General features: G+C 40.8%; 112 protein-coding genes, 1 tRNA gene, 1 pseudogene and 1 riboswitch (2 of these 115 running past the window's edge). Of the genes and pseudogenes, 48 read left to right on the top strand and 66 right to left on the bottom strand.

From position 1 onward, the window contains the following. Positions 1-338: the 3' portion of a DUF983 domain-containing protein gene (locus EZJ28_RS09575; protein ID WP_131397262.1), read on the top strand. It extends 61 nt beyond the left edge of the window; 338 of the gene's 399 nt are visible here — the last part of the coding sequence; its start codon lies beyond the left edge, outside the window; the stop codon is at positions 336-338. On the opposite strand, the gene EZJ28_RS09570 is transcribed toward EZJ28_RS09575, so the two are convergent. The 8 genes from EZJ28_RS09570 to EZJ28_RS09535 all read right to left on the bottom strand — a co-directional run bounded on the left by EZJ28_RS09570 (position 323) and on the right by EZJ28_RS09535 (position 11003). Continuing rightward, positions 323-1381: an FAD-binding oxidoreductase gene (locus tag EZJ28_RS09570; protein WP_131397260.1), complete on the bottom strand. Its 1059-nt coding sequence runs from the start codon at positions 1379-1381 to the stop codon at positions 323-325. The genes EZJ28_RS09575 and EZJ28_RS09570 overlap by 16 nt on opposite strands. 90 nt (positions 1382-1471) lie before the next feature. Beyond that, positions 1472-2365 (bottom strand): gliding motility protein GldN, encoded by an 894-nt coding sequence (gene gldN / locus EZJ28_RS09565; protein ID WP_131397259.1) that lies wholly within the window; start codon positions 2363-2365, stop codon positions 1472-1474. A gap of 12 nt (positions 2366-2377) precedes the next feature. Next, positions 2378-3922, bottom strand: a complete 1545-nt coding sequence (gene gldM / locus EZJ28_RS09560; protein ID WP_131397257.1) for a gliding motility protein GldM — start codon at positions 3920-3922, stop codon at positions 2378-2380. A gap of 48 nt (positions 3923-3970) precedes the next feature. After that, a complete protein-coding gene (gene gldL, locus EZJ28_RS09555; protein WP_131397255.1) occupies positions 3971-4618 on the bottom strand; it encodes a gliding motility protein GldL in 648 nt (215 codons plus the stop codon). Positions 4619-4675: 57 nt separating this feature from the next. Further along, a complete protein-coding gene (gene gldK / locus EZJ28_RS09550; protein WP_131397253.1) occupies positions 4676-6040 on the bottom strand; it encodes a gliding motility lipoprotein GldK in 1365 nt (454 codons plus the stop codon). Positions 6041-6155: 115 nt separating this feature from the next. Further along, positions 6156-7316, bottom strand: coding sequence for a formimidoylglutamase (locus EZJ28_RS09545; protein ID WP_131397251.1), 1161 nt, complete (start codon positions 7314-7316; stop codon positions 6156-6158). 3 nt (positions 7317-7319) lie between these two features. Further along, positions 7320-9824 carry a type I DNA topoisomerase gene (topA, locus tag EZJ28_RS09540; RefSeq protein WP_131397250.1) on the bottom strand — a complete coding sequence of 835 codons (2505 nt, stop codon included), beginning with the start codon at positions 9822-9824 and terminating at the stop codon, positions 7320-7322. 156 nt (positions 9825-9980) lie between these two features. Next, the gene (locus tag EZJ28_RS09535) at positions 9981-11003 is read right to left on the bottom strand and encodes a hypothetical protein (protein WP_131397248.1); all 1023 of its coding nucleotides are present in this window, start codon (positions 11001-11003) and stop codon (positions 9981-9983) included. Between the two features lie 161 nt (positions 11004-11164). On the opposite strand from EZJ28_RS09535, the gene EZJ28_RS09530 reads away from it, so the two are divergent. Then, a complete protein-coding gene (locus EZJ28_RS09530; protein ID WP_131397246.1) occupies positions 11165-11401 on the top strand; it encodes a hypothetical protein in 237 nt (78 codons plus the stop codon). Positions 11402-11574: 173 nt separating this feature from the next. Then, the gene (locus EZJ28_RS09525) at positions 11575-12081 is read left to right on the top strand and encodes a hypothetical protein (protein WP_131397244.1); all 507 of its coding nucleotides are present in this window, start codon (positions 11575-11577) and stop codon (positions 12079-12081) included. On the opposite strand, the gene EZJ28_RS09520 is transcribed toward EZJ28_RS09525, so the two are convergent. Further along, entirely contained in the window at positions 12075-14096 is a 2022-nt protein-coding gene (locus tag EZJ28_RS09520; RefSeq protein ID WP_131397242.1) for a protein-disulfide reductase DsbD, read from the bottom strand. The two genes, EZJ28_RS09525 and EZJ28_RS09520, sit on opposite strands and share 7 nt — an antisense overlap. Positions 14097-14357: 261 nt before the next feature. Between EZJ28_RS09520 and EZJ28_RS09515 the strand changes: the two genes are divergently transcribed. The 3 genes from EZJ28_RS09515 to EZJ28_RS16200 all read left to right on the top strand — a co-directional run bounded on the left by EZJ28_RS09515 (position 14358) and on the right by EZJ28_RS16200 (position 16067). After that, positions 14358-15224 (top strand): bile acid:sodium symporter family protein, encoded by an 867-nt coding sequence (locus tag EZJ28_RS09515; protein ID WP_207388449.1) that lies wholly within the window; start codon positions 14358-14360, stop codon positions 15222-15224. A gap of 65 nt (positions 15225-15289) precedes the next feature. Further along, on the top strand, positions 15290-15889 hold the full coding sequence (locus tag EZJ28_RS09510; protein WP_131397237.1) for a sigma-70 family RNA polymerase sigma factor: 600 nt from the start codon (positions 15290-15292) through the stop codon (positions 15887-15889). Positions 15890-15938: 49 nt separating this feature from the next. Beyond that, complete coding sequence (locus EZJ28_RS16200; RefSeq protein WP_278248325.1) at positions 15939-16067, top strand: hypothetical protein; 129 nt, start codon at positions 15939-15941, stop codon at positions 16065-16067. Between the two features lie 50 nt (positions 16068-16117). On the opposite strand, the gene EZJ28_RS09505 is transcribed toward EZJ28_RS16200, so the two are convergent. The 3 genes from EZJ28_RS09505 to EZJ28_RS09500 all read right to left on the bottom strand — a co-directional run bounded on the left by EZJ28_RS09505 (position 16118) and on the right by EZJ28_RS09500 (position 17668). Continuing rightward, positions 16118-16582 (bottom strand): ArsI/CadI family heavy metal resistance metalloenzyme, encoded by a 465-nt coding sequence (locus EZJ28_RS09505; protein WP_207388448.1) that lies wholly within the window; start codon positions 16580-16582, stop codon positions 16118-16120. A 237-nt stretch (positions 16583-16819) separates the two neighbouring features. Further along, positions 16820-16957 (bottom strand): hypothetical protein, encoded by a 138-nt coding sequence (locus EZJ28_RS16005; RefSeq protein WP_165499057.1) that lies wholly within the window; start codon positions 16955-16957, stop codon positions 16820-16822. Positions 16958-17275: 318 nt separating this feature from the next. Continuing rightward, complete coding sequence (locus EZJ28_RS09500) at positions 17276-17668, bottom strand: PAS domain S-box protein (RefSeq protein ID WP_131397235.1); 393 nt, start codon at positions 17666-17668, stop codon at positions 17276-17278. A gap of 305 nt (positions 17669-17973) precedes the next feature. On the opposite strand from EZJ28_RS09500, the gene EZJ28_RS09495 reads away from it, so the two are divergent. Beyond that, a complete protein-coding gene (locus tag EZJ28_RS09495) occupies positions 17974-19863 on the top strand; it encodes a sensor histidine kinase (protein WP_131397233.1) in 1890 nt (629 codons plus the stop codon). Further along, complete coding sequence (locus EZJ28_RS09490; protein ID WP_131397231.1) at positions 19863-20606, top strand: LytTR family DNA-binding domain-containing protein; 744 nt, start codon at positions 19863-19865, stop codon at positions 20604-20606. Before EZJ28_RS09495 ends, EZJ28_RS09490 begins: the two co-directional genes overlap by 1 nt. Before the next feature lie 735 nt (positions 20607-21341). Here EZJ28_RS09490 and EZJ28_RS09485 read toward each other — a convergent pair. The 5 genes from EZJ28_RS09485 to EZJ28_RS09465 all read right to left on the bottom strand — a co-directional run bounded on the left by EZJ28_RS09485 (position 21342) and on the right by EZJ28_RS09465 (position 28258). Continuing rightward, positions 21342-21415: transfer RNA gene (locus EZJ28_RS09485), tRNA-Asp, on the bottom strand. A gap of 86 nt (positions 21416-21501) precedes the next feature. Continuing rightward, positions 21502-22431, bottom strand: a complete 930-nt coding sequence (locus tag EZJ28_RS09480) for a DUF58 domain-containing protein (RefSeq protein ID WP_131397229.1) — start codon at positions 22429-22431, stop codon at positions 21502-21504. A gap of 160 nt (positions 22432-22591) precedes the next feature. Next, positions 22592-22909 carry a thioredoxin gene (gene trxA / locus EZJ28_RS09475; RefSeq protein ID WP_131397227.1) on the bottom strand — a complete coding sequence of 106 codons (318 nt, stop codon included), beginning with the start codon at positions 22907-22909 and terminating at the stop codon, positions 22592-22594. 227 nt (positions 22910-23136) lie between these two features. Beyond that, a complete protein-coding gene (gene dnaE, locus EZJ28_RS09470; protein WP_131397226.1) occupies positions 23137-27522 on the bottom strand; it encodes a DNA polymerase III subunit alpha in 4386 nt (1461 codons plus the stop codon). A gap of 289 nt (positions 27523-27811) precedes the next feature. Continuing rightward, complete coding sequence (locus tag EZJ28_RS09465) at positions 27812-28258, bottom strand: PA2169 family four-helix-bundle protein (RefSeq protein ID WP_131397223.1); 447 nt, start codon at positions 28256-28258, stop codon at positions 27812-27814. A gap of 267 nt (positions 28259-28525) precedes the next feature. Between EZJ28_RS09465 and EZJ28_RS09460 the strand changes: the two genes are divergently transcribed. Both EZJ28_RS09460 and rimM read left to right on the top strand, forming a co-directional pair. Then, the gene (locus EZJ28_RS09460; protein ID WP_131397221.1) at positions 28526-29113 is read left to right on the top strand and encodes a 30S ribosomal protein S16; all 588 of its coding nucleotides are present in this window, start codon (positions 28526-28528) and stop codon (positions 29111-29113) included. A 14-nt stretch (positions 29114-29127) separates the two neighbouring features. Beyond that, positions 29128-29655: a ribosome maturation factor RimM gene (gene rimM / locus EZJ28_RS09455; RefSeq protein WP_131397219.1), complete on the top strand. Its 528-nt coding sequence runs from the start codon at positions 29128-29130 to the stop codon at positions 29653-29655. A gap of 75 nt (positions 29656-29730) precedes the next feature. On the opposite strand, the gene leuS is transcribed toward rimM, so the two are convergent. Together leuS and EZJ28_RS09445 are read right to left on the bottom strand one after the other, a co-directional pair. Next, complete coding sequence (leuS, locus tag EZJ28_RS09450; RefSeq protein ID WP_131397532.1) at positions 29731-32544, bottom strand: leucine--tRNA ligase; 2814 nt, start codon at positions 32542-32544, stop codon at positions 29731-29733. Positions 32545-32738: 194 nt separating this feature from the next. Next, a complete protein-coding gene (locus EZJ28_RS09445) occupies positions 32739-33671 on the bottom strand; it encodes a ketopantoate reductase family protein (RefSeq protein WP_131397217.1) in 933 nt (310 codons plus the stop codon). A gap of 502 nt (positions 33672-34173) precedes the next feature. On the opposite strand from EZJ28_RS09445, the gene EZJ28_RS09440 reads away from it, so the two are divergent. From EZJ28_RS09440 to EZJ28_RS09415, 6 genes are read left to right on the top strand one after another with little or no spacing between them, the layout of a single operon-like run. Further along, positions 34174-35052, top strand: coding sequence for an ABC transporter permease (locus EZJ28_RS09440; RefSeq protein ID WP_131397215.1), 879 nt, complete (start codon positions 34174-34176; stop codon positions 35050-35052). A gap of 38 nt (positions 35053-35090) precedes the next feature. Continuing rightward, positions 35091-35348 (top strand): DUF3098 domain-containing protein, encoded by a 258-nt coding sequence (locus EZJ28_RS09435; protein WP_131397213.1) that lies wholly within the window; start codon positions 35091-35093, stop codon positions 35346-35348. Between the two features lie 5 nt (positions 35349-35353). After that, positions 35354-36148, top strand: a complete 795-nt coding sequence (locus EZJ28_RS09430) for an undecaprenyl-diphosphate phosphatase (protein WP_131397211.1) — start codon at positions 35354-35356, stop codon at positions 36146-36148. Then, on the top strand, positions 36138-36854 hold the full coding sequence (truB, locus tag EZJ28_RS09425) for a tRNA pseudouridine(55) synthase TruB (RefSeq protein WP_131397209.1): 717 nt from the start codon (positions 36138-36140) through the stop codon (positions 36852-36854). The genes EZJ28_RS09430 and truB overlap by 11 nt, the downstream gene beginning before the upstream one ends. 22 nt (positions 36855-36876) lie before the next feature. After that, positions 36877-37593, top strand: a complete 717-nt coding sequence (locus EZJ28_RS09420) for an energy transducer TonB (protein WP_131397207.1) — start codon at positions 36877-36879, stop codon at positions 37591-37593. Positions 37594-37597: 4 nt separating this feature from the next. Next, the gene (locus tag EZJ28_RS09415; RefSeq protein ID WP_131397530.1) at positions 37598-38191 is read left to right on the top strand and encodes a DNA-3-methyladenine glycosylase I; all 594 of its coding nucleotides are present in this window, start codon (positions 37598-37600) and stop codon (positions 38189-38191) included. Here the strand turns inward: EZJ28_RS09415 and aat are convergent. From aat to EZJ28_RS09400, 3 genes are all read right to left on the bottom strand, one after another. After that, positions 38184-38822 (bottom strand): leucyl/phenylalanyl-tRNA--protein transferase, encoded by a 639-nt coding sequence (gene aat, locus EZJ28_RS09410; RefSeq protein ID WP_131397205.1) that lies wholly within the window; start codon positions 38820-38822, stop codon positions 38184-38186. The genes EZJ28_RS09415 and aat overlap by 8 nt on opposite strands. Positions 38823-38963: 141 nt before the next feature. Further along, a complete protein-coding gene (locus tag EZJ28_RS09405; protein WP_131397203.1) occupies positions 38964-39335 on the bottom strand; it encodes a DUF3127 domain-containing protein in 372 nt (123 codons plus the stop codon). A gap of 5 nt (positions 39336-39340) precedes the next feature. Beyond that, positions 39341-40213, bottom strand: a complete 873-nt coding sequence (locus tag EZJ28_RS09400; RefSeq protein WP_131397201.1) for a flavin reductase family protein — start codon at positions 40211-40213, stop codon at positions 39341-39343. A gap of 113 nt (positions 40214-40326) precedes the next feature. Here EZJ28_RS09400 and EZJ28_RS09395 point away from each other — a divergent pair, with 113 nt between their 5' ends. Continuing rightward, positions 40327-41475: a HAMP domain-containing sensor histidine kinase gene (locus tag EZJ28_RS09395; protein WP_131397199.1), complete on the top strand. Its 1149-nt coding sequence runs from the start codon at positions 40327-40329 to the stop codon at positions 41473-41475. Here EZJ28_RS09395 and EZJ28_RS09390 read toward each other — a convergent pair. The 3 genes from EZJ28_RS09390 to greA form a co-directional block, all read right to left on the bottom strand. Beyond that, positions 41472-41888, bottom strand: a complete 417-nt coding sequence (locus tag EZJ28_RS09390; RefSeq protein ID WP_242670097.1) for a thioesterase family protein — start codon at positions 41886-41888, stop codon at positions 41472-41474. The genes EZJ28_RS09395 and EZJ28_RS09390 overlap by 4 nt on opposite strands. Continuing rightward, on the bottom strand, positions 41885-42280 hold the full coding sequence (locus EZJ28_RS09385) for an HIT family protein (protein ID WP_131397197.1): 396 nt from the start codon (positions 42278-42280) through the stop codon (positions 41885-41887). Before EZJ28_RS09385 ends, EZJ28_RS09390 begins: the two co-directional genes overlap by 4 nt. A gap of 97 nt (positions 42281-42377) precedes the next feature. Further along, positions 42378-42854, bottom strand: a complete 477-nt coding sequence (greA, locus tag EZJ28_RS09380) for a transcription elongation factor GreA (protein WP_131397195.1) — start codon at positions 42852-42854, stop codon at positions 42378-42380. Between the two features lie 251 nt (positions 42855-43105). Here greA and EZJ28_RS09375 point away from each other — a divergent pair, with 251 nt between their 5' ends. Further along, a complete protein-coding gene (locus tag EZJ28_RS09375) occupies positions 43106-43534 on the top strand; it encodes a hypothetical protein (protein WP_131397193.1) in 429 nt (142 codons plus the stop codon). 64 nt (positions 43535-43598) lie between these two features. Here the strand turns inward: EZJ28_RS09375 and EZJ28_RS09370 are convergent, their stop codons facing one another. Beyond that, positions 43599-45980 (bottom strand): TonB-dependent receptor domain-containing protein, encoded by a 2382-nt coding sequence (locus tag EZJ28_RS09370; RefSeq protein WP_131397191.1) that lies wholly within the window; start codon positions 45978-45980, stop codon positions 43599-43601. Between the two features lie 103 nt (positions 45981-46083). After that, positions 46084-46173, bottom strand: a riboswitch (TPP riboswitch). An 89-nt stretch (positions 46174-46262) separates the two neighbouring features. On the opposite strand from EZJ28_RS09370, the gene EZJ28_RS09365 reads away from it, so the two are divergent. After that, positions 46263-48707: an ATP-binding protein gene (locus tag EZJ28_RS09365; protein ID WP_131397189.1), complete on the top strand. Its 2445-nt coding sequence runs from the start codon at positions 46263-46265 to the stop codon at positions 48705-48707. Here the strand turns inward: EZJ28_RS09365 and EZJ28_RS09360 are convergent. The 10 genes from EZJ28_RS09360 to EZJ28_RS09315 all read right to left on the bottom strand — a co-directional run bounded on the left by EZJ28_RS09360 (position 48697) and on the right by EZJ28_RS09315 (position 56719). Continuing rightward, positions 48697-50055 (bottom strand): sigma-54 dependent transcriptional regulator, encoded by a 1359-nt coding sequence (locus EZJ28_RS09360; protein ID WP_131397187.1) that lies wholly within the window; start codon positions 50053-50055, stop codon positions 48697-48699. The genes EZJ28_RS09365 and EZJ28_RS09360 overlap by 11 nt on opposite strands. 334 nt (positions 50056-50389) lie before the next feature. Beyond that, positions 50390-50740 carry a hypothetical protein gene (locus EZJ28_RS09355; RefSeq protein WP_131397185.1) on the bottom strand — a complete coding sequence of 117 codons (351 nt, stop codon included), beginning with the start codon at positions 50738-50740 and terminating at the stop codon, positions 50390-50392. Positions 50741-51235: 495 nt separating this feature from the next. Next, on the bottom strand, positions 51236-51637 hold the full coding sequence (gene arfB, locus EZJ28_RS09350) for an alternative ribosome rescue aminoacyl-tRNA hydrolase ArfB (protein ID WP_131397183.1): 402 nt from the start codon (positions 51635-51637) through the stop codon (positions 51236-51238). Between the two features lies 1 nt (position 51638). Beyond that, positions 51639-53177 (bottom strand): DUF4301 family protein, encoded by a 1539-nt coding sequence (locus EZJ28_RS09345; RefSeq protein ID WP_131397181.1) that lies wholly within the window; start codon positions 53175-53177, stop codon positions 51639-51641. A 2-nt stretch (positions 53178-53179) separates the two neighbouring features. After that, the gene (locus EZJ28_RS09340) at positions 53180-53746 is read right to left on the bottom strand and encodes an AAA family ATPase (RefSeq protein ID WP_131397180.1); all 567 of its coding nucleotides are present in this window, start codon (positions 53744-53746) and stop codon (positions 53180-53182) included. Next, a complete protein-coding gene (pnuC, locus tag EZJ28_RS09335; protein WP_131397178.1) occupies positions 53707-54339 on the bottom strand; it encodes a nicotinamide riboside transporter PnuC in 633 nt (210 codons plus the stop codon). The genes EZJ28_RS09340 and pnuC overlap by 40 nt, the downstream gene beginning before the upstream one ends. After that, the gene (locus tag EZJ28_RS09330; protein WP_131397176.1) at positions 54323-54583 is read right to left on the bottom strand and encodes a thiamine-binding protein; all 261 of its coding nucleotides are present in this window, start codon (positions 54581-54583) and stop codon (positions 54323-54325) included. The genes pnuC and EZJ28_RS09330 overlap by 17 nt, the downstream gene beginning before the upstream one ends. Before the next feature lie 140 nt (positions 54584-54723). After that, positions 54724-55110 (bottom strand): VOC family protein, encoded by a 387-nt coding sequence (locus tag EZJ28_RS09325; protein WP_131397174.1) that lies wholly within the window; start codon positions 55108-55110, stop codon positions 54724-54726. Between the two features lie 245 nt (positions 55111-55355). After that, complete coding sequence (locus EZJ28_RS09320) at positions 55356-56075, bottom strand: geranylgeranylglyceryl/heptaprenylglyceryl phosphate synthase (protein ID WP_131397172.1); 720 nt, start codon at positions 56073-56075, stop codon at positions 55356-55358. Beyond that, complete coding sequence (locus EZJ28_RS09315; RefSeq protein WP_131397170.1) at positions 56072-56719, bottom strand: 4'-phosphopantetheinyl transferase superfamily protein; 648 nt, start codon at positions 56717-56719, stop codon at positions 56072-56074. Before EZJ28_RS09315 ends, EZJ28_RS09320 begins: the two co-directional genes overlap by 4 nt. Before the next feature lie 59 nt (positions 56720-56778). Here EZJ28_RS09315 and ahcY point away from each other — a divergent pair, with 59 nt between their 5' ends. Continuing rightward, positions 56779-58095, top strand: coding sequence for an adenosylhomocysteinase (gene ahcY, locus EZJ28_RS09310; protein WP_131397168.1), 1317 nt, complete (start codon positions 56779-56781; stop codon positions 58093-58095). A 261-nt stretch (positions 58096-58356) separates the two neighbouring features. Further along, positions 58357-58842, top strand: a complete 486-nt coding sequence (locus EZJ28_RS09305) for a nuclear transport factor 2 family protein (protein ID WP_131397166.1) — start codon at positions 58357-58359, stop codon at positions 58840-58842. 80 nt (positions 58843-58922) lie between these two features. Here EZJ28_RS09305 and EZJ28_RS09300 read toward each other — a convergent pair whose 3' ends face one another. Both EZJ28_RS09300 and EZJ28_RS09295 read right to left on the bottom strand, forming a co-directional pair. Further along, positions 58923-59156, bottom strand: coding sequence for a hypothetical protein (locus EZJ28_RS09300; protein ID WP_131397164.1), 234 nt, complete (start codon positions 59154-59156; stop codon positions 58923-58925). A 107-nt stretch (positions 59157-59263) separates the two neighbouring features. Further along, entirely contained in the window at positions 59264-59992 is a 729-nt protein-coding gene (locus EZJ28_RS09295) for a CPBP family intramembrane glutamic endopeptidase (RefSeq protein ID WP_131397162.1), read from the bottom strand. Between the two features lie 139 nt (positions 59993-60131). On the opposite strand from EZJ28_RS09295, the gene EZJ28_RS09290 reads away from it, so the two are divergent. Beyond that, complete coding sequence (locus tag EZJ28_RS09290; protein ID WP_131397160.1) at positions 60132-60566, top strand: retropepsin-like aspartic protease; 435 nt, start codon at positions 60132-60134, stop codon at positions 60564-60566. A 243-nt stretch (positions 60567-60809) separates the two neighbouring features. Here the strand turns inward: EZJ28_RS09290 and odhB are convergent, their stop codons facing one another. The 3 genes from odhB to EZJ28_RS09275 all read right to left on the bottom strand — a co-directional run bounded on the left by odhB (position 60810) and on the right by EZJ28_RS09275 (position 66052). Then, positions 60810-62078 (bottom strand): 2-oxoglutarate dehydrogenase complex dihydrolipoyllysine-residue succinyltransferase, encoded by a 1269-nt coding sequence (odhB, locus tag EZJ28_RS09285; RefSeq protein WP_131397158.1) that lies wholly within the window; start codon positions 62076-62078, stop codon positions 60810-60812. A 51-nt stretch (positions 62079-62129) separates the two neighbouring features. Beyond that, positions 62130-64910: a 2-oxoglutarate dehydrogenase E1 component gene (locus EZJ28_RS09280; protein WP_131397156.1), complete on the bottom strand. Its 2781-nt coding sequence runs from the start codon at positions 64908-64910 to the stop codon at positions 62130-62132. A gap of 167 nt (positions 64911-65077) precedes the next feature. After that, a complete protein-coding gene (locus EZJ28_RS09275) occupies positions 65078-66052 on the bottom strand; it encodes a polyprenyl synthetase family protein (RefSeq protein ID WP_131397154.1) in 975 nt (324 codons plus the stop codon). 142 nt (positions 66053-66194) lie between these two features. Here EZJ28_RS09275 and EZJ28_RS09270 point away from each other — a divergent pair, with 142 nt between their 5' ends. From EZJ28_RS09270 to EZJ28_RS09255, 4 genes are read left to right on the top strand one after another with little or no spacing between them, the layout of a single operon-like run. Beyond that, positions 66195-66797, top strand: a complete 603-nt coding sequence (locus tag EZJ28_RS09270) for a TetR/AcrR family transcriptional regulator (RefSeq protein ID WP_131397152.1) — start codon at positions 66195-66197, stop codon at positions 66795-66797. After that, positions 66790-68229, top strand: a complete 1440-nt coding sequence (locus EZJ28_RS09265; protein WP_131397151.1) for a TolC family protein — start codon at positions 66790-66792, stop codon at positions 68227-68229. The genes EZJ28_RS09270 and EZJ28_RS09265 overlap by 8 nt, the downstream gene beginning before the upstream one ends. Before the next feature lie 19 nt (positions 68230-68248). Further along, a complete protein-coding gene (locus EZJ28_RS09260) occupies positions 68249-69430 on the top strand; it encodes an efflux RND transporter periplasmic adaptor subunit (protein ID WP_131397149.1) in 1182 nt (393 codons plus the stop codon). Further along, positions 69423-72905, top strand: coding sequence for an efflux RND transporter permease subunit (locus EZJ28_RS09255; RefSeq protein WP_131397147.1), 3483 nt, complete (start codon positions 69423-69425; stop codon positions 72903-72905). The genes EZJ28_RS09260 and EZJ28_RS09255 overlap by 8 nt, the downstream gene beginning before the upstream one ends. Positions 72906-72961: 56 nt before the next feature. On the opposite strand, the gene EZJ28_RS09250 is transcribed toward EZJ28_RS09255, so the two are convergent. Further along, on the bottom strand, positions 72962-73330 hold the full coding sequence (locus EZJ28_RS09250; protein ID WP_131397145.1) for a toxin-antitoxin system YwqK family antitoxin: 369 nt from the start codon (positions 73328-73330) through the stop codon (positions 72962-72964). Between the two features lie 231 nt (positions 73331-73561). On the opposite strand from EZJ28_RS09250, the gene aspS reads away from it, so the two are divergent. The 4 genes from aspS to EZJ28_RS09230 all read left to right on the top strand — a co-directional run bounded on the left by aspS (position 73562) and on the right by EZJ28_RS09230 (position 77691). Continuing rightward, on the top strand, positions 73562-75310 hold the full coding sequence (aspS, locus tag EZJ28_RS09245; RefSeq protein ID WP_131397143.1) for an aspartate--tRNA ligase: 1749 nt from the start codon (positions 73562-73564) through the stop codon (positions 75308-75310). A gap of 58 nt (positions 75311-75368) precedes the next feature. Beyond that, on the top strand, positions 75369-77159 hold the full coding sequence (locus EZJ28_RS09240) for a chloride channel protein (protein ID WP_131397141.1): 1791 nt from the start codon (positions 75369-75371) through the stop codon (positions 77157-77159). Positions 77160-77173: 14 nt separating this feature from the next. Then, a complete protein-coding gene (locus EZJ28_RS09235) occupies positions 77174-77401 on the top strand; it encodes a hypothetical protein (RefSeq protein WP_242670096.1) in 228 nt (75 codons plus the stop codon). Positions 77402-77496: 95 nt separating this feature from the next. Further along, positions 77497-77691, top strand: coding sequence for a cold-shock protein (locus EZJ28_RS09230; RefSeq protein ID WP_131397137.1), 195 nt, complete (start codon positions 77497-77499; stop codon positions 77689-77691). A gap of 50 nt (positions 77692-77741) precedes the next feature. Here EZJ28_RS09230 and EZJ28_RS09225 read toward each other — a convergent pair whose 3' ends face one another. After that, the gene (locus tag EZJ28_RS09225) at positions 77742-78707 is read right to left on the bottom strand and encodes an NAD-dependent epimerase/dehydratase family protein (protein ID WP_131397135.1); all 966 of its coding nucleotides are present in this window, start codon (positions 78705-78707) and stop codon (positions 77742-77744) included. 152 nt (positions 78708-78859) lie between these two features. Between EZJ28_RS09225 and EZJ28_RS09220 the strand changes: the two genes are divergently transcribed. The 3 genes from EZJ28_RS09220 to EZJ28_RS09210 are packed head-to-tail and all read left to right on the top strand — an operon-like array spanning position 78860 to position 82855. Beyond that, entirely contained in the window at positions 78860-79417 is a 558-nt protein-coding gene (locus EZJ28_RS09220; RefSeq protein ID WP_131397133.1) for a hypothetical protein, read from the top strand. A 43-nt stretch (positions 79418-79460) separates the two neighbouring features. After that, positions 79461-79991 (top strand): nuclear transport factor 2 family protein, encoded by a 531-nt coding sequence (locus EZJ28_RS09215; RefSeq protein WP_131397131.1) that lies wholly within the window; start codon positions 79461-79463, stop codon positions 79989-79991. A gap of 47 nt (positions 79992-80038) precedes the next feature. Next, positions 80039-82855, top strand: coding sequence for a prolyl oligopeptidase family serine peptidase (locus EZJ28_RS09210; protein WP_131397129.1), 2817 nt, complete (start codon positions 80039-80041; stop codon positions 82853-82855). Between the two features lie 167 nt (positions 82856-83022). On the opposite strand, the gene EZJ28_RS09205 is transcribed toward EZJ28_RS09210, so the two are convergent. After that, positions 83023-83382, bottom strand: a complete 360-nt coding sequence (locus EZJ28_RS09205; RefSeq protein ID WP_131397127.1) for a YraN family protein — start codon at positions 83380-83382, stop codon at positions 83023-83025. Positions 83383-83397: 15 nt separating this feature from the next. Further along, positions 83398-83979, bottom strand: coding sequence for a hypothetical protein (locus EZJ28_RS09200; protein ID WP_131397124.1), 582 nt, complete (start codon positions 83977-83979; stop codon positions 83398-83400). A 122-nt stretch (positions 83980-84101) separates the two neighbouring features. Here EZJ28_RS09200 and metG point away from each other — a divergent pair, with 122 nt between their 5' ends. From metG to EZJ28_RS09180, 4 genes are all read left to right on the top strand, one after another. Next, positions 84102-86177, top strand: a complete 2076-nt coding sequence (metG, locus tag EZJ28_RS09195; protein WP_131397122.1) for a methionine--tRNA ligase — start codon at positions 84102-84104, stop codon at positions 86175-86177. Between the two features lie 152 nt (positions 86178-86329). Further along, positions 86330-87232, top strand: a complete 903-nt coding sequence (locus EZJ28_RS09190; protein WP_131397121.1) for a histone deacetylase — start codon at positions 86330-86332, stop codon at positions 87230-87232. 94 nt (positions 87233-87326) lie between these two features. Then, positions 87327-87584: a DUF4212 domain-containing protein gene (locus EZJ28_RS09185; protein ID WP_131397119.1), complete on the top strand. Its 258-nt coding sequence runs from the start codon at positions 87327-87329 to the stop codon at positions 87582-87584. Positions 87585-87611: 27 nt separating this feature from the next. After that, positions 87612-89381: a sodium:solute symporter family protein gene (locus tag EZJ28_RS09180; protein WP_131397117.1), complete on the top strand. Its 1770-nt coding sequence runs from the start codon at positions 87612-87614 to the stop codon at positions 89379-89381. A gap of 67 nt (positions 89382-89448) precedes the next feature. On the opposite strand, the gene EZJ28_RS09175 is transcribed toward EZJ28_RS09180, so the two are convergent. Further along, positions 89449-89781, bottom strand: coding sequence for a single-stranded DNA-binding protein (locus tag EZJ28_RS09175; protein ID WP_131397115.1), 333 nt, complete (start codon positions 89779-89781; stop codon positions 89449-89451). Positions 89782-89996: 215 nt separating this feature from the next. Between EZJ28_RS09175 and EZJ28_RS09170 the strand changes: the two genes are divergently transcribed. The 8 genes from EZJ28_RS09170 to EZJ28_RS09135 all read left to right on the top strand — a co-directional run bounded on the left by EZJ28_RS09170 (position 89997) and on the right by EZJ28_RS09135 (position 95794). Then, positions 89997-90620: a class I SAM-dependent methyltransferase gene (locus EZJ28_RS09170; RefSeq protein ID WP_131397114.1), complete on the top strand. Its 624-nt coding sequence runs from the start codon at positions 89997-89999 to the stop codon at positions 90618-90620. Continuing rightward, positions 90617-90934: an antibiotic biosynthesis monooxygenase gene (locus tag EZJ28_RS09165; protein ID WP_131397112.1), complete on the top strand. Its 318-nt coding sequence runs from the start codon at positions 90617-90619 to the stop codon at positions 90932-90934. The genes EZJ28_RS09170 and EZJ28_RS09165 overlap by 4 nt, the downstream gene beginning before the upstream one ends. 75 nt (positions 90935-91009) lie before the next feature. Beyond that, the gene (locus EZJ28_RS09160; RefSeq protein WP_131397110.1) at positions 91010-91417 is read left to right on the top strand and encodes a hypothetical protein; all 408 of its coding nucleotides are present in this window, start codon (positions 91010-91012) and stop codon (positions 91415-91417) included. A gap of 47 nt (positions 91418-91464) precedes the next feature. After that, positions 91465-91815: a hypothetical protein gene (locus EZJ28_RS09155; RefSeq protein ID WP_131397108.1), complete on the top strand. Its 351-nt coding sequence runs from the start codon at positions 91465-91467 to the stop codon at positions 91813-91815. A 123-nt stretch (positions 91816-91938) separates the two neighbouring features. After that, the gene (locus tag EZJ28_RS09150) at positions 91939-92397 is read left to right on the top strand and encodes a DUF2147 domain-containing protein (protein ID WP_131397106.1); all 459 of its coding nucleotides are present in this window, start codon (positions 91939-91941) and stop codon (positions 92395-92397) included. A 74-nt stretch (positions 92398-92471) separates the two neighbouring features. After that, complete coding sequence (locus EZJ28_RS09145; RefSeq protein ID WP_131397104.1) at positions 92472-92900, top strand: DUF4174 domain-containing protein; 429 nt, start codon at positions 92472-92474, stop codon at positions 92898-92900. Next, complete coding sequence (locus EZJ28_RS16230; RefSeq protein WP_207388455.1) at positions 92882-93232, top strand: gamma-glutamylcyclotransferase family protein; 351 nt, start codon at positions 92882-92884, stop codon at positions 93230-93232. The genes EZJ28_RS09145 and EZJ28_RS16230 overlap by 19 nt, the downstream gene beginning before the upstream one ends. A gap of 81 nt (positions 93233-93313) precedes the next feature. Next, positions 93314-95794 (top strand): TonB-dependent receptor domain-containing protein, encoded by a 2481-nt coding sequence (locus EZJ28_RS09135; RefSeq protein WP_131397103.1) that lies wholly within the window; start codon positions 93314-93316, stop codon positions 95792-95794. 39 nt (positions 95795-95833) lie between these two features. Here EZJ28_RS09135 and EZJ28_RS09130 read toward each other — a convergent pair whose 3' ends face one another. Then, on the bottom strand, positions 95834-96301 hold the full coding sequence (locus EZJ28_RS09130) for a CBS domain-containing protein (protein ID WP_131397101.1): 468 nt from the start codon (positions 96299-96301) through the stop codon (positions 95834-95836). Positions 96302-96426: 125 nt separating this feature from the next. Here EZJ28_RS09130 and EZJ28_RS09125 point away from each other — a divergent pair, with 125 nt between their 5' ends. Beyond that, on the top strand, positions 96427-98748 hold the full coding sequence (locus tag EZJ28_RS09125; protein WP_131397099.1) for a M20/M25/M40 family metallo-hydrolase: 2322 nt from the start codon (positions 96427-96429) through the stop codon (positions 98746-98748). A gap of 1 nt (position 98749) precedes the next feature. Beyond that, positions 98750-99556, top strand: a complete 807-nt coding sequence (locus EZJ28_RS09120; protein ID WP_131397097.1) for an SDR family NAD(P)-dependent oxidoreductase — start codon at positions 98750-98752, stop codon at positions 99554-99556. 3 nt (positions 99557-99559) lie between these two features. Here the strand turns inward: EZJ28_RS09120 and EZJ28_RS09115 are convergent, their stop codons facing one another. The 16 genes and pseudogenes from EZJ28_RS09115 to EZJ28_RS09040 all read right to left on the bottom strand — a co-directional run bounded on the left by EZJ28_RS09115 (position 99560) and on the right by EZJ28_RS09040 (position 112550). Next, positions 99560-100135 (bottom strand): hypothetical protein, encoded by a 576-nt coding sequence (locus EZJ28_RS09115; protein ID WP_131397095.1) that lies wholly within the window; start codon positions 100133-100135, stop codon positions 99560-99562. A 163-nt stretch (positions 100136-100298) separates the two neighbouring features. After that, positions 100299-101024: a hypothetical protein gene (locus EZJ28_RS09110; RefSeq protein WP_131397093.1), complete on the bottom strand. Its 726-nt coding sequence runs from the start codon at positions 101022-101024 to the stop codon at positions 100299-100301. A 68-nt stretch (positions 101025-101092) separates the two neighbouring features. After that, the gene (hflX, locus tag EZJ28_RS09105; protein WP_131397090.1) at positions 101093-102313 is read right to left on the bottom strand and encodes a GTPase HflX; all 1221 of its coding nucleotides are present in this window, start codon (positions 102311-102313) and stop codon (positions 101093-101095) included. A gap of 133 nt (positions 102314-102446) precedes the next feature. Further along, positions 102447-103349 (bottom strand): DUF3078 domain-containing protein, encoded by a 903-nt coding sequence (locus EZJ28_RS09100; protein ID WP_131397088.1) that lies wholly within the window; start codon positions 103347-103349, stop codon positions 102447-102449. 2 nt (positions 103350-103351) lie between these two features. Then, positions 103352-103864, bottom strand: a complete 513-nt coding sequence (locus tag EZJ28_RS09095; RefSeq protein ID WP_131397086.1) for a DUF2480 family protein — start codon at positions 103862-103864, stop codon at positions 103352-103354. A gap of 10 nt (positions 103865-103874) precedes the next feature. Then, positions 103875-104198 (bottom strand): iron-sulfur cluster assembly protein, encoded by a 324-nt coding sequence (locus EZJ28_RS09090; RefSeq protein WP_131397084.1) that lies wholly within the window; start codon positions 104196-104198, stop codon positions 103875-103877. 6 nt (positions 104199-104204) lie between these two features. Further along, the gene (locus tag EZJ28_RS09085) at positions 104205-104627 is read right to left on the bottom strand and encodes a SufE family protein (protein WP_131397082.1); all 423 of its coding nucleotides are present in this window, start codon (positions 104625-104627) and stop codon (positions 104205-104207) included. A gap of 39 nt (positions 104628-104666) precedes the next feature. After that, on the bottom strand, positions 104667-105098 hold the full coding sequence (locus tag EZJ28_RS09080) for a hypothetical protein (RefSeq protein WP_131397080.1): 432 nt from the start codon (positions 105096-105098) through the stop codon (positions 104667-104669). A gap of 81 nt (positions 105099-105179) precedes the next feature. Next, a complete protein-coding gene (locus EZJ28_RS09075; RefSeq protein ID WP_131397078.1) occupies positions 105180-106157 on the bottom strand; it encodes a zinc metalloprotease in 978 nt (325 codons plus the stop codon). Between the two features lie 269 nt (positions 106158-106426). Beyond that, complete coding sequence (locus tag EZJ28_RS09070) at positions 106427-107665, bottom strand: aminotransferase class V-fold PLP-dependent enzyme (protein ID WP_131397076.1); 1239 nt, start codon at positions 107663-107665, stop codon at positions 106427-106429. 24 nt (positions 107666-107689) lie between these two features. Beyond that, entirely contained in the window at positions 107690-109003 is a 1314-nt protein-coding gene (gene sufD, locus EZJ28_RS09065) for a Fe-S cluster assembly protein SufD (RefSeq protein WP_131397075.1), read from the bottom strand. 96 nt (positions 109004-109099) lie between these two features. Next, positions 109100-109852: a Fe-S cluster assembly ATPase SufC gene (gene sufC / locus EZJ28_RS09060; RefSeq protein ID WP_131397073.1), complete on the bottom strand. Its 753-nt coding sequence runs from the start codon at positions 109850-109852 to the stop codon at positions 109100-109102. Positions 109853-109900: 48 nt separating this feature from the next. Continuing rightward, on the bottom strand, positions 109901-110287 hold the full coding sequence (locus tag EZJ28_RS09055) for a hypothetical protein (protein ID WP_131397071.1): 387 nt from the start codon (positions 110285-110287) through the stop codon (positions 109901-109903). A gap of 28 nt (positions 110288-110315) precedes the next feature. Continuing rightward, on the bottom strand, positions 110316-111761 hold the full coding sequence (sufB, locus tag EZJ28_RS09050; protein WP_131397069.1) for a Fe-S cluster assembly protein SufB: 1446 nt from the start codon (positions 111759-111761) through the stop codon (positions 110316-110318). A gap of 38 nt (positions 111762-111799) precedes the next feature. Next, positions 111800-112188: pseudogene (locus tag EZJ28_RS09045) on the bottom strand (four helix bundle protein). Positions 112189-112220: 32 nt separating this feature from the next. Further along, complete coding sequence (locus tag EZJ28_RS09040; protein WP_131397067.1) at positions 112221-112550, bottom strand: iron-sulfur cluster assembly accessory protein; 330 nt, start codon at positions 112548-112550, stop codon at positions 112221-112223. Between the two features lie 228 nt (positions 112551-112778). On the opposite strand from EZJ28_RS09040, the gene thiL reads away from it, so the two are divergent. Next, on the top strand, positions 112779-113834 hold the full coding sequence (gene thiL / locus EZJ28_RS09035) for a thiamine-phosphate kinase (protein WP_131397065.1): 1056 nt from the start codon (positions 112779-112781) through the stop codon (positions 113832-113834). On the opposite strand, the gene EZJ28_RS09030 is transcribed toward thiL, so the two are convergent. The 3 genes from EZJ28_RS09030 to EZJ28_RS09020 all read right to left on the bottom strand — a co-directional run. Further along, entirely contained in the window at positions 113831-114082 is a 252-nt protein-coding gene (locus tag EZJ28_RS09030) for a hypothetical protein (protein ID WP_131397063.1), read from the bottom strand. The two genes, thiL and EZJ28_RS09030, sit on opposite strands and share 4 nt — an antisense overlap. Before the next feature lie 70 nt (positions 114083-114152). After that, entirely contained in the window at positions 114153-114932 is a 780-nt protein-coding gene (locus tag EZJ28_RS09025; protein ID WP_131397061.1) for an alpha/beta fold hydrolase, read from the bottom strand. 72 nt (positions 114933-115004) lie between these two features. Then, positions 115005-115343, bottom strand: the 3' portion of a protein-coding gene (locus EZJ28_RS09020; protein ID WP_131397059.1) for an aminopeptidase P family protein. The gene runs 954 nt beyond the window's last position; 339 of the gene's 1293 nt are visible here — the last part of the coding sequence; its start codon lies off the right edge, out of view; the stop codon is at positions 115005-115007.

Raw genomic sequence — 115343 nt, 5'->3', positions numbered from 1 at the left:
ATGAAGAGAGTATGTACATTGAATCCAACCCCTATAAACTGGGGAAAGTATATAAGATGCACGAGAGATGTTCTAATTGTGGTACCAAATACAAGATAGAACCGTCGTTCTTCTACGGAGCAATGTATGTGAGTTATGCTGTTGGGATAGCTTTTGCCGTAGCTGCCTTTATCATTTCCTATTATTTTCTGGGCGCAAGCTTATTGGGTGGCTTTTTCTCAATTGTGGGGACGCTGGTGGCCTTTATGCCCGTGATCATGAGGCTTTCCAGAAATATATGGATCAACTTGTTTTTCAATTATAAAGAAGACACTGGAAAGGCTTATTCAGATGAATAATATTTTTGAGTAAAACGTGACAGATCCATTTCAGGGTCCAGTTCCTTTCCACTCTCAATATATTCCAGAAGCTCGGTCCCAGTACTAGGAGCTATTAATACACCCCGGCTTCCAAAGCCATTACAACAATAAAGATTATGGATTTCAGGATGCTCCCCCACTACAGGACGACGATCTGACACTACAGGACGAATACCGGCAGACTGATCCACCACCTCGAAATCACACTTAATAAGTTCCCGTAATCCCTGCACAAGTTTTTCCCTCGCCTTGCTGGTCGTCTCAGGAGTTTTATCATTATGATCATAGGTGGCTCCCACCTTATAAAGATCATTCCCTAATGGCAATAAAAAAACCGAAGCTTTTACGGCGAAGTCCAGCTTCAGATCTTCAGAATAGACCGTGATATATTCGCCTTTATTTCCTTTTAAAGGGAGGTAATTGAAGAACGGATTATGCCTGAGACCGAATCCCTCACAGAAGATGATCTTTTCTGCCCTGACATCCTTATACTCAAGATAATTCTTTTCCAACCTGAGTTCTTTATAATCAAATCGTTCATTTCTCAATTTTGATCTGTTCACCAGATAATTTGTATAATTATCCAGCAGATTCTCTGTATCAATATGTCCGGTATGAAGAACCTTCCCCAGGGAATAATTCGCTTTAAGATTGGGATTTGTATTCCGTTTCAGCTCAGGATCCAGAAACGGAGATAATGCAGGCTTATCAGCGGCGACAAACCACTCGTTCTGTTCTTCGATCGAATGAAAGCGGCGGTAGATATTCCAGTTATGGACAAGTTTTACCTGGAGCTTCTGTTCAAGTTCTTTATAAAAAGGAATTGCAACCTCAAGTTGCTGACCGGCTTTCCAGGCAGGAGTAAATCTTTTAAGGATAACAGGATTAAAGATCCCTCCCGCGACATAGGATGAGTTCTGGGAATTATCTTCAAAAACCAGAAAGCTTTTGTTTCTTTTTTCAAGTTCTTCTGAGATCGAGAGACCGCTAAGTCCCAGACCAACGACTATAAAATCAAGCATGGGTTAAAGATATTAAGCCTGTGATCGATTATCAAATAGAAAATAAAAAAAGCGCTCAGATGAGCGCTTTTAATTTTATTTGGTCCTGGATTAATAACTCCACATATCCTGTTCAAAATTCCTGATCTGCTCTTTAATGCGTTGCGATTCCAGCAATTGCATAAAGGCATTATCAACAATATATTCATCGATAGCCCGATCTCCCTGAACATTATCTTCTTTATAGATCACTGCACTAAACCTTCTCGAATTCAGTAAATGATCGAACGAAATAGTCTGGGAGGTATTGCCACCAGTAAACACTTTGGCGTCATGCAATATTTCCCTGGCATCAGGATACCATACCCAGAAAAGTTCTACAAGATCTGTTTGACCTGAATCTATGAAATTCACATCCGGTGCCACCGGGGCAATACCCAGCAGGCGGTATTTCAATTCGGCAAGACGCTTGTCAAAATACCATAATCCGCGAATGTGATATTCAGCTATATCGGCCGACCCAAGATCACGACGATCTATAAACTGTTCGTCTACCTCTTCTCCTGCGTTGTACTGCTCGATACCAAGATCGGTTGTATCAACTTTGGATAGGGTAGCCCTAATATCCTTAAGCGTTCTTTTTTCAGTAAAGTAAGAATCAGCATAAATATTTTCGATCTTACCTTCCTTAATCGCTGTTACGAGTACATCATAGAGCGATCTTCTGTTAGTCCCTATATTATTGGTATCAATAGGATAATAAAGCGGGAAATTCACTCTCTCATCAAGATCTATGATTTCCCATACCCCTTTTGACCAGAGGATGTCCCTGTCTCCTACATATCCATACTCCAGAGGCTCATCTTCCTCATCTACCAGGGCCTGAGCTTCAGATTTCTTCCCGATATCATCAGGCTTCTTCGCGTTCAGGATGTTAGCCTGACCAAAAGAAGATACTCCAATCATCATCACAAAACCATATAAGAAAAATTTCTTCAAGCTCATCTTTATAAAATTTTAGTTTGTAAGCTCAATCACTACAGGAGCAACCTTTTTAAGCTTATAGCTCGAGTTACCTGCAAGAGAGGCTTCAATATCATAGATTTGAACAGATTCACCACGCCCGGCACGTCTAAGCGCCGCCTTGGCCCTATCATCCAGTCTTCCACCGTTTACAATTATGGTAGGCTGACCCGGAACTTTAAATTTGAATCCGGTAACATTAAGTTTAAGATCAAAGTCAAAGTCAGGTAATGATGCTCCTACTGTGGCAATTTCAAGACTGTTACGTTGCATGGATACCGCACCGTCTTCTCCACGAATGGTTCCAACCGGTCTTGGGATATCTTTCACACGAAATTTCTTGCTGTCACTTACGCTTTTTCCATTAGGAAGCTGTCCGCTCACATTAATGGTAACTTCTCTCGCCTGTAGTGTAGTAACATCTATAACGTACTTACCGGCACCTCCTGCAGATCTTAATCCGGGTGCATTAGCACTTACTGAAGGAACTCCGGGAATGGAGATCGTCATCGGGTTTTGAACCCCACGATACACCACATTCATTTTATCTGCAGAAATAACTGCAGAATTTGGCATTGGAATTACAGAGTAAGAACTGTTTACAGGAATTACAACTGTAGAATCTCCCTCCTTAAATTCCAACTGACCATCTATCTTTTGTTCTCCAACATTTCCTGCAGGGAAATCAAGCACTACCTGACCGGCCTCTGTGCTTTCAACCTCTCTGCCATTGATAACAACATTATCGAACTGAAGCGTATTGTCTACACGACCAAGAACCACCTTACCGGTAAAGTTCTCTCCACTAAAGAAAGCAGTCTTATCTGGCACAACAATAGCCTGATAATTGGTAAGGGAAACATCACTTTGTAACTGACCGGAGAACATAGAAGAAAGGATTTCGGTCTCCGTGCTCTTTACATCAGCCTGCAGTTGAGTAAGTTTGGTAATAGAAGCTATCAGCGGGAATCCCTGGTAATGGTATTCCAACCATGGCTTTTTAATATTTTCGCGAGTGGTTACCTCTGAAGTAGAAAAATCTTTCTGAAGATTTACCTTTGAAGCTATGGCAGGATAGTCTTCACTTAAAATCGCAGCTACCTGGTCTCTGTATTGATCTATCTGATCTACAAATTCCTGGCCCTGAGGTGACACCCTTCCGCTCTGGAAGAACATCCCATCCATGGTATTTGACTTGTCCATGGTCTCATAATCGGTAGGATCGTCTACAGAAGCTCTTAGCTCCTCTTTTATTCCTTCGATATAATCATTCAGGTTATTTGAAAGCTGGTGTATCCTGTCTGCATCTTCTTTGATCGAAGTATATTTTGCAGGCTGCTCTTCAACTTTCATATCAAGGCCCGCCATCAACGCCTGATTTCTTTCAGCATAATTAGCGGAGGTCTCGTTAAGTTTTTCGTTCATCAGTCCAAAAGCGGTTAGTACCTCCTTGGACATATTTAGTGCCATCATGGCGATGAAAACCAGATACATCAGGTTTATCATCTTCTGCCGTGGCGATTGTTTTCCGGATGCCATGTCTAATTTGTCTTTTTAATTAATTAACAGCTTAATTGATAGATTCAATTAGACTCTCGCGCTTCCATTCATTGCAGTAAGCATACCCCCATAAACGCTATTAAGGTGCTGCATATTTTCAGTAAGGGAATCCATTTGAGCTTTCAATTTTCCGGCATGTTCAGCAACCTCGTTATTGATCTCAGCCTGCTTGGCAGCAGATTCCACCTGGGCCTTATAGATATTATTAAGAGTTTCCATTTGAGCCGCTGCAACGCTAAGTTCTTCACTGTATTTCTTTTGAGAAGCCATAGAATCCACAGTTGGCGCAATTCCCTTGGCTGCTCCCTCAAAATTCCTGATACTTTCCCCTAGTGAACTCATAAGGCTGGCATCTATTTTTGCATCTTTCAGCATTTCGTCCAGCTTTTTAGAAAGTAGTCCTTCGGCTTCCTTAGCTTCGGCCGCAACAGTCTTTCTTCTTTGAGACTCTCCTCCGGCCAGTTCTGGATATACAAGCGACCAGTCTAACTCATCATCTATAGGTTCAAAAGCGGAGTAAGCGAATACTAGCGCCTCAACGATAAGACCTATAATTAACATTGCATTTCCCCCAGGCCAGTGCATGATTTTAAAAAGGGCACCCAGAATAACTACGGATGCTCCCAGACCATACACCATATTGGTAAGTTTCTTTGTTGATCTTGAATTTGCCATAACTCTTAATGTTTAGATTTCTTGGTATAAAGTATAAATAGGTTTAAGTGTACTAAATTATCTGTTATCCTGATTAAGGGTAACATCGGTTCCGAGATAGTCCTGTACAGTTCTAAAGCCAATATAGCTTCTGGCTGAGTCCATATACTCATAATCTCTGGAACTTACCTGAAGGAAATATGCAACATCCTTCCATGATCCTCCCCTAACTACTTTTCTACGATCTTTGGGGTTGTTAACGGTAGGGTTCATCGTAGACATGTATTCATAAGAACCGGGATCGTATGAAGAATCGACCCATTCTGAAACATTCCCGGCCATATTATACAGGCCATAATCATTAGGATCATAAGACTTCGCTTCCACGGTATAAAGGGCCTGGTCTGCGGCATAATCACCTCTTAAAGGCTTAAAGTTTGCCATAAAACAGCCACGGTCATTCAAAGTATAAGGCCCACCCCACGGATAGGTACCTCCTTCAAGTCCACCTCTTGCGGCATACTCCCACTCTCCTTCGGTTGGAAGCCTGTAAGATGGTACATTGGCGTCCCCTTTGGAACGACGAAAATCATTATGATACTTTGTTCTCCACTGTGTAAAGGCTCTGGCCTGTTTCCAGGAGACTCCTACAACAGGATATTCATCATAAGCGCTATGCCAGAAATAATCATTATGCATAGGTTCGTTATATGAATAATTGAAATCTTTTATCCATACGGTAGTATCCGGATAAACGGCCACTTCCTCATGTTTTATAAAATTGCTCCTGTCTCCCTGTGCACGGGCCGCAGCCTCAATATCCATCCAGGAATACCTGAATTTAAGCTTTTTAACGTTAATGGTACGCTGCCCGTTATAAACTTCATCCAAAGGAATATACATGGAATCCATAACCTCGGCATAATACACATCCGGATAATCCTGAGTATCCCAGATAATATCTATATCGGTATTTAATCTTCTATTAGCGTAATCATCGGTAGGGCCACCCTGCCCATAAGTATTTAACATATATTCTTCATAGGGGGTCATCTCCCCTTCTTCAGCATCGGCAAAAGCATATTCTCCAATAGCATCATCCCCTGGAGTAGCTCCCTGCATCTCTGCCATAATTGCAAGGTTCACCCTTACAATCGAATCCCTAACATAATTAACAAACTGGCGATATTCCGCATTGGTGATCTCGGTTTCATCCATATAGAATGACCGTACCGAGACGGTTTTCGGGGGGGCGTTCTTCTGGCCGGCGATATCATCATCAGATTTACCCATGATGAAAGCACCACCGGGAATCAATGTCATACCATAAGGTTTCTCCGGATTCCACTTCTTCCCCTCCGCACCTACTAACTGTCCACGATCTCCTCCACCACAACTCGAAAGCAAGGCCAGAACAGCAATGAGCGAAATATACTTCTTCATAATTATCTTAGGTTAAGACATTTTGATTTACGGCAGTAAACCTATCTAATTATTTTTTAAAAAACAATATTTGAGGTAAAAATACAGTAAATCAAAATAATGCCTGAATACAATTTTAGACTTCGTTTTTTCTTTTGGCTTTATACCATCTTTCGGGAATTACCTGATTGCAAGCTTCAAGATAATCCTCCTCGCTGCAAGGTAATAACGTATGCTTTTTTAATTTAGTATTCACGTTCGACAAAAACGGAATTTCTATCCACCAGCGACCGCTAACCGGACTCTTGAAAAACACAAGAATCTCGTCATCTATAGGAACCTGATATCTTATAAACTCCTTTTTCGCAGAAATAGTATTTTCATTGGTACGATAATTCACTCCTTCGATAAAATACCATATTATCTGGGAAATAAGTGTATTTGCAAGGGCTCCCAGTGTATTACTAAATTCATATACTCCAAAAGATGAGACCTTATCACTTATCCCGGCATACCTCGAAAGAGCACAGATCTCCCTACCGTTAAAACCGTTGGGAGAATTAAAGTAATGCGTATTCGCTGAAGCAGAATCTATAGACCCCAGATCCAAACCTACCAGATTTGCACTTCTGAAAACAGGCTCCATCAACGAAAGATCTGAAGTTACTTCACCTAATCTATAAGCTTCGAAAAACAGCCTTTCCATAAGCTCTATCTCTTCCTGAGAATTATAATAGGTTTGATAACCCACTGTAGTATAATTAAATAAATTATAAGGCTTATCAATTACGATTTTTCCTACATAAGATTCACTGCTGATCTTCTTTTCAGCATCTCCGAGATCAAATTTACTATCAATATTCACAAGGTTAACCATCTGATCCAGTTTGTCATACGCCCTATATTGAGCATAAACCAGATCCTGACTTCCCCCAAGGATAACAGGTATTATATCCTGTTTTATAAGACTTTCAACCAATGTCTGAACCGCAAAATACGTATCTTCCACAGTAGCACCCGGCTCGATATCCCCAAGATCAGCAAGTCGCAATCTCCAGTTACCAGGATATAATCTATAAAATTGCCTTCTTAATGAAGTAAAGTCCGGGGCTTCGATGCTCTTCACTGCCCTGGCCGTCTCTCTAACCGCAAAAATGGCGACATTTACTCCCTCCATATCAGGAATACCCGACCTCTCTGTATGAAGTCTCATCTGCACCCCTATACACTGAGGATTTAAATGGCTGATCTCATCCAGCAGTTCTTCATTTACCGGACTAAGAAAATCAAACTCCATAGGTTATTTCTTTTTGGTAGTTTTCTTTTTAGTTCCTTTTCTGGCAGTGGTCTTCTTTTTGGTCTTACTCTTCTTTTCAAGGATCTCCTTAACCTCATCAAGCGTAAGTTCTTCAGCCTTGGTAGTTTTGGGAAGTTCCACCTTGGTCCTTCCTTTTATGACATTAAACCTGCCCCATCTTGCTTTTTCCACCCTTATGCCTTCGTCTTCCCAGTGATGGATGAGTTTTTCCCGCTCCTTCTTTAATTTATCCTCGATAAGTTCTTCAATATCATCTGAGGAAAGATTGTCAAAGTCATATTTCTTATTCACATTTATGAATATATTATTCCATTTAAGGTATGGACCAAACCTCCCCACTCCTTTCTGAACGGGCATATCTTTATATTCATAAATAGGAGCATCGGCCTTTTCCTTCTCTTTGATAAGCTCCATAGCTCTATCAAAATCAACATTTAGCGGATCCTCTCCTTTTTCAAGTGAAACGAACTTCTTCCCGAAACGCACATAGGGACCATAACGCCCATTGTTCACCTCTACAGCCTCTCCTTTATATTCTCCCAGTTTTTTGGGAAGCTCAAACAAGGCCATTGCCTCGTCATAAGTGAGTGTCTCCATGTTCTGGTCGGGACTAAGACTGGCGAACTTTGGTTTTTCATCATCTTCGGCACTACCAATCTGGACCATGGGACCAAACTTTCCTAATCTCACACTAACAGGTTTTCCTGTTTCCGGGTCTTCACCGAGAATTCGCTCTCCTACTTCCCTGTCGGCATTCTTCGTGACATCCTGTACATGAGGATGGAAATCCTTATAGAATTCCTTCATCATCGTGGTCCACTCCTTGTTGCCCTCTGCTATATTATCAAAGCTTTCCTCCACCTTCGCAGTGAAATTATAATCCAGGATATTGGAAAAGTGATTCACAAGGAAATCGTTTACTACCATTCCCGTAGCAGTAGGAACAAGTTTTCCTTTATCACTGCCAACGGTTTCGGTTAATGTTTTCTCTGAAAGCTTATCATTCTTAAGCCTGAACTGCACATAACTTCTATCAGTCCCATCTACGGAACCTTTTTCAATATAATTCCTGGTTTGGATGGTTGAAATGGTAGGCGCGTAAGTTGAAGGTCTACCTATACCCAGTTCTTCCAGTTTTTTAACAAGAGATGCTTCGGTATAGCGGTATGGAGGCCTGGTAAACCTTTCGGTTGCAGTTATATACTTATTAGTAAGAGGCTGATTCTCCTTTAATGCCGGAAGCATTCCGCTTTGTTCTTCATCTTCCTCATCGCTGCTTTCAAGATAAACTTTCAGGAATCCGTCAAATTTAAGCACTTCACCATTGGCAGTGAAATGATTATCATGCTTATCTGCCTCTATCTTTACATTAGTCCTTTCCAGCTGGGCATCGCTCATTTGCGAGGCAATCGCTCTTTTCCATATAAGCTCATAAAGTCTTTGCTGGTCACGATCTGCGGAAATACCGTGCTTTTGAAAATTCGTTGGTCTTATTGCCTCGTGAGCTTCCTGTGCCCCCTTGGACTTACCTTTGAACTGGCGCGATTTAGAATATTTCTCTCCGTACGCCTTAAGAATTTCATTTTTAGCTCCTTTTCTGGCATCTTCAGAAAGATTTACGCTATCTGTTCTCATATAAGTGATATGCCCCGCCTCGTATAAGCGCTGAGCCATCGTCATCGTCTTGCTTACCGAAAAATAAAGCTTTCTGGCAGCTTCCTGCTGAAGTGTGGAGGTGGTAAACGGAGGAGCCGGATTCTTTTTTGCCGGTTTGGTAGTTAATTCGGCGACTTTAAAGTTCGCTCCTATATTATCTTTCAGAAATTGCTCTGCCTCTTCCTTTGTTTCAAAATTCTTTGGGATTTTAGCCTTGAAGCTTTTTCCATCCTCGGTAGAAAATTCAGCATCTATTCTGTAAGAAGCCTGCGGTTCGAATTCCTGGATCTCACGCTCCCTTTCAACAATAAGCCTTACCGCCACAGACTGGACACGGCCGGCAGATAGCCCCCCTTTTACTTTTCGCCACAGTACCGGGGAAAGCTCATAGCCCACTAATCTGTCAAGCACACGTCTTGCCTGCTGAGCATTTACAAGATTATAATCAATTCCTCTTGGGTTTTCTATCGCCTTAAGAATCGCCGACTTAGTGATCTCGTGGAACACGATACGTTTAGTCTTGTCATCTTCCAGCTTAAGCGCTTCAGCAAGGTGCCAGGCAATAGCCTCCCCCTCACGGTCTTCATCACTTGCCAGCCATACCGTATCGGCATCTTTTGCAAGACCTTTCAGCTTCTTCACTACATCCTTCTTGTCTTTTGAGACAATATATTTAGGTGTAAAATCTCCCTCGGTATCCACACCGATCTCTTTGGTCGGCAAATCGGCAATATGTCCAAAGCTGGAAGCAACCTTATAGTCTTTTCCGAGAAACTTTTCTATGGTTTTTGCCTTCGCAGGAGACTCTACAATCACTAAATTTTTAGCCATAAATCTGTCTGTTTATAATTGCAAAAGTATATCAAATTTTTCTTCTGCCCGTTAAACTTGCTTTAAAACCGGTAGGCAACACCCGCGGAAAGCCTTTAGATGTAATACTTTTGACGCTTTAAAATTCCTTTTCAGAAAGCTGCAGGTACAGGCTTCTTATCTGGTATGAAAATAAACAGAAGAAACCCCTGCCAGAGTATACTTAAGATCGGGGGCAATATTCCCATCTATTGAAGTAGCATCATTGAAGGCCAGAATACGGCCACCACCGTTTGAAGCTTCGGCTACGAATATCACATTATAATTTGAGTCATAGATCACATTGACAGGATTACCCAGCAAAGTGTTATTACCTGCTATTCTCAACTGATCTTCAGTCTTAACGAACCCGCCTGAAGAGGTCGCGGCAAATTTGGACTCGAAATCCTTCACCACATGTAGGGCTCCATCATTATTGGACTCTGCTTCTCCGATATCTGAAAGCACCATCACACCATCTTCGTAATGTAGGCCTCGGGTACGAACAAGACCCTGAAATGCTACGATCTTATCTGCAGTTACGATACGATTAAGAGTATGATTAGAAAGAAAATTTCTGAAAACTGCAATTTTATTAGTCTCGTCTACGGCAGCGTATAGATCATCTCCGATGAACTCTATTCCCCACACCCGGAATTTAGTAGTAACCACATTCCTCAAACTGAATCCGTTGCTATCTTTGGTATAGATAAATATTCGTCCTTCGTGAGTGAGTTCGTCTTCATCCAGATCGGTATCATCTGTCACCACATAAAAATTGCCTTTCACGGCCAGATCCCTTGGACTTTCAAGGCTTCCGGCAATACTAAATTCCGGTTCCAGATCTACAGACGCCCCCGACCGAAAACTGCTTATGTTGGCATAGGTTTCCAAACCGGCTCCCGATCTTGAAACAAGAGTAAATGAATCATCTTCAGGAGAAAAGTAAATACCTTCGGCATCGGTGGAAGCGGTATTATATGTTGTTACATCCCCGCTATTAATATCGTATCTTTTAACCTGGCCGGTATGGGTGGTCGCATAAAGGTGAGCAGTTCCGGAGGTTTTCACGTCTCCGTTCAAATTATCATCATTATTGCAAGACCAAACACAGACTGCCATGCAAGCTCCCAAAACAAGATCCCATCTTTTACGTCCCATACTTTTTTATTTGCGAATATATTGTTTTAACGAATAAAACTCCAGCATAGTTTAAATGAGTTAAATATCTGTTATTTGAAATATCCTTAACGCAAATTTCCATCTGTAATTATCATATTAAGTGAAATGCATGTTAGAATTAAAAAGAATAGATTAGGATTATGAATCTTACCCACGTATTAAAATTAGCAGGAAAGTTTGTTGTTAGAGGCTTTATTTTCAAAGCGGGCAAAAAACTTGCCCTCAAAGGAGGAAAAGTTGGAATAGGTGCGGGAGCACTTATAGCAGGGGGCTATCTCGCCTATCAACTTTTACAGGAAAGAGAAAAGCAACAGCAGGAAGAACAGGAAGTGAACGTTTTGGACAGCGACGATCCGGATGAACCAATTGTGGTATAGGCTATAACCTTCTTCTCTTTTTGACGCTTCCATTTAATTTATATCTGCTGAACTCTTTTTTCAGACCGAAACATCAATTTTGGGCCTTTCCAATTCAAATTCCAGATGTTTCATCGATTGATCATAACTCCCATATTTAAAATTGTTTATATTGATGGAACAACCCATTTACCATGAAACAATTATTAGCATTAGTTCTTTTCTTCTGTATTATCGGATTAACGGCTCAAAATGAGACCGACTGTAACTGCTGCTCCCCTGAGCATCGACAGTTTGACTTCTGGCTAGGCGACTGGGAGGTATATAATTCCGAAGGAGAAAAAATAGGTGAAAATCTTATCGAAAAAATAGAAGATAACTGCCTCATCAGTGAAAAATGGAAGGGAAAAAAAGGCAGCACCGGCAGAAGTTTCAATTATTTTGACCCTGCCGATTCAACCTGGAACCAGTTATGGATAAGCAATACAGGGAACATTTTAAAACTGAAGGGAAAAGCAAAAGCTAACAAGATGATCCTCAAAAGCCATATAGTTAATGGTGAAAAAGGAAAATATTACAACCAGATCACCTGGACCCAAAATGGCGATGGCAGTGTAACCCAGCTTTGGGAGATCCTGGATGAAAATGACAAATTTCTTAGTGAAACGTTTAAAGGGGTTTACAGAAAAAAGGATTACTGAATAACACTGGATTCTCCACCAAGACTTTCAAATTTCAAGGAATCCCCATTCTCGCCAAATGCCATAATGCCTTCCTGAAGCCACCTGTAAAATTCATCTGCGTTGGGTTCATAGGCTGAAGGCGCTATGAGTTTTTCTTCATTATGATCTAAAAGCACATAATATGGCTGCGCATTGGCCTTATATCTTGTGATCTGAAAATCGCTCCATTTATTTCCTATTGTCTCAATTTCTTTTCCTGTAGTTTCAGAAACATATTGTTCTGACTCTGGCAACTTTCGTTGATCATCTACATACAATGAAACCAGAACCACATCATTTTTCAAGGTTTCCAGGACCTGAGGCTCACTCCACACCCGTTCTTCCATCTTCCGGCAGTTCACACACGCATGACCAGTAAAATCTATAAGTACAGGCAGATCCTTCTCTTTTGCATACGCCATTCCTTCTTCATAATCATGGAATGATAGTATATCATGGGGGCCATAATGAGCACCCTCGGGAAGTACTGAAGAAACTGAAGTCGAAGCATTGCCCTGGGAATTACCCACTCCGTATGGCGACTCACTGTAGTGAAGCGGTGGGGGAAACCCACTGATGATCTTTAGCGGTGCACCCCATAGCCCCGGAATAAGATAAATGGTAAAAATAAGAACGACAAGCCCGGAGATTAATCGGCCTACCGAAATATGATCTTCTTTGGAATCATGCGGCAGGCGAATCTTTCCGAATAAATAGAAAGCCAGCAGGCCAAAAATAGCGATCCAGACCGCAAGGAAGACTTCGCGCTCAAGAATATGGAGCTGAAGTACGAGGTCTGCATTCGACAGAAATTTGAATGCGAGAGCAAGTTCCAGAAATCCAAGCGTAACCTTTACCGTATTGAGCCATCCACCCGAACGTGGCAAGGTATTAAGCCAACCCGGAAATGCGGCAAACAGACCGAACGGCAATGCAATCGCAAGCGAGAATCCAAGCATCCCAATTATAGGAGCTATCCCACCTTTAGAAGCAGCCTCTACAAGTAAGGTACCTACAATTGGACCTGTACACGAGAACGAGACGATTGCCAATGCCAGGGCCATAAAAAAGATCCCAATAAGTCCGCCTTTATCGGCTTTGGAATCAATTTTTGTCCCCCAACTACTAGGAAGCACAATCTCAAACGCACCCATAAATGAAATGGCAAAAACCACAAGCAATACGAAAAAGGCCAGATTAAACCAGACATTCGTAGACAGAGCATTGAGAGAATCGGCCCCAAAAATAAGAGTAACTAGGGAGCCCAGCAGCACATAAATTACCACTATGGAAATCCCATAAAATATGGCATTTCTAATCCCGGCAGCCCTCGATTTACTTTGTTTTGTAAAGAAACTTACGGTCATTGGGATCATGGGAAAAACACAGGGAGTAAGTAAAGCCGCAAAGCCCGAGAGGAAAGCTACTATGAAAATTCCCCAGAAGGAACGTTTTTCTTCAGGATTTACAATACCTTCCACTTCAGCTTCCTCTTCACTAACCTCATTATCGGCATCTGCCGTTACAGCCCCCTCTCTAATAACAAATTCAAATTTCTCCTCCTCAAAGATACAGGCCTTATCATCACATACCTGATATTCTATTTTAGCATTAACAGTACTAAGCGTGGAATCGGTTACTTTTATTCTTTGAGTAAATGTAGCCTGATTGGCAAAATAGGAAAGTTCCATCTCAAACACCTGATCATATTCGGTAACCGACTCACTTTCCTCGGTATCCCCTACCAGCTCGTACTTCTCTCCCGCTCCTTCATAAATAAAAGTAGTGGGAAGAGCAGCTCCTTCAGGTAATTCCTGCGAATAGAGATGCCATTTATCCTGTATAAAGGCCATGAACACGAGTTGATACTCCTCATCAGATATCCGTTTTACTTCGGTATCCCATTCAACGGGATCATATATTTGAGCATGAGTGAAATATCCGGAAAGAAGGATAAAAAGGAGCAGACCTTTTTTTACTAGGCTGTATATCATTGCGCTTTAAAACCTGATTAGTATGATAAAAATTCTCTGAACAACTTCTATTAACGAATTAAACGATATTTTTTGTTCGAAGGCAAAGGTACCTATTCTGCATTAAAATCATAAACCTGTAAAAATGAAATTCCAGATGAATACTTTCTTATTTGATTGTTAATGACCGTGCTTAGAAAGTTCCAAATTTATAAATTCCCTTTCTTAAAACTTTTTACTAATCTCTAACTAATAAATTTGCAGAATATTGCCGACATAATAATGCCCATTTCAATAGCCGTTATTATGTTTGGCATAGGGCTCGAACTTAAATTCAGTGATTTTAGAAGAGTTTTTTATTACCCAAAATCCATTTTTACCGGCCTGGCCAGCCAGATGTTCCTTCTGCCTCTAATCGCTTTCGCACTGGTTTACTTCTGGCCCATGCAACCTATTCACAAAGTAGGGATAATGTTACTGGCAGCCTGCCCCGGAGGTACAGCATCCAACCTTGTCACTAAAATGCTGCGAGGCAGGGTAGCCCTTTCGGTATCATTAACGGCCTTCAACAGTTTTTTAATCCTCTTCACCATTCCTATTATCATTGAATTAAGTTACAATCTCTTTGGCACTGAAAGCAAAAGTGTAGACCTCAGTTTCTGGCGTACAATGAAAGAAGTAATGACGAGTGTAGTATTGCCGGTAATGAGCGGTATCATTATTGGAAATCTTCTTAGTGACAAACAAAGGGAAAGCCTCCATAAACCCCTGCAATATATTTTACCCTCTCTCTTGCTCATTGCCGTAGTAACGGTAATTTTCATTGATGAATCCAGCTCGAACATACGGTATATGGATTATCTTCCTTTATTTGGCCCTCTTATATTGTTAAATCTGTTTACAATGCTGACCGGATTTTTCACAGCTAAAAGTCTAAAATTAAAACACGATACCGCTTTCACAATTGCAATAGAAATGGGATTACAGAACAGCGTACTGGCCCTTTATATCGCAAATCAACTTCTCAAAGATGAAGACCTGAGCCTAATTGCCATTTTATATGGAAGTTTTTCGCTTATTACCACTTTTGGTTTTGCCTATCTCTTTAAACAATATTTTAAACCTTCGGGCAAATCAAAAAAAATGTAAATTTCCGCATCTTTTTGTAAGATTCACAGTTCTGTTTAAAACCGAGGTTTTAAACAGGCATTTATATGAAAAAAATGGAATTAAACAGGTATAACGATATTTCAGAACACTGGCTGGAATATAAAGAGGCCATGAGAAATTATATCCTTAAGATTGTTAAGGACGTGGATACTGCCAATCATCTCTCCCATGAAGTGTTGATGAAGGTTTATTCATCCTGCTGTTCCGGACGGGACATAAAAAATATTCGATCATGGCTTTTTCAGATCTCCTACAATACCTGTATGGATTATTTTAAGAAAGAGAATAAAACCGGTGAGATAAAAGGAGATTACAAAGACCACCAGGAAGACCTTATTTATAAAGAAGCGGGAGAATTTATAGAACCGCTTATAAGTCTCCTGCCGGACAAATATGGAAAGCCTCTGACCCTTTCAGATATTCAGGGATTAAAACAGCAGGAAGTAGCAGATATGATAGGTCTTAGCCTCACTGCTACCAAAAGCAGAATTCAACGTGCCCGCCAGATGCTGAAAGACCAGATTATGGAATGCTGCCATATAGAAGTTGACAGAAGCGGCAACCTGACTGCCTTCAACATCAAAGGAACATGCCGTCCATTACAGGAGCATGTTAAAAATGAAAATAATTCTGCGTCTTTTTAGCATGTAAATAGTCATGACTGTAAATAAATTAATTTAAAATTTTACTGTTATGAACACTTTAAAAAATGAGAATCAAAAATGTTGTAAAGAGATTAAATCAAATAATAAGGCCAGGGCAAAAAGAATTGCCAGATTCCTTATTCCAAGAGCAAATGAAAACTGGCTGCTCTATAAATAGCAATAAAAAAAGCACCTTTTAAAGGTGCTTTTTTTTATTCTTATAGCGGTCTAAACTGAACAACTGCCATCGCACTCGCTTACAGCTTCATCTTTTTTCCAGGTATCCATTGCTTCAGGCGATTTTTTAGCATTCCGGCCCTCACCATACACAGTAGATTCTCCATATGTAAAAAAGGCTTCCCAGTCAACTCCCTGAGGATCGGTGATCCAGGATTTCTCACTTTTCGAATAGCAGCAGGAACAATCACCTTCTTCAAAGATCTCTCCTTTTGCTTTTTCCATGTTTTTATAAACCTCCTGAAGTTCTTCCGGACTATCGGTCTGAATACCAAGATGTTCAATACCATTTTCGGCATGACCATTTGAAATGGCAAAATTCACTTTAGGATCCTTAAGCATCCATTTAGCATAATCATCTTTTTTAACAGTAGGTTCAATAGAAAATAAGGCGTTATAGAAATTTATACTTTCTTCTAAATTTTTTACTCTTACGTGTACATGAAATGTTTTCATAATGATAGAATTTTTATTGTTTGTTTTCTATCAAGACTAAAAGCTCCACTAAAAGACGCAAAAAAATTAATAATTTTTCAACTTGACATTCTATGGAGCCTGTCCAATTTTTAAATTATCATCCCTTTTATCCAAACAAGATGAAACGCATTTTTTATCGACTAAATGACAGTTGGCGTAAATATAGAACAAAAAAACCCGGCTAACACCGGGTTCTTTTTTCATGAATCTTAAGATCTACTGAAATATAAGCACACTCATCATAGCCACTACACCAATACCGATTACAATGAATCTTCCAATGTTATAGGCTCTTTCGATACGATTATACACTTCAGTAAACTCCTTGTCCTGTGAGTCGCTTAAGTTGGTCATGATAATTGATTTAGGGACAATAAATGTGTTAAAATATAATTAAATATTCAAATTTTTAACGAATAAATAAAATTGATAATCATTGCCAACCTTCCACACCCCGGAAAGAAAACCCTTGTTAATAAAGGCCTAAACGGAAATTACAGGGCAATGTTCAGGAATATTAAATAATTGATGATTTGTAGGAAAAAACTTTAGCCCCTAAAAAATTATATAAGATTTGGGTTTGCGCGTCTGAGCTGCTGGATGAATTCAACTACCCACAAATCTGGTACTCCATTCGTGGAAAATTTTTTATTCCCCGCAAACTTGAATACCTTAATCCTGAGTTTTAATTTTTTGCAGATGAACATGTATAAAAGCCGAACTTTTAAAATTTATTTTGCACGGTGTTGCTTCGGCAGAGAATAATGAACCATCCTTTCTCTTAAACAAAGTATTCACAGTTAAACTATCCTTTTTCTTCATCTTTTCAAGGACTTCTAGAGAATTCCTTATTTCAGATTCGGCATGCAGATCAAAAATTTGTAATTTGAGGAATTCTTCTTTCGAATAACCAAATTCAGATATTGCTTTATCGTTGACATCAATGATATTAAAATACATATCATGAATAATTATTGGTAAAACAGAGCTATTAAAAACCTGTTTATAAAATTCACCAGAATTTCGGAATTGCTGAAATTCCAAATCCACTTCAAATAAGCTCATGTTAAATTTTATAAGGTATTAATGCTAATAATTGGAAATTTTGGGAAAGATATAAATTCTAACACAAACACACGCAAGTCTCCAATTAAATCAATAAAATAATTTGACATGATGCCTAAAAGCAGGATTCCCACACATTGATTTTTGCTGTAACCAGAAATTATAAAATTCTATCACAGAGAGACAAAACAGTCTAATTAAATTGGTTTTCAGTAACTTACAAAACAAACTAGGTCTTTGCATAAGGAAAATTCTGTATCTTTAAGACTTTTATAAAGTTCTTTACAACCAGTTCTTAAATAGTTATGTTTAAATTAATCCCTGCAATAATACTGGTGTGTTTCGTTTCTGGTATCGGTTTTTCACAGTCTGAAATAGTAAACGAAAAAGATCTCTCCAACCAACCAATAGACTCCATCCTTTCCTGGTTGCAGGCTAATACAACCCAGACAGATTATTTAGATGAATTTCATGCCATAGCTCTTGCCACCTTAAAGCGTAGCTTAAAAAAAGAAAACGATTCTTTAATTGCTCAAATTCATGAATCACTAGCTAGCTGGCACGCATATAACGGCCTCTTTCCCCCAGACTCTGTGGTATATCATGCCGAGAAGGCTTTGGCTTATCATTTAAAGGGTGATGACCTGAAGAAAATTGCGGACACCTATAGATCTCTATCTATAGATTATTTAAACACAGGGCAATTAGAAAAAGCACAAGAGGTATTGTTCAAGTCAATCGATTTGTACGAAGAATTAAATGACGATGCCGGCCTGGGAAGTGCCTATCGTACGTTAGGTGTGAAATTCCGCGTGATGGAAGACTATGAAGAATCCATAGCCTACACTAATCAGGCAATACCATTATTAGAAAAAACTGAAAATTACAGCGAATTAGCGATCGCACAATTCAATTTAATAATTGGTTATGGCGAACTGGGTGAATTTGAAAAAGCTTACGAAGCCACTGAATATTGCCTGGAAATTGTTAGAACAAAAGTCCCAGAGGAAATTTTTGTTCCCGTTAGAGCTCATTCCTACCGAGGCGAAGTCTATATAAAAGCTAAAGATTATGATAATGCCTTAGAGGATTATAAAGCGGCATGGGAACTGTGCAAAAAACATATAGGTGAGGAACGTTGCGCCACCTATAGGACCGAAATAGGACAGATTTACTTACTTCAGAAAAACTATGAAAAGGCACTGGATCATCTTTTAGCAGGTGTGAAAGCTTATGAAGATAAAGGACAAACAGGGATCATTCAACCCTATATGGACCTGGCAGAAACTTATGTTCAGTTAGGTGATTTCGAAAACGCCGTATTTTATAAAGACAAAGCCTACGATAACTCTAAAAACCTACTTGAAGGTAAGATTGCCAATATCGAATCTGAAATGGCCATCAAATATGAAACCGAGAAAAAAGATGAGGTTCTGGCATCTCAGGCGGCATTAATAGATCAAAAAAGTAAGACTCAAACATTATTTATCGTAATCGCCTCCCTGTTATTAGTTTTTTTACTGTCATTACTCTATTTCTTCAGTAAGAGCAAAAAGGCCACCAGAATTATTAGAGCCAAGAATGCCGAAAACGAATTGCTACTTAAGGAGATACATCACCGGGTTAAGAACAATCTGGAAATGGTGAAAAGCCTTATCGCCCTGCAATCGGCGCAAATAGAAGATCCAGCCACTAAAGATGCAATGATCGCCAGTCAGAACCGGGTTCAGTCAATGGGAATAATCCATCAAAAATTATATCAGGGGGAAAACCTGGGAAGTATTGAAATGAAAGACTACTTCATTAATCTTAGCGAGGGAATTCTTGACACCTTTAATGCAGAAGACCGGGTGAAAATCGAATGCGCTATGGACAACCTGGAACTGGACGTAGATACCGCCGTTCCAATAGGTCTGATTGTAAATGAGTTGCTTACCAACGCACTTAAATATGCTTTTCCGCAAGAACAACAAGGCGTAATCAATATCAGCCTGGAGAAAGATCCTGACCAAAATTTGAAACTACAGGTTAGAGATAACGGGGTTGGGAAAACAGAGGGACTGGCACCAAAAGGAACAGGTTTTGGCTCACAATTGGTGAGGTTATTAACCCGGCAACTGAATGGAAAGATGATAGAACGTAATGAGGACGGGACTCATATTGAATTTGACTTTTTAATTAGAAAAAGCGCATAATGAATAAAAAGATCAAAATACTTATTGTGGAAGATGAAATGATCATCGCCGCTAATATCTCATTACAGTTGAATGAATTGGGATATGAGGTTACCGGTATTGTTCCCAGAGGAGAAGAAGCTTTAATGCATATTAAATCTGAAACACCAAATATATTACTGCTCGACATCAACCTCAAAGGATCTTTAGATGGGATAGAAACGGCCCTGGAAATGCAAAAAACTAAGGATATCCCTGTCATCTATCTTACCGCAAATGCAGATGAAGCTCATTTTAACAGAGCTAAAGAAACACATCCTTACGCTTTTGTAGCCAAACCTTTTAAAAAACTGGATCTGCAACGGGCAATCGAATTGACTGTTTCCCAGATAGGTTTTAAAGACGAAAATAATTCCAATTTCAAACCTAAAGAAGAAGAGGCTTTCATTTTAAATGATTCCATTTTTGTGAGGCATCTGAATTCAATGGTAAAAGTGGACATAAAAGATATACTTTACATTGAAGCCGAACGGAATTACTGTCGCATCTTTACTAATAACAAGGAATACCTACTTGTTATGACGCTAAAAGAGATGGATAAAAAATTACCCCTCAAACACTTTTTAAGGGTCCACAGGTCTTATATCATTAATATTTCTCAAATCACAGAGATAGCCACCACCCATATCGACATTGGCCGGAAAGCTATTCCAATAAGTAAGTCTTCGAAAAAGGAATTGCTCAAGCGACTACAAACCATTTGATCACCTTGTTAATTAAAATTTATTCCCCGGACAGCATTTTGGCACTTTCGTCCCACATCGTTTATTTTAATCGATTATTATAAGTTATTTAGTCTTATTAAAGGACATTTTAAAATCAGAAAAACTTATGAAAACTCAGAAATGAGTGATTAATTTTCGGCTATCGAAAAGGCTAATACTACCAGCCTTTTTTAACTAAAAAAAGACACTCTTTTACTTAACTAAATTTTCACGGGATAGGCACTGAAATCATCACCATAGTTTATCCACATGCATTATTCACCATCAGTCAAATGCAATGGTAAGTAAATAGTTAGGTCATTCATCAATCCTAATTAGAATGGTTAAAAAAGGCTGAAAGTAGTAATCTAGGCCGGTCTTCCTTTGTGAAGAGTCTGCTGAATATCTATAATAAATACACTATCTATTCTGCCTGAAAAACCCGAAGATTTAGAAGTTCTTACCTATTGCTGGGCTTGGGGGGGTCAGCTTTACAGGTAATTATGAAAAGTCCAGGGTTCTTTAGGCGATAGGTAAAATTTAAAGAAAAGAAAGAATTAACGTTCAGCCCCTAAAAACAAAAAAGCCTCTTCCCGAATCAACGGAAAAAAGCTTCTCATTGGCTAGCACCTCTCAGTGCTAACTACACATCCCGACAAGTCGGGACAAACAACACAACTAATCATTAGTGCCAAAAAAAGCCCCCAGTTTCGTAGGAGCTTTTTTGCAATTTTGCGGTCTGGACGAGACTCGAACTCGCGACCCCCTGCGTGACAGGCAGGTATTCTAACCAACTGAACTACCAGACCGTTGCTTTATTGCGAGGGCAAATATACTACCCTTTTTAATTTCACCAAACCTTTTTTGAAGATTTTTAGCACTAAAATTTCGCCTCTTACCCAAACTTTTGTTTCTCAAGTAAATATGTGGTCATGATATTATCAAAATTTTTATTGATGTCAGCCTCCACATACTTTATACGGTACTTTGCACATTGCATTTTAAGCTCACCTAGATATTTTTCAACCGCTTTTTTGTAATTCTCCCTGATATTATCAGAATAGAGATCTACCTCCATTCCCGTTTCCACATCAGTAAAACGGCGGGGTGTATTTTCAAAATTGAAATCAAGTTCCCTTTTTTCATCTATTACATGAAAAAGGATCACTTCATGCCTGTTGTATTTTAAATGCCGCAATGCCTCAAAGAGCTTCTCTTCATCGGTATCTGCCTGAAACATATCTGTAAACAGAAAAATGAGGGATCTGCGTTTAAGCTTTTCGGCAATCTGATGCAGAAAAGTATAAGTATCTGTGGTCTTTCTTTTCGCCTTATCCTTTAAAATATCGTTGAGTTTATCTAGGAGCATATGGTGATGCCTTTCACTCGATTTTTCGGGAGAGTAGAATTCAAATTCATCACTATAAATGCTCATCCCCACGGCATCTCTCTGTCTCTTCAGAATATGCATAATGCAGGCCGATGCCAGCACCGAAAAACCGATCTTATTCAACGAGCTCAGGCTTTGTGTCTTCATCGCTGGATAATGCATTGAGGCCGAATTATCGATAATAAGATGACACCTTAGATTGGTTTCCTCTTCATAGCGGCGCGTATAAAGCTTATCGGTTTTCGCAAAAAGCTTCCAGTCAATATGCCTCGTACTTTCCCCGGTGTTATAGATCTTATGTTCGGCGAATTCAGCAGAAAATCCATGAAACGGACTCTTATGCATTCCCGAAATATAACCTTCCACCACCTGCTTAGCCAGCAGGTCCAGGTTCAAAAATCCGCCTGCGTCGTGAAGTTCTTTTTCAATATTCATAGACAATTATCAATAATCCGGGCAGTCCCGAAAAGGATTCAGCAATAATTTCACCGTCCACCTAAATTAAACCCTCTTTAAGAGTTTAATTTACCCATACTTTATGAATAAAAAAAGCCACGCTTTCACGTGGCTTAAAATTTTATTTTTTTGCTTACAATTACAATAACTGATCTAGTGCATCAGCGTAAGTCTGTTTTGGAGCAACTCCTACCTGGCGGCCTACCACTTCTCCATTCTGGAAAACCAGTACAGTTGGTATATTTCTAACCCCATATTTAGCGGCGAATTCCTGATTGGCATCTACATCCAGTTTACCAACCACGGCTTTACCTTCATATTCAGAACTAATTTCGTCAATGATAGGTCCAACCATTCTACAGGGTCCGCACCATGCAGCCCAAAAATCCACCATTACAGGTTTGTCGCTTTTAAGAACTTGCTCTTCAAAATTCGCGTCGGTTATTTCAACAGCCATAATATGTTATTTTTCTAGTTTTAAATTTGATTCGTAAAAATAGTCAATAAAATATGGAATCCTTACAGTGCTTATATTTTATTTGGTTATATGCTGATTGTTAAGCTTTATCCGGAGGCCTCACTTTAGGCTACGCTTAAAGTGACCGCGCTTTCGGCGCTACACGGTAGCCTGCCTCAATCCCTGTCCCAAAACCAATCCCTAACCAGGAAAAAAGTTATAGGTTATTAATTCAATTTATACATAAACTGCTCTTTCTCCAGGCTCTCAATAAGTTCTTGGGAGATCTTGACCTTATGCTTCCGGCTGGGCATATGCAACTTCACCTGTTCTTTCATTTCATACACTACAAAATTAAGCCGGCTATCTCCCTTGTGAGCTTGGAAAGTATCTTTGAGCCATTCGATCTTTTCAGTCTTAAGGTCAGCTACATTAAGTTGAATGGTTAACTTTTTCGCGTACTTATCCATCACATCGTGAAGCAGGTTCATATCTGTGAACTGAACTCTGGGTTCGCCTTTCTTCCCTGTATCCTTATTGGTCCAGCCTTCCTTAATATAACATTTAAGATGCACAAAATTATTGGGCACCAGGAAGTGTTTCAATTTCAGGTATTCTTCACCAAATATTTTAAACTCGTACGAATCATCATAATCCTCCATCATAAAGATCGCCCATCCTTTCCCGTTCTTAGATACCCGGTGCTGCACATCAACTATCACTCCTCCTATGGTAAGATCCCTGTTTACGATGGCCTCAAGCTCTCTGAAATCAGATATTTTTCCATTACAAAAATAGTTCATCTCTATCTTGAAATCATCCAGTGGATGGCCTGAAATATAGATCCCCACTACTTCTTTCTCCCTGCGCAGTTTTTCCATGGTTCCCCACTCATCGCATGGAGGAACCTCAGGTTCAGGTATCTGAACTTCGCTGGCTTCACCAAACAGGCTTACCTGTGAGGAGTTCTGATTTTCCTGGAATTTCTGGGCGTATTTTATCACTTTCTCCAGAAAGCTCATTCCGCTGCCATCATCATGGAAATACTGTGCGCGATGGGTGCCGCCAAAACCATCAAAACCTCCGGCCAAAGCCAGATTCTCAAATGCTTTTTTGTTAGCAGCCCTAAGATCTATTCGTTTTGCCATATCGAATATGGATCGATACGGACCTTCTTTAGTTTTCCTGTTCTCAACGATGGTCGCCACGGCTCCGGCTCCAACACCTTTAATAGCACCCATTCCAAATCGGATAGCGTTATTCTTGTTTACCGAGAACTTATAATAGGACTCATTAACATCAGGACCAAGAACCTTAAGCTTCATTCTCTTACATTCTTCCATAAAGAATGTCACCTGCTTAATGTCGTTCATGTTATTGGAAAGCACGGCCGCCATATATTCGGCAGGATAATGTGCTTTCAGATAGGCTGTCTGATAGGCGATCCACGCATAACAGGTGGAATGAGACTTATTGAAAGCGTATGATGCGAAAGCTTCCCAGTCTTTCCATATCTTTTCCAACACCTCTTCTGGATGCCCTTTTTCCTTACCGCCGTTAATGAATTTCGGTTTTAACTGAGCAAGAAGTGCAGCGATCTTCTTACCCATCGCCTTACGGAGCATATCGGCTTCACCCTTACTGAATCCTGCAAGTTTTTGCGATAAAAGCATCACCTGCTCCTGGTAAACCGTAATTCCGTAGGTTTCTTCCAGGTACTCCTCCATTTCAGGCAGGTCATAAGAGATCTCTTCTTCACCATGTTTACGGGCAATGAAACTTGGAATGTATTCCATAGGTCCGGGACGGTAAAGTGCGTTCATGGCAATAAGGTCATCAAACACCGTTGGCTTCAAAGACTGCATGTGCTTCTGCATCCCGGGAGATTCGTACTGGAAGATCCCTATGGTTTCTCCTCTCTGGAAAAGCTTATAGGTCTCCTCGTCATCCAGCGGGAAATTATCAGGATCCAGATCTATACCATGTCTTCCTTTAACTATTTTACAGGTATCCTTGATTAAGGTAAGGGTCTTCAGGCCCAAAAAGTCCATTTTTAGGAGACCAGCACTTTCCACCACCGAGTTATCGAACTGGGTCACATACAGATCGGAATCTTTCGCGACAGAAACCGGTACATAGTTGGTAATGTCACCCGGGGTAATGATCACCCCGCATGCATGTATACCGGTGTTTCTTACTGAACCCTCCAGAACCCTTGCCTGGTTTACGGTCTCAGCTTCCAGATCATCTCCTTCAGCTATATTTAAAAGCTCATTGATCTTTTCAACTTCATCTCCCCTGAATTTACTTTTCAGGGTCTTTTCATCCATACCAAAGATCTTGGCTAGCTTGGTATTCGGGATAAGTTTTGCGATCCTGTCGGCTTCCATCAATGGAAGATCAAGCACCCTTGCCGTATCACGGATGGACGATTTGGCTGCCATGGTTCCATAGGTGATGATCTGAGCCACCTGGTTGGCTCCATACTTCTTGATCACATAATCCATTACCCTGCTTCGGCCCTCATCATCAAAGTCGATATCAATATCGGGCATGCTCACACGATCAGGATTCAGGAATCTCTCAAAAAGCAGATCATACTTTATAGGATCGATATTGGTAATTCCGAGACAATACGCAACCGCTGAACCGGCTGCCGATCCACGACCCGGACCTACCGAAACTCCCATCTCCCTGGCTGCCCTTATGAAATCTTCCACAATAAGGAAGTAACCTGGATAACCGGTGTTTTCAATTACCGATAATTCAAAGTCCAATCGCTCCTTTATACTTTCGGTAATTTCACCATAACGCCCCTTAGCGCCCTCATATGTAATATGTTTTAAATAAGCGTTCTCCCCTCTTTTCCCTCCGTCTTTAAGATCCTCTTCACTCTGGAATTGCTCGGGAATAGTAAACTTTGGAAGAAGTACATCCCTAGCCAGTTCGAAAGGTTCGATCTTCTCGACTATTTTCTGAATATTACTAATAGCCTCAGGGAGATCCTTGAAAAGACCTTTCATTTCATCCCCACTCTTAAAATAATATTCCTGATTGGGAAGACCATACCTGTAACCTCTACCCCGACCAATGGGGGTAGCCTGTTTTTCTCCGTCTTTTACACAAAGAAGAATATCGTGGGCATTGGCATCTTCCTGTTTCCAGTAATAGGTGTTATTGGTAGCTACTAGTTTTATATCATGTTTTTTCGAAAATTCCACCAGCACCGGATTTACCCTGTTCTCATCTTCCTGGTCATGACGCATGATCTCTATATAAAGGTCATCCCCGAACTCCTCTTTCCACCACAACAAAGCTTCCTCTGCCTGCTTTTCCCCCACATTAAGGATCTTGCTCGGCACTTCCCCATAAAGATTCCCTGTGAGGACGATTACGTCCTCCTTATACTTTTTGATTATCTCCTTATCTATACGCGGTACATAGTAGAACCCATCCGTATAGGCCAGAGATGACATTTTCGCCAGATTATGGTATCCGTTCTTGTTCTTTGCAAGCATTACGATCTGGTAACCATTATCCTTTCGGCTTTTATCATCATGCTTCTCACACACGAAGAACTCACAGCCCACAATTGCTTTCATTGGCTGTTTTAAAGGCTCACCGTTTTCCTCAGCCTTTTCATTATGCTCCTTCACCTTCCCATTGTATACTCCAACTTCCTTTACAAAATGAAAGGCGCCCATCATATTTGCATGGTCAGTAAGCGCTACGGCATTCATATTTTCCTCGGCTGCCGCTGCAACAAGATCTGCAATACTAATTGTAGATTGAAGAACAGAAAATTGTGAATGGTTATGAAGATGTGCGAACGGGACCTCATCGAGCTTCTCAAGATTTTCCTGAATTTCCTCGTGTGAAATATCATCGGAAGGTTGCTGTTTCTTCAGCCTTTTCCTGATCTCATCTGAAGCTTTCTTCAGGTTTATATGTTTCAGGCCTATCAGCTCAATCGGTTGCGGATTGGCCTGAGAAAAATTCTCGAAATAATCTGTGGGAACATCCAGCTCCTCTATAGTATAGATCCTTCTTCTTACAAGTTCAAGGAAACAACGGGTGGTGGCCTCAACATCGGCGGTCGCATTATGAGCCTCCGCGAAAGCTTCTTCAAAAAGGAATTCATGTAACTCGGTAAGGGTGGGTAGTTTGAACTTACCTCCTCGCCCGCCGGGAATCTTACATAACTCTGCGGTGGTTTCTGTACATGTATCCAGTACCGGCATTTCTTGAAGTGAATTCTCAAAATCCCTCCTAATGAATTCTGCCCCCATAATGTTGATATCGAAACCAACATTCTGGCCCACAACGAATTTTGATCGTTTCAGGGCTTCATTGAACTTTTCAAGCACCTCATCTAAAGGCACTCCCTGCTCTTTGGCCAGATCGGTAGAAATACCATGAATCCTTTCCGAGTCATATGGAATATCAAAACCATCAGGCTGTACCAGGTAGTCCTGACTCTCAACCAGTTTCCCCATTTTATCATGCACCTGCCAGGCGATCTGTATGCATCGCGGCCAGTTATCAGAATCGGTTAAGGGAGCGTCCCAGCGCTTGGGAAGACCGGTGGTTTCAGTATCAAAAATGAGGTACATTCCTTTGTTTTTTAAGCCTTTATGAAGAATCTAAAATGCTTTGCAAACTTAAAGCATCCCGGCTAAAATAAGGAACTTTATTTCTGAAATAAAACTTAGTTTTCAGGATTTATCAACTATAAAAAAAGCCTCACAAAAACCTGAATAATCAGATTTCTTGTGAGGCCTGATACGAACACTAAAAACTACTACTACTTCAATCAAACATTGCTCGCATCTGTGTGTTTACATTCCTTCAGTATCGTGTCATTGGGGTGATTTTCCCGAAAGACGTTCCATAGTAGCACAATTAAGCTTGTTTTTCCAGCATCTTCACTTCGTTCAAGGCAGCTACAATCGCATTTTTCTGCTTCATTAAAATATTTCCTGTAGAAGCTGGAATCTCAGATTTCCTGAGTACTTTTTCATATTCCTCCACTGCAGCCCTCTCTCCGCGAATCGCTTCTTCCAGTACAGCTTCATCTTTATCACCAGAAAGACTGGCTTTAAGATTCATCCACGATCTGTGAGCATCCCCAACAAGGCTCGAACCTTTACTGGGCGTCTCTCCAAAATTTCTAATTTCAGATTTAAGTTCGTGACCAAAATCATAACGCTCCTGCGCGCGATCTCTAAAAAATCTTTGCAAATTGGTATTCTTCACCTTTTCGGCTGCAAGTTTATATCCTTTCTCGGCATCATAGGTCTTTTCCAGTAATTCATTAATCATACCGGAAATCTCTTCAGAATAACTCATAGCATTAATTTTTTCCTTTGGGTAAATATAAGTTCCTACACCTACCCTAACAATCTATTTAACAGGGTTTAGCACTAATTAACCACTTTTAACAAGAGCTTCAAATTTTAACCAAATTTCTTCCTAAATAGCATTATTGGAACATTCCAATCTGCTTTTCTCTACAGCAGATACAAAAAGAAGCAGAAACACTTGGAAATTAGAAAAATGTAGTATCTTTGCACACTTATTAATAACCGGGGTCGAGAACCCCAAAATTTAATTTTTATGCCAGTAAAAATAAGATTACAAAGACACGGAAAAAAAGGAAAACCTTTTTTCTGGATCGTTGCTGCAGATTCACGCGCAAAAAGAGACGGTAAATTTTTGGAAAAATTGGGAACTTACAACCCTAACACCAACCCCGCTACTATCAAGCTTGATGTAGACGGAGCTGTTACATGGTTGCAAAATGGTGCCCAGCCAACAGATACTGCTCGTGCTATCCTTTCTTATAAAGGAGCTCTACTTAAGAAACACCTTGCAGTAGGTGTTAGAAAAGGTGCTCTTACTGAAGAGCAGGCTGAAGAGAAATTCAAAGCCTGGTTAGAAGAGAAAGAAGGGAAGATTGGTGCTAAAAAAGATTCTTTAGAGAAAGCCAAAGAAGAAGAGAAGGCTAAAGCTCTGGAAGCTGAAAAAGCAGCCAACGCAAAGCGTGAAGCTGAAGTCAAGGAAGCTGAAGAAGCAGAGGCTGCTGCCGCTGCTGAAGCTGAAGCTGCAGAAGCAACAGACGAAGCGACTGTAGAAAGTGCTGAAGAGGAAGTGGGAGCTGCAACTGCAGAAGAAGCTAAAACTGAAGACAAAAAAGACGCTTAAAACAGCTACCGGCGATGACTAAGGAAGAATGCTTCTACCTGGGAAATATCGTTGGTAAATTTAGCTTTAAAGGAGAGGTGCTCATAAAACTTGACACCGACGAACCTGAAACTTACACAGAAATGGAATCAGTTCTCATTGAATACAATGAAAATCTGGTTCCATTTTTTATTGAACGTTCTTCACTGCATAAAAGCGACCTGCTGCGCATCAAATTTGAGGATATCAGCACAGAAGAAGATGCCGAAGATCTTATTGGAGCCAAACTTTATCTCCCCCTTAGCCTGTTACCAGAACTTCCTGAAGATAAATTCTACTTTCACGAGATCATCGGGTTTGATGTCATAGATGCGCATCACGGAAATATAGGAAAGATAGTTTCTGTGAACGATTCTACCGCCCAGGCTCTGTTTGAAATTGAAAAGGACGGGAAACAGATACTAATTCCTATGAACGATGAGTTCATTCAAAGGATTGATAAGCCTAATAAAACCATTTATCTCACCACTCCTGAAGGTCTAGTAGACCTGTATCTTCAATAGTCTTTTTTCGTAGATTCATAAAAAAGGGCCGAAATAAGTATTATTCCGACCCCAGATCTTTATAGTTTCCTGAATTTACACTACAATATTCACGATCTTACCAGGTACAACGATCACCTTTTTAGGAGCCGATCCCGATAATTGATTTTTTGTACGATCGTCTTCAAGAACCGCTTTCTCTATATCATCTTTTCCCAAATCCAATGGTAATTCCATTGTAAATCTCATTTTCCCATTAAAGGAAACCGGATAGTTCTTGGTGCTCTCTACAAGATATTTTTCTTCACAAACAGGATATCTGGCTGTAGAAACAGAATCGGTATTCCCCAGTCTTTCCCATAGCTCTTCCGCAATATGCGGTGCATAAGGAGCGATTAGAACCGCCAGCGGCTCAAGCACATCCCTGCTATTGCATTTTTGAGCTGTAAGCTCGTTCACACAGATCATAAAGGTTGAAACCGAAGTATTAAAACTGAATTCTTCTATATCTTCTGTAACCTTTTTAATGGTCTTATGAAGCGTCTTTAACGAGTCAGCCGAAGCTTTTTCATCCGAAACCGAGAATTCCTCCCCATTGTGATAAAGCTTCCAGAGCTTTTTAAGAAAGCTATGAACTCCGGTGATCCCGGCAGTGTTCCAGGGTTTTGCCTGGTCCAGCGGACCGAGGAACATCTCATACATCCTTAAAGTATCTGCCCCGTAATTTGCGCATATGTCATCGGGATTCACCACGTTATATTTGGACTTGGACATTTTTTCCACCTCCCGTCCAACAATATATTTCCCGTCTTCAGTAAGGAATTTAGCTTCTGCGAATTCAGGACGCCATCTCTTGAAACCTTCAATATCAAGTTCATCAGAAGCGTTTACTAAAGAAACATCTGCATGAATAGGCTGAACATTGTTGCCTTTTACCTGATTTTTAGAGACAAAGACATTCTCTCCTTCAAGTCTGTATACAAAAGCACTGGTTCCAAGGATCATTCCTTGATTGATAAGTTTTTTGAATGGCTCTTCAACCGTTAACCATCCGCGATCGTAAAGGAACTTTGTCCAGAATCTCGAATATAATAGGTGACCTGTTGCGTGTTCGCTACCACCAATATACAGATCCACATTTTCCCAGTACTTCTGTGCTTCTTCCGAAACAAAACGATCAGGATTCCCCGCATCCATATACCTGAAAAGATACCAGCTGCTTCCTGCCCATCCCGGCATGGTGTTAAGCTCTAAAGGGAATATGGTTTTATCATCTATTTCAGAATTTGAAACCACCTCGTTATTCTTCGTATCCCAGGCCCAGTGAGTCGCATTTCCCAATGGTGGCTCACCAGTCTCGGTTGGGAGATATTTCTCAACTTCAGGCAACCTCAAAGGAAGATATTTCTCCTCTATCATTTTAGGAAGTCCGTTCACATAATAAACCGGAAAGGGTTCTCCCCAGTATCGTTGACGGCTAAACACGGCATCTCTTAACCTGTAATTCGTCTTTCCATATCCCTGACCTGTCTTTTCAAGTTCAAGGATCACTTTATTCAAAGCTTCTTTATATTCCAGTCCGCTAAGAAAATCTGAATTAGCGATCACCGTACCTTCCTTGCCCGCATAGGCCTCCTGAGAAACATCTACATTTTCAAAAATATTTTTGATAGGAATATCAAAATGTCTTGCAAAATCATGGTCACGCTGATCCCCGCATGGCACCGCCATTACGGCTCCCGTTCCATAGCCGGCAAGCACATAGTCCCCGATCCAGATCGGCACCGACTCTCCGGTGAAAGGATGTTCTGCGTAAGCACCGGTGAAAACCCCACTTATAGTCTTTACATCAGCCATACGTTCACGTTCACTTCGTTTGGCAGTAGCTTCCATATAAGCTTCCACCTCTTCCTTATGCTCTGGTGTAGTTATCTTTTTCACCAATTCATGCTCAGGAGCGAGGGTCATAAAAGTCACTCCAAAGATAGTATCAGGCCTGGTGGTAAATACCCCGATTTTGTATGGTGAATTCTGAATTTTAAAATCCACATGAGCACCCACTGATTTCCCAATCCAGTTACGCTGGCTTTCCTTAAGGCTTTCAGTCCAGTCGATCTTATCAAGACCTTGAAGCAATCTTTCGGCAAAAGCTGAGATTCTCATGCTCCACTGGGTCATTTTCTTTCTTACCACGGGATAACCTCCACGTTCAGAAACCCCATTCACTATCTCGTCGTTCGCAAGAACGGTTCCCAGTTGCGGACACCAATTGACTTCGGCTTCTGCGAGATAGGTAAGACGGTATTTGAGTAAGATTCGTTCCTTGTCATCAGCTGAGAAGGCATTCCACTCATCTGCCGTAAAACTTTCTGTATCATCATCACATACGGCATTCAGCCTTGTATTTCCTTCAGCGGAAAAGATCTCCTCAAGCTCAGTGATAGGCCTGGACTTTTCAGCCTCTTCATCATACCAGCTTTCAAAAAGCTGAATAAATATCCATTGTGTCCATTTATAATAATCCGGCTCACTGGTTCTCACTTCGCGACTCCAATCGAATGAGAATCCTATTTTATCAAGCTGCTCCCGATAACGATTAATATTATTCTCGGTAGTTAATGCGGGATGCTGGCCGGTTTGAATAGCATACTGCTCAGCAGGAAGTCCAAAACTATCATAGCCCTGCGGATGCAACACATTAAATCCCTTATGGCGCTTGTAACGTGCATAGATATCACTGGCAATATATCCTAAGGGATGGCCCACATGCAATCCCGCCCCTGATGGGTAAGGGAACATGTCCAGCACGTAATACTTAGGTTTTTCTGATTCGTTAGAGGCTTTATAAGTCTGGTTTTGGGCCCAGTATTTCTGCCATTTTTCTTCGATCTTATTAAAGTGATAACTCATGTTCTTTCTTACTTTTAATTCCCGTAATGCACAACTTGTTTCAGCATCTCTGAGACCCTGAATTATCCCGATAGCTATCGGGACAGGGTGACGAAGCAATCTGAGACTACATCGTTTTGCTCGAAGTGACCTAAATCACTAATTGCCTGCAAAAATACAATTTTAAACCACTTATAGGGGAATGATAGCAGGTTCTATTCGGCCCTTTTTCGGGCTTCGGCCTCCATAGGTTTCAGGCATTCATAAATGAAACGGTTTGAAGGTGTTTCAATCCCCAGCCGTTTTCCTTCCTTTACAATATACCCATTAAAATTTTCCAGTTCAGAAGGTTTTCCCTCCATAATATCCCGCTGGGTTGAAGCAGTAGTACCCTTTGGTTGAGAATTTATTATTTCGAATACCATGTCGAAATGCTTTTTGGTAAGCGGTATTCCTTTGGCTTTTCCAACTTCGATGATCTCTTTAGCTGAACTTTTCATCATATCTAAAAGATATTCACTCTCCCTGATCTTATCTATTGGAACCCGGGTTAAGCCCCCAATTCCGCTTACGGTGCAGATGAAAAGGAATTTTTTCCAGATCTCCAGCTGAATATTATCCGGAATATGATTTTCAATCCCGGCTTCATCAAATAGATCATGAATTTTCATAAGCCTTGCTGAACTGGAGTTATCAAACTCACCAAAGATGATCTTCGGCTCATAAGCCGCATGTGTTATTTTCCCTGGCGCTTCCAGGAAGCTCACGATAAAACAAAGTCCGGCAAGAACGTTTTTCGGAGGAAGGATTTCAATTAGTTTCTCATAGTTATCGGCGCCGTTCTGTAATGGCAGAACTATGGTATTTTGTCCCATTATTGGTAATAATTCAATAGCTACCGATGGGATCTGCCAGGACTTGATCCCTAAAATTATCAGGTCGGGCTGGGGGACATCAGAAATATCATCGGTGGCCAGTTTTGGTTTAACCTTAAAATTTCCTTTAATACTTTCCACCTCGAGTCCATGTTTCCTGATCTGCTCTAAATGGGCTCCACGAGCGATCATGCTTACATTTAAACCTGCATTGGCAAGCCTTCCTCCAAAATAGCCTCCTACTCCACCAATTCCGTATACCAGTATTTCCATGAATCGAATTTTTTCAAATTTAGGAAACTATGTAGAGATTCCTTTATTACGCTCGGAATGACTTCGTTTTAATTATCAGATCAGTTGTCACATTGAGCGCAGTCGAAGTGTGGCATTTGACGTTCTGTAGATCATGCTTCGACTCCGTTCAGCATTACGGAATATTCAGGATGAGTCATTTCGAAGGAGTATATCGACTGAGAAATCATTTTAATTTCAATAGATTTCTCGCTTTGCTCGAAATGACTTTAAGGTTTCAATCGAAAAAATCTCCCAGGACTTATTTCAGTATATATGGAGATACTGAAACATGTTCAGACCAAGAAACCAGTGTTGCACTGAGCTTGTTGAAGTGCAACTCTTCTAAAGTTAGCTTCGCCCGTGCTCAGCATGACATTAATAGAGAAATTAGAACGATTCCCAATATTTTGGAAACTTTAGGCGTTTTAAAGAACGAGAAAGCTGAACTTTCTTATTTTTACAAAAAATCTGAAGTCACTCTATGACCACATCTTTTGAAAGGTATCAGAAACGCCGACTCATATCCTCATATTTTTCAGTAGTTATAAGTATCTCTCTGGTATTGTTCCTTTTAGGAATGCTGGGCCTTTTGGTTCTTAACACCAAAAAGGTGGCCGATCATTTCAAGGAACAGATAGCACTTACCGTTTATCTGAAAGATAACGCGAAGGAGGTGGAGATCGAGCAGCTGAAGAAAAGTCTGGCCATGGCCGATTATACAAAATCGACTACCTACGTTTCCAAAGAAGATGCTGCAGAGTCGCATAGCGAGGAGATCGGAGAAGATTTCATGGAATTTTTGGGCTATAACCCTTTACAGAATTCCATCGATGTCTATATGAATGCTGATTATGTCTCTTCAGAACAGGTGGATAAGATTGCGGCCGGTCTTACCGAAAAAGGCTTTGTTGATGAAGTGGTGTACGACAAACCTCTTATCGCCCTGCTTAACGATAATGTCAAAAAAATAAGCCTGTGGGTGTTGATCGCCAGTTCGGTTTTCACATTCATCGCAGTATTACTCATTAATAGTAGCATCAGACTGGCGGTCTATTCAAAAAGATTCATCATCAAAACCATGCAGATGGTGGGTGCCACCAAAGGCTTTATCAGAAGGCCTTTTATATGGCAGAGCGTAAAGCTTGGGATCATAGGTGCAATCGTGGCTCTCATTGGTATGGCAGGAGTACTTTATTACCTCAACAATAGCTTTAGAGAACTTGACCTTTTGGGTGATGTAAAAATGTTGGCTACCTTATTTATAGGAATCTTCCTGATGGGAATTGTGATAACGTGGATAAGTACGTACTTTGCGACATCGCGTTTTCTTAATCTGAAAACGGATGAATTATACTATTAAATAATTGTAAGCGAGCTTACAGCTTTTAACTTTTGAAAATGAAAGACAATAATAATAACGGAGGCAGCTTTAACACAGGATTTGTTTTTGGAAAGAAGAACTATACTTTCATGTTCATTGGTCTCGCCGTGATCGCATTGGGTTTTATCCTGATGTCTGGTGGTGGAAGTGAAGACCCGAACCAATTCAACGATGCCATTTATAATTTTCAAAGGATCAGGCTTGCACCTGCATTGGTTCTTATCGGTTTTGCGATCGAGGTCTACGCCATTTTGTTGAATCCCCGTAAAAAATAAGAATCTTGAACGCATTTGATGCTGCCATCCTTGGGATCATCCAGGGACTTACCGAATTTCTACCTGTTTCTTCCAGTGGTCATCTGGAACTTGGAAAAGCGATTCTTGGAGATACCAGCGTGCCGGAAGAGTCACTTCTTTTCACCGTTGTACTTCACTTTGCTACCGCCCTGAGCACAATAGTAGTCTTTAGAAAAGATGTTTTTGAGATCATTGGAGGGCTCCTTCAGTTCAAATGGAATGAGGAGACCAGGTTTTCACTAAAGATCATTATCTCCATGATGCCCGCTGTGGTCATTGGTGTTCTTTTTGAAGATGAGCTGGAAGCCTTGTTCAGTGGTAATATCATTTTTGTAGGTTTTATGCTTCTCGTCACCGCCCTGCTACTTTGGCTTGCTGATAAGGCCAAAGATACTGGCAAAAAAGTGAGTTATATGAACTCCTTTGTTATTGGAGTCTCCCAGGCTATAGCCATGCTCCCGGGAATTTCTCGAAGCGGAGCAACTATCTCAACTTCTGTGCTGTTAGGGAACGACAAGACCAAAGCAGCGAGATTTTCATTCTTGATGGTGGTCCCCTTAATTTTCGGAAAAATCGCAAAGGATATTCTTAGTGGAGATCTGGCAAACAGCTCCACCGAATTTTCTGTTCTGGCTATCGGCTTTGTGACTGCTTTTATTGCCGGACTAGTAGCCTGTACGTGGATGATCTCGCTGGTTAGAAGAAGTAAACTTTCATGGTTTGCGGTCTATTGTTTTGTAGTGGGTCTCGCGGCCATTATTTTTGCATATGCGCAATAAGGAATTTACCCTCGAAGAATTCAAAACCGGAGAAATACTTCTTTTTGATAAACCCCTTAACTGGACCTCATTCCAGGTAGTAAATAAGGTAAGATGGCTTATCAGAAAAAGATGCCGCATCAAAAAGATCAAGGTTGGTCATGCGGGGACATTAGACCCTTTGGCTACCGGTTTACTGATTATATGCACCGGGAAATTCACAAAACGAATTCCGGAACTACAGGGACAGATCAAGGAATATACGGGAACGATCACATTAGGCTCCACTACTCCGTCCTATGACCTGGAGACCGAAGTTGACCAGACCTACCCCACTGAACATATTACAGAAAACCTGCTACAGGAAACCGCTAAAAAATTCATCGGTGAAATTGAACAAACCCCTCCGGTATTTTCCGCTTTAAAGAAAGATGGAAAAAGACTTTATGAATATGCCAGGGAAGGCAAGGAAATTGAAGTAAAATCCAGGAAGGTTGAAATTTCGGAATTCCAGATCGACACAGAGAATTTTCCGGAGATAAAATTCAGAGTGGTTTGCAGCAAAGGCACCTATATTAGAAGTCTAGCCCACGAATTCGGCCAGGCTTTAAATAGCGGGGCTCATCTCTCTGAATTAAGACGGACCGGTATTGGCAAATATTCCGTTGAAAATGCCATGAGTATCGACTATTTTGAAAATTTGCTACCTTCACGAGAGAATAATTAGGTCTATTGACTGTTAATTAAGTATGGATTTTTTCGACAGGCATAAAGCCCTGATCATCACTTCGCTCTTATTTTCGATACTGATGCTGGGGCTATATAATTTCAAGCTTTCCTCAAATAACGACGAGGTTAGCGAAATGCTTGTGCAGCTGGACCAGCTCAAAATAGAACAGGAAGAAGAAAAACAGTCTGAACAGCCCAGGGAACAGCAGCAAACCAATCGCAGAAATGTCCAGACTCACCAGGCCTACAATCAGGATAAGGAGACCAGGGAGGCCGATTTCAAAAATAAGCTGAACGACATCTTCGAGAAGAACAGTGCAGAGCAGGAAGAGGCAGAAAATGAGAATACCGAAGGTTCCGAAGGTAATTACGCTGTGAACAAAAAGAATTCCGAAGAAAAGAAAACCCGATCAGACGGTGATAATTCTTCCAAAGAGACCTCGCAAAAGTCGGCTGCCTATGATTACAGTTCTATTTCATTTTCTCTTAAGAGAAGACGCGCCATAAAGATTCCAAATCCTGTGTACACCTGCGACCGGGCCGGAAAAGTGGTGGTGAATATTACCGTTGATGCAAATGGGTTTGTTATAGACACCTCCATTAATCGCGGCAGTTCCACCACCAACAATGAGTGCCTTACCGAGCGTGCACTGGAATATTCGGCAGGAGCGAGATTTACACGGTTAGCGGGGGAGAATGCACAACCTGGCACCATTACTTATCATTTCAGATCTTAGAACTATGGAAGAAGTTAAACGTTGCGGCTGGTGTGTTGGAGATCCATTATACGAAGCCTATCATGATCTCGAATGGGGAGTACCTGTGCTGGATGATGAAAAACTATTCGAATTTCTCACCCTTGAAACCTTTCAGGCGGGATTGAGCTGGATCACGGTTCTACGAAAACGCAATAACTTCAGAGAGGCTTTTGATCATTTCGATTATCGAAAAATAGCCGGATATAAAGACGCAAAGATCACTGAACTGATGCAGAATTCTGGTATCATCAGGAACCAGATGAAAATAAGGGCAGCGGTCACAAATGCCAGAGAATTCATGAAGATACAGGATGAATTTGGCAGTTTTTGTCGATATATCTGGAGTTTTGTTGATGGAGAACCCATTCAGAATGAGATAGAGAATTATAAAGAAGCTCCGGCTACTACAGAAATCAGTGACAAGCTAAGCAAAGATCTGAAAAAACGTGGCTTTAAGTTCGTGGGATCCACGGTGATCTATGCGCATATGCAGGCCACCGGGATGGTGAACGACCATCAAACCGATTGTTTCAGGTATGAAGAGGTAAGAAAACTGGGGAAACAGGTTTCTATTTAAGATATTCCAGGAACTGGCTGCGCGGAATCTCTTCGGCTCCAAGACTTTCCAGGTGACTTGTATAAACCTGGCAGTCTATAATCTTCACACCTTCATTTTTAAGTTTTTCTACCAGTTTGATAAACCCGAATTTGGAAGCATTACTTTCTTTAGCGAACATGCTTTCCCCGCAGAATATTTTTTTGTCTCTTAGGTAAAGGCCGTAAAGTCCACCAACAAGTTCAGATTCTTTCCATACCTCTGTTGAAAAGGCAAATCCTTCCCTATGAAGCTCCAGGTAATTTTCCTTTATTTCATCGGTGATCCAGGTTCCATCCTGGCCTTTTCTGTCTATATCCCCGCAATTCTCCATTACTTTCTCGAACTCCTGGTTGAAAGTAACCCTGAATCTGTTCTGGTTCAGCAAAGGTCTCATGCTTTTGGCGATTTTGAGCTTTTCCGGAAATAACACCATCCTGGGATCTGGCGACCACCAGAGCACCGGCTGATCTTCATTATACCAAGGAAAGATCCCCTTATAATAAGCGTCTTTAAGCCTTGCCGGACTAAGATCACGCCCAATGGCGAGAAGTCCGTCCTCATCGGCTAGACTTACGGGTGGAAATTCATCTGCTGGGCCTATAAAATACAATGGAATAAAATTTAATAGTTGAAAATAAAAAAGTCCGGCTAGTTAAACGAACCGGACTTTAATTTTTTCGTCACCCTGAACTTGGTTCAGGGTCTAAATAAATTAACTTGAGATTCTGAAATAAATTCAGAATGACAAAGATTAAAACGGAAGATCATCATAGTCTTCTTCGTTAAGGTCATTTGCGGGCTCAAACTGATCTGGTGGTGGCACATTCTGGCTTCCAGGCTGCTGAGCAGCAAGATTTTCAATTCTCCAACCCTGGATCGAGTTAAAGTATTTGGTTTCCCCCTGCGGGCTCACCCATTCGCGACCCCTAAGGTTGATACCTATCTTTACAGGCTGACCTACCTGAAAGCTATCCAGTAATCCGGTCTTATCCTGAACGAATTCTATCATTAAAGTCTGTGGATACTGCTCCTCTGTTGTAATAACCAATTCCCTCTTCTGAAAACCATTGCTTCCAAAGGTCTTCGTTTCTCCAATAAGCTTAATTTTTCCTTGTACTTCCATTTCGTTTATTTTGCTAATAATATTTTCCAGGCATTTTCAGGCTGCTCTTTTTCAAGATAAACCTGTGCCCTTTTATGTATTTTTTCCAGGTCTCCGTTTCTGACCAATTTTGCATCTTCTTCGTTAATCTTTAAAAATTCCTCAATTTCATCATTTCCGGGAAGTGCCTCTACATTTCCCAATTTTCCCAGATCATTACCCGTAAGAACCTTACTATTCCTTATTGTGTGCGGAATAGTATCCACTCCTATTCCCAGGGTGGAAAGTGGTTTTGGAACCTCGAACATACCTTCCCTTGCCCTTGTGTACCAGTTACCTCCCATACGGGCTACCTGGTCTATCTTGTATTGATCTATAAATCCATTGTCATCAAGGATTTCTTCCTTGATATGCATTTTCACTACATGACATATCACAAGATTTCCAGCTCCACCTTCAGAGCCGGTTTCTACCACTTCCTTTATCTTGCATTCAAACTGAACCGGTGATTCTGCAACCCTGAAAGGTTTTACAAGATCAGATTTCAGCATGCTTAGCCCGGCCTTTTCAAACTCATTCACCCCCTCGGCATATTCAGTGCTTGAAAGCGACATTTGCTGGACTATATCGAAATTCACGATATTGATCACTACCTCATCGGTCTTTTTGGCATTCTCAAAAGTATGCTTGGTAGTATTGTCCCTTCCCCTTCTTGCAGGTGAAAAGATAAGCACCGGCGGATTGGATCCAAAAACGTTAAAGAAACTAAAGGGAGAAAGATTGGGTCTGCCATTCTCATCAAGGGTACTTGCGAAAGCTATGGGCCTCGGGCCTATTGCTCCCAGAAGATACTGATGTAATTTTCCAACACTAACATCCTTAGGTTCTATACTTAACATAGAGAAATTTTTGCCAAAGATAAAGAAACGATGAAGGAATGAAAAGCAATGCCTCACAATAAAAATAGATTTAAAACGCTTATATTTAATTCGGATAAAAAGCCGGAAAATTCATGCAATTACCCGACGAGCGCAACTTTAATCGCTGGTTCATCATAATTTCCTGTCTTGTGGTCATCGTACTGGTGCTCTGGAATACAAGTATATTTTTCCAGAGGCTGAAGGAAGACGAAAGAGCCAAGATGAATATCTGGGCAAGGGCACAGGAAGAACTGGCAAATGCTCCCGAAGATGCCGATCTTACACTTGTCCTGGAGATCCTGAACAATAACACCACGATTCCCATTATCCATACAGATGAACATGGTGAAGTGGCCTATACTACCAATATTGATCCAAGCATACTTGAAGACCCGGAACGCACACAGGAATATCTTGAGGATCTAAAGGATGAGAATGAACCCATAGCCGTTGACCTGGGTGACGGACAGATCCAGTACCTCTATTATGGAAATTCACCTGCACTTAACAAATTGAAATATTATCCCATTGGCCTTACCCTGATAGGCTTCTTATTTATTGGGGTTGTATACTTTTTTTATACCACAACGAAAAGCAGTGAACAAAACAAACTCTGGGCCGGAATGGCAAAGGAGACCGCGCACCAGATAGGCACCCCACTAAGTTCTTTAATTGGCTGGACCGAAATTCTAAAAGCGGAAAAGGTAAATCCTGCTTTTGTAGAAGAAATGGAGAAGGATATTGAAAGGTTACAGACCATTACCGAAAGGTTCTCCAAAATAGGTTCCTTACCAAATTTACGGGAAACCGATATTGTAAATGCCACCAAAGAAAGTTTCGAATACCTGAAATCAAGAAGTTCCGAGCTTATCGAATTCAGTATCCGGGCTCCAAGACAACCCATAAATGTAATGCTGAATGAACAGCTCTATAGCTGGACCATTGAAAACCTGGTGAAGAATGCCATAGATGCCATGCGTGGCAAAGGTTCTCTGAGCATAGAGATAAAACAAGATCTGCGGCAGGCCCATATCTATATTACCGATACAGGAAAAGGAATTGAGAAGAATAGATTTCGGGTCATTTTTGAACCGGGACAGACAACAAAGAAAAGAGGCTGGGGACTTGGACTTTCTCTTGCCAAAAGGATCATAGAAGAATATCACCGCGGCAAAATAAAGGTTGCCCGAAGCGAGATCAATAAGGGTACAACTTTTCAGATAAGCCTTAAAAAGGTTTAGAATTCAGATAATTTCTTCCTAAGCCAGTCTGGAACAGGAAATGTTTCATTCTTATTAAAGTCGAAACAAACTACCACATCATGCGCCTCCGCACATATATCCTCCTTCTCGTTAAGAATGATATGCTTTAAGCCAAAACTCTTATTACCGATGAAATCGAGTTTAGTTTTGATCACTGCATTCCCGGGATAAAAAAGTGGCTTCCTGAAATCACATTTTGTAGACACCAGCATGGTGCCCTGGTTAGAACCTTTATAAAAATCGTAAATTCCTGATGCCTCCCAGAAATTCACCCTTCCGCTCTGAAGGTAACGCATGTAAGACACGTTGTTTACATGCTCATACATATCCAGATCACTCCAGTCTATCCTAATTTCCAGGCTTAGTTTAAAATCGGATAATAATGTACTCACAGATCTACTTTTGCCGCTATTTTATCAGCCAGTTCTTTGAACTCCTCATCGCTCATTTCCACATTATTGGAAAAATCCATATCGCCCATTGTATTCAGCGGGATCAAGTGAACATGCGTATGAGGAACTTCAAGACCAACAACAGCCATTCCCACTCTTTTACAGGATACGGTCTTCTCCAGCGCTACCGCCACACACCGCGTAAAACGCATCAATTCCTGGTACATTTCGACCTCCAGGTCCCAGATTTTGTCTACCTCCTTTTTCGGGATACACAAGACATGTCCCTTAGCATTGGGGCGTATGTCCAGAAATGCCAGAAACTTGCTATTTTCAGCGACCTTATAAGCCGGTATCTCTCCTTTTACAATCTTTGTGAATAATGTTGACATAATCAGGTTGGTTTTTAATAAAAATAAAGAATCCTTTTCTTAAATCCGAAAGACCAGATGAAAGAAAAGGATTAAATTTTAATTATAATGGACAGGATTAATCCCTCCAGATCTCGATAACTTCAAATTTCACCGTGCCATTAGGAACTTCTATCTCGGCGGTATCTCCAACCTGCTTCCCAAGCAGACCTTTTCCGATAGGAGAATCCACTGAAATTTTACCCGATTTAAGATCGGCTTCACTCTGGGCTACCAGTTTATATTCCATCTCTGCCCCGTTGGTCTTGTTCTTTATTTTAACATGGGAATGCACCAGCACTTTAGACGTATCCAGCTGGGATTCGTCTATAACCCTTGCATTTGCCACAACTTCCTCCAGTTTGGAGATCTTCATTTCTAGTAAACCCTGAGCTTCCTTGGCCGCATCATATTCAGCATTCTCACTTAAATCTCCCTTATCACGTGCCTCTGCTATCGCCTGAGAAGCCTTCGGCCTTTCCACATCTTTAAGATGATTGAGCTCATCTTTAAGTTTTTTTAACCCCTCCGGGGTATAATAAGATACTTTGCTCATAACTTTCTCGTTTTAATAATCAGGACTTGCGGGAGGAAAGTCCCTGCCCAAAAAAACCTTATAATGATTTAGTAATAAATTAAATCCCAGGGTATAGGATTTCCCGGATCTATAAAGGTTTTAGCCTCCGGAATTAAACTATTGCATCACTAATTGAAAAAATCCCAGTTTTAGCGGGATTTCTCTTAACAAATGTAAGAAATTTAATCATTAGGAACAATTATATTATTTTCGTTGCAACTCAATTTTTTATGAAGAAGATTCTAAGTTTTTTGGGCGTTTTCATCCTGATTACCGCCTGTTCCAGTTCTGATGATAATTACAGGAACAACCCTAACTTACCCGATCTTAATTTCAGGTTCCAGCTTAATTTGAACCTCCCGGAATATAACGATCTGCAGTTCCCCGGCAACTCTTATGCTACCTATAATTACGGAGTGAAGGGAATAGTTATTTACAATATCAATAATTCCCAGTATTCAGCTTTTGAGCTTAGTGACCCTAACCATCCGCCAAGTGAATGTTCGGGGATGACGGTAAACGGTGTGATTGCAACTTGTGATTGCGACAATAACTCATACAACGTAATAACCGGTGAGCTTAGTGAAGGAGAAGGACAGTACACCATGAAGCCCTATCGTATCCAGAGATCCGGCAACATCATAGAGGTATGGAATTAAAAAAGCCCCCTTTTCAAACCCTACATTTAGAAAAGGAGGCTACTGTAACTACCACTGAAGCTATTTACAGCTTCAATGTAAGTCCCAGTAAAAAGTTAGTGGTCGCCTGCGGGTAATACCCGGCTCCATCAAGGGTTTGAACGCCCGAAGGCAAGTCTTCATTGGGAATGTCAAAAGTGTAATAGTATCCGTTAGAGACATATTCTTCACCAAAGATGTTATTTAAAAGTCCGGTAAGCACCAGCTCTCTGAACAACCATGCTTTTTTCCAGGTATACTGAATGTTGAGATCGTTTACAAAGTAACTGTCCAGCTTAGAGTTTTCGGCTTCTACATTGCTCATATATTGCTCACCCACATATTTGGTGAATAGATTCAATTCCAGTCCGTCTGATGGCATATAACTTAGAATGTTGCCGGCAACTATTTCGGGGGAATAAGAAATATCGGTATCACCATACTCTACAAGCTCCCCGTTAAAGGTTGAAACAAACTCAACGTTTTTGTTTCGGCTCAGGGAAATATTTGGTCTGATGCTGAACTTATCAGAAAGTCTTACCGCAGCATCCACTTCCAGTCCCAGGCGATAACTGTTACCACTATTAGCTCGTATAAAAGCACCCACATCATCGATCCCTCCGGTAAGAACAAGTTGGTTCCTGTAATCCATATAGTAAAGATTCGTATTGATCTCCACCGCAGTTTTTTTGTATCTCCAGCCAAGTTCAAAATCGTTCAGTTCTTCAGGTTCCGGATCTCCGTTCTCATAATCGTTCCTGCTTGGCTCGCGGTGGGCCCTGGCATATGAAAAGTAAACCTGATTGCCCGGGTTAAATTCATATGTTAAACCAGCTTTCGGATTAAAAAAACTGAAATTATCGTCATTTAGAAAGCGAGTCTGATCATCCAGCAAACCATCTGTTTCATAACTGATGGTTCTTAATTGAAGATCTGCATAACCTGCAAGTTTTTCTGTGATAGCAAAATTGGCCTTTCCGTATATGTTGAAATCGTTTTTTTCAGCCTGGTTAAAATAATACGGCTCATAAGGATCATTGTTTCTGGCAAATCTGGTATACAGCACTTCTCCAAAATGATCTCCTTCATACCTGTTCCAGCCACCACCAAGGGTCACATCCCAATTGGCATTTTGATAATTCAGGCTGAAAACACTTCCAAAAAAATGATTATCCAGCCATTTTGTACCAACTATATCTGAAGTAGTTACCTCTTCCCCACCAGCTACGAATGGCTCCATTCCAAATTCCACAAGATCGGCATCCTCGTTATATTCTTCGTAGTAACCTCTTCCGTAGGTATAATGAAAGGCCACATTTGAAGACCAGCTCTTCCCGTAATCCTGATTCCAAAGTAACTGATAATGGTCCTGTTTATAATTATCTGTCTGATTGTCGTAGAATCTTGTATTACCATTCTCATCGGTATAAATTCCGGCAGGATTAAATGTCCTGTCGTTTTCAAGAGTTTCCTTATCTATCCCATACCAGGCCTGATAGGTTCTTTCACTCCCCCCGAAGCCCAGTGCCTTTACTAGGGTGTTCTCATTTACATAACTACCCTGTAGAAAATAAGATTTAAGGTCGCTACTCGCACGATCTATATATCCATCACTCCTTATCTTTGAAGCCCTCCCGGCAAACTCCCAGTGATCATCAATGAGCCCCGTACTGAATTTTGCGGTATGTTTAAAGGTGTTATAAGAACCTATACTATTGGCAATTTCAGCCTGCGCCTCCTTTTTATACGAATCGGTAAGAATGTTAAGACTCGCTCCAAAAGCCCCGGCGCCATTTGTAGAAGTCCCTACTCCTCTCTGAAGCTGAAGGTTCTCTACTGAGGATGCAAAATCACCCAGATTCACCCAAAAGGTTCCCTGACTTTCCGCATCGTTATAGGGAATCCCGTTAATGGTCACATTTACCCGGGTCGCATCACTCCCCCTCACCCTTATACCGGTATAACCAACACCTGCTCCGGCATCTGAAGTAGTAACCACATTGGGCATATAACTCATTAAAACCGGGATATCCTGGCCCAGATTACGATCTTCTATCTCTTCATTGGTAAGGTTGCTGTAGGTGATAGGTGACTGGGCGTTCACACGAATTGAAGATAGAAAGACCTCTTCAAGCGTCTCTTCAGCACCACCCAGATCCATATTAACCATCTGATCTGAATCCAGCACCACCTGTCGTGATTTTTGATTTCCGAAGGAAAAAACTATGGTATAGGTCCCCTTCTCAAGAAAAAGGCTGTAATTGCCTTCCGAGTCGGTAAGCGTCCCTTCACCGCTGCTTTTTACGTAAACAGAAGCCTCTTCGAGGGGCAATCCGTTTTCCGTAACTTTTCCTTTAAGTTTAAATTCCTGTGAAAAGGCCTGTATAGAAAGTGCAAACAGGCTCAAAAAAAATAATACATTTTTCATTCGTAATGAATTCTACGAATAAAAAGGGGCGATTATTCCTGATTTAAGTTTATAAATAAAAAAATCCTGACACGCTTATGTCGCGTAAATCAGGAGTACCTATACTGCGCTTTTGCGCAATTCCCTTGGCAGCATTACCTGCCCAGGTTCATTGGGTATGATCTCAGCCCATGGGGCACCCCTTTGTGAGATTGTGGTGCAAATGTAATATGCTTTTTTATAAATCCAATACATTTGGACAGAATTACCAGAATTGGCTTAATTTTAGATAAAATTTGAACAATGTTTAATTCCAGACGCTTTATTACCGTAAAAGTAGTTGCCGGGTATGTGATAGTGGCCATATTAGCAGGAATCGCTGTTTGGTATATCTACAATCAGGTAATAGCCTATTCTGAAATTGCACAATCAAATACCGAAAATAACCAACAGCTCATCCTTTTAAGTGAGGTTACGACGGACCTAAACGAATCTGAAAACACCAGCCGGAGGCTTATTCAAACAGGGAGTGAAGAAGACCTGGAGCTTTATAACGCCCAGATAGACAGCATAAAGTTAAAACTGGAAGAGCTGGAAGCCAGTTATGATGATATAGACCTTGAATATGAAGCCGATAGCATTTCCACACTTTTAGATCAAAAAACGGAAAACCTCAAGGAGCTTGTAGCGTTAAGGGATAGCGACAGGAATACGAACTATTATGCGAAAGCCCTTGCGGAGCTGCGGAATATAGATGCTTCGTTCAAAGATTATAACTACGAAAATCGCTTCAGAAACCTTAAATCATACCAGAAAGACGTTCTTATAAAATGGCTGGAATACTCCCGGGAAGATAATGCTGAACGCATTACTACCGAACGCCTGGATTCCTTGGTGAAATCGGTGAAACGGGTACTAACAGACCTGGAATTCGCCAACAGGCAGTTTCAGAATGAGGTAATACAGAAAGAGAACGAGCTGCTAAATAACGATATGGTATTGAATCAGCAGTTACGAAATGTACTATCCAGCCTTGAGAAGAAGGAAAGGGAAGATTCAGTAGCCCGGGCAGAACTATTTCAGAGCATGCTGGATAAAACTTCCAATATCATCATTATAGGCGGCTGTATCATCGCGATAATCATCATTTTTTTCATCATCAATATAATAGGCGATATCACCCGCAGCCAGCGGTACAGGATGGAACTGGAAGATGCCAAGGAGTTTGCCGAATCCCTTCTGGCTCGCCGGGAACAGTTTATGGCTGCGATCACACATGACCTGCGGAGCCCGCTTACCACGGTTATGGGTTATACCGATCTTATCAATAAGACCAAACTGGACGAGAAACAGCAACATTACCTTACACAGATAAGAAAATCTTCAGAATTCATCTTAAGACTGGTGAACGACCTTCTGGACCTTTCCAAGCTGGAGGCCGGAAAAATGCTGGTTGAAAAAATATCCTTCAACCCTCGAAAACTGATTGAAGACACTGTAAGTAATATCATCCCGGCAGAGAAGAATAAGGATATTGTCATTGAAATAAGTACCTCTGCAGAAACCAATGCGCAGATCCAAAGCGATCCTTTCAGGATCAAACAGATACTTGCCAACCTTATTTCCAATGCATGGAAATTTACCGAGGAAGGCAGTATAGTAATTTCTGCGGAACTCAAGAAAGCTCAAAAAGCCGGTCATATCCTAAAAATTAGTGTCAAGGATTCGGGTATCGGAATTTCCAAGGAAATGCAGGAAAGTATCTTCGAAGAATTTTCTCAGGAAAACAGCAGTATAGAAAAACGATTTGGCGGTTCTGGTCTGGGTCTTGCAATAACTAAAAGACTAACAGAACTTTTAAAAGGTAAGATAAAAGTGGAAAGCGAACCGGGCGAAGGAAGTGAATTCATCATTTCCATTCCCGTGAGAAAGCTCTCTGAGGCAAGAGAAGAGCCTGAGAAGGAAGATAACATCGAAGAAGAAATCATCATGCCTGAGCAAATTGAAAAAGCAGGGATGAAAGCCCTGATAGTAGATGATGAACCGGGACAATTATCCCTAACGGTAGAGCTGGCCAGATCTATGGGATTAAGCATTAGTACTGCTCCCAATGGCAAGATCGCCCTGGAAAAGCTGTCTTCGGAAAATTACGATATCGTATTGACCGATATCCAGATGCCGGTTATGGATGGTTTTGAACTTATTAAGAATATCCGTGAGAACGAAGATTTTGGACATCTGCCGGTTATCGCACTCTCCGGACGCACTGATGTAAATACCGAAACCTACAGAAAAGCGGGCTTTGACACCAACCTTTTAAAGCCCTATAAACCTGCCGAATTAAAGAAAAATATTGCGGATTTTCTTCACATAAATTATAAAAGTGAGGCTAAAGAGGACAGTTTGCTGAACGGGAAATTGAGATCGGAAAATTATGATCTTAGTGAGATCTACGAATTTTCCGGCCGTGATGAAGAAGCCATGAATACCATTATCCAGGCATTTTTAGAGGGAGCCGGTAGTAGCTTCTCTGAGCTAAAAACAGCTTACAACGAAAATGATAGTGATAAGATGGGTAAACTAGCTCATAGAATGCTCCCAATGCTTAGGCAGATGAAAGCTAAGGAAGTGGTTACAGTACTTGTAAAAATTGAGGACCGGGAGCCTGTGACTCAGAAAGAATTTGATGAATTTGAGAAAAATATCAATCAGATAATGTCCAGCCTGGAGGCTGGCACTACAGTTTAATCCCGTATTGTTTCAGCTTATTATAAAGGGTTTTCCTGTCAATGGAAAGCATTCGTGCCGCTTTGCTTTTATTTCCTCCTGTTTTTTCCAATGCATCCAGTATTAGCTGTTCTTCATTCTTGTTCTTAAACAGGCCATAATCGCTCTCATTATTGCTATGGGTAGCCGTCGCAATCTCGTGAGGAAGAACTTTGAGAGGGATCAATTCATCCCTCGTAAGCAACACGGCCCGTTTTACCATATTCTTCAGCTCTCTCAGGTTACCAGGCCAGTTGTAATTACGAAACGCATGAATGGCCTCATCGGTAAAGCCTACTACATTCTTTTCCAGGTCGGCATTAGCTTCATTGAGGAACTGGTTGGCAAATAACATAAGGTCCTCTTTCCTTTCCCTCAAAGCCGGAACCTTAATTGAAAATTCATTCAATCTGTGATAAAGGTCCTCCCTGAATTCACCATCCTTAACGGCTTGTGAAAGATCTTCGTTGGTAGCTGTTACCACTCTAATGTCAACTTCCACTTCGGTATTGCTGCCCACAGGTTTTATCCTTCGTTCCTGAAGGGCTCTTAGAAGCTGTACCTGAAGTTCGTAGGTAAGATTCCCTATTTCGTCAAGAAACAAGGTTCCACCGTTAGCAGCTTCAAAATGACCAGTTTTATCGTTGATGGCTCCAGTAAATGAGCCTTTGATATGGCCAAAAAATTCACTGGATGCTATTTCCTTTGGAATAGCGCCACAATCTACGGCAATGAAAGGAGCATTATGTCTTTTGCTTTGCAGATGTATGCTTTTAGCGATCTGCTCCTTACCCGTTCCGCTTTCTCCGGTAATGAGTACCGACATATTGGTGGGCGCTACCAGTTCAACATAATCGTTAAGCCTTCTTGATGCCTCGCTAACCCCTTTTACAAGATCCTGATTTTCGTTAAGGATGCCTTTCTGTTTTTTGGCGGGTTTGGCCTTTTTGGTTGTCACCGGAGCCACCTCATTGGTTTCCAGTGCATTTTCTATGGTCTGAAGTATGGATTCCGGCCTGAAAGGTTTGGATACATAATCAAAGGCTCCCTCCTTCATGGCCTGCACGGCCATGCTTATTTCGGCATAGCTCGTCATGACGATTACCTGTGTCGCAGGATTCTTCGATTTTACATCCTTAAGGATATCGTGCCCGTCATTATCCGGTAAACGAACATCTGTAAGGACAAGATCAAATTTTTCTTTGGATATTTTATCAAAGGCATCGGTCGCCGAATATACTAATGATACTTTATAATCCCTTTTTTCCAGAAAGGTTTTCAACATAGTACCAAAAGCCACGTCATCCTCAACTACCAGAACTTTAGACATAGATCAATTTTAAAAATCTTAACAAAGGTAATAATCTTTAAACCATTAGTTTTTAAAAGAAAACATAAAAAAAGAGAGGTTGAAAATAACCTCTCTTTGTTGACAAATTAAATTTATAAAAAATTGTCTGTATGTAATTCCCATTTAGCAGATTTCCGAAACGTCCCTAATTTAAAAACAAGCAAAAAAGTGACGGTTTAGTGTTAGTTTTTGGTCGTTAGTAATCAGGATGCATCCTGAAATTGTCACTTTTTTGCAAGTTTACCGGGGTAGATTAACTTTTTCAGCTTCATTGATCTGCTGCCCAGGAGTTGGTTTCTCCATTACCGGGCGTCTACTTATCACTATCTTTCTTATCCTCTTTTTCAAGCCATTTGCCGTCCTGGTCTATATAGACCTTCTGGGTTTCACCATTTACATCGATCTTAAGTTTATAAACTTTTTGGTCATCTTTAGTCTTTACCCAAGCCTCGGTAGCTGTTGCACCATTATAATCGGTCATAAGAGCATCCTTTACTGCTTGCGGCAAAGCCTCCACATCTACAGAAGCATATTCCTCCTGTTCCACCTCCACCTCAACTTCGGTTTCAATCTCCTCAATTTCTTCTTCTTCCTGAGCCTGCAAATTCTGTGTTGCAAAGAACATAGCTCCAATGGTTAGAATACTTAGTGCGAACTTTTTCATAAGAATTTAAGTTTAATGATTTTGTTTACTATCAATAGAGGAATAATTGTGCCGTTTTCTTCTTATTATCATAAAAAGGTTGATTATCAATATATTACCGTATTGCTGACTGGTTTTTTCACAAAATTTTATGTAGAAGTTTAAAAGATCTTCAACCACATCTGTGGAATTTCAGGCTCATTTTTTATTTTTTTATAAATCCCAGATATTTCCTTAATATCTAAAAAAAGAAAAGGCCCCTGTTGGAGCCTTCTCAATCCGAAAATCTAAATTATAAAACAGAATAAATAAGCTAGTCAGCAATTTATTCCATTCCCAATACTAACCTATCTAAGTCATTGTAAAAATTATACCACTAATAAAATAGCCCTTCCAAATGCTCTTTTTTTCTGATTTACAGTGTTTTAGGCAAAAAGCCTTAAAATCTATAGTGTGGAATCTTCTGGGGAAAACTGTAGAGCCCCTCATAAAAGTGGGGAAATTATACCCGTTTTTTTATTTCAATGGGTCTTTGCGATTTGCCTTGATCTCAGATTTTCTCTTTTTTGCTTTCAGCCTTTTGATCTTTGAAGCTTTAGTAGGTTTTGTTCTTTTTCTCTTCTTTGGTCTTTTTAAGGCCTCTTTGATTTCGGTAAGGAAATTAGCGGTGACAATCTCCTTATTTGCCGGCTGGCTTCTTGAATCCTCACTGCTCATCTTGAGAATTCCGTCTTTATTGATTCTTCCCGAGAGTTTCTTATAGAGTCTTTCCTTCTCTTCATCAGACAGGCCTTGAGAATTGGAAATGTCAAAGCTCAGTTCTACCTTGGTTGCCGTCTTATTAGCATGCTGACCACCAGGCCCCGAGCTTCGCACCGCTTTATACTCAATTTCCTTCAGAATAATATCTTCCTGCATATTAGCCAGGCTGGTGAGATTCTTTCAATAGATCGGAAACAGTTTTCACCGGATTGAAGGTTTCTACGGGAACCTCTACGAAGATGGTATTCCATTTTGCCATACCGCCATTCCAAAGTCCCGGCCGCTCAAGGGCTTTTAAAGGCTTTCCATCTTTGGTTTTATCGGCTATAAAGCTCATTTCTTCGTCTACATATTCATGAAGATCAAAACTTTCACCTTTATGATCCCGTAAACTACATACAATATCAACAGGATTAAAATGTGTGGCTTCTCTTGCGGTCTTTGCCTGGTCAGGATTTTCATTATCTATCTGTGCGCCCTCAATGATCTGAAGTGAGACTGCCCCATTCCTGTCTTTTACCAGAAACGGACCTCCTCCCGGTTCTCCTTCATTTTTCACCATTCCACAAACCCTCAAAGGACGATTAAGTATACTTTTAAGGTAATCTGCAGAAGCATTCGCTTTAGAATTTTCTTTAATGAATAGTTCTTTGGTAAGGAAGCTTTGTATCTCATTTAGCTTATCCTGAGGCACATCTCCCTTATCCAGTATTCTGAGGTATTCAAAAATCGTTTTCTGAATGCTGAAAAGCTTTCCCCCAAGCATTTTCTTAAAGTCAACCACATGCTGAATACGGTCCTGGGTCACCACGTTATCAATATTCTTGATAAACACCACCTCTTCTTCAAGCTGATTGAGATTTTCTATAAGCGCACCGTGACCTCCAGGCCTGAAGAAAAGATCATCCTCTTCGGTACGAAACGGCTTAAAGTCATTATCTACCGCGATCGTATCAGTTTTGGGATCCTGGTAAGAATACTCGATTTCAAACTTCACCCCGGTGTTCTCCTCAAGCCGCTCCCTTATCTCTTTCCATTCTCCCTGGAATTTTTGCTTATCCTCTTTGGAAACAGTGAAGTGAAGCTTTGCAACACCATTTACGGTAATATATTTTGCCGCCTCAACCAGGTGTTCTTCAAAAGCAGTCGCTATATGCGAATCATACTTATGAAAAGGAACCAGCCCTTTAGGTAAATTGCTTAAATAAAGTCCGTCAGACTCCAGAATGGTCTTAACAAGGATTTTATGTTGCTCATCATGGGTGGAAAAATCATATTCGGAATTGTTCTTTTTAGCTTTTTCTACAGCATGCTCATAGAATGGTAGTTTTTCGATATGATCAAAGAAACGTTGAAGGTCCTTATCTTCATTTTCATCCAGATATTCCCGGAGGCTTTGCTTTTCCGGATCGAATTCTGCAGCAAATTTATGTAAGGCCTTAAACATCCTTGTAGCTGCCCCCGATGCCGGAACGAACTTTAATATACTATGATTTTCCTTTTCAGAATCATAAAAACTAATAAGTTCTTTTTTTACGGGTTCATCTAATCTGCTTATCCCATTTCCTATTGTCGCAGCTTCGGTAATATTCACCTTTATATTCCCCCGTTTGAAAATCTCTATTTGTTCTTCTACTTCTTTGATGGAGAGTCCTTTTTCCTCAATTTGTAATATATCCTTCTCACTAAAATTCACGATTATCTCTTTTTAAATAGTTGGTCTATCTTTTTAACGGCACTTTCAAAGCGTTCTTCCCTGTTACCCTTTAGAATAAAATAAGGTCTTTGATTGCGATCCAGCGCATTTTTGAATCTCTGAAACATTCCCTCACGGTCGTGAGGTTTATCCCTTAGATCATCAGGAATCCAGGGAATATCAATATACGTTAAAAAGTATAAATCGTAGTGGTTGTTTAACGCATGTTTAAGAACTTGAGGCTCGCACCAACCCTCATAATAGGCTTCAGAATATACCTTTAATTCAAGGAGATCGGTATCGCAAATCAGAAGATCATCGGCTTCCAAAGCCAGCCGGTTTTCGCTTTCCATTTGCCCCATGGCAATGGGAAGGATATCTTCTGGTTCACAGACCTGTTTCTCCCGGTCCCATTTTTCCTGAAGGTATTCGCGCATAAACTCCTTCACCATTGGAGCATTGAAGTACCGGGCCAGATCCTGGGATAGCGTAGTCTTCCCCGTTGATTCAGGCCCAAAAAGAACAATCTTTATGCAGGACGCAGGTCGTTGCGCAAGTTTCTTTTCCATGCTTTATAACCGTAAATTGCAATGATGGTGAACACCAGATATTGCAGACTGGTAAAGGTAAGCCCTTTATAGAAATATAAAGGGACTGAAATAAGATCCCCAATAATCCAGTAAATCCAGTTCTCGAGTTTTCGCCTGGCCATAAGCCACATACCTACAAAGAAGATGGCCGTGGTAAGGGTATCAATATAGGCGGTCCAGTTATTCCATTTGTCGAAATATTCATACACGGCAAATACAAAAAGCAACGTGGCTATGAATATAAAGAACGATTGATATTTCTCCCGGCTAGTGGTTGAAGTAATAGGGGTATAATGTGTGGGGTCTACTTTTCTCGTCCACACATACCAGCCATAAATACTCATCGAGAAATAATAGGCATTGATCATCATATCTCCCAGCAACTCCCATTGCCATAAAAGGTAAACGAAAATCAGCGTGCTTACTATCCCGGTAGGATAAACCAGAATATTGTTCTGTTTGGAATACCAGACCGAAAGAAATCCAAAGATCACCGCGATGAGCTCGAGTACTATAAATAAAGTTGGATAACCGGAATATTGATCAAAGAAAAAATCAAAAATCGGCTGCATAATCGCTCAGATCAGATTTTACGATTTTCACATGGATGAGCCCCTTTTCTATTGCCTCAAACGTATTTTTTATTTCTTTATTCAACACCCCCATCACCTCATCATAATCTCCATAAACCTGAGTGCTTAAAGGGTTTTCTTTGATTTTGAGACCAGACTCCCGGAGTTTCTTTATAAAATCGATCACCCTGGGTGCAAAATCGTCCTGAAGGGGACTAAGGGTTAGTTCTACTGAGATTTTCATAAAATTCTGTTTTCCCGCCAAAGGTAGCCAAAACTGAATGGAATTGGAATTGATATTTAGAGTACTGTATATTCGATGATGGGATTGTGAAATTAACGGGTATAACCCACTGGGCAGTTTAAAAATAATGGCGAGTTATCCTATTCCATCGAATGAATCCCTATCATATTGCCTTCAGTGTCCTTAACTATCGATACAAAACCATACTCTCCAATAGACATTTTTGATCTTTCTACCTTTCCTCCTGCATCGGCCACCCTGGCTTCTTCAATACTACAGTCTTTACTCGCGAAATAAACAATAGTACTGTTACCTCCGGCAGACATTCCCTCAACTTTCACCAGGGCACCGGAGGCCTGTCCCGGGGTTTCCATATCACCGGGAAATGACCACATTTGAAGTGCTTCTGCTGTGGGATCGGACAATTGTGTGAATTCTACCTCGAATACCTTTTTATAAAAAGCTTTTGCTCGGTCCATATCGTTCACATATATCTCGAACCATACTACGGGATTTACATTCTTCATGACTGATTGATTAGAAAGTTTGACATTCTTAAATTTAATATTCTTTTCTGAATATCAAATGCTTATAAGAAAAAACGATCTGAAAAATAAGTTTAGTGCTGAGCCTGTGGAAGTGCCTCTATAGGTCACTGCGAATGAAGTAAAGCAGCATCTTTCTTCCATATTGAGATTCGCTACGCTCGAGGTGACCAGTAAAAAATTTGAACTGAATTGGATTTCTCACTGCGTTCGAAATGATTTTCAATTCAGTGTTGAAAGTCACCATCTTCAAAGGCGGTTCCTATCACAACGAGATCGGCTCCCGCCTCATAGGCTTTCTGAAGTTGCTGTTTGCTACGGATGCCTCCTCCCACGATAAGAGGTATTTCCAAAGCTGCTTTAACCTCGCTGATAATCTCTACCGAAACCGGCACGTTCGCCCCGCTTCCCGCTTCAAGATAAATAAGTTTTTTTCCGGAATACTGCCCCGCCAGAGCAGTGTTCACTATATTTTCAATATCGGTTTGAGGTAAAGGAATCGTATTGCTCACCCGGTGAACTGCACATTCCTTTCCACCGTCAATAAGAATATAACCGGTCGGGATTATCTCGAGTGCCGTATTCTTGATTTTTTGAACCGAGCGCACCTGCTGTTCTATCAAATATTCGGGATTTCTACCAGAAATAAGACTCAGAAAAAGTAATGCGTCTGCATAAGCTGAGATCTGGTTATGGTCTCCCGGAAACAGGATTACTGGAAGAGGAGAATATTGTTTCAGCACACGTACAACCTCACAGGTACGTCCTTTAACCACCGTGCTTCCGCCTACAAAAATATGTGTGGTCCCTTCAGGCAAGTTTCCCAGTACTTCTCCCGCTTCTTCTACATTAAATTTATCAGGATCTACAAGAACGGCAAGAAGTTTTTGCTTCCCGGCAATCGATCTGATAATCCCTGAAAAACATTCTCCGGTCCTGGTGATCATGAATTTCTATTATTGCTCGAAGGCAGGGCATAAACGCAAGTAAAATTCTCAAATTCCAGAAACTCTATATCAAACCAGGCATCAATTCCATTATATCTAACGTGAGTGGTTGTTTTCAGATCATCAAAATCGAAATCGGTTACATTGATATGCTGAAGAAATCCAATCCCGGGCTGGGCCAGGAGTTTATAGACCGATTCTTTCGCCCCCCATACGATGGTTAGTTTTCTAATAAGAGCATCTTCATTAGCCAGAGTATGATACTCATCCAGGGGAGTGAACTTATTCGCGATCTTCAGGATCTTTTCACGTTGCTTTTCAATATCTATCCCAACATGATCCTCACTAACGATTATTGCAGTAAAATTGAAGGAATGGGTAATAGAAATATATTTATTATCCGCAAGATGCGGTTTCCCCTGATCATCATAGTAAAGGTCCTCATCCACATAGCCTGCCTCTGCCATAAGATGACGAATGCTCATGAATCCTCGGCGATGGATCTCCGATTTCATTCCATCAACCCTTCTCTGGCAATGCGGGGTAAGACGTATTCCTTCGGCAAGTTCCTCGTAAGGTTCTTCTACCTTCCAAATGAAGACTTTAGTGCGTTCATCAACTGTTATTGTTTTATAAAGAGGCATATTTTTTCTAAGCTTTTCCTTATTTTTGCACAAAATTGCTAATATTCAAATATAATAATATGTCTACTAAAACAGTACCGTATACCGCCTATAAAGTAAAAGATATTGAGCTTGCCGAGTATGGTCGTCGGGAGATTGAGCTTGCTGAAGCTGAGATGCCGGGCTTGATGGCCCTGCGTGAGGAGTACGGAAAGCAGAAACCTTTGAAAGGCGCCAGGATTGCGGGATGTTTACATATGACGATTCAAACTGCGGTTTTAATCGAAACACTTGTAGAACTAGGAGCTGAAGTTACCTGGAGTTCATGTAATATCTTTTCTACCCAGGATCATGCCGCTGCCGCGATCGCTGCTGCAGGAATTCCGGTTTACGCCTGGAAAGGAATGACCGAAGAGGAATTTAACTGGTGTATAGAGCAAACGCTTTTCTTTGGAGAGGAGCGTAAACCATTGAACATGATCCTTGATGATGGAGGAGACCTTACCAATATGGTGCTTGACGAATACCCTGAGCTTGCTGAAGGGATCAAAGGACTTTCAGAAGAAACCACTACCGGAGTTCACAGACTTTATGAGCGCATGAAAAAAGGAACCCTTCCTATGCCTGCGATCAATGTGAACGATTCCGTTACCAAGTCTAAATTTGACAATAAATATGGATGTCGTGAGAGCGCGGTAGATGCGATTCGTCGCGCTACCGATGTGATGCTTGCCGGAAAAAGAGTGGTTGTTTGTGGTTATGGTGATGTAGGTAAGGGTACGGCCCAGTCTTTCAGAGGAGCGGGTTCTATTGTTACCGTTACTGAAATCGATCCTATCTGTGCCCTTCAGGCTGCGATGGACGGTTTTGAAGTAAAGAAACTGGAAACGGTTCTTCCAAAAGCCGATATCGTGATCACCACTACCGGAAATAAGGATATCGTAAGAGGTGAGCATTTTGAGGTGATGAAAGACAAGACCATTGTTGCCAACATTGGCCACTTTGATAATGAGATCGCTGTTGCCTGGCTGAACGAAAAGCATGGTGATACTAAGGTTGAGATCAAACCTCAGGTTGACAAGTACACTATAAATGGTAAAGACATCATCCTACTCGCTGAAGGACGTCTTGTTAACCTTGGATGTGCTACAGGTCACCCAAGTTTTGTGATGAGTAACTCATTCACCAACCAGACTTTAGCGCAAATGGAACTTTGGAATAATACAGATAAATATAAGAATGAGGTTTATATGCTTCCGAAGCATCTTGATGAAAAAGTTGCTAAACTTCACCTGGAAAGAATTGGTGTGGAGCTTACCGAGCTTAGACCAGACCAGGCCGAGTATATTGGCGTGGAAGTGAAAGGACCATTCAAGCCTGAATATTACAGATACTAAAAACCAGATCCTGGTTTTAGATATTAGAAAATCCGCATGCTGAATCAGTATGCGGATTTTTTTTGATATTTACCCGGCATATTGAGAAGACATTTTGCCCTTCCGGCGCCAGATATAATGATACACTACTTATTAGTCTCCTCCAATTGCAAGCCCCGCATATTAACATATTCTCAACATATAGATTAAATTAGTCTTAATTTTTCATTGTTTTAACTAATTATAAGTAATTTAGGTATGTAAATTAAAAATGACCGACCTATGAAATTTTTAAAATTAGTACCGTTGTTTGCACTGATATTCTTTATTGGATGTGATAATCCTAATAAAGAAGAAGCAGATGATATGGAAGAGATGGAATTTCGCGATCCATCTGAAACAAACAAAGAATGGATGGATGCCTGGAACGCCAATGATCCTGATAAGCTCCAGAGCCTTACCGCCAGTAACGCTGTGCTTTATATGGACGGACAGGCTTACGCATCAGACAGTGTTGCCTCCTGGTATCAGAACAGCGCTCCTATGATGAGAGATCTCAACACCTCTCCCGAGCTCACCTATTCCAGTGATAGTATAGCCTATGAAGTAGGAACATACCGGCATATGATAAAGGAAGACAGTCTTAACACACCTCATGAAGGGACCTACACGGTGATCTGGGAACGTGCTGAAGATGACTGGAAGATAAGATTTATGAATATTACTGAAAAAAGTGCAGATACGACTTCTGTAGAAAATGAAGAATAGAGGAACAGGCCTCTGAAAAAGAAAAAACCCTTTCTGGAAAACAGGAAGGGTTTTTTGATGGAAGGTTTTCAAAAGCCTTCTTAGTTGAGCGACAACTGGAAGTTTTTCATCATTTTATAAATGCACTTAAAAACAAATTTTCGTTTAGGTTTAAAAGACTTTTTTTCGAAACGAAATTTGATGAATTTACCTCCAGGCTCTTCCCTGGTAAATCGGTAATTGATCCCATCCAGAACAAAACGGGTTCGTTCAGAAAAGACGAAATCGGAAACGTATTTCTTTACCAGTCTGCGTTTTCCTGATGAGCCTTTCATTTTTTATCGATGTTAGTTAGAGGTATTAAGATACGAAAAATTTGGTTTAGGAAAATTCCCTTATGTAACACAAATGGTTTTCAGAAATATCACCCGAAATAATATAATTACCCAGCCATGTTATAAATACTTATTAGGGCAATGCTATCTACAAGACCATGGACAAGAATCAATGGCCAGATACGGCGCCCGTTAATTATATAGGCGAAACCAAATATTATCCCGATAATCGTGGTAGTAATTATTCCGCTTATTCCCTGGTAAGCATGAATTCCTCCAAAAACCACAGCACTCAGTACCACTGCCGTATATGCCGACCACTTACCCGGCCCGAATAGAATTTCCAGAGAATTTATGAAGAAGGCCCTGAATACAAGTTCTTCAAGGAATGCCGCAGTGATCCATACTGCAATGAGCGCAAAAATTAATTGTGGAAGATTCTGTTTTAATACATATAAATGAGAAATGTTTATGTCTCCCCAGACTTCTTTCACCCATGGATCTATAATAGCAGAATAAATAAGAACAGATACGAAGCATCCCAGGCCAACCAGAACCGGCTGCCACCAGTTAGCAGGTTTTGCCAGTCCCAGGTCGCTCCACGACCAGTTGAATATCTTCTTATTGAAATATACAACCGCGCCCATAAGAATGGCATTAAGCCAGTACAACCAATTACCGGGACTGCTTCTATCCAGCAATTCTCCACGGTAAAATGTATGAGAAATATAATGAAGGGTAAAATATGCAGCAAGAAGAAAAAGAACAGACATCCCTATCACATTCTTCTGATCCGGGGAATATTTTTGCAATCGCGCTGGAAGCTTTTCCTGCATTATTTCGCTTACTTTGTCTTTAAATTTAAGATAATTCTAAATTTGTAAAAAGAATGAGGCGTGAAATTTTAGCTAACCTCCTCGAATTCATTTTATCAATACCAGCCAGGCGAAATCCTTATATTTACACAAAAAAGAAATGTCTTTGAAAAAGCTATTAAAAGAGAAGGGATATAAGCGAATAGAATTAAAGTTCACCAAGACGAATCACCTGGAAGTAATCGCGAAGATCAACGATATTGAAGGAAACTTTATACTGGATACGGGCGCTTCAAGCACCTGTGTAGGCCTGGATGCCGTGGAACATTTTGAACTATTACCTGAAGACAGCGACATCAAAGCCGCTGGTGCCGGAGCTACCAATATGCTTACCCAGATCTCCCTGAAGAACCGGGTGGAGATCAAAGGATGGAAAAAGAAAAAAGTAGACCTGGTACTCTTTGATCTTAAACATGTGAACCAGGCCCTTATAAACCATAAGGCAGAAAAAGTGCACGGTATCATCGGTGCCGATATCCTCAAAAAAGGAAAAGCTGTTATAGACTACAAGAACAAAGCTCTCTACCTTAAATAAAAATAAGGGGAAATTTCCCCTTTGACCCGTCTCTTATTTATTGATAGCTTTGAATGGTTACAATAAATCATACGTCATCAAAAGTAAACTCCTATCTCAATTCTTCTTTTTAATCCTGGCCATTTTGGTGGTAGGAGTTTTAGCTTTAAATGTCGTTCGTTTGTTAGTTTTGTTTTAATTTTTGTTAGAAATAAAAAAGTCCCGATCCCGGGACTTTTTTATTCATTTATTTTCTCTCTCTAATTATAATTCAAGAGCTCGTTTCACATCATTATCCATTAGTAATTCTTCAGGATTTTCCAGTGCTTCCTTAACTGCTACAAGAAAGCCTACAGATTCCCTGCCGTCTATGATCCTGTGATCGTAAGAAAGAGCCACATACATGATCGGTCTTATCTCAACATGACCATCAATAGCTACAGGTCTTTCCACGATATTATGCATTCCCAGAATAGCGCTCTGAGGTGGATTGATTATAGGTGTAGACAGCATAGAACCAAACACCCCACCATTTGTAATGGTAAAGGTACCTCCTGTCATTTCATCTACTGTGATCTGTCCGTCACGTGCCCTTATAGCAAGACGTTTCACTTCACTTTCCACGCCTCTGAAACTAAGATTTTCGGCATTTCTTATAACAGGAACTGTAAGACCTTTTGGTCCCGATACCGCGATGCTAATGTCTTTATAGTCGTAACTCACTACCTCTTTCCCATCTATCATGGAATTAACCGCCGGATATTCCTCCAGGGCACGAACGCAAGCCAGAGTGAAGAATGACATAAAACCGAGGCTAACCCCATGCTTTTCTTTGAACTCTTCCTTATACTTCTTACGCAGTGCGAAGATCGGCGACATATCAACCTCATTAAATGTCGTAAGCATGGCCGTATCGTTCTTCGCGCTTACAAGTCTTTCGGAAAGCTTACGGCGGAACATTGACATTTTCTTACGCGATTCTCCGCGTTTGCCTGTACCCGGTGTTCCCATAGAAGCTTTGGCTTCAACAGCATCTTCTTTCGTAATTCGGCCGTCTTTACCCGAACCTTTCACTTCTTTAGGGTCTATTCCTTTTTCGTCAAGTATCTTTTTTGCTGCAGGAGAAGGACTTCCCGTAGCATAAGTATCCTGTTTCTGACCTGGAGTACTGGATTTGGATGGAGTCTCTGTTTTAGGCTCTGCCTTATCACTGTCCTTTTTATCTTCTTTGCTTTCCTGGCGTTCCTTTTCCTCTTCTTCAGCCGGTTTTTCCTCCTTGTCACCTCCTGGTTTTTCTGCTTCGGTATCAATAAGGCATACTACCTCGCCAACCTCAACCAGATCGCCTTCCTCGGCTTTTAAAGTGATTATACCGCTGGCTTCGGCAGGAAGTTCCAGAGTAGCTTTGTCACTATCTACTTCGGCAATTGCCTGATCTTTTTCAACATAATCCCCGTCTTCTACCAGCCACTGGGCTATTTCAACTTCAGTGATGGATTCCCCGGGTGAAGGAACTTTCATTTCTAAGGCCATGATTATTCTCGTTTTTTATTTGTGTCCTGAATATCAGGAAATCGTTGATTCTTAATTATTTTCTTCTTCGTTAAGGTCTTTGTCAAAAACACTGTTTATAACACGTTCGTGGCGTTTTTTGAATCGAACCGCACTACCGGCAGCAGGAGATCCATAGAATTTACGGCTGCATACCCTGAATTTTCGTGCCTCTTCAAAATGCAACAAAAGGTGGCTGTAAGCTCCCATATTCCGGGGTTCTTCCTGTGCCCATACCACATCATCAGCATTCGTGTATTTGCTTATTATCTCCTTCATCCGTACAGTAGGCAGAGGGAATAATTGTTCTACACGTACCAGCGCCACATCTTCCCTGTTATTCTCCTCTTTATGCTTCAGAAGATCATAGTAGAATTTACCGGTACAGAATACCAGGCTTTTCACCTTATCCACATTCGCCTCGTTATCATCAATAACAGGCTGGAAACTTCCATTCGCAAACTCCTCTTTGGTGGAGATCACCTTTGGATGCCTTAGCAAACTCTTGGGAGTGAAAATAACAAGAGGTTTTCTGAAATTAGCCTTCATCTGCCTTCTTAGAAGGTGGAACATATTGGCCGGCGTGGAAATATCGGCAACATACATATTGTCCTTTGCACAAAGTTGAAGGAAACGCTCCATCCTTGCTGAAGAGTGTTCCGCTCCCTGACCTTCATATCCATGAGGAAGGAAAAGCACCAGACCGTTTTGGATTTTCCATTTATCTTCTGCTGCAGAGATATACTGATCTATAAGGATCTGGGCACCGTTTACGAAATCTCCGAACTGCGCTTCCCAGATCGCGAGTGTTGTTGGACTTGCCATAGCATATCCATAATCAAAGCCCATCACCCCGTATTCGGAAAGCGGTGAGTTATAGATGAAAAAATCACCCTCTCGATCTTCAATATTATTATGAAGAATGATCTCTTCTTCACTGTCTTCCACCTTAACGACCCCATGACGGTGAGAGAAAGTCCCCCTTTCACTGTCCTGACCACTAATTCTAATATTATAACCTTCGGCCATCAGGGAACCGTAAGCCAGATGTTCGGCCATAGCCCAATCAAGCTTATTGTCTTCAAAATACATCTTACGCCTTGAATCTATGAGCTTCTGTATCTTTCTCATAAATTTCTTGTCTTCCGGAAGTTTTGAAACGGCCTCTGCTACCTTATCAAGTTTTTCTAACGGGAAGGTAGTATCCACTTCCTGCATCATCTGTTCTTCCTGGACATTTTCGAAGCCTTCCCATTCATCCTGCATAAATGGAGTGATACGGGTTGTTTCTTCTTTCCTGGAATCCTCAAGTTTTTCCTCAAGGGCGGCCTTGTAGGTCTCTTCAAGGTCTTTGAGGTAGGCGTCATCTACAACGCCTTCCTTTTTAAGTTTTTCAAAATAAATATCCCGTGCGTTCTTGTGCTTGGCGATGGCCTTGTAAAGTTTAGGCTGTGTAAACCTTGGCTCATCACCTTCATTATGGCCATACTTTCTGTATCCCAGCAGGTCTATAAATACATCCCTTTTGAATTTCATCCTGAAATCAAGGGCGAAAAGTATGGCATGAACCACTGCCTCAGCATCATCAGAATTCACATGCAGTACCGGGGATAAAGTCACCTTTCCAACATCTGTACAATATGTTGAACTCCGAGCATCGAGATAATTGGTGGTAAACCCTATCTGATTGTTCACCACTATATGTATGGTCCCCCCGGTGTGATAGCCTTCCAGTTGGGCCATTTGAACAATTTCATACACAACACCCTGGCCAGCGATAGCCGCATCTCCATGTACAAGTATAGGCAGCACCTGCGAATGATCACCATCATGACGACGATCCTGTTTTGCCCGGGTAATCCCTTCAACCACAGATCCTACTGTTTCCAGGTGAGATGGGTTGGGAGCTATATTTATATTTATTTCCTTTCCTGTATCTGTGGTACGACAAGAAGTCCATCCAAGATGGTACTTAACATCTCCGTCAAATATATCCTGCTCGTAATCCTTGCCGTCGAATTCACTGAAAATATCCTTGGCACTTTTCCCAAAGATATTGGTAAGAGTGTTCAAACGTCCCCGGTGGGCCATTCCCATCACAAAATCCTTCACTCCCCGTTCAGCCGCTTTTTCTATTAAAGCATCAAGGGCCGGAATAAGGCTTTCCCCTCCTTCAAGTGAAAAGCGCTTCTGGCCTACATATTTGGTATGCAGAAAAGATTCAAAAGAAACAGCTTCATTCAGTTTCTTGAGGATCTGCTTTTTACGTTCAGCGTCAAAATCCGGATGATTTTCGTTGATATTCAACTTGCTCTGAATCCAGGCAATTTCCTCTGGCTTTCTTATATACATATACTCGATCCCGATGGAATCACAGTAAACATTCTCAAGGTGTCTTATTATCTCCTTTAAAGTAGCAGGCCCTATCCCCAGAACATCACCTGCATTAAAGGTGGTGCCAAGGTCACTTTCTTCCAGCCCGAAATTGGAAATGTCAAGAGTAGGTGTATATTTTCTTCTTTCCCTTACAGGATTGGTTTTTGTGAACAAATGCCCACGGGTTCGATAGCCGTCGATCAATCGTATTACCTGAAACTCCTTTATTACATGTGCCGGTATCTCTCCTTCAGCAAATTCAACAGGAGCTTCTTCCAATACTTCACCAGAAATGCCATTTTCCTGCATTCCAAAGTCAAATCCTTGAAAAAAAGCCCTCCAACTGGGCTCTACACTATCAGGATTAATTAAGTATTGATCGTAAAGTTCTGCGAAATGTGCAGTATGAGCAGCATTTAGAAATGAAAATCTATCCATAAAATTGAAACCAATGTTTCTTCTGTTTTTAAAAACATAGCAAAAATACAATTTTTACAAAAAACAGCTTGTAGGCTTTATGATAATTATCTATAGGATTATAGGAATTTTAACAGGATAGGAAAATCGCTGTAATTTCTATTTAAACAGGAAAGTACGAGAATATTTTAAACCTGCCTCTCCATAAGCATCTCGCCAAATTTCCTTAAAGGCTCTTTTTTGGCATCGGAAATTTCGATCTTTTCAAGGATCTCAAAAGCTCTGGAGGTATATTTCCTGATCTCGTTACGGGTTAGCTCGGCCGCGCCACTACTTTCAAATAGTGCTTTCACCGCCTCGATCTTTCCGGAATTCTCTGCCGGACTAATGGAATACAAGTGTTCCAGCTGAAGCGCTTCACTCCTGTTAGCACGCTCCAGGGTCTTTAAATACAAAAAGGTCTTTTTATTTTCAATTATATCTCCCCCGGATTGTTTTCCAAATGTTTCGGGATCCCCGAAAGCGTCCAGATAATCGTCCTGAAGCTGAAATGCTATTCCCAGTAAACGCCCATACTGGTATATCGCTTCCTTACATTCTCTGGAAGTTCCCGCCACGATGGCTCCCATCTGAAGAGCGGCTCCCACAAGAACAGCCGTTTTATATTCTATCATCAGGAGGTAATCTTCGATGCTTACATTGTCCCTTGTTTCAAAGTCTATATCATACTGCTGACCTTCGCAAACCTGGATAGCGGTTTTTGTAAATAGGGTGGAAAGCTCTTTAAAGGTTTCCCCTTCATAACTCTCGAAAAACTGATAGGCATTTATCAACATGGCATCACCAGAAAGAATCCCGGTGTTTATATCCCATTTTTCATGTACCGTTTCCTTACCTCTTCTTAAAGGCGCATCGTCCATTATATCATCATGTACAAGGGAGAAATTATGAAAGATCTCTATTGCCAGCGCTGCATCCAGTGCTTTTTTATAATCGCAATCAAAAACCTCACAAGACATGAGTACCAGCACCGGCCTTAAACGTTTCCCTCCCTGTTCAAGGATGTAAACCATAGGCTCATATAAATTTGCCGGCTCCTTTACCCTGATCTTTTCGTGCAAATATTCTGTGACAGCGGAACGGTACTGGAAAATTGATAACATTAATAGAAAATTTTTCCGCTAAAATACCATAATTGAAAATATTTCAAATTTTAATCATTTGTTAAATAAGTTTAAACTTTGGAAACTTATTTTGTTTTTAAAGTTTCCTCAACCTAAATTTGCGCCAAATTTCTAAAAGAAGGTGAAAGAAAAAATTCTGAATACGGCTGCCGAGATGTTCCTGCATTACGGCTTTAAGAGCGTGACCATGGACGATATTGCTGAGAAACTGGGAATGTCCAAAAAGACCATCTATAATTATTATCCCACCAAGACAAAACTGGTTCATGCAGCCGCAACGCACATCTTCCATTCCATTCAGAATGGGTTAGATGAAATAAGAGCAGCCAAGCCACACCCGCTGGAAGAGAATTTTGAGATGAAGCAATTTGTTATGCACCGTCTTAAAGATGAAAAATCCTCACCGCAGTATCAGCTTCAGAAATATTACCCCAGGATCTATGAGGAGCTCAATTCAAAACAGTTCGAGCTTATGGAATCCTGTGTACAGGAGAATCTTGAAAGAGGAATTAAATTAGGATGCTACCGCAAGGATATCCCTGTAGATTTTATAAGTAAGATATACTTTAAGGCCATGCAGAACATCAAGGATCCCAACCTGTTCCCACCAGAGGAGTATTCCAAGATCTATCTCATGGAGCAGCTTATGGAGTATCATCTTAGGGCTATTTGTACCGAAAAAGGAATTAAAAAACTAGAAGAATTAATAGTTAAACATGAATAAACTGAACTGGATCATTCTGATCTTTCTAACTAGCTGCCTGGGAATTTCTGCCCAGGAAACAGATAGCATACAATCCTATTCTTTTTCTTTAAAAGAGGCTATTGAATTCGGAATTGAGAATAATTACCGTTCGCAGGTAGCGCAAAAGGATGTTGAGATCGCCCTTAAGCAAAAATGGGAGATTATTGCTCAGGGTTTACCACAGATTAGTGGAGGTGTGAATTATCAGAACTACCTCAAGCAACCTGTGACGCTCTTACCGGCGGCAGCCTTTGATAACACCCAAAGCACGATAGATATCGTACAGGATTATTTTGAAAATGTAGAGCGAAACAGCCGCGCTGTTGAAACTCCCCAGGGTTTTATCCCCGTTCGCTTCGGGACAAAACAGAGCATGAATGCCACCGCGACCTGGAACCAGTTGATCTTTGACGGCTCTTATATCATAGGCGTACAATCGGCTAAAACATTATTACAGATCTCCAAAAACGCCAAAACCAAGACCGATCTTGAGGTAAAAAAAGCTGTCATCAATGCTTACGGAAATGTGATCCTTGCAGAAGAAAGCGTGGAAATACTGGAAAAGAACCTGGAAACGGTTCAGCAGAATTTTGAGCAAACGCAGAAGATCTATGAAAATGGGCTTACCGAGCAGGAAAATGTGGAGCAGCTTGAGATCACTTTACTTAATCTGCAAAACCAGTTAAGTCGCAGTGAAAGAATGCGGGACATCACTTACGAGATCTTAAACATTAGCCTGGGAATCCCCGTAGAGGCCCAGGTTGTCTTAACAGATGATCTGTCTCAGCTAGCCATGGAGTATTACGACCTTAGTCTTTTGAACCGTGATATACAGGTAGAAGATAATATAGATTATCGTATCGCGGCCAATTCCGCAGAATCAGCTGAAATCCAGCTTAAACTTCAAAAAGCCAAAGCTTTGCCAAGCCTCTCCGGATTCGTGAACTACGGTTACCAGGGTTACAGCGACAAATTTACCTTTCTTAATAGTGATCAGGAATATTTTGGCCAGTCCATCCTGGGCGTTAGCCTTAATATCCCAATCTTCAGCAGCGGGATGCGAAGCTCCAGAACAAAACAGAGAGAGATAAAATTAGAACAGGCCCTACTGGAACTGGAGCAAACTGAAAGTGAAGTGAAACGGCAGATAAATATGGCCAGAAGCGATTATGAATTCGCATTGGAAAATCTTAATAACATGAAGAAAAATCTTGAACTGGCTGAGAGAGTTGAAAACAAGAACCAGATCAAATTTTTTGAGGGAATCGCTTCCAGCTTTGACCTAAGCCAGGCACAACGCCAGCTTTATACTGCACAACAGGACTATTTGCAGGCAATGCTCAACGTGATTACAGCAAAAGTCGCACTGGAAAACCTATTGGACACAAGAACTTATGAAGACAAAAAATAACCTCGCTTATAATTATAAAATGAAAAAAATCATCTTACTATTCTTTGTTTCCCTTGCTATAATATCCTGTGAAGAGGAGAAAAGCAAATCGGTAGACGATGTGATCGCTACAGAGGACCTTTCCACAATAAGAGCGAAGAAATCTGAACTTAGCAGCAGGCAAAGTGAACTTGCAACTGAAATAGACAAGCTGGAAGATGCCATAAAAAGGCTGGATACTACCAGACAGCTAACACTGGTGAGAGTAGACACTATAAAAGGACAGCAATTCAGACATTTCGCTGAAGTACAGGGCGATGTGGCGACTGATGAAAATATCATTATTTATCCTGAATTTTCGGGTCTGTTAACCCGCGTGTATGTGGAAGAAGGTGACAGGGTGAGAAAAGGTCAGACTCTGGCTACCATTGACGACGGTGGATTAAGAAGCCAGTTAGCCCAGCTGGAAGCACAGGCAGCCCTGGCAAAAACGACATTTGAACGTCAGGAAAGGTTATGGAAGCAAAATATAGGTTCGGAGATCCAATACCTGGAAGCGAAAACAAATTACGAATCTATGCAAAGCTCTGTGAACCAGCTAAAATCTCAACTTTCTAAAACTGTGGTAACCGCACCGTTTACGGGAACCATAGATGAAGTGATAAGCGAGCAGGGAGAAGTGGTCAATCCCGGACAGAGTCAATTATTCCGCCTTGTGAGTCTTGATGATATGTATGTAGAGGCAGCGGTTCCTGAAAATTACCTCGGAAAGGTAAAAAAAGGAACAACTGTAAAGGTTCAGATATCGTCGGTTAATAAAGAGTTTAATGGTGAAGTGAGCCAGGTGAGCAATAATATCAATCCGAATAACAGATCTTTCATGGTAAAGGTGAAAATCCCTAACGGAGACGGACTTATTAAGCCTAACCAGATCGCAACACTTAAACTGAACGATTACACTTCAGAAAATGCGATCGTGATCCCGGAAAGCAGCATTCAGAAGAACGCCCTGGGAGAAAGTCTTGTGTACATATTTGAGCCCGGAGACTCTAACAAACAGGGAACTGCGAAAAAGAGCGTGATAGAAACGGGTTATGTTTACAACGATTCTATTGAGGTGACCAGCGGTTTAAAAAACAATGAAATACTCATCACCGAAGGATCAAAAAGCCTGAGAGAAGGACAGGAAGTACAAATCAACAACGAGCCAGGCAATGAATAAGATAGACCGAGAATTTAAACTCTCCTCATGGGCCATCGATAACAAGATGACCGTTTATGTGATCATTGCCATTATAGTGGTAGGAGGTCTCATCTCATATTACGGTATGCCCCGGGAATCTTTTCCCGAAGTGGTGGAAACCAAAATATATGTGAGCTCCATTAACCCGGGCAACTCGGCTGAAGATGTGGAGAAGTTCATCACCGAACCTTTGGAGGAAGAATTCAATGATATTGGAGGAGTAGATGAGATCACCTCCACTACCCTTCAGGATTATTCGATGGTGATCGTCACCTTTAATGAGGATGTGAGTGTGGAATCTGCCAAGCAAAAGGTAAAGGATAAAGTAGATCTTGTTAAGGCCGAAACCACCTGGCCCACCATGGATAACGGCGCCAAGGTAGAACCTAACGTATTTGACCTGAACCTTTCGGAAGAAATGCCCATTCTCAATATCAACCTTACAGGAGATTATACCGTACAACAGCTGAAAGATTATGCAGAGTACCTTCAGGAAAAGATAGAATTGTTACCTGAGATCAAGGAAGCGAGTATTCGCGGTGCTGAAGAGATGGAAATTGAGATCGCGCTGGACGTTTATAAAATGAGCGCTTCAGAAGTTAGCTTTCAGGACGTCATCAATTCCATAAGTGCTGAAAACAGGACAATTTCGGGAGGAAATATCATCACCAGCGGAGTTCAAAAGAATATCAGGATTATTGGTGAAATCACAGATCCGAAAGAATTAAGGGATGTGGTGGTAAAACGGGATGGCGGAAACATCTTTTTAAAGGATATCGCCAAGATCAATTTTCAGGAGAAAGATCCTACCACCTACGCCAGGGAATATGGAGATCCTGTAGTAATGCTCGATATTAAAAAACGAAGCGGGGAAAACATGATCGAGGCGGTAGAGAAGATCAAGGAGATCGTTAAGACCGAAGAGGAAGAATATTTACCCGGGGATCTTCATGTGAGCCTCACTAATGACCTCTCCACCGATACCGAAGACCAGGTGAACGACCTGGTGAACAATATCATTTTCGGGGTTATCCTGGTAGTACTGGTATTGATGTTCTTCTTGGGTTTCAGAAATGCACTTTTCGTAGGTATCGCCATTCCACTCTCCATGCTGTTATCGTATATCATCCTCTCCACTATGGGGTACACCCTCAACACAATGGTACTGTTCGCCCTTGTAATGGGTCTGGGAATGCTGGTGGATAACGGAATTGTGGTGGTAGAAAATGTTTATACACTTATGGATGAAGGGATGCCTCGTCTTAAAGCGGCTAAACAGGGTCTGGGTGAGATTGCCTGGCCTATTATCGCTTCTACCGCAACTACCCTTGCAGCCTTTTTCCCACTCGGACTTTGGCCGGGAATAATGGGTAAATTCATGATCATTTTCCCGATCACCCTCTCCATAGTTCTAAGCTCGTCGCTTTTCGTAGCGCTTATCATCAATTCCATGCTTACCTCCCAGTTCATGAAAACCGAGGAAGGAAAGATCAAAAAGAAAAAACTGGTAAGGCTTAGTATCATTATGGGGGCCGTTGGAATTCTAATGGTACTTGCCGGCTACATGCTTAACACCGGATTCTTCAGGGGAATAGGGAATCTGCTGATATTTGCCGTTCTGCTTCTATGGTTCTACAAATATGTACTTTCCAAAGCAGTAGACTATTTTCAGTTCCGTGCCCTTAAGAAGCTTGAAAGCAACTACGAGAGATCGCTGAAATATGCTCTGAGAGGAAGAAATGCCTATTTCTTTTTCTTCGGAACCATCCTTTTACTTGTTCTTTCCCTTATGCTATTTGGAATGGTGCAGCCAAAGGTATCACTGTTTCCCGAAAATGAACCGAAACAGATCATAACTTATATTGAATATCCCGAAGGAACCGACATTGAAAAGACGAACAAGCTAACCAGGATGGTAGAGAAACAGGTGATGAATGTCGTTGAAAAGTACGAAGACGAAGATGGATATAATTATATGGTAGAATCGGTCATATCCCAGGTGGGTCAGGGATCCGGCAATCCTATGACCGATATGGGCCAGCAGAACGAAATGCCTCATCGCGGAAAAGTGACCGTCACCATGCGTAAATTCAACCAGAGACGAGGTACGCCAAGTAGCCAGGTACTCACAGAAGTACGGGAAGCCGTAAAAGGATTTCCGGGAGCCTCCATCATTGTAGAGAAAGATGCCGTGGGCCCACCTGCAGGATACCCCGTAAACCTGGAACTCCAGGGCGATGACTACGAGCAGATGCTTGCCGAGGCTGAAAACATCAGATCCTATATTCAAAGTCTCAATGTGCAGGGAATCGAAGAACTGAAAATTGACGTTAATAAGACCAAACCTGAACTGGATGTTAGGGTGGACAGAAAAAAGGCTGGTCAGCTTGGAGTTTCAACCTCCCAGGTGGGCCAGACATTAAGACGGTCCATCTATGGTGAAGAAGTTTCAACATTTAAAAAGGGAGATGATGATTACGAGGTGAACGTTAGACTTAATGAGGAATATCGTTATAATCAGAATGCCTTGTTCAATCAGCCAATCACCTTCAGGGATCAGAATACCGGAAAGATCAAACAGGTGCCAATTTCCTCGCTGGTGGAGACCGACGTGGCATCTTCATTCAGTTCGATCAAAAGAAAAGACCTGAAAAGGGTCATTACACTTTATTCTAATGTTTTAGAAGGATACAATGGAAATGAAATAGTTGAAAGATTAAAAACCGAATTAAAGAACTATGAGCTGCCTAAGAATATCAACCTTCAATTCACCGGGGAGCAGGAAGAACAGGCAGAGAACATGAACTTCCTTCTAAAGGCTCTTCTTATCGCCATAGGTGGTATTCTGCTTATTCTGGTAGCCCAGTTCAATTCCATTTCCAGGCCTTTTATAATACTAATGGCAGTTGTATTAAGTCTCGTTGGTGTATTCATGGGATTAACCATCTTTCAGATGGATTTTATCATCATCATGACCATGATGGGTATTATTTCGCTGGCAGGGATTGTAGTAAACAATGCGATTGTACTGATAGACTATACGCAGATACTTATAGACCGGAAGAAAAAGGAACTGGGGCTTAATCCAGACGAACACCTTAACCGAAAACAGTATTTTGACACCATCGTGGCCGGAGGAAAATCCAGGTTAAGACCTGTAATTCTTACCGCGATCACAACCGTTCTGGGACTTATCCCGCTTGCGGTAGGGTTGAACATTGACTTCTTCAACCTGTTCATCAATTATGATCCGAGGATATATGTTGGAGGTGACAACGTTATTTTCTGGGGGCCCCTGGCCTGGACAGTAATCTTCGGACTGGTTTTCGCAACCTTCCTTACACTTGTGGTAGTTCCGGTTATGTTCTATCTGGTGAACAGGGCCAAAATCAGGATAAGAGATAAAAAGATCGAGAGGAAAGAAAGGAAAAAAAGAGAACTGGTAAATACCTAGAAAAATAAACCCCGCTAAAGTGCGGGGTTTTCTTTTTATAGATACGGTATCTTTTACTAATTGCCGTTACTCAACAAAGGCTCTTCAGTTTTCCATTTATTTACAGAAGTGATCCTGCTCTTTTCAAAATCTACCTCAGTAAGTTGATCACCATTCCAAAAAAACCATTTCCCTTCTTTTTCTCCTTTGTTATAATGTGCGATGGCTGTCTTCTCACCGTTTTGGTCGTAAGAAATCCATTGCCCATCGAGCTTTCCGTTCTTGTACGTACCTTCCTGTCTAATACTTCCATCTTCATAATAAAACGTTCCTTTAATTAATTCTCCCTGTTTTTCGAATACAGGTTTAGGGTCATTATCCTGCGCCATAACAGTACTTCCTGTTATCAAAAAGGCTGCCATGGCCATATTTTTAAATCTCTTCATAGTTGATTTACTATGAGATTAACCTATCAAATATAACGAAAGTTTACATTAATTCAACATTTACATAACCTTAACTTAACATTGGAACTCTCCAAAAAATGATTTTCACCTATTAAAATTCCGGAACCTATGGAGGCATAAATTAATCTCTGCTTCAATTTTAATTCATAATGCTTATAGAAAACCCCAGAACTTCTTACTTTTGTGCCCATTCAAAATTGGAGTATAAAAATGTACAGAAGTCATACCTGTGGTGAACTAAACGCCAGCGAGATAGGCAACAAAGTAACCCTTGCCGGATGGGTTCAGAAAGTAAGAAATAAAGGATTCATGATATGGGTGGATTTACGTGATCGGTACGGTTTAACCCAGCTGATCTTTGATGAAGAGAGGTCATCAAAAGAGCTGATGGAGATGGCTGAAGGTCTGGCTCGTGAATTCGTGATCCAGGTTCAGGGTACCGTAATAGAGAGAGAATCCAAAAACCCTAATATCCCTACCGGGGAAATTGAGGTTCTTGTGGAAGATTTCAAAATTCTAAATAATTCGGTGACTCCGCCTTTCACTATTGAAGATGAAACCGATGGCGGGGAAGATCTCAGGATGAAATACAGATATCTTGATATTCGCCGTAACCCTGTTAAAAATAAATTGATCTTCCGTCACCAGGTGGCCATGCAGGTTAGAAATTATCTTTCCCGGGAAGGCTTTATAGAGGTTGAAACTCCTTATCTTATCAAATCCACTCCTGAGGGGGCCCGTGATTTTGTGGTTCCGAGCCGAATGAACGAAGGTCAGTTTTATGCCCTTCCCCAGTCTCCACAAACCTTCAAGCAGCTACTTATGGTAGGCGGACTGGATAAATACTTCCAGATCGTCAAGTGTTTCAGGGACGAAGACCTCAGAGCCGACAGGCAGCCGGAATTTACCCAGATAGACTGCGAAATGGCTTTTGTAGAGCAGGAAGACATCCTCAATATTTTTGAAGGACTAACCAGACATTTGTTAAAGGAAATAAAGGGAGTAGAAGTAGATAAATTCCCAAGAATGACCTTTGATGAGGCCATGAGTAAATATGGTAATGACAAACCGGACATTCGTTTCGGGATGGAGTTTGGTGAATTAAATGAGGTAGCTAAAAATAAAGGCTTTAATGTCTTTGATCAGCAGGAACTAATAGTTGGTATAGCCGTTCCAAACGCTGCAAGTTTCACCAGAAAGGAAATAGATAAGCTCATCTCCTGGGTCAAAAGACCACAGGTAGGCGCTAACGGTCTGGTTTGGGCAAAATATAATGAAGACGGAAGCTTAAAATCTTCTGTAGACAAATTCTATTCTCAGGATGATCTTAAAGCCTGGGCAGAAGCTACCAATGCCAAACCTGGTGACCTTATCCTCGTAATGGGGGGAGAAAAAGCTAAAACCCGAACTCAGCTTAGTGCACTTAGGATGCATTTAGGAAATGAATTGGGCTTACGCAAGTCTGATGAATTTGCTCCATTATGGGTTGTGGATTTTCCATTGCTGGAGTGGGATGAAGAAACCGAAAGGTTCCACGCCATGCATCACCCATTTACTTCTCCAAAGAAAGAAGACTTTGAACTTCTTGAAACCGAACCGGGCAAAGTAAGAGCGAATGCTTATGACCTTGTCCTTAACGGAAACGAAATTGGAGGTGGTTCCATAAGGATCCACGATAAGCAGACCCAGTCCCAGATGTTCAGATATCTTGGTTTCACTGAAGAAGAAGCCAGGGAGCAGTTCGGCTTCCTTATGGACGCGTTCCAGTATGGCGCACCGCCTCACGGGGGGATCGCTTTTGGTTTTGACAGGCTGGTTGCTATCCTGGGAGGCCAGGAAAGTATCAGAGATTTTATTGCTTTCCCTAAAAACAATTCAGGAAGGGATATCATGATAGATGCTCCGGCCAGACTTGATGAAGAACAGCTTGATGAATTACATCTTAAGCTGAAACAATAAAAATTAAATCCCACCTATTGTGGGATTTTTTATCTTCATTTGATAATATCTCAGAACAGTGGCGAAAGTCAGAAAATCCTTATTGCAAAGGTTTTTGAACTGGAAGTCCAAAAATCTATCACATCGTCAGTTTCTGATGATGTTAAGTGCATTGATAGGCTTTATTGCGGGAATTTGTGCAGTCACTATAAAAAACCTTACACACTTTATTCAGCTACTGCTTGAAGGAAAGTCATTCATTAACTACCATCAGGCATTCTACTTTATATTCCCGGTTCTGGGTTTACTCGCTGTCTATTTAATCATAAAATTCATTCTCCGGAAGCCAATAGGACAGGGTATTCCTGCTACTTTGTATGCGATTTCGCGTCAAAAAGGTATCATGAAGAGATTCCAGATGTACGCCTCTTTAATAACAGCACCTATAACTGTAGGTTTTGGAGGTTCGGTAGGACTGGAGGCTCCCACAGTAGCCACTGGTGCTTCCATAAGTTCTAATATTTCCAGGCTTTTCCTGATGAACCAGACCAACCGTACCCTTCTTATTGGTTGTGCTGCTGCCGGAGCCATGTCTTCTATTTTCAATGCTCCCATAGCTGCGATCATTTTTGCTATAGAGGTATTTAGCCTGGATTTAACTCTGGCCTCCTTACTGCCGTTATTAACAGCATCGGTTTCAGCAGTGCTTACCTCCTATTTTTTCTACGGGAACGAGATAATTCTTCCCTTTCAGTTAAAGGATGCATTCACTATTTCTGAAGTACCTTACTATATATCGCTTGGCATACTTGCTGCCGCATGTTCTGTCTATTTTACCAGGGTCCACTTTAAACTCATGAAGACCATGGTGAAGATAAGGTCTAAATTTGCAAGGCTGATTATAGCTGGACTGGCATTAGGGGTTCTTATTTATTTTATCCCGCCATTATATGGTGAAGGCTATAATGTAGTGAACAATTTGCTACAGGAAAATTATCTGCAGGCACTGGGCAATAACCTTTTTAATGCCTATCTGGATAATATCTGGATAGTGATATGCTTACTGGCCGGCCTCGTAATTTTCAAAATCATTGCTACTTCCCTTACGCTTAGCGCCGGTGGCGTGGGAGGTATTTTTGCTCCTGTAATGTTCATGGGTAGTGCCATGGGGCATTGTTTTGCATTGATTTTAAATCATCTGGGCCTTTTTAAAAATCCAATATCGGTTAGTAATTTTACGCTGGTGGGGATGGCCGGATTAATGGCTGGCGTTCTGCATGCACCGCTTACAGCGATTTTCCTGATTGCCGAACTCACACATGGCTATGAACTCTTCATTCCACTGATGATCACGGCAGCGATCTCTTACATGATTACTACCAAGTTCCAGCCGCATTCAGTATATACCATGGAACTGGCACAGCGCGGCGATCTGCTTACCCACAATAAAGATCATACAGTATTAACGCTGATGAACATAACCAGGGTAATAGAAAAGAATTTTATCCCCATCGAGATAGATATGAACCTGGGCGATGTGATCCACCAGGGAGTGGTAAAATCGTCCCGTAATATTTTTCCGGTGATAGATGAAAACCGTAACTTCATGGGGATCATCCTGCTGGATGATATAAGATCTATCATGTTCGATGAAAAATTATATCATGAAGTGAAGGTACAGGACATTATGCAGCAGGCACCAGAAATTATTGATATCGAAAATGACAGAATGAAAGAGATCATGAAAAAATTCCAGGATAGTGGAGCCTGGAATTTACCGGTGGTGAAAAAGGATAAATATGTAGGATTTATCTCAAAATCAAAACTCCTTACTGCCTACCGGCAAAAATTAATTGAAGTTACCGTTTAGCTATGAATTTATTTATGAAAATTTTAGGAATTCTTATTCTAGTGGCCATTGCCGTCGGATTTTATTTCAGACTCACTGGAGACATCTTAACAGGTGACAGAATCATAGGAATTTCTGTGCTCGCAAGCGCCTTTATCCTAATGCCTGTCTTCCTTTATGTGCGGTGGAAAGGTAAAAGATTGAAAGACTACACCCTATCTGATGAGAACATGAAAAAGATGCGGGATCGCGGAATTGATTAGAAATCTTAACATAAAAAAATCACAAAAAATTCTGATTTCCAGCCAATTCTAAATTTTTATCCTGTATGTTTGTGCTTTATTAATTATTATTTTTTATGCAAGGCACAGTTAAATTTTTCAATGAATCTAAAGGTTATGGATTCATTACCAACGACGAAACCAAAAGAGACATTTTCGTACACGTTACCGGTTTGAATGGAGAAACTATCCAGGAAGGTGACAGAGTTGAATACGAAGAAACAGAAGGAAGAAAAGGAGTGAACGCTACTGAAGTACGCGTGATCGAATAATATATTTTTTCTGAGTACCGAGTAAAAAAGCCGCTAAAAAGCGGCTTTTCTTATTTACTGGCATTTTCTTTCAGTGTTTCCTCAACTCCTTTAAGCATGGCAGCTGTCATTTTCTCAAGGTCAAATTCGTGAGTCCAGCCCCAGTGTTCCCGCGCAGCGGAATCATCTATGCTGGAAGGCCACGACTCTGCTATAGCCTGCCTGAAATCTGGTTCATAGTTAATCTCGAAATCAGGAATATGTTTTTTTATTTCTTCTGCGAGAATTTCGGGGGTAAAACTGATAGCCGCAAGATTATATGAAGATCTTATTTTGATCTTTTCAGCCGGCGCTTCCATAATATCCACCGTCGCCTTTATGGCATCATCCATATACATCATTGGCAAAGCAGCATCACTAGCAAGAAAACTGGTGTAATTTCCATTCTTTATTGCCTCGTGAAAAATCTCTATTGCGTAATCTGTAGTTCCTCCTCCGGGAAGGGTCTTATAACTTATAATGCCGGGATATCTAATGCTTCGTACGTCCACTCCAAACTTTCGATAAAAATATTCACACCATCTTTCCCCGGTTTGCTTACTTATACCATAGACGGTAGTAGGCTCCATAATAGTAGTCTGCGGGGTCTGGTCTTTTGGTGTGGTAGGACCAAAAACGGCAATGCTCGATGGCCAGAAGATCTTATCGATCTTCCCTTCCTTAGCCAGGTTCAGAATATGGAAAAGAGAATCCATATTGAGATCCCAGGCTTTCATCGGGGCTTTCTCAGCAGTTGCACTTAACATAGCTGCCATGAGATATACCTGTTTTATATCATACCGATCAACAATTTCTCTTATGTGTTGTTCATCAGTAGCATTCAGTATTTCAAAAGGCCCTGATTGCATCAACTCTTCGGCTCCTTCTCTAATATCACTAGCAACCACAGCCTCATTGCCATGAAGCTCTCTCAATTTTAAAGTCAGCTCGGTACCAATTTGTCCGCAGGCACCTATTATTAAAATCCTTCCGGCCATATATTAAATTTTCTGCAAATATATTTAATTATACAGAGGAAATCGTAACATTGGTATTTTATTGAGACTCCTTATTAAGGATTCCTCAATCCAAATTTACTTCCCTAATTATGATAAAATATCAATAACTTTGTAAGACACCCATACAAATTATGAAGAAATTCATGCTTTTCATATTCCTTGCCTCTTTTGTTTGCTGTAAAACAGAAAAGGATGCGGAAAAATCGGCCGAAGATGCCATTGACACGACCGCGTTTGAGGCCAGGATTACTATAAATGAAAACGATCTGGCGCTGCAACCTGAAGCCAGGGAATATGCTCTTGGATGGGTAGAATTCATTACTGCCCAGAACGAGATGGAAAAGCTGAAGAATTCAACGGTGAATGATGTGATGAACAATGCCGGTGCCATATCCCAGATCATGGGATCCCTTAAAACATCTATTCCAGACAGTTTAAAATCGGTCCCCGTAGAAGCCCGGCTGAATGTTGTGGATACCAAGGCGAGATTACTTAATCAGTATTCAGCGAAACAAGAGCCGGATGCCGAAGTGATCATGACCACAGCCCGGGAATTACATACCGAATTCAACAACCTCAAACTGCAGATGAATGAGATCTTCCTTAAAAGTCTCGAGGATTTTGAAAAGGAGCTGGATGAATTTGAACAAAACGAAAAAGAACAGGATTCCGCTACCGGCAACTTTTGAAAAAACTGTAAAAATCGTATCTTAAAAACAAATTCCAGTTTCAATGAAGAAAATAGTATTTTTAAGCTTTTTCCTCTCCGGATTGTTCCTCTTCCCGGCACTGAATGCCCAGATAAAAAATACGGAACAAAATATCCTTTCGGCCAAACGAAATATCATAAAGAACCTCGATGCATGGCATAAAGCGGCGGCGAAGGCAAATTTTGAAGATTACTTTGAGTTGATGACAGACGATGCCGTCTTCATTGGGACCGATCCTACCGAAAACTGGAGCCTGAAAGAGTTCAAAGATTTTGCCCGTCCTTACTTTGAAGCAGGTAAAGCCTGGAACTTTACCGCCATAGAGCGGAATGTATACCACCAAGAAAATCATCGAGTGGCCTGGTTTGATGAACTTTTGGATACCCAGATGGGGATCTGCAGAGGCTCCGGGGTTATGGTAAAAGAGAACGGAAAATGGAAAATACAGCATTATGTATTATCTATTACCATACCCAACGAAAATGTAGACCAGATAACCATTATAAAAAAGGATTTTGACGAAGAACTTATCTCCCGACTTCGCAACAATTAAACCTTTTAGGTTTATTTTAATCAAACTTATAAACTAAACTTAACAATATGCACCACCGTATTGCCATGCTCCTGTTATTCCTTATTTCATTTACAGGACTTTCTCAAGAAAAAAAAGCGCTTACCCATGATGATTATGATCTCTGGAAAATGATCCAGAATCCGCAGATCTCCGATTCAGGAGATCTTATTGTAACTGAAGTGGCGACCACCACCGGCCGGGGAGATGGATACCTTAAGATATTCAACAAGAAGACCGGAAAGAGCGCCCAGTTCCATAACGGATACCGTGCCCATATTTCAGCCGATGAGCAACATATATTCTTTCTCCGGAAGCCCGACTATGAAGTTACCCGACAGGAAAAGAAAGATGATGTAAAAAAAGAAAAACAGTCTAAAGACGATTTTTTCATTTTTGATGTAAAAGATCATAAACTAAGCGATAGTATTATACGTGTAAAAAGTTTTAAAGCCCCTGAAGAATATTCCGGCTGGGTGGTGATCGAAAAATTAAAGGAATTAAAACCCGAAAAAGAGAAAGATACTACCCAAACTGAAGAAAAATTGGCTGATACTCTGAAAACCGAAAATAAGAACCTTGCCCTGGAAGCGGATTATGCTCTGGTATACGATCTGAAATCGGGAAGGACCGACAGTATTTTCCAGATCAAGGAATTTAAGCTTGCTGAGGATAAACCCGCCCTATATTTCTCCAAAACCAAAGGTGAGAAAAAAGGCGATATTGGGGTCTATCAATTTAACCTGAATGAACATTCTCAAACAGTGATCGACACCGGAAGATTCGCTTACGACAAACTTGCTGTGAGTAAAAAAGGAGAACATTTCGCCTATATTTCTGCCAGAGACTCAATAGAAACCGATAGTCTTAAATATGAGCTTTTTCATCTTCGGGAAGGAATATTAAGTCAGGTTACAGATACTCTTGGAAAAAATCTTCGTAAAAACTGGGAACTAAGCGCTGCCCAGGCCCCATTCTTTTCTGAGCATGGGAAACGACTTTTTTACTACTCAAGACCGGCCAGAAATTTTGACATCGATACCACGATGCTGGAGGAGGAAATCCCGGATGTAGATGTATGGAATTATAAGGATAAACTTATCCAGCCCGAGCAGAAGGTGAAACTAAAAGACCTTGAAAACAAAGCCTATCTTTCCTATCTGGACCTTGAGACCGGTAAAGTGATTCCGCTACATGATGACGAGCTGGAATATATAGAACTGGATAGAGATGCGGAGCAGCGTTACATTCTAGGCTATACCTCATCGCCTTACGACGTGGCCCGCTCCTGGCAGTATCCCTGGTTACAGGATTTTTACATAGTGGATACCCAGACTGGTAAAAAAAGATTGGCACTTAAGGAAACTGCAGCCAGGCCCGATCTCTCACCCGATGGCAACTTTGCAGTCTATTTTGATACCGAAAGTCAGGACTGGTGGATTTTGGATCTTGAAAAAAATGAAAAGCGAAACCTCACCAGTGAAGTTGAGACCGCCTTTCACGACGTTGAAAACGATGTGCCGGCTGCTGCCTGGCCATACGGCTTTGGAGGGTTTACAAAAGACGGAAAAGTGCTTATGTTCGACCAGTTTGATATCTGGATGGCAGATCCCGGAAAAGCAGGAAAACCCGAAAGGATCACCAAAGGAAGGGAAAACCAGATCATTTACAGGACGCTTAGGCTGGACAGGGAGAACAGGGAAAAAGTTTCCTATTTTAAGAATGAACTTTTCTTAACAGCCTGGGATGATAGGAAAAAGACAACAGATCTTGTTACTCTAAACCCTAGAAACAAAAAGATGAAAACCTTGCTGGATCCTGGTAAGATGATAATGAACGGTTTTGAAATTGCCGAGGAGGACGACAGTTTCCTATATCGCAAAGAGAACTTTACCACCTACCCCGATCTATATCTTTATGAAGCAGGAAATTCCATCAGGCTTACAGATGTAAATCCTCAGCAAAAGGATTTCAAATGGGGAACTTCAGAACCATTCAGCTGGACAGCATATGACGGTACCAAACTTGAAGGTATCATTTATAAGCCCGAGAATTTTGATCCAAATAAGAAATATCCGCTTATCACTTACTTTTATGAAAGAAGAAGTGACAATCTTAATAATTACTACTCACCTCAGCCCAGCGCTTCTATTGTGAACATGTCTTACCTGGTAAGCAATGATTATGTGGTCTTTGTGCCCGATATCGTTTACAAGGAAGGAAAACCCGGAGAAAGTGCCTATAACTGCATTGTTTCAGGGGTTGAAGCGGTCGAGGAGCTTGGTTATATAGATCCTGAAAATATGGCCATCCAGGGACAAAGCTGGGGAGGCTATCAGGTAGCCTATCTGGTGACTAAAACAGATAAATTCGCTGCTGCCATGGCCGGCGCCCCTGTTAGCAACATGACCTCCGCTTATGGTGGAATAAGATGGGGAAGCGGACTTAGCCGTGCTTTCCAGTATGAAAAGACCCAAAGCCGAATAGGAAAGAATCTCTGGGAAGGACTTGACTTGTACCTTGAAAACTCTCCGCTATTCGGAATTCCTGAAATTGAAACCCCGCTTTTAATGATGCACAATGACGATGATGGAGCAGTACCTTACTACCAGGGAATTGAAATGTTCATGGGCATGAGAAGACTGAACAAACCGGCATGGTTACTAGTCTATAATGATGAAGCTCATAACTTGAGAAAAATGAAGAACCGCCAGGATCTTTCAATAAGAATGATGCAGTTCTTTGACCATTACCTTAAGGATGAACCCGCACCGGTATGGATGACCCGTGGAGTTCCTGCCGTAATGAAAGGTAAAGATCTGCAATATGATCTGGAAGATGAATAAACTATTTTCACCTCTATCAGACAAAAAATAAAGAGCTGGTAATTAGCCTGAAATTAATATCAACAAAGACCGGTGGTTCACCGGTCTTTGTTATTTTATCGTGCAAGAAAAGACAAGCTGAATTGATTCAGGAGGTTACAGTCACCTCGCGCGTAGTCGACAGATCCCTAAAAATATAAGAACGCATCCTGGATATGCTCGATCTTAGTGCCAGCTTTGTTCTTTACTATAGCGATAATATCAAACCTCACATCCACATCCAGCTCCTCTTCTTCCACGAAATGATTCATGGCTTTTACCAGCTGTTTGATCTGTTTAGGCTTTACAAAATCCTGGGGATTCCCAAACTCGGGAGTACTTCTGGTCTTCACCTCAGCAGCTATAAGTAAATTCCCTCTTCGTGCAATTATATCAATTTCAGCTTTCTGATAACGGTAGTTCCGCTGCAGGATCTCATATTCTTTTAGCAGAAGATATTCGGTAGCAAGGTTTTCTCCTTTCTTTCCAAGTTTATTATGTTCTGCCATTTTTCGTTTCTTTTGTTAAATAGCATAATTTATCATGATCGAAGCCACCTCCAGATCCAGTGCTTCTATCTCTTCGGGAGTCGCCTCAATAACATGATCGCCATAGAATTCATTTCCATGTTCATTCTGAGGAGCAAGAAAAACCCTGAGACCACTTTTTTCAAGTTTTCCTTCATTCCAAAGTACAGCCCCGCTATAATCCCATCCGAATCCGTAGAAAGAGATCAGTTTTCCATTCATCCTGTTCAAGTCTTCATAGGACGTCCCGACTTTCACGCCGGTTTCTGATTTCCATTTTCCATTGCCGGCATAACGAAGATCATGGATCCTGGTACGCTCCTCATCCTGCCATGTGATATGGAGTTCATCCGCCGTTCCAGGATAGAGAATAGTATATGGCCTTTCATCGGTTCCTTCCTCAAAAAGGTCTATACCTTCCTGAATATTGGCATCGGGATAATTCCTTTCCAGATCTTCAGCATTCATATTCCCGAGATTTTCTATGGTATACTTGGCAGTACTGCCGGAAGTTCCTTTTTTTGCAGTGTTACATGCAGCCAGCAGAAGTATTGCAGATATGAAAAAAATCTTACGCATTTCGATTTGGTTTTAGGTAAAAGTAGAAAGTTATTCCTCATAGCTTTCGCCTTTTACAAGAATTTAACGCGTATTCGCACACCTTTGCTTAACTTTACGGCTCTTAAAAAGTAAACTAAATAATGAACAAAAATCCTCAGAGATTTACGATCACAGCGGCCCTGCCATATACTAACGGGCCTATTCATATTGGACATTTAGCCGGTGTGTATGTCCCGGCAGATATCTATTCCCGCTTCCTTAGAATGCAGGGACATGATGTGGCTTTTGTTTGTGGAAGCGACGAGCACGGTGTGCCAATTACCATAAAGGCGAAAAAGGAAGGTGTGAGTCCTCAGGATGTGGTTGACAAATACAATGCGATCATTAAAAGATCTTTTGAGGAATTTGGGATAAGTTTCAACAATTACTCCCGTACTTCGGGAAACACGCACCATGAAACCGCTTCTGCTTTCTTCAAAAAAATGTTTGAAGACGGTAAGTTCATTGAAGAAACAACCAAACAATTATACGACGAAGAGGCAGGTCAGTTCCTGGCCGATCGATTTGTCACCGGGACCTGTCCAAAATGTGGAAACGAAGAAGCATACGGAGACCAGTGTGAAAGCTGTGGAACCTCTTTAAATGCTACCGACCTTATAAATCCAAAATCAACATTAACCGGGGCTGTTCCTACATTAAAAGAGACCAGACACTGGTTCCTTCCGCTTGATCAATATGAAGACTGGTTAAAAGAGTGGATCCTTAAAGGTCATAAAGCCGACTGGAAAAGCAATGTATATGGGCAGGTGAAAAGCTGGATAGACGACGGACTCAGACCAAGAGCCGTAACCAGAGACCTGGACTGGGGTATTCCTGTTCCTGTGGAAGGGGGTCATGGAAAAGTACTATATGTATGGTTTGATGCCCCAATCGGTTATATTTCATCAACCAAAGAATGGGCTGCCAGGGAAGGTAAAGACTGGGAACCTTACTGGAAAGACGAGAATACCAAGCTTATACATTTTATAGGGAAAGATAATATCGTATTCCACTGTATCATTTTCCCCGTAATGCTGAAGGCTCATGGCGACTATATTTTGCCTGAAAATGTTCCGGCAAACGAGTTTTTGAACCTGGAGGGTAAAAAGCTTTCCACTTCAAAGAACTGGGCAGTATGGCTACATGAATATCTTGAAGATTTCCCTGACCAACAGGATGTGTTAAGATATGTGCTAACAGCCAATGCTCCAGAAACCAAGGATAACGATTTTACCTGGAAGGATTTTCAGGCCAGAAATAATAACGAACTGGTTGCCATTTTGGGTAATTTCATCAATCGTGTAGTGGTGCTTACCAATAAATATTACAATGGTGTAGTTCCTCAGCCGGGAGAGTATTCAGAAGTAGATAACAAAACCATCCAAGAGCTAAAAGCATATCCTTCGGTAATCGCAAGTTCTATTGAGAAATACCGGTTCCGGGAGGCACAGGCTGAACTGATGAATCTGGCAAGGCTTGGAAACAAGTACCTGGCCGACGAAGAACCCTGGAAGCTTATCAAGACCGATGAGGAACGAGTGAAGACCATCATGTATGTGGCCCTGCAGATAGCCTCGGCACTGTCTATAATAAGTGAACCATTCCTTCCATTCACTTCAGAAAAGTTGAAAAGAATGCTGAACCAGACCGATGAAGACCCAGGAAACACTCCGGAATGGGATATCATTGGAACAAAAGAAACACTTATCCCTGGAGGACATCAGATAGGAAAGGCTGAATTGCTTTTCAGCAAGATCGATGATGAGCAGATAGAAAAGCAATTAGAAAAATTAAAAGCGACCAAAACCGCGAACGAAATGGAGAATCAAAAGGCTGAACCACAGAAAGACACTGCCACTTTTGAAGATTTTACCAAAATGGACCTGCGAGTAGGAACAATTATCGAAGCTCAAAAAATGCCTAAGACCAAGAAACTAATGGTTTTAAAAGTAGATACAGGACTGGATAAGAGAACAGTTGTTTCAGGAATCGCCGAGCATTTTAAAGCTGAAGATATCCTAGGCAAAAAAGTTACCGTCCTTGTTAACCTTGCTCCCAGAAAGCTCCGTGGTGTGGAAAGCGAGGGAATGATCCTGATGACCGAAAATACAGAAGGGAAACTGGTTTTTGTAAATCCGGATGAAGCAAATGTTAATAATGGAACTACTATAAATTAAGAGTAAACCTAACAGTATTTTGAGATCTGTCAGGGTTTACACTTTATTAATTTAAATTCACATTGAGCCTAGTCGAAATGTGAACATTAGAAATTAAAAAACCTGTCTCTTTGGCTCCGCTCAGAATGACAGGTTTTTTTTATTCTATTATTATGCTGAAGATCGCTTACCACCCTATCTATAAACATCCTCTCCCGGAAGGCCATCGTTTCCCCATGGAGAAATATGAGCTTTTACCAAAGCAACTTCTGCATGAAGGCACCTGCGATCAGAACAATTTCTTTAAACCTGAATTTCCGGCTGAGGATCACATCCTTTCGGTTCATGATAAAGACTATTTTGAAAGGTTGAAAGCCCTGAAACTAGACAGGAAAGAGATCCGAAAATCCGGATTTCCCCTTTCCCAGGAACTTGTGGATCGTGAACTGATCATTGCAGACGGAACCATCAAAGCCTGTCAACATGCCCTCGAAAATGGGATTGCAATGAATATAGCGGGCGGAACTCATCATGCATACACCAACCGGGCCGAAGCTTTTTGTTTGCTTAACGACCAGGCCATAGGAGCCAGATATCTTCAGAATCAGAAACTGGCAAAACAAATCCTGATCGTAGATCTGGACGTTCACCAGGGTAACGGGACGGCGGAAATCTTTCAGAATGATCCTTCGGTATTCACCTTTTCGATGCATGGTAAAGGTAATTATCCATTTAAAAAGGAAAGGTCTGATCTGGATATCGAACTGAAAGATGGGACCGATGATAAGACTTACCTTAAAAAACTAAGATCATTACTTCCTGATTTGATCGACAAAGTTCAGCCCGATTTTATTTTCTACCTGAGCGGGGTTGATATTCTCAAAACCGATAAACTGGGAAGACTTTCCTGCACTATCTCCGGCTGTAAGGACCGTGACCGTTATGTTCTGGAAACCTGTCATGATCTCAAAATCCCGGTAGAATGCAGCATGGGTGGTGGTTATTCAAAAGATATAAAACTGATCATTGAGGCTCATGCCAATACGTATCGCCTGGCGCAAGAGATCTATTTCTAGGAATTTTCAATATTTTTTACTTGAATTCCATACAATTCCAAACTTTTAATAATATTCATATTATATTCGTAAAAATTACATTTAATAATTACGAATGAAATCAAACCTTAACGCAAAAGCCTACTGGAGGGCTAATCTTAAGTATCTTCTGATCCTTCTTACTGTCTGGTTCATTGTTTCATTTGGTGCAGGAATTCTTTTTAAGGATTTTCTGAACCAATTCCGCCTTGGTGGATTTAAACTGGGTTTCTGGTTTGCACAACAAGGTTCTATCTATGTATTCGTGATTTTAATTTTTATCTATATCCACCTGATGAACAAACTTGATAAGAAGCATGGATATAGTGAATAAACCTTCTACTTTTTAAGCCTCATTTTTATGGATGTACAATTATGGACCTGGATTCTGGTCGGATTAAGTTTTGCTCTTTATTTTGGAATAGCTATATGGGCGCGGGCGTCTTCAACTAAAGACTTTTATATTGCCGGAAGCGGGGTTTCCCCCCTGGCAAATGGAATGGCCACTGCTGCCGACTGGATGAGTGCAGCTTCCTTTATTTCAATGGCAGGGATAATCTCTTTTACCGGTTATGACGGATCTGTATACCTGATGGGCTGGACAGGCGGTTATGTCTTACTGGCCCTCTTACTGGCGCCCTATCTGAGAAAATTCGGGAAATTCACTGTTCCTGATTTTATTGGGGATCGTTACTATTCCAATACCGCAAGAACAGTTGCTATCGTTTGTGCTCTCATCGTTTCCTTTACCTATGTGGCCGGGCAGATGAGAGGAGTGGGAATCGTTTTCTCCCAGTTCCTGCAGGTAGAGATCACAAACGGCGTGATCATAGGAATGGCTGTGGTACTTGTGTTTGCCTTTATAGGAGGCATGAAGGGTATTACCTATACCCAGGTAGCACAGTATTGTGTCCTGATATTCGCATTTATGGTTCCGGCAATTTTTATTTCCATTCAAATGACAGGAAATCCCATCCCACAGATCGGAATGGGTTCACAACTCGAGAACGGAACCTTCCTGCTTGATAAATTAGACGAACTTCATACTCAACTGGGCTTTAAAGAATATACCGATGGCTCTAAATCTACCTGGGACGTTTTTGCAATTACACTGGCTCTTATGGCCGGAACTGCGGGTCTTCCACATGTGATTGTTCGCTTCTTTACGGTTCCCAGGGTGAAAGATGCCAGAAAATCGGCCGGATATGCTCTCTTACTGATTGCCGTTTTATATACGACAGCTCCTGCCGTTTCGGTCTTTGCCAGAACCAATCTTATCGAAACCGTAATGGATAAAGAATATAGCTCGATGCCAGCATGGTTTAAGAACTGGGAAAATACAGGGCTTATTTCGTGGACAGATAAAAATAATGACGGAAAAATTCAGTACTCTAATTCTGACGCTGTAAATGGAAAGCCGGAATTTAAAGAATCAAGGGGCACTTATGGGGAAAGGCTTATTTCCAACCCAACCAATTCAAAAAATGAATTGTACGTTGATCGTGATATAATGGTATTGGCAAATCCAGAAATTGCCAAACTGCCCAACTGGGTTATCGCTCTGGTTGCAGCTGGTGGCCTGGCAGCAGCTTTATCTACAGCGGCAGGTTTACTCCTGGTAATATCCACCTCGATCTCTCATGATTTGCTAAAGAAACAATTAAAACCGAACATTACCGACAAGCAGGAACTTCTGGCAGCACGAATTAGCATATTTCTGGCAGTAATAGCAGCAGGATTATTTGGCATCTATCCACCAGGTTTTGTAGCGGCTGTTGTAGCCTTGGCGTTCGGACTTGCCGCGGCTTCATTTTTTCCCGCAATCGTTCTGGGAATATTCGACAAACGAATGAACAAAGAGGGAGCTATAAGTGGAATGATCGTTGGAATTAGCCTGATGCTCTTCTATATGGTCAGATATAAGACCGGTTTTTACGGATTAGAACCCCGCCCAGAGTCTGAATGGTGGTTTGGCACCTCCCCCGAAGGCTTTGGTGTGATCGCAATGCTGTTAAATATCATTATTTCAGTTACTGTATCAAGACTAACTGCACCTCCACCAGAGGATGTTCAGAATATTGTGGAGGATATCCGGATCCCTTCGGGAGCCGGCAAAGCTTCCGATCACTAGGATATTAAAATAAAAGCGTCTTCCGGTTCAGGAAGACGCTTTCATTACTCAAACACCATTCAATAACTTACTTGCCCAGTAGCAATAGCTCGTTACAGATCACCTCGGTAACATAACGCTTATTGCCCTCTTTATCTTCATAGCTCCTTGTGGTAAGTTTTCCCTCTATTCCAACTTCCTTTCCTTTGGGGACATAATTCTCCACCAGCTCGGCGGTCTTACCCCATGCGACTATATTATGCCACTGGGTATCTGTGACCTTCTCTCCCTTGGAATTTTTATAACTCTCATTTGTGGCGATTGAAAATTTTGCCAGTTTTTTTCCAGATTCAAGATTTACGATTTCAGGATCATTACCTACATGCCCGATCAATTGTACTGTGTTTCTTAAAGTGCTCATAACTATAGAATTTTTTGCAGTTGAAAATCATTCGTTCATTCCAACAGGACAAATGTGCGGCAGCCTTACCATGATATTCGTATAAAAAATATTTGCTTACGTTTACTTGCGTTTGTAAACGTTTGTAAACGGATAAACCTTCTAAATAGTGAATTCCACAGATCGAATTTCCCAGAAGTATTCACTAAATTCAGGGCTTTAAAAATTATCCGAATATGAGTATTGAAAAGGCATACGATGATTGGTCCGGTCAATATGATACCAACAGGAACAGGACGAGGGATCTGGATAAAGAACTTACAAAATCTGTATTGGGAGGGCTTCGATTTAAAGAAGTTCTTGAACTCGGCTGCGGTACAGGAAAAAATACTGAATGGCTTTTACAAAGAACAGAAAAGATACTTGCTGTTGACTTTTCAGAAAATATGCTGAAAATCGCCAGGAAGAAGATCAATGATTCAAAAGTGAGTTTTAAAAGAGCCGATATTACCAAAGACTGGGACTGGACCGTTGAAAATTTTGATCTCATAACCTGTAATCTCATCCTGGAGCATATTGCAGACCTGGATTTTATCTTTCAGCAGGCCTATTCAAAATTAGCTAATGACGGGCACTTCTACGTCTCAGAACTTCATCCATTCAAGCAATACAAAGGAACCAAAGCGAGATTTGAAAGTAAGGATGGAAGGATAGAACTGGAAACCTTTACACACCATATTTCCGATTTCACCTCGGCAGCGTTCAAGGCGGGCTTTGAACTTGAAAAACTCAACGAAGGATTTGATGAGGACCAGCAACATACACCAAGATTAATCAGCTTCTTATTCTATAAAAAATGATCGCAGATACGCCCAGCCCCCCTTATTATGCAGTAATTTTCACTTCCATAAGAACTGAAAACAAGGAAGGCTATCAGGAAATGGCGGTAAAAATGGAAGAACTTGCCAAACAACAACCCGGCTATCTTGGCTTTGAATCGGCCAGAGATACTATAGGTATAAGCGTTTCCTACTGGAAAGACCTTGAGAGTATCAGGAAATGGAAGAAACATTCAGAACACCTACTGGCTCAGGAAATGGGAATAAAAAACTGGTACAGTCGTTATAAGGTAAGAATAGCGAGAGTAGAAAGGGATTATGATTTTTCCGTTTAAAAATAGCACGCAACCATTTCCCGTTTTAACCATCTCACTAAAAAGAAATCCGGTCAACCGAAATAAAAAATAAAAATGAGAACCTCTCTAAATCTATTATTTATTGCCCTATTTGTATTGATGAATGTTTCCTGTAATGAGGATGACGTGGAAACAGATTGTATTACCGGCGAGGTTGCCCTTATTGATAAGGTGGAGGCTCCAGAAACTGCCATGGTAAATGAAACTGTATCTATAGATGTGACCTTCTTGATTAAAAACACCTGCGGCAGCTTTACAGATTTCAAGGAAAGCTCCACCGAAGAAGGAAAGATTATTGAAGTTTTAGTAGCTTACTTTGGCTGCAACTGTGCCCAGGCAATTAAGAAAGATACCCGAACTTATGAATTCACTCCTCGATCTGCAGGAGTATATCAACTGAACTTCCGTTCTTCCACTAACGAATTGATCACAATAAACATTGAGGTAACCGAACAATCTTAAGCTTTGACTTTCAGAACAATAATTCCATTTTTTATTTATATTTAAAAATGGAAAAAACCTGTCTGGAATGCGGGGAGAAAATAAAAGGCAGAACCGATAAGAAATTCTGCAGCGATTACTGCCGCAATTCCCACCATAACAAGGTAAATAAGGAAAGTTCGAACCTGGTACGGAACATCAACAATCTTCTTAGGCGCAATCACAGAATTCTGGAAGATTTGAATCCTACAGGTAAAACTTCAGTTCCCAAAAGCAAATTGCTTGCGCGGGGTTTCGATTTTCAGCATTTTACCAGCATCTACACCACCAAGACAGGCAACCAGTATTTCTTCGTGTACGATCAGGGTTATTTGAAACTTGATAATGACTTTTATGCCCTGGTCAGGAAAAACCAATAGATCATGAGAACTATAAGTCTAAATACCCCGAAAATGGTATGCAGACTTAATTCAATTTTGCTAGTTTAATCCTGTTTTTTACTGCCAACCGTAAAAATTTTAAAACCACTTATTCTAGTTAACATGAAACAGACTATCAAAAAGATCTTAATTACCGGGCTATTAATTTTTATAGGTTTGCCTGCCGTTGCTCAGAAAGGGAAGAACGCTATACTGGGAGTGTGGTATAATTCCGAAAATACAGCAAAAGTCAAAATTTACAGATGCCAGGATGAGAGAAATGAATTTTGCGGAAAGATTATATGGCTTGAAGATCCCAGGGATGCCAGTGGAAAACCCCGATTGGATATAGAAAATTCGGAAGAGGATCTACAAAGCAGAGCCTTAATGGGAATGCGCATAATGTCTGGTTTCGAATATGAAGGCGATAATGAATGGGAAGACGGAGAGCTCTATGATCCGGAAAAAGGAAAGACCTATGCTTGTAATATGGAATTACAAGAAAATGGTAACCTGAAAATAGTCGGTTACATTGGTTTTTCCATAATGGGGCGTACAATGACCTGGACAAGAGCAGAATAACTTTTATGCTCTTATAAAGAGAAATTAGCATTTCTTTCAGAAAATCAAGGCATTAGACTCTCTATATTTCGGGCATGAAAAGATTACTGCCTGTAATAATTTGTCTATTGTGGCTGCAATTAGTAACGGCACAAAATCCAGCCGATTATAAATGGCAGAATAGAGCTGTTGTCGTCTTTACCGACTCTACCAATTCCGAAAAATTTGAAGCTCAGAGAAAAGAGTTAACTGCCGGAATAAAAGGGTTTGAAGAAAGAAAACTGGTTCTTCTTCATTCCACTCCAGGCAAATTCAAACAATATCTCCCCATGGATTCCGGATGGAGAGATGATGTGGGTATCTATGATCAGATGCTTGACAAGGAAGCCGATTTTGAAGTAATTCTAATTGGACTGGACGGTGGTGTAAAATTAAGGCAAAGAGAAATCCTGGAATCCAGCTATCTATTTAAGATCATAGACTCCATGCCCATGCGGCAGGCCGAATTGAAAAGAAGCAATTAGATTTCAACATCCGGATAAGGGAAAAGCTTTTTCCCTACGGCACCCTTCAGGACAAGAAGGTTCAACGGTCTGTTTTTGGAAGACAACTTCACAGCGCAGCAGATAAACTATCCGGGTATGAAAAGTACAGGATCAGGATCCAGGACAAAACTTCAGGAAATTTCTATCCCGCAATCCAACTATCAGTTAATAATAAAATGGTACCTGGTACCGTGTTTCAGCTAACAAAAGAAGAGCTGGCAACAGCCGACAGGTATGAAGGAAATTCCTATCTGCGTATAAAATTAAAGCTGGAGTCAGGGGTAAAAGCCTGCGTGTGGTTAGTTAAATAAGAGAGTAGAAAAAATGTTATAAACGTAAACTTTACATTTAAAAATTAATTGTAATTTGGCGCCAAAATTCATAAGAAAAAGATGACTCGCCCCCAGAAACAACTCGGCTTACTGAGCATAATATTATTTATAAACTTACACCTTACCGGACAGGTGACCGGTAAAATCACTGATAGTTCCGAAGGCTATCCACTCGAATATGCTACAGCAGCGCTGTTTAACCAAACTGATAGCACCTTGGTCTCTGGAGTAATAACAGATCTAAACGGTAACTTCGAGATCGGAAATCTTGAACAAGGAGAATATTATCTTGAAGCTTCTTTTCTAGGCTATCAAACCACGAGTATTAAGAATATCCTGATCACTAAAAAGAATGGAAAAAATGCCCTGGGTGAAATAAAGCTAATTCCGGGAAATCAATTAAACGAAGTAATTGTAGAGAGTGAACGTCCAGATGTAATCAACCGTATAGACAGGCAGGTATATAATGCCACTTCTTTTAAAAGTGCACAGGGAGGAACAGCAGCCCAAATCTTAAGGAACTTGCCCTCTGTAAATATTGATTCACAGGGAGATATTAGCGTTCGCGGCAGTAAAGGTTTTGTGGTCCTTTTGAATGGAAATCCCATACAGGGTCAGGCAGCCACCTTAATTGCCCAGTTACCGGCCAATGCCATAGACCGGGTAGAAATAATTACTGCTCCTTCAGCAAAATATGATCCGGAAGGCAAAGGAGGGATAATTAATATACTAACCAAAAAAGGAGCCTCAGATGGTGCATTTGCTCAACTAAATATTAAGGGCGGATTACCTTCAGTTGAAAGCTATGATAATGCCAGTAACACTCAGAGGTACGGAATTGATGGCATGTATAATATCAGGAAAGGAGACTGGAATATTTCATTAGGAGCCAGTTATTTGAGAAATGATATCGCCGGCCGGAGGGAAGGTGATGTTTACACAATTATTAATGATACCCTCACACAGTTCCCCTCAGATGGGGAAAGAAGTTTCGACGAGGTGAATTACAGTGGACGTTTCTCTATTGATTACACTCCAGATACCACCAATACCTATTCCCTTGGTTTCTTCGCCGGAAAACGTAGCAAAGACCGAACTGCGGATATTATCTATTACGACAATCATTCGGTTTATCCCGCTCCTCAAGGAGAAAGAATTTATACCTTTCAGTATTACAACGAAAACTTAAGGATTCGCAAAGGAGACTTTATCCTGGGAAGTTTTGATTACAGCCATAAGTTCCCAAACGACTCCAGAATTAATACCTCGATCCTCTATGAGTACACCTTACTGGGCGGGCCAACCACTAACCAAAACCTGGGCTATCCCAATACTGATATTGTGTACCAGGAAGAATATAATACGAATGACAACCCGCTTAATGGATTAAGAATACAGGCAGACTATCAATGGAAACCTTTTGCGATTGGACAGCTTGAAACTGGTTACCAGTACAGGAAATTTATACATGAAGGTGATTTTGTATATGAAAGAAAAAATAATACAACCAATGAATTTGAACTGGTACCGGAATTCTCAAGCCAGGTGGACCTTGAACGAACCATACATTCAGGATACGCACAGTTAAATGGCTCTTCGGAAAATTGGGATTATGCTGCTGGCGCCAGACTGGAATATATGGACAGGATCTTTGACCTTAAAGACAAGAAAAACACTGTTGACACCACTTATCTTTATGATTTTGTGAAGGTATACCCATCGGCCAGTATCCAATATTCAGTTTCAAATTCATTTAGGATCAAGGCAGCTTATAGTAAACGGGTAGAGCGCACTACCACCTTTAAAATGAACCCATTCCCAGAAAGAGAACATTCAGAAACCCTCGAACAGGGTGACCCTACATTAAAACCGGAATTCATAGACCTTTTTGAAGTGGGTTTAACTAAAAACCTTAAACGAGGAAATTCAGTATTTGCAACCGCCTACTTCAGAAATGTGAAAAACGTGGTGAACAGGGTAAATACCATTTACAACGACACCATTTTGAACCGGATCTACTCTAATGTAGGAAATTCCAAATCCCTGGGTCTGGAGGTCGGAGCTTCCTTAAAACCAACAGAAAACTGGTCGAATTTTATTGGAGGAAATATCTATAATTATAAAATTGTTGGTTTATTTGATGATGAACCTGTAAATACGAATGCGACAATCTATTCCATTAATGTCAATAGTACTTATGATTTCTGGAAGAATTCTTCAGTACAGTTCACATTCAATTATCTATCGGCGAGGAATACGGCGCAGGGTGAAGATTCAAGGTTCTATTCCCCAAATCTCTCACTTCAGAAAAAGTTCCTGGACGATAAATTAACCCTAAACCTCCAGTGGCAGAACATGGATATGGGTCTGCTGGATACCAACGAACAAAGAATTACAACCTATAGACCGGGAGAATTTTACACCACTACCAACTACGTTTACGAAGTAGATGTTGTGATGCTCAATCTTTCCTATACCTTCAGTAAGGCTAAAAACCGATCAAAATTTATAAAAAGTGAATTTGGAGAGAAGGAATTTTAATTAAGCTTCTTATTCACAGCGCACCTCGAATAATAATAATCAATGATGCCAGTTCTGACCCTTCAGCTGTAAAGCTGCATATAAAACGTCTCTCTGGCTTATCTGCCCTATAAGCTTACCATTTTCCACAATCGGAAACCGGCGGTATTTATGTTCGATAAACTTCTTGGCCGCATCCATTACATTCATATTACCATCTATGGTTTCCACATTGCAATTCATGCGTTTACCAACAGTAAGATCGGCCATAGGCATATTATAATATCGGCTATCCGAGATCTGTTTCATGCAATCTCCTTCAGAGATTATTCCTAGTAACTCGTTCTTTTCATTCACCACACAACCACCCGATATACCATGTTTAATAAGCTTTTCCATCACATCCATAATATTCTCGTGCTCTCTGAAGGTCACGAGATCAGACGTCATATAATCTCTCACTAAAATTGGCGTTTCGGCAGGTTTTTCTGGCGCTGCCCTCTTTCCCATGAAACTTTTGATTCCCATCTTTATCTTATTTTTAATTCCTGACCACTTAAATATACTAATTTTAGTTTATACCGGGCTCCCTTATTTTGATAGCCTGAAGTTTCAAAAACTTGGTTAACTTTAAGAATTCTGAATCTAACCACATGAATAACAAGTTTACCGGCCTGTTCTCCTTTCTTTTGATCATCTTCCTGGTATGGCTTAATTTCAATTTCGATCAGCCGGAATTCGAACGTGATGAAAATATATCTCAAACCGAATTCTCCACTTCACGTGCCTTTGAACATGTAAAGGCCATTGCTGAACAACCGCATTATCTGGGCAGTCCGGCCCATAGCAAAGTTCGAAACTATATCGTTGAGCAGTTACAGAATATGGGACTGGAAGTCCAGACCCAGGAAGGCTACCATCTAAGTAAAGGCGGTGTTCTTGCAAAGCCACAGAATATCCTTGCAAGAATCAAGGGTTCCGGAGAGGGAGACGCTCTGGTACTCATGAGCCATTACGATAGTGCCACCCATTCTTCATTCGGTGCTAGCGATGCGGGAAGTGGTGTAGCTACTATCCTGGAAGGCATAAGGGCTTTTTTGCAAAAAAATGCTCCCCACAAGAATGATATTATCCTTCTTTTCACCGATGCTGAAGAGCTTGCTCTTAATGGAGCCGGACTTTTTATTGAAGATCATCCCTGGGCCGAAGACGCTAAACTCGCACTTAATTTTGAAGCTCGAGGAAGTGGAGGAAACCCCTTTATGCTACTCGAAACCAACGGTAAGAATGCACGTCTAATTGAAGCTTTTAAGGAAGCTGATCCAGATTATCCCGTCACCAATTCATTGGCCTACAGCATTTATAAAATGCTCCCCAACGATACCGATCTTACAGTATTAAGAGAGCAGGGTGATATTAATGGCTATAATTTCGCTTTTATAGACGATCATTATGATTATCATACGGCTACCGATATTCCTTCGAATCTGGATATGGAAACTTTGGCTCACCAGGGAAGCTATTTGATGCCAATGCTTAATTATTTCAGCGACAAAGACCTCAACAATTTAAACAGCGATCGGGATCTTATTTATTTCAGTCTGCCATTCGGTGAGTTTATAAGTTATCCTTTTGACTGGATCATGCCCATGCTTGTCCTGGCCATTGTGCTCTTGGTGATTCTTATTGTGTATGGCTTCAGAAGAGAGCGACTTGATATCCAGGAAATATTTACCGGATTTCTCCCGCTTCTGTTATCTCTCTTGGTTTCAGGCGCATTAGCATGGAGCTTCTGGCAATTTTGCCTTTATATCTATCCTGAATATTCTGAAATGGAACAGGGTTTCACCTATAATGGCTACTGGTATATTGCCATTGCGATCTTCCTTGCGCTTTCAGTGAACTTCATATTCTATCATTTATTCAGAAAAAAAACACAGGGGGCTTCAGCATTTATCGCCCCTTTAATAGTGTGGTTAATAGTATGCAGTCTTATCGCGGTTTACTTAAAAGGTGCCTCCTATTTCATAATCCCGGTGTACTCTACATTGATACAACTATTTGTGATGATAAGGCAAAAACATCCGAACCGCCTTCTTATGACGATATTATCGGCACCGGCTATTTTTATTCTCCTGCCATTTATCTGGAGCCTTCCGGTAGCCTTAGGACTCAAAATGCTTTATGTGACCGCCATTCTGGCAAGTTTATTATTCTTTCTTTTTATTCCGGTATTCACTTATTTCAGGAAACTCAAATCTTTTGCGGTGCTCTGTTTTCTTATATTCAATGTCCTGGTATTTACGGCTCATTTTTATTCAGATTTCAATACCGATAGGCCTAAACCCAACAGCCTGGTATATTTAAAAGATCTTGATAATGAGACTGCCAATTGGTATTCTTATGATAATATGGTAGATGAATGGACCAGGGAATTCTTCGGAAATGATCCTGATGAAAGATCGAATATCGAATCTAATTTCAGCAGTAAATATGGTAGCAATTTTAAATTAAGAAAAGAGGCTCCGCTGATCACGATTCCCGATCCGGGGATCATTATTGAACAAAAAGGCAAAGACAGCCTCAACCATGAACGCTATTCCCTTAAAATTGCTCCGAACAGGCAAATTAATCGAATGGAATTATACGAAATAAGGAGCGTGGATTTTAAAACCTTTAAGGTCAATGGGCTGGAGGCCGATGACATTTATTTAGGCGAGAACCAATTTCATATGTTTAAAAGAAGATGGAAAGAAAGGCTGCTTACCTATTATGTCGCAAATCGGGATACTCTTCGAATTGAATTCAGTATAGAGCCTAAAGACGAACCAGAATTTGTACTTTACGAATCTGCATACGATCTAATAAAAAATGAAGAACTTGAGGTTCCGGAAAGACCGGATGGGATGATCCCCAAACCTTTTGTGCTAAACGATGCAACAATTTTAAAAAAAACAATACGATTAACGGACTAGGATGAAAATTGCAATTTTGGGATGTGGATGGCTCGGCCTTGAGCTGGGAAAAAGATTAAGACAGCAAAACCATGAAGTAAAGGGTTCGGTAACGAGAATGGAAAGAATGGCCGATTTACGCACTGCAGGCCTTATACCTTACTCCATCAAACTCTATGAAAAGGGTGTTCAGGGAGATATTCGTTCCTTTCTTTCGGGAGCAGAGATCCTTATCGTAGATATCCCGCCCGGACTTCGAAAGAATCCTGAAACCGACTTTGTAAAAAAGATCAGGAATCTTATACCATATATTGAAAAATCCTATTTGCCGCGAGTTATCTATATAAGCTCAACTTCGGTCTATGAAGATCGAGAGGATTTTCCGGTATATACTGAAGAGGAAAAAACCGATAATTCCAATAATACTGCAGTCCAGTTAAGAAATGCTGAACTCCTTTTTCTGAACAATGAAAATTTTAAGGCATCAGTCCTGAGGTTTGGTGGCCTGATTGGAAAGCAAAGACATCCTGTAAAACATCTTTCCGGAAGAAAAGGAATTAAAAATCCGGAGGCTCCGATAAACCTTGTTCATCAGGAAGACTGCATAGCGGCAATTCTGAAATTGATGGAAAAGCAAAAGGATAACTCGGTTTGGAATGTGGTATATCCGGAACATCCATCCAAAAAAGATTACTACACCAGGATTGCTTTAGATAAAAATATGGCACAGCCGGAATTTGATCAGGAAGGGGTTTCCAGGGGGAAAAAGATAAGTTCAGAAAAACTTATAAAGGAATTGGATTTTAAGTTTTCACAATCCATAGATTAACTATCACTCTTCATAGAATACCCTGAATTCCACTATTATTTCCTTGAATTTTGAAGGATCGTTCGCATTGAAGCCTTTATAATTCATGATGCCTTCCACAAGGTCACCGGAGTCAGTTATAATCTCTATTTCGCCTTTGAATTCCTCGCCCCGGTACACATCAGAATACCAGGATATTCCATAATCCAGATAGTGGCAATAGTTCCAGTTACTGTTAGTACCTGTTTGATACACCCCTGTACCAAAATATTTATCGATAAAGCCCCCCAGGGTCTGAAGATCTTTGGATTTACCCTTTCTTTTAGCCCAGATCCTGAGAGCATTGAATTTATTTCCTTGGATATCCTGCCATTCATATATTTCGGCACCCACAGCCCTCTCATCTGCCGATTTAACATTCTCATTGGTGATTAACAATACCTCTCCATCGACACTTGCCTTAAAATATTCTTCAGGAAGGACTTCATTAAACATTTCATCTGCTTGTTCTTCAACATGCAGATCTACCTCCTCTGTCTGGCAGGAAAGCATTATAAAATAGAAAATGAGGAGAAACGAGAATCTAAAATTAACTAGCATGACCCTAAATCTATTTTTATTGAACAAAATGTAGGGTCCTAATTCTTTTAATTTAAAATATTAAGCACTGACAATCAATATTTTAATTATTTTTTCGTTGAAATAATTTAAAAATCAGCTCAAATGAGCTGATTTTTACAGAATTGTTATTTCACTTTTACAATTAGTCGGTATAGGCTTCAGCATAGGGAGACCAGATCTCATACATAGGATCGCCTTTTGAGCTTTTTCCTGAGTGATGCCAATCACCATCCACCACTTCATAATCAAAACTGAGGCTGGCACCCACGCGGCTATCATCTCTCGAGAAAAACTCAATATTTTCGGTATACTTTCCATTCTCAGCGGTATAGGTCCCGCCGCCTGTTCCATAGAATCCACGAGTTGCAGAGTTAAAGGCTACCCATTGGAAGCGATCGCCTCCCAGGATCTTTATGGTTCTTCTATCTCCGGGTTTCATTGTGTTCATCTCACCATCCCTCTTTCTACCAGTAATTACCCAGTTACCATTAAGATCATTCTCATTATCTGAAATTCGCTTCCAGACCTGCTTTTCAGTTACGTTATTGATCTCGATCTTATCATTTCCGTCTATGAAGGTAAGTTTGGGATCAAAAGTCTCACCTACCATTTCAGGATCTTTAGTATGAAAATCAAGGGTTTCAGAGTAATCTTTCTCATCATATTCTCCTCCCTGGGCCCATAAGAATTCGTTTGAACTGGCCATTTTAGCGCCTTCGGCAAAATATCCATCCTGATATATTCGCACTACTTCCTTATCGCTCACTTCTTTCCCATTCTGTTCTATAAGCTTCCATGAACCCTCTAAAGACTGGGCGTTTATACCCAAACTGGATAAAATAAGTACAAATAATATTATTCTTTTCATGATTTATAAGTATTTGATACTTATAAATTTAAAAAAATAACACTAAATACAGTTAAAGCTTTATTAAGCTACTCCTTCTCACCGTATTTATCGTATTCGGGGTATAAGAAGTTGTTATATGGAAAGCGGGTGATATGAATTTCTCTCACTGCCTCATATACCTTTCTTCTGAAGTCTTCAAGATTCTCTTTATTTAAAGCTGAAATAAAAAGCACATTATCGCCCAGCCTGTTCATCCAGGTCTGTTTCCATTCTTTTAAAGAATAATGAGCAGAGGTTTTTTCCGTCATAAGATCATCTTCCTCCAGTTTTTCTGGCTTATAGGCGTCAATCTTATTAAAGACCATGAGAGTAGGTTTATCAATAGCCTCTATTTCCGAAAGGATCTGGTTAACCGAATCTATATGTTCTTCGAAATTCGGGTGAGAAATATCAACTACATGCAGTAGAAGATCAGATTCCCTTACCTCATCCAGAGTCGATTTAAACGACTCGACGAGCTGTGTGGGCAGTTTTCTAATGAACCCAACTGTATCCGTAAGCAGGAAAGGCAAATTACGGATCACTACTTTTCTAACCGTTGTATCCAGAGTAGCGAAGAGTTTATTCTCAGCAAACACCTCACTTTTACTGATCACGTTCATAAGGGTAGATTTTCCCACATTAGTATACCCTACAAGCGCAACCCTTACCAACTGGCCGCGATTCCCTCGCTGCACTTCCATTTGTTTATCAATAGTAGCCAGTTTCTTTTTAAGCAGGCTTATCTTATCTCTTACGATCCTACGGTCAGTCTCGATCTCGGTCTCACCGGGACCACGCATTCCAATACCACCACGCTGTCTTTCAAGGTGAGTCCACATACCGGCAAGTCTTGGCAGCAAATATTCATATTGTGCCAGCTCTACCTGGGTTCTCGCATAACTGGTCTTGGCCCTTTGTGCGAAAATATCAAGTATAAGTCCGGTTCTATCAAGAATCTTGCATTTCAGGATCTTTTCAATATTCTTTTGCTGTGCGGGTGAAAGTTCATCATCAAAGATCACCGCTCCTATCTCTTCCTCTTTCACAAACTGTCTTACATCTTCCATCTTCCCAGACCCTATAAAAGTCTTTGGGTTGGGCACATCCATTTTCTGACTAAAGCGTTTAATAACCTCACCTCCGGCGGTGTAGGTTAAAAACTCCAGTTCATCCAGGTATTCCTCAAGTTTGTCTTCATCCTGTTCCCTGGTAACTATACCAATAAGAACAGCCCTTTCAAAGGATAAGTCGGTTTTTTCGATCATAAATACAAAGGTAATCAATAGATAGTATCTGCATCCCAGCCTTCTCTACTTCAACAAAAATTTAACTGAAAAGCAAAAGCCTGCAAGTTTCAACGTTGCAGGCAGTTATTAACAGGTTTTATTCTAAATATTTCTAAAATCCGTAATTAATTCCGAGGCCAAAGACTTCTCTTATCTGAAATGCTCCCACGGCATTGTCATCATAAATCGCCTGAAACAGGAGGTTTGCAGAAAGGTAATTGTTTATCCCCATTTCAAGGTTCATCAGATAATCTATATCCACATTGCCCGGTTCTTCAAGATAGTTTGAATACAGGTTTAGTGAATTATTCATAGTCACATTTTCAAGCAATTCGAAATTTGCAAGCGCGCTTAAAGACGCTCCAAATTCAAAACGGGTCGTCTTACCGGCATCCACACCAAAATAATCTCCATCAACATAATCTACAGCCGATGTGAACTTATCGTCTACCATGATAAGTCTCGCTGTGGTAGGAGCAAGATTGATCATTAGATCATCACTCTTCTTCCACATGATACCCGGACCTGTTTGAAGATATGCTGGAGAAAGGAAGTGAGTCGTTTCCGTACGAAGTTTTTCGCCGGTATCAGGATCTTCGCTAAACTCGTAACCCTTATCAAACTGGGTTCTGAAATTCAGGAACCAGGAATAGTAAAAATCTGTTTGTTTTATCTGCTTGCCGGCAATGGAATTTAACTCCAGCCTGTCACTTGTCTTCCTGGCAAAATCATCATCCTTCACCTTGGTAAGACCGTAATTAGCAATGATCTTATTATCCCAGGTAAAATCATCCTTACGATAATTAAAATCGTAGTTCATATTTAAATTCCCGGCAATACTTGAAGTTCCACCCCCGGTCCATTCCTTATTAAAGGCCGACTGATTAAAAAGTAACTGAATATTACCTTTGGTATCCCATCCATTTGGAGGAATCGAATCTTTTTCTTTTTCATCCTGGGCTTTCAACATTCCGACAGAAGAAAAAATGAAAGCAACAAGTAAAAGTTTTTTCATAGTTATTTTTTTGGTTGTTTATATAAGGGAACCGAAGAGCAGGCCTCTCCGTACATAAGACTTTTCACTACAGGCTGAAGTTTATTTATCAGAAACAGATAGGCATTTTTAGGTACAGGCTTATGAGAGCAGCCTTTCACTATAACCGGTTTATCCTTGAGATCTGATACATCCAGCCTTTCTATTACCTCCTGGTACAGATGGCTTTCCAGGTTCTCGAGATCCCCGATCACCACTTTTTTAGAATAAGGCTGAAGACAGGTCGTAATTAACATATAAGCCCATGCCGGAACGATAGCATCGGTAGAACAGGTGAGCGCAATATACTTGTCATTATATTGTTCCCAGTCATGTTCTTTTGCACTCTCCCTAAAATCTTTCTCCCGCAGCACGAAACCTTCATGTAACCATTTACTAAGATCAAAGACTATACGCTCCCCTTCCGGATAATAATCTTCCAGATTAAAGGTAACCAGTTTGCTCTCTGCTACACGGTTTATTATCTCTTCGGACATGGATATGAAATTATAAAAGTCCCAGCTCCAGTTTGGCTTCCTCGCTTATAAGATCCTGATTCCATGGCGGATCGAAGGTGATCTCAACCTCACAGTCCTTAACTATATCAAGTGATTTCACTTTTTCTTCAACCTCCATAGGCAGGGATTCTGCAACAGGACAGTTTGGAGTGGTAAGGGTCATAAGTATTTTCACATCATGATCTGTACTTACCATCACATCATAGATTAGTCCTAATTCATAGATATCTACCGGAATTTCCGGATCGTAGATCGTCTTTAGGACAGTAACGATTTTTTCTCCCAGTTCCTGAGTGTTTATTTCTTCAGCCATCTTTTTTTAATTCAATTGGGTTTGATATGCTACCGCATACATTTTAAGTTGTTTTATCATACTTACGAGTCCATTCGCCCTGGTAGGTGACAAATGCTCCTTGAGGCCAATCTCATCGATGAATGCAGTGTCTGCATCGATGATCTCTGCAGGAGGTTGATGTGAGAACACCCTGATGAGGATCGCAACGATACCTTTAGTGATAATGGCATCGCTATCGGCGGTAAAAACCAGCTTATCCCCTTCAAGCTCGGCATGAACCCATACCTTACTCTGGCAACCCTTTATGAGGTTCTCATCGATCTTATATTTTTCATCAATTAACGGAAGGGATTTTCCAAGTTCTATCATATATTCATATCGCTGCATCCAGTCGTCAAACATGGAAAACTCTTCAATTACCTCCTGTTGTTTTTCCTGTATCGTCATAAGTCATGATTTTACGCAAAAGTACAATAACAAGTACTGCTATTCAACATTTTCTGCTAATCTTAGGATAGCTTCTACTAATGGTTGTATAGGTTCCGGCGCATTCCCGTGATCGAACGTATTAGTCTTATAAATAGTATCATTCTTACGAACACTCAAAATGGCGTGGGCAGCGGCGTCTCTTGCTCTTTCCTCTGAATCTGCTTTTAACTGATTGATCTTCGAAACCTCTACCCCCTGAAGCTTTTCCAGAAGTACATCCCATTGAGCCTTTGTAATAGCGATAGAATTCTGTGAGCTATTAAGGCCTGAGCTAATTATCTTTAAACTATCAGGGGAGATCCTATAAATAGTTGAGGAACCTCGGGTGAAGGTTTCATAACTCATAGAGGTAACCGGAACCTGATCAGGTTTTGTACAATCATTGGTGGTAAAGACCATTAATATAAGGGCAATCAATGAAGTTCTCATATGTTTTCATTTAAGAGTAAATGCATATTACGAAAAAAGGCACCACAAGGGTGCCTCTTTTAAATTTTATTAACTGATTGCCTAGTCAGCCATTGTCTCACGGAAACCTCCGTTAGCAAATACACTTAACATTCTGGCCTTCTGACCTTCTGTGAACATATTAAGACATGGATCGTCTGAATAATCCATAAAGTTCATGGTCATATCGGCCGTACCACAGTTTACTGTTGGATAAGTAGGACATCCGCGACTTGGCCCGTCGGAATCAGGTGTATCGGCTACATAATCTGTAGCACCACATCCTCCGTCACCCCAGATGTGACGAAGGTTTAACCAGTGCCCAACTTCATGAGTGGCCGTTCTTCCCGTTGAATACTGAGTAGTACCGGTAAATCTGTGATCAAGCACTACCCCGTCTGTAGACCAGCTTCCTCCTGGAAACTGAGCGTAACCAAGAATATTCCCTCCTCTGTAAGGCATATTACCAACCACCCAGATATTAAGGAATTCCTGAGGGTTTACAACATCTGAGCCATCACTCGAGGAGAATTTCATACTATCGTCTGGTCTCCACTGACGCTTTTTAGTTTTAACGCGAATTACATCTTCCAGTACAAAACGGATATCAATATTGGCTTCTACGGTTGAAAATTCAGAAGGAATTGAATTTCTTCCGGGATTCTGCAAATTGAAATCTTCATTCAACGCATCAACCTGATCCTGTAATTGTGAAAGAGGAATGTTCTCACTGCTAGTATTATAGAGCACATGAAAAACAATAGGGATTTCCAGCTTACCGTCAGCAGCGATACGTTTGGTCCATCCATTGTTAATAGCTTTTTCAGTATGCGCTTCCACAGCTGCCATCTTAGTAGCAAGTTCTGGATTTTCAGCAAGCTTATCTCCAAGCACTCCCATGGTTCCACATTGTTCGTCTGAAATCGCAAGGGTTTCTTCCTGAGGCAAGGCCATCCTTTCCTCTACAGTTTCGTCTGCAGACTTTTGACAGGAGGCAAAAACAAGGCTTAGGGCCGAGGCCAGCAAATAAATTTTTTTCATTTAAAAGATTTTGGGTTAATAAATTGTTTCCTGCCGGCAATATCAGTGCGCAGATGCCAAAAAAAATAATATTACCGACTTTCTAATTGTTTGGTTTGATTTTAAAAATTTTGGCACTTTATCAGATGTTTTTATGAAAAACACTTGCCGAATATAGCCAAAACTTTAAATAATTCTTAACTCAAATATCAGAGATTATTAACACAAAAGCGTAGTTCATCGTGTAAAATTAGCGTTTTATCGATGTTTTGTAAATAAAAAGAAAGAATTTACTGAAGCATCATTTTAGCCTTTTTCACTCCTTCCACAAACCTGCCTATCTCTTCAAAGGTATTGTAAAAAGAAAAAGAAGCTCTTACTGTGCCCGGGATCTTGAAGAAATCCATTACGGGTTGAGCACAATGATGACCGGTTCTCACCGCAATTCCCATTTTATCGAGCAATGTCCCGATATCATAGGGATGAAGACCTTCTATATTAAAGGAGATCACCGCGGTCTTTTCAGCGGCTTCTCCATATATTTTCATTCCTTCGATCTCCTTAAGTTTCCGGGTAGCATATTCAAGAAGCTCATGTTCATACGCTGCGATCTCATCAAATCCCAGCCCATTCATGTAGTCCAATGCCGCACCAAAAGCTATTCCACCGCAGATATTGGGTGTTCCGGCTTCGAATTTATGAGGTAAGCCGGCATAGGTGGTACCTTCAAAAGAAACAGTGGCAATCATTTCTCCTCCCCCCTGGTAGGGAGGAAGCTTTTCAAGCCATTCTTCTTTGCCATATAAAATGCCTACCCCGGTTGGCCCACACATCTTATGCGCAGAGACCACATAAAAATCCACATCCAAATCCTGAACATCGGCTTTTATATGGGGAGCTGCCTGGGCTCCGTCAACAAGGACAGCGGCTCCCACGGCATGCGATTTTTGAATAATATCCTTTATAGGGTTTACCGTCCCCAGTGCATTAGAGACATGATTCACAAAAACTAAGCGAGCTTTTGCACTTAAAAGCTTTTCAAATTCAGCATAAATCAGCTCTCCCTTTTGATCCATAGGAATAACCTTGAGTTTGGCTCCGGTTCTTTCACATAGCATCTGCCACGGGACTATATTGGAATGATGTTCCATGGCCGAAACGATCACCTCATCTCCCTCTTTTAAAAATCCTGAAAACCCACTTGCCACAAGGTTTATACCATGGGTTGTGCCTGACGTAAAGATGATCTCATGTGCTTTCCCAGCATTAAAATGCTGCTGAATCTTTATCCTTGCCTGCTCATATTTATCGGTGGCCTCCTGAGAAAGAGAATGCACCCCGCGATGTATGTTGGCGTTATAATTTGAATAATAATCCGCGATCGCATCTATCACCTGTTGCGGAGTTTGAGAGGTCGCGGCGTTATCAAAATAGACCAAAGGATAGCCATTAACCTCACGATTAAGAATTGGAAAGTCTTTGCGTATTCTTTCCACCTCAAAAGTCTTTGCCTGAGTTTGATGAGCCATCCTTAATGATTTTAAATATTAAAGTTACAGATTAAAGCCAAGATCCACTTCAAGTTTTGAAGCTATGAGTTTGTTGATCCTCTTTTTAACTTCGGGAATCCTTACACTTTCAAGTACATTATTTGCAAACGCGTACATAAGCAGCCCGCGAGCCTCCTTACGAGGAATTCCTCGTGACTGAAGATAGAACAATGCTTCCTCATCAAGTTGACCTATAGTACAACCGTGACTGCACCTTACGTCATCCGCGAAAATCTCTAACTGTGGTTTAGAATTGATGGTAGCCTTATCATCTGCCAGAATATTGTTATTGGACTGATAAGCATTGGTCTTTTGAGCTTCTTTTTCAACGACTACTTTCCCGTTGAACACGCCTGTAGATCTGTCGCCATAAATCCCCTTATAATCCTGATGGCTTTCGCAGTTGGGCTCAATATGATGTACAAGAGTGTTATGATCTACGTGCTGTTTGTCCTCAATAATGGTAACTCCTTTCATAGTAGAATCTATACGCTCACCCTTCTGATAGAAATTAAGATTGTTTCTGGTAAGCTTTCCACCAAATGAAAAAGTGTGAACTGAAACGGCACTTTCATCCTTCTGCTCTATAAATGTATTGTCTATAAGAGAAGCCGAAGCCCTATCATTCTGAATCTTATAAAAATCCACTATCGCACGTTTATCGGCAAAGATCTCAGTTACCGAATTGGTAAGCACTGGGTGATCTGTCAGGCTTTGATGCCTCTCGATGATCTGGACCTGAGAATTTTCGTCCACCACTATAAGGTTTCGGGGCTGCAAAAGCAACGCCGATTCATTCCCTGTGGAAAAATTGATGATCTGAATAGGCTTATCAGCAAGCTTATTCTTATGTATATGGATAAAGGCTCCTTCTCTTGCGAAGGCAGTATTCAGAGAATTAAGACCTGATTTTGGTGCTACCTTATTGAAATAATTGTCTATTACGGCCTTGTATTTCTCATGATTCAGCGCCGAAGACATAAGGCAAACATCAATTTTATCATGTGTTGTTTGTGACAGGTGCGAAGAATATATCCCGTCTATGAAAACAAGATCATAAGTATCGATATCGTGAATAAAGTATTTCTTGATATCCTTATACTCAATTGCGTCTTCTTTCTCCGGAAACACGCTGTAATCATGTTTTAATACCGAATTAAGCGATGTATATTTCCAGTTCTCATCTTTCCTGTTGGGAAACCCAAGTGTCTCAAACTCCTTGATAGCCTTGTTCCTGATATCGTAAAGTCCGTTATCAGAATCCACCCCCTCTTCAAAGGCAAAAAATGATGAGATAAGTTTATCTTTTAATTCCATTTTTTAAAGTTTAAAGCTGAAACTCTTAATCGTTAATCTTCTATTTCAGCTTTGATGTTAATCGTCGAATTTATGATCTTCAAATTCTCGAATTAATTAAACGGTTTTTTCTTTCTTTACCCAGTCGTAACCTCTTTCTTCCAGTTCGTAAGCAAGGTCTTTACCACCAGACTTAACTATCTTTCCATCTACCATCACATGTACCACATCTGGAACGATGTAATTAAGCAGTCTCTGGTAGTGAGTAATCAACAGGACCGCATTATCTTCTCTTCTCAACTTATTAACACCGTTAGCCACTACTTTCAGGGCATCGATATCCAGACCGGAATCTGTTTCGTCCAGTATAGAAAGCTTGGGATTCAGCATTGCCATCTGGAAGATCTCGTTACGTTTCTTCTCTCCACCAGAAAAACCTTCATTGATGGAACGCGAAAGAAACTTACGGTCTATTTCCAGCATTTCAGATTTCTCACGAATAAGCTTCAGCATTTCATTTGCCGGCATATCCTCTTTGCCATGCGCCTTTCGCTGAGCATTGATGGCAGTCTTGATAAAATTGGTCACCGATACTCCCGGAATTTCAACAGGATATTGAAAAGAAAGGAATATTCCCTTATGCGCTCTTTCTTCCGGATCCAATTCTGAAAGGTCTTCACCTTCAAAAACGATCTCGCCGTCGGTCATTTCATATTCTTCCCTTCCGGCTATCACAGATGATAAGGTACTTTTCCCAGAACCGTTAGGTCCCATGATCGCATGAACCTCTCCGGGATTGATCTCAAGGTTAATCCCCTTTAATATTTCCTTATCTTCTATGCTGGCGTGTAAATTCTTTATTTTAAGCATTTCTATCAATTCTGAATCTGCCTTGCGGCAGAAGTTTAATTTTCTGTTTTATTCTTCTATAGTGTCTGAAACATTCTCAGTTTTTGACACTTCTATAATTTCTCTAATTTCGATGATCTCTTCCCATCCATCCCGTGCGGGATTAGGAATTATTTTCGCTTTCACGGTTACCGGAACCATATCAAAATCATCTTTTTTCAATGAATCGACTTTTCCTGAAAGGATCTCTGAAATAGAATCGATGGTCACCCCATATACAAAATCCTCTCCCCTGATGACAGCCGATTGTGTTCCAAAAATGATCTCTCCTTTCAAAACCTGAATACTATCAGGTATCTTTTCCGCTTCAGGCTGCGTCATTAGATCTTTCCTGTCTTCATCCTGGCAGGCACTTAAAAATGCTATCGACAATAAGAGTACTAATAATCGTTTCATTCCGGTTTACTACCTCTTGAATTTTGAATTATCCTACAGAACCTTCCAGGGAGATCTCAAGCAGTTTCTGAGCCTCCACAGCAAATTCCATTGGTAATTTATTCAATACCTCTTTACTGAAACCATTAACTATAAGAGCAATAGCCTTTTCGGTATCTATCCCTCTCTGGTTACAATAAAATATCTGATCTTCTCCAATCTTACTCGTGGTTGCCTCGTGTTCTACCTGTCCTGTCTTGTTCTTAACCTCTATATAAGGGAAGGTATGAGCACCACATTTATTACCCATCAACAGGGAATCACACTGAGAGAAGTTCCTCGCGTTCTCTGCGCGCGGATTTATTTGTACCAGCCCTCGATATGAATTCTGGGATCTACCCGCAGAGATACCTTTGGAGATAATTGTACTCTTAGTGTTCTTTCCTAAATGGATCATTTTCGTTCCTGTATCAGCTTGCTGGAAATTGTTAGTCACCGCTATGGAATAGAATTCACCAATAGAATTATCACCTTTCAGGATACAACTAGGATATTTCCACGTTACAGCCGATCCTGTCTCTACTTGTGTCCAGGAAATTTTCGCATTCTTTTCACAAAGCCCTCGCTTGGTAACAAAATTATAGACTCCACCTTTCCCTTCTTTATTTCCAGGATACCAGTTTTGAACGGTACTGTATTTTATTTCGGCATCATCCAGCGCGATAAGTTCCACTACAGCCGCATGAAGCTGATTTTCATCACGCATCGGCGCTGTACAGCCTTCCAGGTAGCTTACGTAACTTCCCGGTTCAGCAATGACTAGCGTTCTTTCAAACTGCCCGGTACCCGCCTGGTTAATCCGGAAATAGGTAGAAAGCTCCATTGGGCAACGCACCCCCTTAGGAATATAGCAGAAAGAACCATCACTGAATACAGCCGAATTAAGGGCCGCGTAAAAATTATCTTTTTTAGGAACTACTGTTCCAAGATACTTTTTCACCAGTTCCGGATGCTCCTTAATAGCTTCTGAAATCGAGCAGAAAATAATTCCTTTTTCAGCAAGGGTCTTCTTAAAGGTAGTGGTCACAGATACAGAATCCATTACCACATCTACTGCCACCCCCGCGAGCTTTTTCTGCTCATCTAGTGAAATACCCAGTTTTTTAAAGGTATCCAGCAATTCAGGATCTACCTCGTCTAAACTGTCATATTTCGGCTTTTTGTTAGGTGCTGAATAATAAGATATGTTCTGAAAGTCCGGTTTCGGATATTTCACATTCGCCCATTCCGGCTCGGTCATTTCTTCCCAGGCACGAAAAGCTTCAAGGCGCCATTCGGTCATCCATTCCGGTTCTTCCTTCTTTTTAGAAATCGCCCTAACAATATCTTCATTCAAACCAACAGGCAGGGTATCAGATTCTATATCGGTATAAAATCCATACTCATACTCTTTGGTCTCGAGCTCTTTCTTTAAATCGTCTTCAGTATATGCCATGTTCTTTTTATTCTAAATTCAAGATTAAAAGTTCAAAATTATCTAAACTTTGTACCCTTATAATCACTCTTCTGAAGGTAACCAATAAACCCTCCAATTTGTTTATTTAGAGACAGAACTTCATCAAGTAGAAGGTCAAACTCCTCCGCCCGAATATAATTTCTATCCCTTATCCGGTATAATTGCGACCGGACTTCTCCACAAGAAGCCTTTGCAATTGAAAGAAACTGAATAAACTCCTGTTCCCATTTCTTTCAAAACCTTCCGCTATATTATCCATTATGGAACCTGAAGCGGAATTAATCTGATCATAAAGCCTATAATCAGATTTTAAATTGGTTTCATTTCTTATTTCAAATATCTTTTTGCAGAGATTTCTCGCTTTATCCCATATTTCAAGATCTTCAAAACGTTCAATTTTCCCCATTTTTTCAATCTTGAATCTTAAATTTTGAATTATTAGAGCGAAAAACTCTCCCCACAACCACAGGTTCGCTGGGCATTGGGGTTGTTAAAAACAAATCCCTTCCCGTTCAAACCACCTGAATATTCCAGAATGGTCCCGGCGAGATAGAGGACACTGCGTTTATCCACAACAATCTTAACATTGTTGTCCTCAAACACCTTATCTCCTTCGCTCTGAGCCTTATCGAACTTCAGTTCGTAAGACAAACCAGAGCAACCGCCACTCTTCACCCCTACGCGAACGTAATCGGCCTCTACGCTAAATCCCTCTTCATTCATAAGGGCGGATATCTTTTTTTTAGCCTCTTCGCTAACTTTTATCATAAGTTATAAAGATTAATTCTAAATTGGGCACAAATATACTACAAAGCTGGTGTTTTACCATAGAGCAGGTATATGTTTTAAAAATTGAATTATAGAGCCCGCCAATTAGAAATATTCCTATTATAGTCTACTTTGGTAAACTGATCAAACTTTGTTCCTCAAAAGCTTTTTCCCGTTTATTCTTCTTTGAAATTTATATGCTTACTTTTGCATTTTAAATGCAGGAACATGTTTGAGAATAGTCAGGAAAGCAGAACAAACCTTTCAGAATTAGGAGAATTTGGACTCATAGACCATCTAACGAAAAATTTTAGCCCTAAACTGAAATCAACTGTCAGGGCCATTGGTGACGATGCGGCAGTTCTGAATTTTGAAAACAAACAAACCTTAGTAAGCACCGATCTGCTTATTGAAGGGGTTCATTTTGATCTATCCTACATGCCCCTGAAACATCTGGGTTACAAGGCTGTGATGGTTAATCTCTCAGACATCTACGCGATGAACGGCAAAGCAACTCAGATAACCATTTCTATTGCGGTATCCAACCGATTTCCGGTAGAAGCCCTTGAAGAGCTTTACGCCGGCATCGAACTGGCTTCAAAAATCTACAATATTGATATAGTAGGCGGTGACACTACCTCCTCTACATCTGGACTGCTAATTAGCGTTACTGCCTTAGGCTTCGCGGAAGAAGGTGAAGTGGTTTACCGTGAAGGCGCCAAACCTAATGATTTACTTGTATTAACAGGTGATCTGGGGGCTGCTTACATGGGATTACAGGTATTGGAACGTGAAAAAGAAGTTTTTAAAGCGAACCCCAATGCGCAACCAGATCTGGACCAGTATACTTATCTTATCGAAAGACAGCTCAAACCCGAAGCAAGAAAAGATATTCCTCCTCTGCTTAAACAACTGGAAGTAAAGCCAACTTCAATGATCGATATCAGTGACGGACTGTCTTCTGAAATAATTCACCTTTGCAAAAACTCGAAAGTGGGGGCTAACCTTTTTGAAGAGAAAGTTCCCTTAGACCCTGCTGTGATCTCGGTGTGTGAAGAATTTGAACTAGACAGCACGACTATTGCGTTAAGCGGGGGCGAAGATTATGAATTACTATTCACAATCTCTCAGGATGATTACGATAAGATCAAAGGAAATCCCCATTTAACGGTTATTGGCCATATGACTGAAGAAAAAGAAGGTATGCACCTTATCACACGGGCCGACCAGAAACTACCGCTAATCGCGAGAGGCTGGAATTCTATGGGAAATAAGGAAGATTAAGAAGCTTTTGCAAGAAATATGCGTTTGCGCTTCTTATGTATCTTCGCAAGGTAGGCATTTGTCTCCTTGAATTTTGGAGTTAATCTTGCCAAAAGTCCATCTGCAGTATCGGTCATTTCCATCCCGCACTTTTTGCATTTGTACTCATGCACATGATTTGTGATATTCTTAGACACTCTTAATTTATGCCCGAAAAGGCTGCAATAAACCTTCGAAAATGAAAACATAGTAGGATTTACTTTTTTCATAGAGGTAAAATTCTGGTTTCTAGATTTCTAAAGTATAAAAAAAAGTTAATTGTTCGACAAAAAGAGTTAATTAATCGATAAAATGTATCTTTTGTACCAAATTTGATTGGTCTTCCAGATAGGAATTATGCCCATTCTTCAATCGATACAGCTCACAACCGGTTGCCCTGGAAATACCTTCTAATTCTCTGATTTCCAATATTGGATCATCCTGTGATGCAACTATGATCTTCTGGCGAGGAAACCTTTCAAGCTCCTTTAAATAATTTGTACGAATTTTCATACCCATTAAAGCCGCCTGGATATTTCTCACTTCCATTTTCATAGCCCGAGACTTCAAAATTTCAATTTCCGAAACATATACTTCTTTACTACTTTCTGAAAATAAATTCGAGATCGCAATATTTATATATGCCTTCTTATTTTCCGCAACCAGTTTAACAGATCTTTCACGTATTTCCTGCTTTTCCACAGAATCCTCAACCGGTGTTGAATTTATCAACATTAAACTCTTTAATATCATAGGAAAATTTTTCATGAATTCCAAACATACATAACCTCCCATACTGTGTCCCGCGATACTAATCTCAGGCAGTTCAAGCATATGCACGACCTCACGAACCACATCAGCCATAAGCTTCATAGGATGTATGTCTGCAATTCCTTCAGACTTTCCATGACCGGGTAAATCTATGCAAATAACCTGCCGTTCCTTTTTGAGTTCCTTAACAATTGGATCCCATATGCCAAGATCTTCAAGAAATCCATGCAAAAGTACCAGAGGGATCTTCTCACCTATACCATAAGATTCATAATTAATCTTGCTTCCCTTATAATCTATCGTAGCCATACATAAAAAAACCGCGGACTCCAGATATCAGGAATTCGCGGCTATTAATAAAATTATTAGATCTCTTACGAATCAGGAGTTCATGATATCTTCTATCTCCTCTGCTTCTATAGGTATATTTCTCATCAGGTTAAAAGGCTCTCCTTTTTCCTGGATCACAACATCGTCTTCAAGCCTTATTCCGAAGCCTTCATCGGGAATATAGATACCCGGCTCTACCGTAAATACCTGGTTTGCCTTCATAGGCTCGGTAAGGATTCCATAATCATGGGTGTCAAGGCCAATATGATGCGAGGTGCCGTGCATAAAATATTTCTTATAAGCTGGCCAGTCAGGATCCTCGTTCTGAACATCAGCTTTACCAAGAAGACCAAGATCCAGTAACTCTGAGGTCATCATCTTACCTACCTC

Source organism: Gramella sp. KN1008 (assembly GCF_004332155.1).
Lineage (GTDB): Bacteria > Bacteroidota > Bacteroidia > Flavobacteriales > Flavobacteriaceae > Christiangramia.
Note: the sequence above shows the minus strand (reverse complement) of the source record. Positions and strands in the feature narration are given on the sequence as shown.

Excerpts from the sequence above, each read along its gene's own strand:
- EZJ28_RS09570 (WP_131397260.1), bottom strand. The coding sequence starts at position 1,381 with ATGCTTGATTTTATAGTCGTTGGTCTGGGACTTAGCGGTCTCTCGATC.
- gldN (WP_131397259.1), bottom strand. The coding sequence starts at position 2,365 with ATGAGCTTGAAGAAATTTTTCTTATATGGTTTTGTGATGATGATTGGA.
- gldM (WP_131397257.1), bottom strand. The coding sequence starts at position 3,922 with ATGGCATCCGGAAAACAATCGCCACGGCAGAAGATGATAAACCTGATG.
- gldL (WP_131397255.1), bottom strand. The coding sequence starts at position 4,618 with ATGGCAAATTCAAGATCAACAAAGAAACTTACCAATATGGTGTATGGT.
- gldK (WP_131397253.1), bottom strand. The coding sequence starts at position 6,040 with ATGAAGAAGTATATTTCGCTCATTGCTGTTCTGGCCTTGCTTTCGAGT.
- EZJ28_RS09545 (WP_131397251.1), bottom strand. The coding sequence starts at position 7,316 with ATGGAGTTTGATTTTCTTAGTCCGGTAAATGAAGAACTGCTGGATGAG.
- topA (WP_131397250.1), bottom strand. The coding sequence starts at position 9,824 with ATGGCTAAAAATTTAGTGATTGTAGAGTCTCCTGCGAAGGCAAAAACC.
- EZJ28_RS09535 (WP_131397248.1), bottom strand. The coding sequence starts at position 11,003 with ATGGGACGTAAAAGATGGGATCTTGTTTTGGGAGCTTGCATGGCAGTC.
- EZJ28_RS09530 (WP_131397246.1), top strand. The coding sequence starts at position 11,165 with ATGAATCTTACCCACGTATTAAAATTAGCAGGAAAGTTTGTTGTTAGA.
- EZJ28_RS09525 (WP_131397244.1), top strand. The coding sequence starts at position 11,575 with ATGAAACAATTATTAGCATTAGTTCTTTTCTTCTGTATTATCGGATTA.
- EZJ28_RS09520 (WP_131397242.1), bottom strand. The coding sequence starts at position 14,096 with ATGATATACAGCCTAGTAAAAAAAGGTCTGCTCCTTTTTATCCTTCTT.
- EZJ28_RS09515 (WP_207388449.1), top strand. The coding sequence starts at position 14,358 with ATGCCCATTTCAATAGCCGTTATTATGTTTGGCATAGGGCTCGAACTT.
- EZJ28_RS09510 (WP_131397237.1), top strand. The coding sequence starts at position 15,290 with ATGAAAAAAATGGAATTAAACAGGTATAACGATATTTCAGAACACTGG.
- EZJ28_RS16200 (WP_278248325.1), top strand. The coding sequence starts at position 15,939 with ATGAACACTTTAAAAAATGAGAATCAAAAATGTTGTAAAGAGATTAAA.
- EZJ28_RS09505 (WP_207388448.1), bottom strand. The coding sequence starts at position 16,582 with ATGAAAACATTTCATGTACACGTAAGAGTAAAAAATTTAGAAGAAAGT.
- EZJ28_RS16005 (WP_165499057.1), bottom strand. The coding sequence starts at position 16,957 with ATGACCAACTTAAGCGACTCACAGGACAAGGAGTTTACTGAAGTGTAT.
- EZJ28_RS09500 (WP_131397235.1), bottom strand. The coding sequence starts at position 17,668 with ATGAGCTTATTTGAAGTGGATTTGGAATTTCAGCAATTCCGAAATTCT.
- EZJ28_RS09495 (WP_131397233.1), top strand. The coding sequence starts at position 17,974 with ATGTTTAAATTAATCCCTGCAATAATACTGGTGTGTTTCGTTTCTGGT.
- EZJ28_RS09490 (WP_131397231.1), top strand. The coding sequence starts at position 19,863 with ATGAATAAAAAGATCAAAATACTTATTGTGGAAGATGAAATGATCATC.
- EZJ28_RS09480 (WP_131397229.1), bottom strand. The coding sequence starts at position 22,431 with ATGAATATTGAAAAAGAACTTCACGACGCAGGCGGATTTTTGAACCTG.
- trxA (WP_131397227.1), bottom strand. The coding sequence starts at position 22,909 with ATGGCTGTTGAAATAACCGACGCGAATTTTGAAGAGCAAGTTCTTAAA.
- dnaE (WP_131397226.1), bottom strand. The coding sequence starts at position 27,522 with ATGTACCTCATTTTTGATACTGAAACCACCGGTCTTCCCAAGCGCTGG.
- EZJ28_RS09465 (WP_131397223.1), bottom strand. The coding sequence starts at position 28,258 with ATGAGTTATTCTGAAGAGATTTCCGGTATGATTAATGAATTACTGGAA.
- EZJ28_RS09460 (WP_131397221.1), top strand. The coding sequence starts at position 28,526 with ATGCCAGTAAAAATAAGATTACAAAGACACGGAAAAAAAGGAAAACCT.
- rimM (WP_131397219.1), top strand. The coding sequence starts at position 29,128 with ATGACTAAGGAAGAATGCTTCTACCTGGGAAATATCGTTGGTAAATTT.
- leuS (WP_131397532.1), bottom strand. The coding sequence starts at position 32,544 with ATGAGTTATCACTTTAATAAGATCGAAGAAAAATGGCAGAAATACTGG.
- EZJ28_RS09445 (WP_131397217.1), bottom strand. The coding sequence starts at position 33,671 with ATGGAAATACTGGTATACGGAATTGGTGGAGTAGGAGGCTATTTTGGA.
- EZJ28_RS09440 (WP_131397215.1), top strand. The coding sequence starts at position 34,174 with ATGACCACATCTTTTGAAAGGTATCAGAAACGCCGACTCATATCCTCA.
- EZJ28_RS09435 (WP_131397213.1), top strand. The coding sequence starts at position 35,091 with ATGAAAGACAATAATAATAACGGAGGCAGCTTTAACACAGGATTTGTT.
- truB (WP_131397209.1), top strand. The coding sequence starts at position 36,138 with ATGCGCAATAAGGAATTTACCCTCGAAGAATTCAAAACCGGAGAAATA.
- EZJ28_RS09420 (WP_131397207.1), top strand. The coding sequence starts at position 36,877 with ATGGATTTTTTCGACAGGCATAAAGCCCTGATCATCACTTCGCTCTTA.
- EZJ28_RS09415 (WP_131397530.1), top strand. The coding sequence starts at position 37,598 with ATGGAAGAAGTTAAACGTTGCGGCTGGTGTGTTGGAGATCCATTATAC.
- EZJ28_RS09405 (WP_131397203.1), bottom strand. The coding sequence starts at position 39,335 with ATGGAAGTACAAGGAAAAATTAAGCTTATTGGAGAAACGAAGACCTTT.
- EZJ28_RS09400 (WP_131397201.1), bottom strand. The coding sequence starts at position 40,213 with ATGTTAAGTATAGAACCTAAGGATGTTAGTGTTGGAAAATTACATCAG.
- EZJ28_RS09395 (WP_131397199.1), top strand. The coding sequence starts at position 40,327 with ATGCAATTACCCGACGAGCGCAACTTTAATCGCTGGTTCATCATAATT.
- EZJ28_RS09385 (WP_131397197.1), bottom strand. The coding sequence starts at position 42,280 with ATGTCAACATTATTCACAAAGATTGTAAAAGGAGAGATACCGGCTTAT.
- greA (WP_131397195.1), bottom strand. The coding sequence starts at position 42,854 with ATGAGCAAAGTATCTTATTATACCCCGGAGGGGTTAAAAAAACTTAAA.
- EZJ28_RS09375 (WP_131397193.1), top strand. The coding sequence starts at position 43,106 with ATGAAGAAGATTCTAAGTTTTTTGGGCGTTTTCATCCTGATTACCGCC.
- EZJ28_RS09370 (WP_131397191.1), bottom strand. The coding sequence starts at position 45,980 with ATGAAAAATGTATTATTTTTTTTGAGCCTGTTTGCACTTTCTATACAG.
- EZJ28_RS09365 (WP_131397189.1), top strand. The coding sequence starts at position 46,263 with ATGTTTAATTCCAGACGCTTTATTACCGTAAAAGTAGTTGCCGGGTAT.
- EZJ28_RS09360 (WP_131397187.1), bottom strand. The coding sequence starts at position 50,055 with ATGTCTAAAGTTCTGGTAGTTGAGGATGACGTGGCTTTTGGTACTATG.
- EZJ28_RS09355 (WP_131397185.1), bottom strand. The coding sequence starts at position 50,740 with ATGAAAAAGTTCGCACTAAGTATTCTAACCATTGGAGCTATGTTCTTT.
- arfB (WP_131397183.1), bottom strand. The coding sequence starts at position 51,637 with ATGCAGGAAGATATTATTCTGAAGGAAATTGAGTATAAAGCGGTGCGA.
- EZJ28_RS09340 (WP_131397180.1), bottom strand. The coding sequence starts at position 53,746 with ATGGAAAAGAAACTTGCGCAACGACCTGCGTCCTGCATAAAGATTGTT.
- pnuC (WP_131397178.1), bottom strand. The coding sequence starts at position 54,339 with ATGCAGCCGATTTTTGATTTTTTCTTTGATCAATATTCCGGTTATCCA.
- EZJ28_RS09330 (WP_131397176.1), bottom strand. The coding sequence starts at position 54,583 with ATGAAAATCTCAGTAGAACTAACCCTTAGTCCCCTTCAGGACGATTTT.
- EZJ28_RS09325 (WP_131397174.1), bottom strand. The coding sequence starts at position 55,110 with ATGAAGAATGTAAATCCCGTAGTATGGTTCGAGATATATGTGAACGAT.
- EZJ28_RS09320 (WP_131397172.1), bottom strand. The coding sequence starts at position 56,075 with ATGATCACCAGGACCGGAGAATGTTTTTCAGGGATTATCAGATCGATT.
- EZJ28_RS09315 (WP_131397170.1), bottom strand. The coding sequence starts at position 56,719 with ATGCCTCTTTATAAAACAATAACAGTTGATGAACGCACTAAAGTCTTC.
- ahcY (WP_131397168.1), top strand. The coding sequence starts at position 56,779 with ATGTCTACTAAAACAGTACCGTATACCGCCTATAAAGTAAAAGATATT.
- EZJ28_RS09305 (WP_131397166.1), top strand. The coding sequence starts at position 58,357 with ATGAAATTTTTAAAATTAGTACCGTTGTTTGCACTGATATTCTTTATT.
- EZJ28_RS09300 (WP_131397164.1), bottom strand. The coding sequence starts at position 59,156 with ATGAAAGGCTCATCAGGAAAACGCAGACTGGTAAAGAAATACGTTTCC.
- EZJ28_RS09295 (WP_131397162.1), bottom strand. The coding sequence starts at position 59,992 with ATGCAGGAAAAGCTTCCAGCGCGATTGCAAAAATATTCCCCGGATCAG.
- EZJ28_RS09290 (WP_131397160.1), top strand. The coding sequence starts at position 60,132 with ATGTCTTTGAAAAAGCTATTAAAAGAGAAGGGATATAAGCGAATAGAA.
- odhB (WP_131397158.1), bottom strand. The coding sequence starts at position 62,078 with ATGGCCTTAGAAATGAAAGTTCCTTCACCCGGGGAATCCATCACTGAA.
- EZJ28_RS09280 (WP_131397156.1), bottom strand. The coding sequence starts at position 64,910 with ATGGATAGATTTTCATTTCTAAATGCTGCTCATACTGCACATTTCGCA.
- EZJ28_RS09275 (WP_131397154.1), bottom strand. The coding sequence starts at position 66,052 with ATGTTATCAATTTTCCAGTACCGTTCCGCTGTCACAGAATATTTGCAC.
- EZJ28_RS09265 (WP_131397151.1), top strand. The coding sequence starts at position 66,790 with ATGAATAAACTGAACTGGATCATTCTGATCTTTCTAACTAGCTGCCTG.
- EZJ28_RS09260 (WP_131397149.1), top strand. The coding sequence starts at position 68,249 with ATGAAAAAAATCATCTTACTATTCTTTGTTTCCCTTGCTATAATATCC.
- EZJ28_RS09255 (WP_131397147.1), top strand. The coding sequence starts at position 69,423 with ATGAATAAGATAGACCGAGAATTTAAACTCTCCTCATGGGCCATCGAT.
- EZJ28_RS09250 (WP_131397145.1), bottom strand. The coding sequence starts at position 73,330 with ATGAAGAGATTTAAAAATATGGCCATGGCAGCCTTTTTGATAACAGGA.
- aspS (WP_131397143.1), top strand. The coding sequence starts at position 73,562 with ATGTACAGAAGTCATACCTGTGGTGAACTAAACGCCAGCGAGATAGGC.
- EZJ28_RS09235 (WP_242670096.1), top strand. The coding sequence starts at position 77,174 with ATGAAAATTTTAGGAATTCTTATTCTAGTGGCCATTGCCGTCGGATTT.
- EZJ28_RS09230 (WP_131397137.1), top strand. The coding sequence starts at position 77,497 with ATGCAAGGCACAGTTAAATTTTTCAATGAATCTAAAGGTTATGGATTC.
- EZJ28_RS09225 (WP_131397135.1), bottom strand. The coding sequence starts at position 78,707 with ATGGCCGGAAGGATTTTAATAATAGGTGCCTGCGGACAAATTGGTACC.
- EZJ28_RS09220 (WP_131397133.1), top strand. The coding sequence starts at position 78,860 with ATGAAGAAATTCATGCTTTTCATATTCCTTGCCTCTTTTGTTTGCTGT.
- EZJ28_RS09215 (WP_131397131.1), top strand. The coding sequence starts at position 79,461 with ATGAAGAAAATAGTATTTTTAAGCTTTTTCCTCTCCGGATTGTTCCTC.
- EZJ28_RS09210 (WP_131397129.1), top strand. The coding sequence starts at position 80,039 with ATGCACCACCGTATTGCCATGCTCCTGTTATTCCTTATTTCATTTACA.
- EZJ28_RS09205 (WP_131397127.1), bottom strand. The coding sequence starts at position 83,382 with ATGGCAGAACATAATAAACTTGGAAAGAAAGGAGAAAACCTTGCTACC.
- EZJ28_RS09200 (WP_131397124.1), bottom strand. The coding sequence starts at position 83,979 with ATGCGTAAGATTTTTTTCATATCTGCAATACTTCTGCTGGCTGCATGT.
- metG (WP_131397122.1), top strand. The coding sequence starts at position 84,102 with ATGAACAAAAATCCTCAGAGATTTACGATCACAGCGGCCCTGCCATAT.
- EZJ28_RS09190 (WP_131397121.1), top strand. The coding sequence starts at position 86,330 with ATGCTGAAGATCGCTTACCACCCTATCTATAAACATCCTCTCCCGGAA.
- EZJ28_RS09185 (WP_131397119.1), top strand. The coding sequence starts at position 87,327 with ATGAAATCAAACCTTAACGCAAAAGCCTACTGGAGGGCTAATCTTAAG.
- EZJ28_RS09180 (WP_131397117.1), top strand. The coding sequence starts at position 87,612 with ATGGATGTACAATTATGGACCTGGATTCTGGTCGGATTAAGTTTTGCT.
- EZJ28_RS09175 (WP_131397115.1), bottom strand. The coding sequence starts at position 89,781 with ATGAGCACTTTAAGAAACACAGTACAATTGATCGGGCATGTAGGTAAT.
- EZJ28_RS09170 (WP_131397114.1), top strand. The coding sequence starts at position 89,997 with ATGAGTATTGAAAAGGCATACGATGATTGGTCCGGTCAATATGATACC.
- EZJ28_RS09165 (WP_131397112.1), top strand. The coding sequence starts at position 90,617 with ATGATCGCAGATACGCCCAGCCCCCCTTATTATGCAGTAATTTTCACT.
- EZJ28_RS09160 (WP_131397110.1), top strand. The coding sequence starts at position 91,010 with ATGAGAACCTCTCTAAATCTATTATTTATTGCCCTATTTGTATTGATG.
- EZJ28_RS09155 (WP_131397108.1), top strand. The coding sequence starts at position 91,465 with ATGGAAAAAACCTGTCTGGAATGCGGGGAGAAAATAAAAGGCAGAACC.
- EZJ28_RS09150 (WP_131397106.1), top strand. The coding sequence starts at position 91,939 with ATGAAACAGACTATCAAAAAGATCTTAATTACCGGGCTATTAATTTTT.
- EZJ28_RS09145 (WP_131397104.1), top strand. The coding sequence starts at position 92,472 with ATGAAAAGATTACTGCCTGTAATAATTTGTCTATTGTGGCTGCAATTA.
- EZJ28_RS09135 (WP_131397103.1), top strand. The coding sequence starts at position 93,314 with ATGACTCGCCCCCAGAAACAACTCGGCTTACTGAGCATAATATTATTT.
- EZJ28_RS09130 (WP_131397101.1), bottom strand. The coding sequence starts at position 96,301 with ATGGGAATCAAAAGTTTCATGGGAAAGAGGGCAGCGCCAGAAAAACCT.
- EZJ28_RS09125 (WP_131397099.1), top strand. The coding sequence starts at position 96,427 with ATGAATAACAAGTTTACCGGCCTGTTCTCCTTTCTTTTGATCATCTTC.
- EZJ28_RS09120 (WP_131397097.1), top strand. The coding sequence starts at position 98,750 with ATGAAAATTGCAATTTTGGGATGTGGATGGCTCGGCCTTGAGCTGGGA.
- EZJ28_RS09115 (WP_131397095.1), bottom strand. The coding sequence starts at position 100,135 with ATGCTAGTTAATTTTAGATTCTCGTTTCTCCTCATTTTCTATTTTATA.
- EZJ28_RS09110 (WP_131397093.1), bottom strand. The coding sequence starts at position 101,024 with ATGAAAAGAATAATATTATTTGTACTTATTTTATCCAGTTTGGGTATA.
- hflX (WP_131397090.1), bottom strand. The coding sequence starts at position 102,313 with ATGATCGAAAAAACCGACTTATCCTTTGAAAGGGCTGTTCTTATTGGT.
- EZJ28_RS09100 (WP_131397088.1), bottom strand. The coding sequence starts at position 103,349 with ATGAAAAAACTTTTACTTGTTGCTTTCATTTTTTCTTCTGTCGGAATG.
- EZJ28_RS09095 (WP_131397086.1), bottom strand. The coding sequence starts at position 103,864 with ATGTCCGAAGAGATAATAAACCGTGTAGCAGAGAGCAAACTGGTTACC.
- EZJ28_RS09090 (WP_131397084.1), bottom strand. The coding sequence starts at position 104,198 with ATGGCTGAAGAAATAAACACTCAGGAACTGGGAGAAAAAATCGTTACT.
- EZJ28_RS09085 (WP_131397082.1), bottom strand. The coding sequence starts at position 104,627 with ATGACGATACAGGAAAAACAACAGGAGGTAATTGAAGAGTTTTCCATG.
- EZJ28_RS09080 (WP_131397080.1), bottom strand. The coding sequence starts at position 105,098 with ATGAGAACTTCATTGATTGCCCTTATATTAATGGTCTTTACCACCAAT.
- EZJ28_RS09075 (WP_131397078.1), bottom strand. The coding sequence starts at position 106,157 with ATGAAAAAAATTTATTTGCTGGCCTCGGCCCTAAGCCTTGTTTTTGCC.
- EZJ28_RS09070 (WP_131397076.1), bottom strand. The coding sequence starts at position 107,665 with ATGGCTCATCAAACTCAGGCAAAGACTTTTGAGGTGGAAAGAATACGC.
- sufD (WP_131397075.1), bottom strand. The coding sequence starts at position 109,003 with ATGGAATTAAAAGATAAACTTATCTCATCATTTTTTGCCTTTGAAGAG.
- sufC (WP_131397073.1), bottom strand. The coding sequence starts at position 109,852 with ATGCTTAAAATAAAGAATTTACACGCCAGCATAGAAGATAAGGAAATA.
- EZJ28_RS09055 (WP_131397071.1), bottom strand. The coding sequence starts at position 110,287 with ATGAAACGATTATTAGTACTCTTATTGTCGATAGCATTTTTAAGTGCC.
- sufB (WP_131397069.1), bottom strand. The coding sequence starts at position 111,761 with ATGGCATATACTGAAGACGATTTAAAGAAAGAGCTCGAGACCAAAGAG.
- EZJ28_RS09040 (WP_131397067.1), bottom strand. The coding sequence starts at position 112,550 with ATGATAAAAGTTAGCGAAGAGGCTAAAAAAAAGATATCCGCCCTTATG.
- thiL (WP_131397065.1), top strand. The coding sequence starts at position 112,779 with ATGTTTGAGAATAGTCAGGAAAGCAGAACAAACCTTTCAGAATTAGGA.
- EZJ28_RS09030 (WP_131397063.1), bottom strand. The coding sequence starts at position 114,082 with ATGAAAAAAGTAAATCCTACTATGTTTTCATTTTCGAAGGTTTATTGC.
- EZJ28_RS09025 (WP_131397061.1), bottom strand. The coding sequence starts at position 114,932 with ATGGCTACGATAGATTATAAGGGAAGCAAGATTAATTATGAATCTTAT.